Raw genomic sequence first — 114,029 nt, forward strand, 5'->3', positions numbered from 1 at the left:
CTCGATCGAGCTGGCGATCGAGGGTCACCAGCTGGACGGCGTCATCTGCATCGTCGGCTGCGACAAGACCATCCCGGCGGCGGCCATGGCCCTGGCCCGGATGGATATCCCCGGTCTGGTCTACTACGGCGGCACCATCCTGCCGGGCCGGATCGGCGAGCGCGAGTTCTCGATCCAGGAGGTGTTCGAGGCCATCGGGGCGCACGCCGCCGGGGCCCTGGACGACGCCGGTCTGAAGGCGGTCGAGACCGCTGCCTGTCCCGGAGCCGGGGCCTGCGGCGGCCAGTTCACCGCCAACACCATGGCCATGGCCCTGTCGGCCATGGGCCTGTCGCCGATGGGCGCGAACGACGTCCCTGCCGTCGATCCCGGCAAGGCGGCCGAGGGCGAGCGTTGTGGCCGGCTGGTGGTCGAGCGCGTCTTCGCCGGCGACCATGCGCGCAAATACATCACGCGTCGTTCGCTGCAGAACGCCGCCGCCGCCGTTTCCGCCAGCGGGGGTTCGACCAATGCCGTGCTGCACCTGACCGCAATTGCCGCCGAGGCCGGTGTCTCCTTCGGGGTCGAGGACTGCAACACGGCGTGTGAGATCACGCCGGTCATCTGTGATCTGAAGCCGGGGGGGCGGTTTCTGGCCAGCCATCTGTATGCGGCCGGGGGGACCCGTCTGGTGACGCAGCGTCTGGCGGCGGCCGGCAAGATCCACAACACCCCGACCGTCAGCGGCCGCAGCCTGTTCGCCGAGGCCGCCGAGGCCGAGGAGACGCCGCAGCAGCAGGTGGTCGCCACGGTCGCCGCGCCGATCAGTCCGCGCGGTTCCTATGCCGTCATCTATGGCGACATCGCCCCCGACGGCGCGGTCATCAAGCTAACCGGCCATGCCGTCGATCGCTTCGAGGGCCCCGCCTGCGTGTTCGACTCCGAAGAGGACGCCTTCCACGCGGTCCAGGACGGGTCGGTCGGCGAGGGCGATGTCATCGTCATCCGCTACGAAGGCCCGCGCGGCGGTCCCGGCATGCGCGAAATGCTGCAGGTCACCGCTGCCTTGAAAGGCCGCGGCATCAACAACGTCGCCCTGATCACCGACGGTCGCTTCTCCGGAGCCAGCTACGGCTTCGTCGTCGGCCATGTGTCGCCCGAGGCCGCCGTCGGCGGTCCCATCGCGCTGGTGCGCGATGGCGACCGGATCACGGTTGACGTCACCAACCGCCGGATCGACGTCAGCGCCGATCTGGAGGTCCGCCGGGCGGGCTTCGCCCCCAACCGTGCCCGCCCGGCACACGGCGTCTTCGCCAAATACGCCGCCTCGGTCGCCTCGGCCGCCCAGGGGGCCGTCACCATTCCCAATCCGCCGCCGGCCCAGACCCGGGACACCCCGGTGCCGGTCGACAGCAAAGCCCATGAGGACGCCTGACATGCAGATCTATACGAACGCCGACATCCGCCCCGGAGCCATCGCCGGCCAGCGCATCGCCGTCATCGGCTACGGCTCCCAGGGCCGCGCCCATGCCCAGAACCTGAAGGACAGCGGTCACGACGTGGTCGCCGGGGTTCGGCACGGCGGCGAGGGCTGGAAGAACGCCACCGCCGACGGCATCGCCACGGCCGAGCCGGCTGAGGCGGTCAAGGGCACCGACATCATCGCCATCCTGACGCCGGACATGGCCCAGGCCGACATCTATCGCGACGTCATCGCCCCGAACGCCAAGCCGGGTTCGGCCATCCTGTTCGCCCACGGATTCTCGATCCTGTACGACCGCGTCACCCCGCGCGAGGACATGGACGTCATCCTGGTCGCCCCCAAGGGCCCGGGGGATCTGGTGCGGCGTGAGTTCGCCCGCGGTCGTGGTGTTCCGGCCCTGTTCGCCATCGGCCAGGACGCCACCGGCAAGGCGCGCGACCGGGCCATGGGCTATGCGAAAGGCATCGGCGGCGCGACCGGGGGCCTGCTGGAAACCAGCTTCAGGGAAGAGACCGAGACCGACCTGTTCGGCGAACAGGCGGTGCTGTGCGGCGGGGCCAAGGAGCTGGTCATGGGCGGGTTCACCACTCTGGTCGAGGCCGGCTACCAGCCCGAGATCGCCTATTTCGAATGCCTGCACGAGCTGAAGCTGATCGTCGACCTGTTCTACGAAGGCGGCATCACCAAGATGAATGAGTTCATCTCCGAGACCGCCAAATGGGGTTCGGTCGCTTCGGGTCCGCGCGTGATCAACGACGAGACCCGCGCCCGGATGAGGGAGGTTTTGGGTGAGATCCAGTCGGGTCAGTTCGCCCGCGAATGGATCGCCGAGAACGAGGCCGGCAAGACCACCTATGACGCCCTGGTCAAGGCCGACAGTGACCATCCCATCGAGATCGTCGGAGCCGGCCTGCGCGAGCGCATGGCCTGGCTGCACGTCCCCAAGGCCGCGGAAGCGGCCTGACCAGAAAGCTGACCGGACCAAGATGATGAGCGCCGCCGCGCCCGCCCTGCACACTGCACCGACCCCCGCTCCCCGCAGCGGGGCGCAGTTGCTCGTCTCCACCCTGGAGCGGCTGGGGGTCGATGTGGTGTTCGGCTATCCGGGCGGAGCCATCATGCCGGTCTATGACGCCCTGACCGGCTCGTCGCTGAAGCATATCCTGGTCCGTCACGAACAGGGGGCGGCCTTCGCCGCCGACGCCTGGGCCCGGGTCACCGGCCGGCCCGGCGTCTGCCTGGCGACATCGGGACCGGGGGCCACCAATCTGGTCACCGGCATCGCCAACGCCATGATGGATTCGGTGCCGCTGGTCTGTATCACCGGCAATGTCTCGACCGCGGTCATGGGCACCGACGCCTTTCAGGAAATCGACATCCTGGGCGTCACCCTGCCGATCGTGAAACACAGTTGGGTCGTCCGCGATCCAGCCGACATTCCGGCCGTAATCGAGGAAGCCTTCCACATCGCCCGTTCGGGTCGTCCGGGGCCGGTGCTGGTCGACCTGCCCAAGGATATCCAGGTCGGTCTGACCTCGGATGACTTCGGCTTCAACATGCCCAACGCGGTCACCCCGCTGGATCACGGGGCCATCGCCGACGCCGAGGCCATGATCCGCGCCGCCGAGCGGCCGCTGATCTACATCGGCGGCGGCGTGAAGATCGCCGGAGCGGTCGAGGCCCTGCGCGATTTCGCCGACCATAGCGGCATCCCGTCGGTCTCGACCCTGAACGCCCTGGGATCGGTGCGTACCGACGCGCCCGGGTTTCTGGGCATGCTGGGCATGCACGGCACCCGCGCCGCCAATGAGGCGGTTCAGGACAGCGACCTGCTGATCGTGCTGGGCGCGCGCTTCGACGACCGGGCCACCGGCAAGCTGACCGAATTCGCGCCCCATGCCCGGGTCGTTCATTTCGACATCGACCCGGCCGAGGTCGGTAAGCTGCGCCCGGCCCAGGTCGTCGTCATCGGCCCGATGCGCGAGGGCATTGAGGTCCTGGCCGCGCGCATGGCCACGGCCCCGCTGACTATCGATCCCTGGGTGATCCGCTGTGCCTCCAGCGCGCGCCGTCACGCCTTCCGCTACGATGCGCCGGGCGAGGGGGTTTATGCGCCCGCCCTGCTGAACGAACTGTCGCTGGCCGCCGGTGACGATTTCATCGCCGCCTGCGACGTCGGCCAGCACCAGATGTGGGTGGCCCAGCACTGCGCCTTTTCGCGGCCGCAGGCGCATCTGAGCTCGGGCGGTCTGGGGGCGATGGGCTACGGCCTGCCCGCCGGACTGGGAGCCAAGATGGCCAACCCCGGGGCGCATGTCGTCACCGTCTCCGGCGACGGCAGCTTCATGATGAACATCCAGGAGCTGGCGACCCTGCGGCGCTACGGCATCGCCCTGAAGATCGTGCTGCTGGACAACAGCTCGCTGGGTCTGGTGCGCCAATGGCAGGAGCTGTTCTTTAACGAGAACTATTCCGAGGTCGACCTGTCCGACAATCCGGACTTCGTCGCCGTGGCCCAGGCCTTCGGTATCGAGGCCTTCCGGATTGACCGACGCGAGGACGTCTCCGCCGGCATTCAACGCCTGCTGGCCGCGCCCGGTCCCTGCCTCGCCCACGTCCTGATCGACCCCAAGGCCAACGTCTGGCCGCTCGTGCCGCCCGGCCGGAACAACGCCGAGATGATGCACGGCACGATGAATTTTGAAGGTGAAATCTGATGACCGACACCCTGCATATCCAGATCGACCACGCCGAGGGTTCGCTGCAGCGTCTGATCGGACTCATCGAGCGTCGCGGCTTCCATATCGACGGCATGACCCTGGCCGGCGAGGGGGCCATGCGCCACCTGCAGCTGCAGGTCCGGGGCCGGGATTCCGGCCGCTGTATCGAGATCCTGGGCCGACAGATCGACCGCATGATCGGGGCCACCCGGATGGCCTCGTCCTGTGCCGTGCAGGCCTTCCAGACCGAGGTGGCGGCATGACCGACGTCTCTGAACCCGCCGTAGCGGGCCGCGCTGCCGATCGCGTCATCGTCTTCGACACCACGATGCGCGACGGCGAACAGGCCCCGGGCTTTTCCATGACGGCCGATGACAAGGTGCGGCTGGGCCATGTGCTGGCGGCCCTGAAGGTCGATGTGGTCGAGGCTGGCTTCGCCGCCGCCTCGCCGGGCGACGAGGAGGCGGTGCGTCGCGTCGTCGGCGAGGTCGAGGGACCAACCTTCTGCTCGCTGGCCCGCTCGTCCGAGTCCGACATCGACGCCGCATGGCGGGCGCTGCGTGGTGCGCCCAGGCGCCGCTGTCATGTGTTTCTGGGCACCAGCCCGATCCACCGCTCGGCCAAGCTGCGCATGAGCACGGACGAGGTTCTGGCCGCCGCGGTTGGTGCCGTCGCCTATGCCCGCAGCCGTTTCGACGACGTCGAATTCTCGGCTGAGGACGCCTTCCGCACCGAACCGGCCTTTCTGGCCGAGGTGCTGGCGGCGGCGGCCGAGGCCGGGGCCGGGACCCTGAACGTGCCCGACACCGTCGGCTATGCCACGCCGGGCGAGGTGACCACGCGCTTCGCCGATCTGATTGCTGCCCTGCACCCGCGCTTTCCGGACGTGGTCTTTTCGGCCCACTGCCATGACGACCTGGGACTGGCCGTGGCCAACACCCTGTCAGCGATCGAGGCCGGGGCGCGCCAGTTTGAAGGGGCGATCAACGGCATCGGCGAACGCGCCGGCAATGCCTCGGTCGAGGAGGTGGTCATGGCCCTGCGCACCCGCGCCGACCATTTCCGCGTCACCACAGGGGTCGACGCGACGCAGCTGGTTCGCACCAGCCGCCTGCTGAGCGAGGTCACCCACACGCCGGTGGTCCGCAACAAGGCGATCGTCGGCATCAATGCCTTCGCCCACGAGGCCGGCATCCACCAGCACGGCATGATGGCCGACGCCCGCACCTACGAAATCATGCGGCCCGAGGACGTCGGCTTCGAGGGCAGTTTCTTCGTGCTGGGCAAGCATTCCGGCCGCCACGCCCTGGCCAAGCGCGCCGAGGTTTTGGGCCATCCGCTGATCGGCCTCCACCTGGCCGGGGCCTTCGCCGCCTTCAAGAGCCGCGCCGATCAGATCGGCGAGATCAACGACCAGGAATTACTGGCCATCGTCGAGGCTTCGCGCCCCGCCACCCCACATGAGGACCGTGCCTATGCCGCCGCTGGCTGAGAGTATCTGGATCAACGGCGAACTGACGCCCTGGGCCGACGCGAAGATCCACGTGATGAGCCATGCCCTGCACTACGGCACTTCGGTGTTTGAGGGAATCCGCGTCTATGACACGCCGGACGGCCCGCGCGCCTTCCGCCTGACCGACCACATCCGCCGCCTGTTCGACAGCGCCCGGATGTATCATTTCCCGCTGCCGTTCACCGAGGCCGAGCTGATCGCGGCCTGCAAGACGGTGGTGCGCGAGAACGGCCTGCAGAGTGCCTATCTGCGGCCCATCGCCTTTCTCGGGGCCTGCGGCATGGGGGTGACCCCGGGGCCGGAGGCGATGAATGTCGACGTCGCCATCGCCGCCTTTCCCTGGGGGGCCTATCTGGGCGAGGACGCGCTGCAGAACGGCGTCGACGCCTGTGTGTCCAGCTGGGCCCGTATCGCCCCCAATACCGTGCCGTCCGGGGCGAAGGCGGGCGGCAACTATCTGTCCAGCTATCTGATCGGCCGCGAGGCCCGCACCAACGGCTTCGGCGAAGGCATCGCCCTGGGCACTGACGGTCGCCTGTCCGAAGGGGCCGGCGAGAACCTGTTCATCGTCAAGGACGGACGCATCCTGACCCCGTCGGCGGCCTCGTCCATCCTGATGGGCATCACCCGCGACACCGTGCTGAAACTGGCCCGGGCCGAGGGCATCGAGGTGGTCGAGCAGACCCTGCCGCGCGAGGCCCTGTATGTCGCCGACGAGGTCTTCATGACCGGCACGGCGGCCGAGATCACCCCGGTGCGTTCGATCGACGGCATCGCCACCCGGTCCAACGGCCCCGGCCCCGTCACGCGCAGTCTGAACGCCGCCTTCCGGGGTCTGTTCACCGGGGCGACGCCCGACCGCTTCGGCTGGCTGGAAAGCATCGCTGCTCCCGCACCGGCAGCTAGGGAGTGCCAGCATGAGCCGGCCTGAAACCCTGTTCGACAAGGTCTGGAACCGCCACGTCGTCGTGGCCGAGACCGCCGACACCCCCGGCGTCATGTATGTCGACCTGCATCTGGTCCATGAGGTCACCAGCCCCCAGGCCTTCAGCGACATCGAGGCCCGGGGTCTGAGCGTGCGCCGTCCGGACCGGACGTTCGCCACCCTCGACCATTCGACGCCGACCCTGCCGGCCGGGGCCGACGGGGCCCGCCCCTATGTGACGGCCGAGGCCGAGGCCCAGGTCCACCGGCTGGAACAGAACTGCGCCCGCCACGGCATCGTCCTGGCCGGTTGGGGCAGTGAGGACCGCGGCGTCGTCCATGTGATGGGCCCGGAACTGGGCCTGACCCAGCCGGGCATGACCGTGGTCTGTGGCGACAGCCACACCGCCACCCACGGGGCCTTCGGGGCGCTGGCCTTCGGCATCGGCACCTCCGAAGTCGGCCATGTGCTGGCGACCCAGTGCCTGATGCAACGCAAGCCGAAGGCCCTGCGGGTCACCGTCGATGGCAGGCTGCAGCCCGGGGTCTCGGGCAAGGACGTGGCCCTGGCCGTGATCGCCGCCCTCGGTTTCGGCGGGGGAACCGGCTTTGTCATCGAATACGCCGGCGAGGCGGTGCGCGCCCTCGACATGGAAGGGCGGATGACCCTGTGCAACATGTCGATCGAGGCCGGTGCCCGGGCCGGAATGATCGCCCCCGACGCCACCACGATCGCCTGGCTGCGCGGGCGTCGTCATGTGCCGCAGGGTGCAGCCTATGAGGCGGCCGCCGCCGATTGGCTGACGTTGGTCAGCGACCCCGGCGCGGTGTTCGACAAGGAGGTCCGGCTGGACGGTGCGACCATCACCCCGATGGCCACCTGGGGCACCACCCCCGACGCCGGGTCGCCGATCGGATCGCCCGTGCCGCAGCCCGGCTCGGACAGCGACCGCAAGGCCCTGGCCTATATGGGCTTCACCGCCGGCGAGACGACCACGACCCAGCCGGTCGATGTGGTCTTTATCGGCAGTTGCACCAACGGCCGCCTGCCCGACCTGCGCGCCGCCGCCGAGGTCCTGCGCGGCCGCAAGCTCAGCCCGGGCGTCCGCATGCTGGTGGTGCCCGGCTCCGAGGCGGTGCGTCGCGACGCCGAGGCCGAGGGGCTGGACCGGGTCTTCATTGAGGCCGGGGCCGAATGGCGCATCCCGGGCTGTTCGATGTGCATCGCCATGAACGGCGACGTTGTCGGTCCGGGCCAGCTGGCGGTCTCGACCTCGAATCGCAATTTCGAGGGCCGTCAGGGCAAGGGGGCGCGCACCATTCTCGCCAGTCCGGCCACGGCCGCAGCCAGCGCCGTCGCCGGGGTTCTGACCGACCCGCGTGTTTATCTGCAGGAGACCGTCTTCAAGCAGGAGGGCAGCGCGCGCGCGCCGTCAGGAGCCGAACATGTCTGATCCGTTCAAGGTCCTGACCTCGCGCACCCTGGTGCTCAGCCAGACCAATATCGACACCGACCAGATCATCCCCGCGCGCTTCCTGACCACCACGTCGCGCGAAGGTTTGGGCGTTCATGCCTTCCACGACTGGCGCTATGAGTCCGACGGCACGCCGCGGCCCGAAGCAGTGCTCAACCGTATCGATCCGGCCGAGCAGCGCATCCTCGTCGCCGGGGCCAATTTCGGTTGCGGCTCGTCGCGCGAACATGCGCCCTGGGCCCTGCTGGACTATGGCTTTCGCGCGGTGATCTCGACCGGAATCGCCGACATCTTCACGTCAAACGCCCTGAAGAACGGCCTGCTGCCGGTCGAGGTCGATGCCGCCACCTGGGACGATCTGGCCGCCAATCCGGACCAGCCCGTGACCCTCGATCTCGAAGCCGGCGAACTGCGGCGCGGCAACCACGCGGCCGTGCCCTTCACCGTCGAACCCTTCGCCCGCCAGTGCCTGTTGGACGGCGTCGACCCCCTCGGCTGGCTGCAGAAACACCTGCCCGCCATCGAAGCCTTTGAATCCCACGCCGTATCGGAACCCGTCGCATGACCCCCTCCAGCCATTTCAACATCGTCGTCCTGCCCGGTGACGGTGTCGGTCCCGAAGTCACCGCCGCGGCGGTCGAGGTCCTGACCGTGATCGGTGACTTCTACGGCCACACCTTCAGCTTCGCCGAGCACCTGATCGGCGGGGCGGCCATCGACGCCACCGGCGATCCCCTGCCCGAAGCAACCCGCGCCGCCTGCATCGCCTCAGACGCCGTACTGCTAGGGGCCGTCGGCGGTCCGCAGTGGGACGGCGGTAAACGACGGCCGGAGGAGGGGCTGCTGGGCCTGCGCAAGGCCATGGGCCTGTACGCCAACCTGCGCCCGCTGCAGGTCTCGCCGGTCATGGCCCACCGCTCGCCGCTGAAGCGCGAGATCGTCGAGGGCGTCGATCTGATTGTGTTCCGCGAACTGACCGGCGGCATCTATTTCGGCGAAAAGACCCGCACCGACACCATGGCCTCGGACCTGTGTATCTACAGCGTCGGCGAGATCGAGCGCGTCGCCCGGGCCGCCTTCCGCACGGCGCTGCAGCGGCGCGGCAAGGTCACCTCGGTCGACAAGGCCAATGTGATGGAGACCGGCCGCCTCTGGCGCGAGGTCGTCACCCGCATCCATGCCGAGGAATTCCCCCAGGTCGAGCTGGAGCACGCGCTGGTCGATTCCATGGCCATGCATCTGATCCGCAAGCCGCGCGACTACGATGTCATCCTGACCGAGAACATGTTCGGCGACATCCTGTCGGACGAGATCTCTGTGCTGGGCGGCTCGATCGGCCTGCTGCCGTCGGCCTCGCTGGGCGCGGGTGGCCCCGGCCTGTTCGAGCCGATCCACGGCTCGGCCCCCGACATCGCCGGTCAGGATCTGGCCAATCCGGTCGGCATGGTGCTGTCGGCCGCCCTGCTGCTGCGTCACAGCCTGAAGCTGGAGGACGAGGCCGACTCGATCGAGGCAGCGGTGGCGGCGGTGTTGGCGGCGGGGGCGACCACGGCCGACCTGGGCGGTGAACTGGGTACCCGGGCGGCGGCCCGGGCCATCATCGATGCGATCAAGGCCATCCACTGGGCCGCGGCGCATCGTGTGCAGATGCACTGGGCCTAGAGAAAATCGACCGGCGAAGGGTATCAGGTGACAAAAATGACCACATACGGCCGTGTCATGGCTCGGGTCCGGCGTTATTCGTGCGTACGGCCCTTGACGCGCTGCACGCGTCAGGGCCACCGTAGCGGTCTCATTCCGCTACCGGATTCCTGCCCCGTGCCCTTCGCCCCGCTCACCACCAGCGCCGCCATCGCCCGTCCGGGCGCGTGCGGCCGTGTGACCGCCAGCGGCCTCGGTATGACCATCACCACCATGATCACCATGACCACGCCACGGGCGGGGACAGGCTAGCGCGCATTCACTTCAAGCCGCTGAGACCCAACCCCGCCCGGATCCCCGGGCGGGGTTTTTTCTTGTCCCGGCCTCCCTTCCTTCCCCGATCGACCGGACCCCTGCCATGCCCCACCTTTCCGTCCTTGCCCGCCCCGAACCCGTCGCCCTCGCGCCCGAGCCCCGTCCCGTCATGGACGATGTGGTGGTGCTCAAATTCGGCAGCTCGGTGCTGCGCGACCCGACCCGGGCCCCGGCTGTGGCGTCGGAAATCTATCGCCATGTCCGCGCCGGTCGCCGGGTCGTGGCCGTGGTCTCGGCCTTCGCCGGCCAGACCGACCGGCTGCTGGCCGAGGCGCGGGCCCTGGGCCTCGATCACGACAATGGCCTGCTGCCCGCCTATGTCGCCCAGGGCGAGGAGGCCGCCGCCGCCTTCACGGCTATCGCCTGTGACCGGATCGGCGTCGATGCCGTGTCCCTGTCAGTGCGTGAACTGGGCATCCGGGCCTCGGGGCCCAGCCAGCATGCCCATCCGGAAAGTCTCGATACCGCCGCCCTGTTGCGCGCCCTCGATGCCCATCAGGCGGTGATCGTGCCCGGTTTCGGGGCCCTGCTCGACAATGGGCGCACGGCCCTGCTCGGGCGCGGCGGCTCTGACCTGACGGCCCTGTTCGTCGCCGCGGAGCTGGGGCTGGACCATGTTCGCCTGATCAAGGATGTCGACGGTCTCTACGACCGCGACCCGTCCGGTGCGGCGGGGGAGCCGCTGCGCTACAGCCAGGCGTCCTGGGCGGTGGCTCGCGCGGTCGGCGGGGTGCTGGTCCAGCCCGACGCCATCGACATGGGCGAGGAGCGCGGCGTCGAGATCGAGATCGCCGGCCTCGGCGGCGTGCGCCCGACGCGGATCGGTGCCCGTTGCGAAGCGCCGGTCCCGGCCACGGCCCTGCCGCCGTTCCGCATCGCCGTTGCCGGCTGCGGTGTGGTCGGGGCGGGGGTGCTCAGCCGCCTGCTGCCGGACCCGCGCTTCCAGATCACCGGGGTGCTGGTCCGTGATCCGGCGCGGGTTCGCGATGTGCCCGGCGTCGATTTCGCCGCCATCGCCGATCGCTTCACCGCTGACCCGGCGGTCCTGCTCGCGGCTGGTCCGGACATCGTGCTGGAAATCCTGTCCGAGGCTGACGCCGGTCATGCCCTGATCCGGGCGGCACTGGCGCGCGGCATCGATGTGGTCAGCGCCAACAAACAGGCGATCAGTCGGGACCCCGCCGGGCTCAAGACCCTGGCCACCGCCCACGGGGCGCAGCTCTGCTATTCGGCTGCGGTCGGGGGCGGCGCACCGATGATCGAGACCCTGCAGCAGGCGCTGGCGGCTGGACCCGTCGCCGGGTTTGAGGCGGTGCTCAACGGCACCGTCAACTTCATGCTGGAGCGACTCGACGCCGGAGCCTCGTTCGACGAGGCCCTGACCGAAGCCCGCGAGGCCGGATTCGCCGAGGAAGATCCGTCGTCGGATGTCGAGGGTCACGACGCCGCCGCCAAGCTCCGGCTGCTGGCGTTTGAGGCCTTCGGGTCCGCGCCGGATGATGCCGCCATCCCGCGCGACGCCTTGTCGGCGGACGCTCGGCCGGCCGTCGGGACGCGCCAGATCGGGGCCTGCCGCAGGGTCGTCGGGGGGCTGGGGGCCGAGGTTCGGCTTGACGCCGACGGGTCCGATCCGCTCTTCCTGTCCCTGCGCGGGGAGGGCAATGCCTTGAAGGTCTATGGTGAGGACGGAACGGTCTGGACGTGTCGCGGACGCGGCGCGGGCCGTTGGGCCACAAGCGAGAGCGTGCTGGCCGATGTCGCCGACCTCGTGCGCGCCCGCGCCCGCCTGATTGGTATTTGACGCATGGCGGTGTTCACGCCGGTCTCCCAGGTCGAGGCCGGGGACTTTCTCGGGTCCTATGATCTGGGTCGACTGCAGGCGCTGACCCCGATCATCGAGGGGGTCGAGAACACCAACTATAGACTGGAGACCACGGCGGGTCGCTTCGTCCTGACCCTGTTCGAACATCGCACCCGGGCGGACGCTCTGCCGTTCTGTCTTGGCCTGACCGAACACCTGGCCGATCGTGGCTATCCGGCACCCCGGCCGATGGCGGACCGGGCGGGTCACTGGATCAGTCGATTGAACGGGCGGCCCGCATCAATCATTGAGTGGCGTGAAGGCGACTGGCTCAGAACGCCCGATCTCGACGATCAGCGCACCGCCGGACGGACCCTGGCGCAGCTGCATCTGGCGGCTTTGGATTTCGACGGACAGCGCACCAATCCGGTCGGGCCGGCGGCCTGGCGCGAGCTCGCTGATCGCTGTGCCACGGTGGCCGATGGCGAGGATCGGCGCATGCTGCAGCGGCTCGAGCAGGAACTGGCCGACATGGTCAAGCGATCACTGAAAACCCTGCCGCAAGGGCCTGTGCATATGGATTATTTTCCTGACAACGTCCTGTTCCTGAACGGCGCAATCAGTGGCGTCATCGACTTCTATTTCGCCTGTGTCGATACCCTGGCCTATGACCTGGCCATCGCCCTCAATGCCTGGGGGTTTGACGCGACGGGCGGGGCCAACCCGCCTGCGATCGCCGCCTTCCTGGCCGGCTATGAATCAGTCCGTCCGCTCAACCCGTCCGAACGCGCTGCCCTGCCGGACCTCGGGGCGCAGGCGGTGGTGCGCTTCACCCTGACCCGGCTGCACGACCGGCTGATGGCCGCGCCCGACGCCCTGGTCACGGCCAAGGATCCGGCTCCCTTCCTGCGTCGTCTCGACTACTGGCGCGCAGCCGCCGCCTGACGGATCCGTCAGCGGGGCCGGGTGTAGTGGGCAACGACTGTGCACCGCCATGAACGGGTCTGCGCGCCCGACGAATCCCGTTCCCGCCGGCAGCTACAGGAGTCAAAACTCCGCACGGTACGATCGGCGTTTCGCAGCTGCCGTCTGGCCTCAAATTTCGCTCTTGAGCAGGCCTCGTTGGCGGAGTCGCCCCGGGCGCTGAAGTCGAGGGACTGGGCGCTCGTATTCCCGGCCGACAGCGCCAGCAAGGCGGCACTGGCGACGGCGACGGCAAGGGTTCTGCGGCTCATGATCGGGCTCCTTCAGGGGCGATGTTGAAAAAGCATTGATCAGTAGTTGGCCGCGCCAGCCTGGACGCAGACACGGGCGCGCTGCCGGTCACTGACCTCGGCGACGTTGAAGAACAGGCGGCGCGACTGCAGCCGGTTCAGCTGGTCGACGCGATTGCCGACCACGTTCAGGATCTGCGTCATGTCGCGCACGATCCGGGTGTTGCGACATTGGGTGTTGTCCGGAACATTGAGATTGAACTCGCACACCACCCACTGGGCCAGCTCGCCACATTCGGCGCTGTCGCCGGCGGCGCAGACCTCGTCCATCTCCAGCGCCAGTTCGGCGGTGTCGGCCATCCGATCGGTCAGCTCGCTGCACGAGACCTGGGTCACGGCCGGGGCCGGCGCGGCGGCCGGGGCTGGCGCGCTCGTCCAGCCGGACAGCCCGAGCAGGGCGGCAGCCACCGTTGTGAGGGCAAGCGTTCGGGACAAGGTCATCATGAGTGTGGGCTCCCATGGGGCCTGCCGGTGGCCCGATCGTGAGTCAGGTTAGCGATGCCGGGGCAGCGGAATAGCTGTTAAAATTCACAGGATGACCCGGGTCCCTGCACCTTGCAGGATCGACGGCAGTCGACTGCCGTCCTGAGCGATCGCCGTCCTTGATCGCGTATCCCGCAAGGCAAAGGAGCGACCTATGAAGCATCCCATCCTTCTCATCGCCACCGTAGCCCTCGCCGCCGGGTTGGTCCCCGCTGTAGCTTCGGCGCAGTCCGGCTGGACCTATCTGCGCTGCAACAAGACCTTCTACAACGCCCACCCTTCGGCCACGGTGCGCCCTCGTCAGCCTGCGCGTCATGATGAATCGATCAGCCGAATCAGCACCAACCCGGCGCGGTGGCAGGGCCTGAGTGGGGGGGCAACGCCGACCTGGGGAGCGGATCTTTGTTCTCTTGTTGAGGTCAACCGCTGCGTCGTGGTCGGCGACGAGGTGCAAATCCTCGGCGAGGGCCGCATGACCGGTGTGAATCTTCGGACGCTGCAGTTCACCTATTCACGACTGGACCGCAGCGCGCGAACCTGGGGCGAGGGCAGCTGTCAACGGATCGCGGATCCCCTCGGCGGGCGGTGAGAGGTGCGACCGGGTCTAATTGCGCTGTTTGCCGTTCTGATCGGGGTGTCGGGCGGCTCCGCTCTCGCCCAGTCCGAAGACCCCGTCCTGACCGGTTTTCAGGCCTGGCAGCGGGGCGACTACACGACGGCTTATGACGTCTGGGGGCCGCTGGCCCGGGGCGGGAATGTCGATGCTGCCTATTTCGTGGGGACGCTGTATGCGACGGGCCGGGGTGTCCCGCAGCAGGATGCCGAAGCCGCGCGCTGGATCCGGATCGCTGCCGAACAGGGTCACGTCGAGGCCCAGGTCAAGCTGGGCAAATTCTATTACATGGGGCGGGGTGTCCCTCAGGACGCTACCGAGGCCGCCCGCTGGTTCCGGCGGGCGGCCTCGGCCGGTGACGCCGATGCCGGCAACAGTCTCGGGGTCCAGTATAATTTCGGTCGTGGTCTCGAGCAGGACTATGTCCAGGCCGCACACTGGTTTCAGTTCGCCGCCGCTCAGGGCTACACCCTTTCGCAATACAATCTTGGCGTTCTCTACAGCAACGGTCAGGGGGTGGAGCAGGACCTCGCCACTGCGGCGCACTGGTTTCATGAGGCGGCAGAGAGGGGTAATTCTTCCGCCCAGTATTCGCTCGGCGCATCCTATTATAACGGTGATGGTGTTCCTCAGAATCCCGCTGAATCGGTGCGCTGGATGTTGAAAGCCGCGAAGCAGGGGCACGCCGGGGCCCAATTTTCCATCGGAACCCTTTATGAATACGGACAGGGTGTGGCCATGAATCTGCCGCTCGCCCACATGTGGTACAGTTTCGCGGCCCTTGCGGATCCGGAGGGGGCGGAACCGTATCTTGGTCGGGTGACGGCTCTCATGACCTCGGACCAGATCGCCCGCGCCGGAGCCTTATTCACGCGCTGCCAGACCTCTGATTTTCAGGATTGCGACTGACCGTCAGTGGGGACACCGAGGACAAGTCTTCCGGGCATTTTCGGGGACAAAAACGGGACTCCGGTACCTGCCGGCCCGTCGGCTTCGCCCAATCGACCTATCGGGGGTTTTCTCTGGGTTATAATGGCCGATGACGCGGTCTCTGCACCAGCGAACGCGTCGCCCGGTCTTTGACAGTCCCGAATTCAGCGCCGCTGCCGCTTCAGGCCGTGGCGGATCACAACAATAACCCAGCGCGGTTTCCGGCCTGTTTCCGCCTATGTCCGTCCCTCTGGACTCAAATGTCCGGATCAGGCGGACAGGCGGGACATCGACGGTTCAGTCCAGCGCCGCCCGCACCGCCGCCAGCGTCGGCTCGACCGTGCGGCAGTATTCCGGCCGCCCCTCCAGCCCTTCCAGCACCGATGGCCGCTGCGGCTCGAAGCCCAGGGCCCCGGTTACGACGTCGGGGAATTTGGCGGGATGCGCCGTCGACAGGGCCACGACCGGGCCTGCGGACGTATCCAGCCGTCGCGCCGCCGCCACGGCCACCGCCGTGTGCGGGCAAATGACCTGGCCATAGGCCGACCAGGCGTGGGTGATCTCGGCCCGGGTTTCGGCCTCGCTGACGGTCTCGGCCGAAACCTCTGCTCGCAGCTTGGTCAGCAGATCGTCGTCCAGGGTCACCGTACCCTCGCGGGCGAAGGTCTCGAACACCGCGCGGGTGCGGTCGGCGTCGCGGCCGGTGGCCTCGAACACCAGCCGTTCGAAATTGGACGGGGCCTGAACGTCCATGCTGACGCTATGGGTCTCGACCGTGGTGCGGCGGCTGTAGACGCCGTCCGCCAGCACGCGCGCCAGGGCGTCATTGCTGTTCACCGCCGCGACCAGCCCGCCGACGTTCGCCCCCATGCGGCGCGCGGCCCAGCCGGCGAAGGCGTCGCCGAAATTGCCGGTCGGCACGACAAAGCGTGGAGCCGGTCCGGCCAACGCCGCCCCGGCCGTCACATAGTAGGGGATCTGCCCGGCCAGTCGGGCCCAGTTGATCGAATTGACCGAGCTCAGCGGCCCCTGCGCCCGCAGGGCCGCATCGGCCAGCAGCCCCTTCACCAGTCGCTGGCAGTCGTCGAAATCGCCGCGCACCGCCAGATTGGTGATGTTGTCGGCCTCGACCGTGGTCATCTGCAGCCGCTGCACCGGCGAGACCCGGCCTTCCGGATGCAGGACGATCAGGCGGATGCGGTTGGCCCCGGCGAAGGCCCGCACGGCCGCGGCTCCGGTGTCGCCGCTGGTGGCGGTGACCAGCGTCAGCCGGTCGCCGGCCCCGGCCAGGGCCGCGTCCATCAGCGACGCGGCCAGCTGCATGGCCAGATCCTTGAAGGCCGCGGTCGGACCGTGGAACAGCTCCAGCAGCCAAAGATTGGCGTCCAGCTGAACCAGCGGCGTCACCGCTTCGTGGTGGAAACGTTCGACCAACCGCGCCACCGCCGCATCGACGGCCCCGGCAGGTAGAGACGCTCCAGCAAAGGTGGTCAGAACCGAACGCGCAACGGTCGCATATGGGATGCCCGGACGGGCCATGCCGGCGTCGGCGACGGGCCAGGTTTCGGGCACATACAGGCCGCCATCCGGCGCGAGGCCGGACAGCATCGCCTGGGCGAAATCGACGGTGGGCGCCTGGCCCCGGGTGCTGATGTATTTCATGGCGGGAGGGCTTCAGCCTAGGGCACCCGACCGGCAGCCGTCCAATGCGAATCGCACCGCCCTGCGTTTGATCTTTGTCGCAGACGGAAACGCAGGTTATGCCTGTGGCCCGGCCGCGAAACCGATCGCAGGAAACCCATGATCAGCGCCCTGTCCCCGTTCGACGCCGCCGCCATACTGATCGTGCTTTCGGCCATCCTGGGCTGGCTCAATCACCGCTATCTGAAGCTGCCGTCGACGGTGGCTCTGACCGTGATGGGGGCCCTGGCCTCGATCGCCGTCATCGCCATCGACGCGGTCCTGCCCCAGAGCCAGTTGTCGGAGACGGTCACCGAATTCCTCGGCGACATCGACTTCCACGAGACCCTGATGAACGGCATGCTGTCGTTCCTGCTGTTCGCCGGGGCCATGCACGTCGACCTCGCTCAGCTGAAGCGCGGTAGCTGGCAGATCGGCATCCTCAGTACCTTCGGGGTTGTGCTCTCGACCCTGCTGGTCGGGGCCGGTTTTGCGGCCCTGACGCGACTGGCCGGTATCGACGTGCCGCTGGCCTGGTGTTTCGTGTTCGGGGCCCTGATCAGCCCGACCGACCCGGTCGCCGTCATGTCGGTGCTGAAGACCACCTCGGTGCCGCCCAGGCTGCAGGCCACCGTGGCCGGTGAGAGCCTGTTCAACGACGGGGTCGGGGTGGTGGTGTTCTCGATCCTGTTGGCTGCGGCCGTCAGCGGTGATGGGCTGTCGCTGGTCCACGCCGGTGAGCTGTTCCTGGTCGAGGCGCTCGGCGGGGCCGCCCTCGGCCTGGCCGTGGGCTGGATCGCCTACCGGGCGATGAAGGCCATCGACGAGTATTCGGTCGAGGTACTGATCACCCTGGCAGTGGTCATGGGCGGCTATTCCCTGGCCCACGCCCTGCACATCAGCGGCCCGGTCGCCATGGCCGTCGCCGGTCTGGTTATCGGCAATCACGGGGTCAGCTATGCGATGAGCGACAACACCCGCGACTATCTGCTTAAATTCTGGGTGCTGGTCGACGAGGTCCTGAACGCGGTCCTGTTCCTGCTGATCGGGCTCGAGGCCGTGGTGCTGGCCGAGCGTCTGGGTCTGCTGGGGCTGGGTCTGTTGACCATCCCGCTGGTGCTGCTGGCACGCTCCCTGTCCGTCGGCGTACCGCTGTTGTTCTGGCGCAGCCTGCTGCCGTTCAAACTGGCCTTCCCGGTCATGGTCTGGGGCGGGCTTCGCGGCGGCATCTCGATCGCCCTGGCCCTGTCCCTGCCACCTGGTCCGATGAAGGATGTGCTGGTGGCCGCGACCTATATGGTGGTGCTGTTCTCGGTGGTGGTGCAGGGCGGCAGCATCGGGCCCGCGCTGAAGCGCTGGGGCGGCGCGACCTGAGCCGCTGCTCGCGTCACCGGGGAAGCCGGTCGACAATACGTTGTTCTCCGGGCCAGATGTCAACCTGTCAGGGGTAAGTGTTTGTTAACCATGAGTTCGCGGGAACGATGCGGGATACCCTGTTGGGGAATCGTTCTTGCGCTGTCGGCCTGTTTGGTGTCGGGGGGCACCGGACAGGCCGCAGACAGCCGCAGCTTCGTCACCTCGGATGGAGCCCGACTGCACTATTTGGAGGCGGGGCCCGCCGGGGCCCGGACCGTCCTGTTCGTGCCGGGCTGGACGATGCCCGCCTGGATCTTCGAGCAACAGATCGCCGCCCTCGAGACCCGTTTTCATGTGCTGGCCCTGGACCCGCGCGGCCAAGGGCAGAGCGAGGTCGCGCCCTATGGCTACGCTTACCAGCGCCGGGGTCGTGACATCGCCGAACTGATCGATCGGGCCGGACCCGGCCGGGTGGTCGTGGTGGGCTGGTCGCTGGGCGTGCTCGACACCCTGGCGATGCTGGCGACCGAGGGGGATGACCGTATCGCCGGTCTGGTGCTGGTCGACAACTCGATCGGCGAGGAGCCGGCCCCGACAGCGCGACCCGGTCGCCGGTCCGATCCCGCACAGGCTGACCCCGCCGGGCGGGCGGGACGGCGCGCGGCCTTCGTCGCCGGCCTGTTCGCCCGCGACCCCGGGGCGGACTATCGCGCGCGGTTGACGGCGGATGCCCTGCGCATGAGCCCGACCCAGGAACAGGCCCTGCTGCGCTATGACGCGCCGCGCCGCTTCTGGCGCGACGCCCTGCACGGTACCGACCGGCCGGTGCTCTATGTGGTGCGGCCCCGCTGGCGGGCCCAGGGTCAGACCCTTGTGGCCACTCATGCCGACGCCCGGATGGCGGTGTTCGAACAGGCCGGCCACGCCCTGTTCGTTGATGAGCCCGACCGATTCAATGACCTGCTGGTCACCTTTCTGGATCATCGCGCCGCCTGGGAGCCGCAGGCATGAGCGGCGTCGCCAAGGGAACACGGGCGGCCCTGATTCCGCTGTTCCTGATCGCGCTGGGGGTGGTCGGGTTCGAGAACGCCCTGACCCGGTATTTCGCCGTCGCGAAATGGTCCGAGTACGGCTACTGGATCATCTCCATTGTCATGGCCGGCTTCGCCCTCAGCGGTGTGGTTGTGGCCCTGTTCCGGGACGCCGTTCAAAAGCACGGCGTGCTGCTGCGGACCCTGCTGCCGGCGGCGATGGTGATCGCTGCGGCGGTCGGCTACCAGCTGATTACGGCCAATCCGTTCAATCCACTGCAGTTGCAGAATCCGACGACCTGGCCTGACCAACTTCGCAATATCGGCCTGTATTACGCCGCCCTGCTGCCCTTCTTCTTTCTAGCGGGGCTTTATATCGCGTTGATGTTCGTGATGAACCCGCGCGAGATCGGGCGGGTCTATGGCTATGACCTGATCGGGGCGGGGCTGGGGTCGGCTCTGGCGCTGGGCCTGATGTTCGTGGTCCATCCCTTCCTGCTGGCTCCGATCCTGCTGGTGCCGCTGGCGCTGGCGACCCTGTTCCAGCCCGGGCGGCTCAACTGGCTGGGGGCCGGTCTGGCCGGGGCTGCGCTGGTGGCGGGCGAGGCGATCCTGTTCCTCGGGCCCGCTCCGGTCATCTCGGAGTTCAAGGCGGTCTATGCGCCGTTGAACACCCCCGGGGCTCGCGTGGTCCACGAAAGCCGTCAGCCGCGCGGTCACTATCTGCTGCTCGAGAATTTCACCGAGCGGGTCGATGCCGACGTCTCGAACAATGCCGCCATGATGGGGGTGTCGGGGCCGCCGGAGACCTGGGGTCTGTATCGTGACGGCAACCGTATCGCCGCCCTGCCCAAGCCGGGGCCGCTGGACGCCGACTATGCGCCCAGTGCTCTGAGTGCTGCTCCCTATCTGATGCGGCCCGATGCCGATGTGTTGGCCATCGGGCTGTCCGGTGGATACCGGGTCGCCGAGGCCCTGGCCCTGGGCACCCGCCATGTCGACGGCGTCGAGAGCGAGCCGGTCCTGCATCAGGCGCTGGTGCATGGCCTGGCCGGGTCGCCGGCCCTGGCGCAGGACAGCCGCGTCCGCCTGCTGGATGGCGGACCGATCGCCGCGGCCTGGCAAGCGGGACCCGCCGCCTATGACATCATCGATGTTTCGGCCGATTTCGTCGACGCCGCCCCGGCCAATGTCACAGGCCTGACGGTCGAGGCGATGCGGGCCTATCTGGCGGCACTGAAGCCGGGTGGCATGGTTTCGATCTCCGTGTCGATCCGCGACTTTCCGGTCTATTCGCTTCGAGTGCTGAGCACGGCGCGCGAGGCCTTGCTGGCGGCGGGCATCGCCGATCCGGCCAGTCATGTGATGGTCTACCGGTCGGCGTGGAACGCGCGCATTCTGGTGTCGCCCACGCCGTGGTCGTCTTCGGACATCATCGCCCTGAAGACCTTCAGCGACATCCGCTCGTTCGACGTCTCCTACGTGCCGGGCATCGATGTGGAGGCGGCCCGGGCCGGTCTGTTCAATGACCTGCCCTCCGTCTCGTTTGCCAGTGGCCGGATCACGTCGAACGGTCCCAATGATGCCATCGCCAACGAGGCGGACGCGGTTCTGGCAGGACGGACACCGCCCTCGGCCGAGGCCTTCCATATCCGGCCCGCGACCCTTGACCGGCCGGCCTTTTATGCCTCCCTGAAGTTGGAGCAGCTCGACACGGTTGTGCGCCGTCTGGAAGTCCTGCCCCAGGCCGAGATCGGGGGACTGGTGAATATCGCCGTCCTTGGTCAGGCGATCATCATCGCCCTTCTGGTGCTGCTGGCCCCGGCGCTGTTCCGGCGTCGGGCCGGGGGCGTGCAGGAGTCCCGCCGCCTGTGGCCCATCCTGTATTTTCCGGCTCTCGGGCTCGGCTTCCTGTTGATCGAGATCATGCTGATCGACCGGGCCGCCTTTTACCTGAACGACTATTCGTCGGCCTTCGGACTGGTCCTGACGTCGATGCTGATTTTTTCGGGGCTGGGCAGCATGATCGCCGGACGGCTGGGGGGCATGCCCAAGATCGCCTCGCTGGTCGGTCTGATCGTGGTGATCGCCTGGATCGCGGCGATGCTGGCCGGATCCGAAGATTTCGTGATGCGCACGCTGGATCAGCCATGGTGGCTGCGCGCCGGGCTGGTGGTTCTGGCGGCGGCCCCGGTCTCGCTGGCGCTGGGTCTGCCGTTCCCGCTGGGCCTGATCCAGGTCGGCGACGGGCGGATGTTGCCCTGGGCCTGGGGTCTGAACGGGGCCTTCTCGGTCGTGGCCACGCCGATGGCCAATCTGATGAGCCGCGACATCGGCTTCTCGTCGCTGCTGTGGGCGGCGGCGGCTCTCTACGCTCTGGCCTTTCTGGTCCTGCCGTTTGGCCACCGCAAAGCCGCTGTGGCTCCCGCTGCGGTGTCGCAGTCCAATCAATCTTCCCTTCTGGAACAGTCCGCATGACCCTTGATCGACGCACACTTCTTGCGGCCGCTACAGGCCTGACCCTGGCTCCCTTGAGCGGATGTGACCGGGCAACGCGAGAGCGGATTCAGGCGCGAATGAACCCCACCGCGACCGGGGGTGCGGCCGCGCCGGTGGCAACTCCCGGTCCGGCTCCGAGCGCCGTGGCTCCGGTTGTCGAGGGCGCGGTGGCCAACGGAGTGCGCGGACCGCTGGGACCCTGGACCTATGAGGCTTTCCGCGAGGCCATGGCCGCTTCGAGCCGTCCGCAGAGTCTGAGTGAGAGCCAGTTCGCCGAAATCCAGGCGCGCAAGCCTGCCGCTATGGCGCGGATCAAAACCTATCTGGACGGCAAGTTCGGTACGGCCGATCCCGCGGTCATGGCGGCGTTCGAGAGCGTGCCGCGCGACTATTTCCACTACGCCTACGCCCAATCGGCCTCGACGGCCTACAATGCCTATGAGAGCAATCCCAAGCCCTGGGCGATCGGGCACGGCAGTGTGCTCAGTGACTATCTGGGGCAGGCCTACATGACCCAGTTGGCGGCCCCGAAGCCGACGGATGTCACGCTGGAAATCGGGACGGGTTCAGGCTTCCAATCGTCGTTGCTGTCACGCATCGTACGCGATGCCTACACGATCGAAATCATCGAGCCGATCGGCCAGGCCGTGAGCAAGATCTTCGCGCCGCTGGGCTATGACAATGTCCATTCGCGCGTCGGCGATGGATATTTCGGCTGGCCCGAGGTCGAGGGCGGCTTCGACACCATCATGCTGACCTGTGTCGCCCAGTATGCGCCGCCCGAACTGTTCCGCCAGCTCAAGCCGGGCGGCAAGCTGATCATCCCGATCGGCCAACCCTTCCGGCGCGGGCAGGTGCTGTACGTCTATACCAAGGACGAACAGGGCCGGGTCCATTCGCGCCGCGACGTCGGGGTGTTCTTCATCCCGATGACCGGGGCCATGCAGAACCGGCCGCAGCCCCAGGGCGGTTGACCGGGCCTGCTCAGGTCAGGAACCGCACCACGTTTTATCTGGTCGACTAAATGGGCCGGTGACGGATCACGAGATTACGGATTTCGGTCATGTCTTCCATCGCGAACTTGACGCCTTCGCGACCCAGACCCGAGTCCTTGACCCCGCCGTAGGGCATGTTGTCGACGCGATAGCTGGGTACGTCGCCGATCAGCACGCCGCCGACTTCCAGTCGGTCCCACGCAGCCATGGCCTTGTGGATGTCCCGGGTGAAGATGCCGGCCTGCAGGCCGAAGCGGGAATCGTTGACCTCGTCCAGGGCGGCCTCGAAATCGGAAAAGGACGACAGGATGGCGACGGGACCGAAGGCTTCCTCGTCGCGGATCTTCTGGCCGCGCGGCACGCCCTCCATCAGCGTCGCCTGCAACATGGCACCCTCGCGGTCGCCGCCGCACAGGACCCGAGCCCCGGCGTCGCGGGCATCCCCGATCCAGTTTTCCAGCCGTTCGGCTTCCTTCTCGTCGATCATCGGACCGATGAAGGTGTCCTCGTCCAGCGGATTGCCGGACACCAGTGCCTTGGTCCGCTTGACCAGCCGCTCTCGCAGCGCGTCATAGATGTCTTCATGGATCAGGATGCGCTGGACGCCGATGCAGGACTGGCCCGACTGGTAGAAGGCTCCGAAGATGATGCGTTCGGCGGCGTCTTCCAGGTCACTGTCACGATCGACGATGACGGCAGCGTTGCCGCCCAGTTCCAGCACCACCTTTTTCTTGCCGGACCGGGCCTTGAGGGCCCAACCCACCTCGGGCGAGCCTGTGAAGGACAGCAGTTTCAGTCGGTCGTCGGTGGTGAACAGATCGGCCCCGTCACGGGTGGCCGGCAGGATGGAGAAGGCCCCCTCGGGCAGGTCGGTCTCGGCCAGGACCTCGCCGATGATGATCGCTCCCAGCGGGGTGCGCGAGGCCGGCTTCATCACGAAGGGACAGCCGACGGCGATGGCCGGGGCGATCTTGTGGGCGGCCAGGTTGAGTGGGAAGTTGAATGGCGAGATAAAGGAGCAGGGGCCGATCGGCACCCGTTTCCACATGCCCTGATACCCCTTGGCCCGGGCCGAGATGTCGAGGGGCTGGACCTCGCCGGTCATGCGCACGGCTTCCTCGGCAGCGATGCGGAAGGTGTCGATCAGCCGGGTGACCTCGCCTCGTGAATCCTTGATCGGCTTGCCCGCCTCGATGCACAGGGCATAGGCCAGTTCGTCGGCGCGCTCTTGGAACCGGGTCACACAATGGGCCAGAACCGCCTGCCGCTCATAGGCAGCCATCCGCGCCATTGGCTCAGTCGCCTTGACCGCCGCGGCGATGGCCCGGTCGATCAGGGCGGGGTCGGCCATGGCCACCCGCGTCGCTACCTTGCCTGAATATTTGTCGGTTACCTCGAGGTCCTGGTTGGGCGTCATCGCCCGGTTGGCCAGATAGAGCGGGTAGGACGACTTCAACGAGGGCATGGATTGGGCTCCGGTCGGAAACGGGTCGAAAGGCGACACGCCCATCTACAACGCAGTCGCCGGGGTTCGGATCTCCAGATATCGCTTCTGTGGCTGGCAGCGACCGGGGCCTGACCCGGTTACTGGGCTATCGTTGCGGCGGATCGTTCAGAACGGTGCCGTTGGAGGCGATGATGTCGGCATACAGCAGGCCGGAATCCTTGATGGTCCGCTCCTGCGTAGCGAAATTCACGTGGGTAATGCCGAAGCGCTTCGAATAGCCCAGCGACCATTCCAGATTGTCGAGCAGGGACCAGGCCATATAGCCACGCACGTCGACACCCTTGCCGATAGCGTCGTGCACCGCCTTCAGGTGGTTCTTCAGATAGTCGACCCGGAGAGGGTCCTGTACCCGGCCGTCGATGGCGTGGGGCGGGTCGTACCAGGCCGAGCCGTTCTCGGTGATGTAGATCGGGGTGTCGCCATAGGTGTCCTTCATCCACACCAGAGTGTCGGTCAGGGCAGGCGGATAGACTTCCCAGCCCGTTTCAGTATGCGCGTGCTGGGTCTGTTTTACCGGGGTGGCGCGGACCGGCCAGGCATCGGGATCGTTTTTCGGAACGGAGCGCGTGTACCAGTTGAGTCCGACGAAATCGATCGGCTGGGCGATCAGGTCGAAGTCCTCTGCCGGCCATTCTTTCCAGGCTTCACCGAACACCTCGGCTAGTTCGACCGGGTAGCGCTTCTTGAAGACCGGATCGAGGTACTGGCGGTTCATCTGGGCGTCGGCCCGCATCCGCGCGGCCTCGTCCTCGGGACGGTCGCTGGACGGATATTTCGGCTCGATGTTCACCACCAGGCCGATCTCATGCTTGCCGACCTCGCGGTAGCGTTTGACCGCCGCCCCGTGGCTGCGCAGCAAATTGTGCGAGGCGATCACCGCCTCAAAGGCGCTCTTGTGGCCCGGTGCGAGGGCCCCGTGCAGATAGCCGCCGTCGACCACGACCCAGGGCTCGTTCAACGTCGCCCATTTCTTCACCCGGCCATCGAACTTTTCGAACAGAACCTGGCCGTAGTCGGCGAACCAGTTGGCGATGTCGGGATTGAGCCAGCCGCCACGATCGTCCAGGGCTGCGGGCAGATCCCAGTGGTAGAGGGTGCACAGCGGCTCGATTCCGGCCTCCAGAAGCCCGTCGATCAGGCGGTCATAAAAGTCGAGACCTTTGGCATTCACGGCCCCACGTCCGTCGGGCATGAGCCGGCTCCACGAGACGCTGAAGCGGTAGGCCTGGAGGTTCAGGCGCTTCATCACCTCGATGTCCTCGCGCCAGCGATTGTAGTGGTCGCAGGCGACGTCTCCGGTGTCGCCATCCTTCATCATGCCCGGGGTGTGGCTGAATCGATCCCAGATGGAGGCCCCAGCACCATCGGCCATCGATGAGCCCTCAATCTGATAGGCCGCCGTCGCTGCGCCCCAAAGAAAATTATCTGGAAACTGATACTTAGCAGTCATTGGCAGGGCCTCGAACATAATCTGGGGCGGGGGTGGAGGGGTGGCGAAGCGGGTCGATCTGGAGGTGAGGACCCGTAAGACCCGCCTCCGTGTGGCGAAACTACGGCACTTGCAGGGCGCGTGGCTAGTGTGTCATGTAATCGGTTACACGGTTTTGGTGGACGGACCCCCGACAAGGGGGCCGGGACCACCTTCACTGTCTGGGAGGATGACTGTGATGCCAGAGTGCGACGCTTTGCATTGCGCGGGATGGTGCCCGTGAAGGCCGCCACGATTCGAGATGTGGCCGAGCGAGCGGGTGTGTCCGTGGCATCGGTTTCGCGCGTGCTGAACGGGGCTGATCCGGTCTCGGACGGGACCCGAGCCCGGGTGCTCGAGGCCACGGCAGCCTTGGAATATATCCCGCACAGCGGCGCGCGCAGTCTGTCGACCAGTCGCACCCAGACGGTCGGGGTGATCTTGCCCGACCTCTACGGCGACTTCTTTTCCGAACTGATCCGCGGCATGGACGTGGCCGCCCGGGTGCACGGCTATCACCTGATCGTTTCCAGCTCGCACGACGACGCCGACGAGGCTCAGGCCGCCATTCGATCCATGCGTGGTCGGGTGGATGGCCTTATTGTCCTCTCGCCCCATCTCGATGCGGCCAAGCTGACCGCAAGTCTGGCGGGACGACTGCCCGTTCTCCTGATGAATGGTGGAGCGCGCGATGCCGGCCGACCCTCGGTGGTGGTCGACAATCACGGCGGTGCTGTCGCAGCGGTCGAGCATCTGCTGGCCACAGGTCGCCGACGTATCGCCCATATCGCCGGCCCGGCCGGGAATATCGAGGCAGAGGCGCGGCTGGCCGGTTATCTGGAGGCGGTGACGCGGGGCGGATTGACGCCGGTCGTCGTTGAAGGTGAGTTCACCCAGGCGTCGGGACACCGGGCCGGAGCGGTCCTGGCCGGTCATGCGCCCCGGCCGGATGCTGTCTTTGCCGCCAACGACACTATGGCCATCGGTGCCATGTTGGCGTTGCAGGAGGCGGGCATCCGCTGTCCCGAGGACCTTGCCATGGTGGGGTTCGACGATGTGCCGCTGGCCGAGCTCGTGCGCCCGGCGCTGACCACACTCAGAATTCGCATTGTCGACATGGGCCGGAACGCTCTCGAGCGGCTCGTTCGCCTTGTCGAATCCGCAGGCTCGGACGTCGCCGACACCGCCTGCGAGGTCGTCCGACCGGAATTGGTCGTCCGTCCATCCAGCAATCCGGCGATTTCAACCAACGCGACGCGGCAGGAGCTACCGCTCCAGCCGCGTCGGGCATGACGTCCTTCAAGGGGGAAGACCACAATGTCTAGGCTCAATTCTCGATATCTCGGTGCGGTGTCGGCGCTCGCCATCGCCGTCTCACTGGCCTGTGCCGGCGGGGCTTCTGCCCAGGTGGCCTCGTCGACGCTGAGGGGGACCATCTACGACGGCCCGCAGGCCGAAGCCGGCGGCACCGTCACAGCGACAGAAATCTCGACGGGCTATGTTACCCGCGGCCGGATCGGGGCGGATGGCAACTACGTCCTGTCCGGGCTGCGTCCCGGCAGCTACAGAATCGACGTCACTACCGGCGATGGCCAGACCACTTCGGACACGGTGACCCTGGCACTGGGCCAGGTCGGTACGCTCGATCTGGATGTCGGCATAGTGACAACGGCCAGCGCGTCCGGGGCCACGGACGTCGGCGATGTGGTCATTACCGGCCGTCGCATCTTCGAGGTGCGCACGTCGGAGGTCGCCACCAACGTCAGCCAAGCCCAGATCAATAACCTGCCGCAGATCAGTCGCAACTTTCTGAATTTTGCCGCCCTGGCGCCCGGCGTTCGGGTGACAGAAGGCGAGACCGAGCGGACCATTTCCGCAGGTGGTCAGGGCGCGGCGGCGATCAACGTCTTCATCGACGGGCAGAACCAGAAATCGACTATCGTCGACGGGGGTGTCGCCGGTCAGGACGACAGTCGCGGCAATCCGTTCCCTCAGGCGGGGATCCAGGAATTTCGGGTCATCAGCCAGAATTTCAAGGCGGAGTACGAACAGGCCTCGTCCTCGATCATCACTTCGGTGACGCGATCAGGCACGAACGAGTTCACCGGCGACGCCTTCATCACCTATCAAAACCAGGACTGGATCTCGCAGGATCGCTTCGCGCGGGACCGCGGCGACCCGCAGGCGGATCTGAAGCGGGTCCAGTACGGGATTTCCGCCGGCGGCCCGATCATTGAAGATCGGCTGCATTTCTTTGGAGCCTACGAACGCAAGGATGAGACGCGGTCCAATACCGTCGTCCTCAACCGTTCGGCTTATGCGGGCCTCTTTGGCGGCGACACAGGGTCCTTTTCGGCACCGTTCGAGGAGGACCTGCTGTTCGGGAAGCTGTCCTGGTCGATCGACGACCGCCAGCGCCTCGACATCAGCGCCACCTATCGCAGCGAGGCCGACATCAGGGATTTCGGCGGCAGCAACGCCTACTCCCGGGCCAACCAGATCAACACCGACACGCGTTCTCTCAACATCCGGCACCAGTACAACGGCGACCGGTTCCTGAACGAGATTTCAGTCGACTATTTTGAATACACCTACAATCCGACGGCGCTGAATTTCTCGGACTATGGCCGGTCCTATGTCATTTTCCGGGACAACGACGGCGGAACGCCGGGCTTCCAGTACAATGTGTTCAATCGCGAGGACACGGTGTTCAACGCAGGCGGTCAGAGCAACAACCAGGATATCCGGCAGCGCAGCTGGACCTTCAGGGATGACCTGACCTTCAACGATATCGACTGGCACGGCCTTCACACCCTCAAGATCGGGGTGAAGTACTCAATGCAGAACATGTATGTGAACAAGCAGTTCGGTCGTAATCCGCAGTTCATCTTCGACGTGGATGCTCGCCCCGAGATCAACGGCAGCATAGATATTCCGGTTCGGGTCGAGCTGGGTGTCTCGGTTCCGCCGGCGGACGTCGATAACAACGTGATCGGCCTGTACGTGCAGGACGACTGGCAAATTACCGACAAGCTGGAACTCAATCTCGGCCTGCGTTGGGATTACGAGGACAACGCCGTCAACAATGACTACCGGACCCCCGACAGCATCCGCAACATGCTGACCGCGATCCAGAATCTCCCGGGCTATGACTTCCCGTCGTACTTCAATCCGACGGACTACATCACCGACGGCCGCGATGCCTTCACCGGAGCCTTCCAGCCACGGATTGGTTTCTCGTACGACGTCTTTGACGACGAGCGGACGGTGATCTTCGGCGGGGCCGGTCGCTATTATGACAGGGTCGGGTTCAACTTCGCCTTTGACGAGCGGTTCAAGCCCTTCCAGTTCAACAAGGAGATTTTCTTCTCCGTGGCCGGTGGGCCTCACGGCGGGGTCAACACCGTCGCCTGGGATCCGATATATCTGACCCCTGCCGGACTCGACCCGTTGTTGGCGGCAACGCCGGGCTCAGGTGAGGTCTTCCTGTTGAATAACGACATGGAGCCGCCACGGACGGACCAGTTCAATTTCGGCGTGCGGCAGAAGTTCGGTCAGTTCCAGACCGCCCTGACCTTCGCATACGGCAAGACGTCCAACCTGTTCGCCTGGTACATTGCCAACGCCGGGTCGGAGACGGGTGACCGGTTTTCGGGGCCGACGCCCACCTCGGTCGGTTACCCCCAGTTCCGCAACCTGATCTTCTTCGGCAATAACGACGCCGAGCTGACCTACAAGGCCATGTATCTGACGGTCGACAAGCCGTTCGACACCCTCAGCAACTGGGGCATGCAGTTCACCTACACCTTGTCCGATGCGAAGCGGAACGGCAGTCGGGACAGGGGCATCGCCGGGTTCGATTTCGACTACAACCGCCCCGGCCTGTCTCCCGAGTTCCCGACCAATCAGGACGAGCGCCACCGGATCGTGGCCTCCGCCATCGTCGGCTTGCCGATGGACTTCCGACTGTCGGGGTTGCTGACTTTGGGGTCCGGCCTGCCGTTCACCCAGTTTGTCTGTCCGACCGCAAGCAATCCGGACATCTGCTGGAACGGTGGTCGACCGGAAAAACACAGCTTCATCATTCCGGATGCCTGGGCGTTCCGTCAGTTGGACCTTCGTCTGACCAAGGAATTCCAGGTCTGGGGCGGGGATTCGGTCGAACTAATCCTCGACGCAATCAATGTGATGAATTTCAAGAACTATGAAAACTTCGAACAGTGCCTGTGTTCGAGCGAATATGGCGATCCGCGTAGTCAGTATCTGCCGACCCGCAGCTTCCAGGTGGGCCTGCGTTACCGCTGGTAGTTTCCTGAGCCTGACGGCCGCCTTTCGTTTCCGGACGGAGGGCGGCCGATTTTCTGTTTTTGTCCGGAACTGCGTATGAGATTATGCCTATGGATCGTCGCCGGTTTCTGATGGGTTCCACGGTCGCCGGCGGGGCGGCGCTGGGACTGTCTGCGTGCGGCAGCGTGGGCCTGGACTATTTCCGGCCCGGTCCCCCGCGGGTCTATCCCGCGATGGACGAGCTGCAGCAGCGTACGTTCAACTGGTTCACCCATGTCACCAACCGGGCCAACGGCCTGACACCGGATCGCTGGCCGACAGAATCCTTTTCGTCGGTGGCGGCCGTCGGCTTCGCCCTGACCTGCTGGCCGATCGGGGTTGAGCGGGGCTGGATCAGCCGCGAGGAGGCGCGCGAGCGCACCCTGACCACCATCCGCTTCTTCCACGACCTGCCGCAGGGGCCGGAGGCGACAGGCGTGGGGGGCTACAAGGGCTTCTTCTATCACTTCCTCGACATGCAGACCGGGCACCGGTTCGGCCGCACGGAGCTGTCGACCGTCGACACCAGCCTGTTGGTCGCCGGCATGCTGTTTTGTGCGCGCTGGTTCGATGGCGACCATGCCGGGGAGGCGGAGATCCGGCGGCTGGCCCAGGCCGTCTATGACCGGATCGAGTGGGACTGGGTCATGGTCCGGCCCAACCGCATCTCCATGGGCTGGCATCCGGAAACCGGCTTCATCGAGGCCGACTGGCACGTTTACAACGAAGGCATGCTGGTGTTGCTGCTGGCCATCGGCAGCCAGACCCATCCGGTTCCGGCGTCTGTGTGGGACGAGTGGTGCTCGGTCTATGATCGCAGCTGGACGGATCGTTGGGGCCAGCCCTATCTGCATTTCGGGCCGATGTTCGGGCACCAGTACAGCCACATGTTCGTCGATTTCCGCACCATTCAGGACGCCTGGATGCGGGCGAAGAGCGAGGAAGTCGGCAAGGGCCGCTATCGGTGGACCTACTCCTTCAACAGCATCCTGGCGGTGTCCGCGCAGCGGAAATATGCGGCCGACAATCCGGGCGGCTGGGCCGGGTATTCGGAAAATGTCTGGGGGCTGACGGCCTGCGACGGACCCGGTGATTTCAAACAGGTCATCGGCGGGCGCGAGCGCGAGTTCTTCAGCTATTCCGCGCGCGGGCCCGGCGAGCGCGACGACGGCACCATCGCGCCGACCGCCATGGCCGCCTCCATGCCGTTCGCGCCAAATGCAGTCGAACGCGGCGTGGTCGAGATGAAGGCGCGCTACGGCGCGGGCATCTACACCGAATTCGGCTTTCTCGACTCGTTCAACCCGACCCTGACCGAGCGTCAGGGCCGGTTGCAGCACGGGCGGATCGTCCCCGGCGTGGGCTGGGTCGATGGCGACTATCTGGGCATCGATCAGGGACCGATCGTGATCATGGTCGAAAACCATCGCTCGGCCATCGTCTGGGACCGGATGCACGGCGACCCCAATCTGGTGCGCGGCCTCAAGCGGGCCGGGTTCAGCGGCGGCTGGTTGGCTCGCGCATGATCGATCCCCGGCCGGATCGGCGGGCAACGCTCGGCCTTCTGGCCGGGGCCACGGCGGCCGGTCTCGCGGGCTGTGGTCGGCGCGATGACGGGACCACCCGCCTGACCTTCTGGGCCATGGGCAATGAGGCGACCAATGTGCCGCAGATCCTGGCCGAGTTCGAACGGCTGAACCCGGGCATCACGGTCAATGTTCAAGCCCTGCCGTGGACGGCGGCCCACCAGAAGCTGCTGACGGCCTATGCCGGGAACTCGCTGCCGGACCTCAGCCAGGTGGGCAACACCTGGGTGTCGGAAATGGCCGCCATCGGCGCCATCAGCCCGATTCCCGCCTTCGCCGCCGACCTGCTGACCGATCAGTTCCCGGCGGTACTGGAGACCAACCGCATCAACGGGCAGGTGGTCGGCACACCCTGGTATGTCGACACCCGGCTGATCTATTATCGCTCCGATCTGCTGGAGCGGGCCGGGTTCGACGCCGTGCCCCAGACCTGGGATGGCTGGAAAGTCGCCATGCACGCGGTCAAACGCGTCGCCGGGCCGGGCGCTTTCGCTGTCCTGTTGCCCGTCAATGAGTTCGAGCAACTGCTGACTTTCGGTCTGCAGGGCGAGGAACCGTTGCTGCGCGAGCGGGATACCCTGGGTAATTTCTCCAGTGCCTCGTTCGTCGCTGCCCTCGAATTCTACAAGAGCCTGTTCGACGAGGGGCTGGCACCCGTCGCCTCCTCGACGCAGATCTCCAACGTCTGGACCGAGTTCGAACGCGGCTGGTTCAGCTTCTATTTCTCTGGGCCGTGGACGATCGGCGAGTTCAAGGACCGGCTGAAGCCGGAAACGCGCTGGATGACCTCGGGCGTGCCGGGCCCGACCGGGCCGGGGGCCTCGGCACCGGGCGGGTCTTCACTCGTGGTCTATCGTCACTCGCCGCATCAGGAGGCGGCGTGGACGCTGGTGCGCTATCTGTCCGATCCGGCCGTACAGGCGCGCTTCAACATCATTACCGGCGACCTGCCGGCGCGACCGAGTGCCTGGGAGGCACCTGCGGTAGCCAATGACCCCTATATCGCCGCTTTCAAGGGCCAGCTGGCGCGGGCTAAGGCGGTGCCCAAGGTTCCGGAGTGGGAACGGATCGTCACCGAAATGCAGATTGTCGCCGAGCGGATGGTGCGGGGTGAGTTCACGCCGCGTGCGGCCGCTGCAGAGATAGATCGCCGTGCTGACCGGCTGCTGGAGAAACGCCGCTGGATGATCGAGCAGGGGAGGGTGGAATGACTGCGGCCGTCACCGCCAAGCCGAAACGCAGGGCCGGCACACCCCGGTCGCGCGACCGGGCGGCATGGGGTTTCGTCGCCCCCGCCCTGATCGCCATCGGCATTTTCTTCGCCGTTCCCGTGTTCTCGGCCCTGCTGCTCAGCCTGACCGATTTCGATATCTATGCTTTGGCCGACATCGGCAATGTCCGCTTCGTCGGCCTGCAGAACTATGAGCGGCTGCTGGGCAATCCGCTGTTCTGGACGGCGATGAAGAATACCGGCCTGTTCGCAGTGATCGGCGTGCCGCTGTCGATCATCACCTCACTCGGCGCGGCGGTGATCCTCAACGCGCGGGTGGTGAAGTGGCGGCCGCTGTGGCGGGTGATCTTCTTCGCCCCCTTCGTCACCACCCTCGTGGCCACGGCCGTGCTTTGGAACTATCTGCTGCACACCCGTTACGGCATCATCAACTGGGCGCTGTCCAGTCTGGGACTGCCCGCGGTTGACTGGCTGGGAGACCCGTCGACCTCGATCCCGGCCATCCTGATGTTCGTGGTCTGGAAGATCTTCGGCTACAATATGCTGATCTTTCTGGCCGTGCTGCAGACCGTGCCGGACGACCTGTACGAGGCCGCACGCATCGACGGGGCGGGGTCGTGGAAACGGTTCAAACACGTCACCCTGCCGGCCATCGCGCCGACCCTGCTGCTGGTCTCGATCATCTCGGTGGCGGGTTTCTTCCAGCTGTTCGCCGAACCCTATGTGATGACGCAGGGGGGACCGGCCCAGTCGACCGTGACGGTGCTCTACTTCATGTACGAAGAGGGCTTCAAATGGTGGAACCTCGGCTCTGCCAGCGCGGTCGCCTTCGTTCTGTTCCTGTGCATCCTGGCCGTGACCCTGGTGCAGCTGGCGGTGGCCAAACGGATGGGGGCCTACGAATGAAGGCCCGGACCGTCAAAGCCGTCGTGCTCAATATGGCCGTGGCCTTCATCGCCCTGATCGTGCTGTTCCCGCTGGCCTGGATGGTGTCGGTCAGCTTCATGTCGACCGGCGAGGCGGCGGTGTTTCCGCCGCCGCTGCTGCCGAAGACGTGGACGCTGGAGCACTATCGCGACCTGTTCGTGACCCAGGGCATGGGCCGCTACATGTGGAACAGTTTCGCCCTGGCGACGCTGGCGACGGCGTTGGCGCTGGGCTTCACGGTGCCGGCCGGCTACGCTTTCGCCAAGCTCAGGTTCAAGGGCCGGGACAAGGTGTTCCAGCTGCTGGTCGCGGCGCTGGTGGTGCCGGCCCAGATCGGCACCCTGCCGCTGTTCCTGATGCTGAAATCGGTCGGGCTGGTGAATACCTATGCCGGAGCGCTGGTGCCGTGGCTGGCCTCGATCTTCGGCCTGTTCCTGGTCCGTCAGTATGCGCTGAGCATTCCGGACGAGATGCTGGAAGCCGCGCGCATCGACGGGGCCTCGGAGAGCCAGATCTTCCGCCGTGTGGTCCTGCCGACGCTGCAGCCGATCATCGTGACGCTGGCGCTGTTCGTCTTCCTCGGTAGCTGGAATGATTTCCTGTGGCCGCTGATCATCCTGACGGATCAGTCCAACTATACCCTGCCCGTGGCGCTGGCGGCGCTGTCACGCGAGCATGTGCAGGATATCGAGATGATGATGGCGGGGGCGGTGATCACGGTGGCCCCGGTGCTGATCCTGTTTCTCGCCCTGCAACGCTATTACATCCGCGGCATGCTGGCCGGGAGCGTGAAGGGGTGAGGGCGCTCGCTGTTTTCGCGGGTGCGCTCGCCCTGCTCGCGGCGCTTCCCGCTCAAGCCCAATCTTCGCGCGTGCTCGATCCGTTCGAGTCCCTGACGCCGTGGGCGGCCGACGCCTCGACCGATGTGTCTTCGGCCATCTCCGCTGTGGAGGGCCATGACGGCCGGGCCATGCGGCTGACCTATGATTTCAACGGCCGGTCCGGCTACGCTTTCGCGGCGCGGGCGCTCGATCTGGATATGCCCGAAAACTATGAGATCAGCTTCTGGCTGCGCGGCGAAATGCGGCCGAACACGCTGGAGATCAAATTCGTCGACGGCTCGGGCGACAATGTCCACTGGCGGCAGATCCAGGATTTTCAGGCGACGTCGGAATGGACGCGCTACACCATCAAGCAGCGCCAGATCGTCCGCGCCTGGGGCCCGAACCCGGACCCGGCCTTCCGTGGTGCCAAACGGATGGAGTTTGTGGTCACGGCGGGCGAGGGCGGGGCGGGCTGGATCGAGGTCGATCAGCTGGAACTGCGGGAGTTGCCGCCCGAGCCGTCCGTGCCGCCGCGGCCGGTGGCGGGCGCGTCGAGCACGGATGGACTGAACGCTGCCGTGCGGGCGGTGGACGACGATCCGGCGACGGCCTGGCGTTCGGCCGGGACCGGGATCCAAAGTCTGACGCTTGATCTCGGCTATGCGCGCGAGTTCGGTGGCGTGACCCTGCGTTGGGCCGACCGGGCGGCTGCCTCGGATTATCGGCTGCGGGCGTCTCCGGACGGTGAGAGCTGGCGCGATCTGGCCACCGTTGAAAACGGTGACGGCGGGGTCGACTGGTTGCGTACGCCCGAGGCCTCGGCGCGCTGGCTCAGGCTGGAGCTGCAAACCCCACAGGCCGCGGTCGGATCGGAGCCCCCGACGGGTGCCTATGCGCTGAACAGTCTCGAGATCGAATCGCTGTCATTCGGCGAGACGCCGACGACCTTCATGCGCGCCGTGGCGGAGGAGAGCCGGCGCGGCCTCTATCCGCGCGGGTTTGTCGGCGAACAGCCGTACTGGACCTTGGTCGGCGTCGACGGCGGCGGTGAGAGCGGCCTGATCGGCGAGGACGGAGCCATCGAACTGCGCCGCGGCGGGCCGTCGATCGAGCCGTTCGTACTGGACAACGGGCGGCTGGTGAGCTGGGCGGATGTGCAGATCGGCCAGTCGCAGCAGGACGGCGACCTGCCGATCCCGACCGTGACCTGGGCCAGTGACGACTGGACGCTGGCGATCACCGCCTTCGCCGAGGGGGTGCCGGAACGGGCGCAACTGTACGGCCAGTATGTGCTGACCAATACCTCAAAGCGGCCGCGCACCCTGACGCTGGCGCTGATGGCCCGGCCGTTCCAGGTCAACGGGCCGTCGCAGTTTCTGGCCATTCCGGGCGGCGTCGGGCCGATCGAACAGATCGACTGGAATGGTTCAACGCTGGTGCTGAACGACGCCATCCGCATCAGCAGTCTGGCGACCCCCGACGGGATTGCGCTGAGCCCGTTCGCGAGCGGTGCGGACCCGCAGAGCCTGCTTGCGAACGCCGACCGCCGCCGCGACCCGGGCGAGCGCCAGGTGGAGTCGGACAGCACGACCCTGACGGCGGGTGCGATGCTGTATGACGTCACACTGCAGCCCGGCGAAAGCCGGACCTTCGGCCTCGTCACCCGGCTGGCCGGGCCGACGCCCGATCTGGCGCCGGTCGCGGACGTGGCCGGGACACTGAGTGCCGCCCGGGCCCGTGTGGCCGCCGGCTGGCGCGAGAAGCTGGACCGGTTCGATCTGACCCTGCCGCCCGCCCAGCAGCGGATTGAGGACGTGATGCGCTCGTCGCTGGCGCATATGCTGATGTCGCGCCAGGGACCGATCCTGCAGCCGGGCACGCGCTCCTATAACCGCAGCTGGATCCGCGACGGGGCCATGATGGCCGAGGGCTTGAACCGGCTGGGGCATGCCGAGCTGTCGGCCGGCTATCTGCGCTGGTTCGCGCCGCTGGTGTTCGACAACGGCAAGGTGCCGTGCTGCGCCGATGCGCGCGGGGCCGATCCGGTGCCCGAGAACGACAGCCATGGCGAGTTCATCTTCCTCGCCGCCGAGACCTACCGCTACACCCACGATGAGGTACTGCTGCGCGAGGTCTGGCCGCAGGTACAGGGCGCGATCCGCTATATGGACGGGCTGCGCGCCTCGACCCGCACGGCGGCGTTTCAGGCGGCGGACCAGCGGCATCTGTTCGGCCTTTTGCCGCCGACCATCAGCCACGAAGGCTATTCCGACCGGGTGGCCTATAGCTACTGGGACGATTTCTGGGGGTTGCTGGGCTATCGCGACGCCGCCTTTATCGCCGAGACGCTGGGCGAGGTTGAAGCCGCCGCCCGCATCCGCGCCGCCGAGGCCGGGTTCAAGGCCGACGTCATGGCCTCGATCACGGCGACGGCGCGGGTCCATGACATCGACTGGATCGCCGGGGCCGCCGACCGGGGCGATTTCGACGCCACCTCGACCACTATCAGCCTGTCACCCGCCGGTCTGATCGACGACCTGCCGCGGGTGTTGCTGACGCGGACCTTCGACAAATGGTGGGAAAATTTCACGGAGCGGCAGGAGAACCGGCAGGCGTGGAGGGACTACACGCCGTACGAACTTCGCAATGTCGGGGCACTGGTGCGACTGGGGCGGCGCGAGGAGGCTTTGCGGGCGCTGGACTTCTATTTCGCCGACATGCGGCCGCGGGCCTGGAACGGCTGGGCGGAGGTGGTCGGTCGCGACGCGCGCGAGCCGCGCTTCATCGGCGACATCCCGCACGCGTGGATCAGTTCGGACTACATCCGCTCGGCGCTGGATCTGCTGGTCTATGAGCGCGACCGCGACCATGCCCTGGTGCTGGCGGCTGGGGTGCCGACGCGCTGGCTGGAGACGGAACCTGGCGTCGGTATTCGCGGCGTTCGCACCGCCTGGGGTCCTGTCGGCTATCGCTTCCGGCGCGAGGGCCGGACCTATGTACTGACGATTGAACCGGGAGCGACCCCGCCGGGCGGCTATGCCGTGCAGTGGCCGTTGGGAGAGACGCCGCCGGGGCGGGTGCGGATCGACGGCCGTCCGGCCGACTGGTCGGGGGGCTGGCTGGCCATCCCGGCCGATGCCCGTCGCATCGAGATGCGTTGAGACGTCAGCGGCGGGGAAAGGCGTTTCCGTCGGCACTGAACAGATGGGCCTGATCGGCGGCGATATGCAGGGTCAGGCGGTCGCCGGACCTGGGCCGAACCTCACCCGACAGCTGCACCGTCAGGGTCTCGGCGAGACCAGCATAGGTCAGATAGGCGAAGGTTGCGTTGCCGAGGGTCTCGACGAAGGTCGCATCGGCCGTGATGGATGCGCCCGAACCGTCCAGACGCAGATGTTCGGGTCGCACGCCGAGGGTGACCTGATCGCCGGCCCTGCCCCGCGATGCGTCGACCGCGACCGTGATGACATCCCCGCCGACGGTGCGCACCGTGGCCTGTCGGGCCGAGCCTTCGACCAGCTCGGCCGGGATCAGGTTCATCTTCGGACTGCCGATGAATTCGGCCACGAACAGGTTCCGCGGATGCTCGTACAGGTCCATCGGGGCCCCGACCTGTTCAATGCGCCCGGCATGCAGGACGACGATCCTGTCAGCCAGGGTCATGGCCTCGATCTGGTCGTGGGTGACGTAGATCATCGTCGTCTTCAACTCCTCATGGAGCCGGGCGAATTCGTAGCGCATTCGGACACGCAGGGCGGCGTCGAGGTTGGACAGAGGCTCATCGAACAGGAAGACCTGCGGCTCGCGCACGATGGCACGGCCGATGGCCACCCTTTGACGCTGACCGCCGGACAGGGCCTTGGGCTTGCGTTCGAGATAGTCAGTGATGTTGAGGACCGTCGCTGCGGCGCGGACCCGTCGGTCGATCTCGGCCTTGTCGGCTTTGGCGATCTTCAGCCCGAAGGCCATGTTCTCGTAGACGCTCATGTTTGGATACAGAGCGTAGGACTGGAACACCATGGCGATGCCGCGGTCGGCCGGGGAGAGGTCGTTGACCACCCGACCACCGATCTCGAGAGTCCCGGCGCTGAGGTCTTCCAGTCCGGCGATGGCGCGCAACAGGGTGGATTTTCCGCAACCCGACGGACCGACGAAGACGACGAATTCGCCATCGTCGATGTGGAGGTCGATTCCGTGCAGCACCTCGGTGTTGCCGAAACTCTTCTTCACCCCGGTCAGCTGGACGTCCGCCATGCTTCAAACCCTGATCGTTTCCCGCGAGGCACCGTAACCGGTTACAGGGTCAGATCAATGGGTGGCGCGCGCCGGCGGCATCTGGGCGTTGTGTAGTCGTCGCCGGGGGCCGGTTCGGAACCCGTAACGATCTGGGCCGGGAAGGGTGGAGCCCAAGACTTGACCTGGACCGGGGCCGGAGTGCCTGTACCGGTTCGATGGGGCACCAGAACAGCGCGATGACTGACGACGTGGGAGATGGGGCCACTACGACCAGGGATGGCGGCCAATGGCTGCGTTGGCTGGGTCCTGCCGCCGGAGTCGGCATTTTCGTTGTCGCCGCCGGCGTGATCGCCGGCGAGCTGCGCGATGTCAGCTGGCATGAGGTCGAGGCTGCAGCGACAGCGACGCCCCTCCTGTCCCTGATGCTGGCTCTGGCGTTGCTGATCGTCAGCCTTGGCACAGCCTCGACCTTTGACGGTCTGGCGCTGGCCTCGATGGGAAAGACCGCCAACTGGCGCAGAACCTGGCAGCCGTCGGTGCTGGCCTTCGCGCTCGCCAATGTCGGTGCGCCGGGGCTGGCGATGGCCGGCGGCATTCGATTCCGCGCCTACCAGGCCGACGGCTTGTCGGGCGGTGATGTCGCCGTGGTCAGTGCGTTGGCGGCGGCGATCGGATTGGTCGGCGGGCTGGTTCTGGTCAGTCTGGCCGCCGCAGGGGCCCTGACCGATATCGCCGACCGGGCCCATCTGCCCCATTGGGTCGGTCTGGTGCTGGCCATCGTCGGTCTCAAGGTTCTGGCCGGCTATCTGCTAGCTCCGCGCGCGGGCTGGCTGAAGCGATTCCTGCCCGACCGGAAAACGCGGCTGGCGATCATCTTTTCCAGCGCGTGCGAATGGATGGCCGCGGCGACGATCCTCTACGTCCTGCTTCCGGAGGCCAGCCGGGGCGACCTGCTCCACTACCTGCCGGTGTTCGGCATGGCCGGGCTGCTCGGGGCGGTCAGCGGACTGCCCGGCGGACTGGGCGCGTTCGACGCCATTATCATCGCCGCCCTTGGGCCGCGCATCGGAACAGCCGACGTGGTCGGAGCCCTGCTGCTGTATCGCCTGATCTATGTGATTGGTCCCCTGCTGCTGGCGGGTGGTCTGACCGTCCTCATCGGTCTGAGGGCACACGGCCGCTCTGCGGCAGGTGGACGGGCCATGCAGGCGGGCGAGGCTGTCTGGCGCGAGGTCGCACCGCCCCTGTTCGGGCTGCTGACCTTTGTCGCCGGGGTCGTGACGCTGCTGTCGGTAGCGACGCCGGACGGAGCCGCGCGACTGACGCTGCTGGCGCGACTGGCCCCGGAGGGGTTGATCAACTCGTCGCATTTCGCCGCCAGTTTGGCCGGGGTGGTTTTGCTGTTCCTGGCCTTCGGTCTGCTGGGACGGCTGCGGAAGGCCTGGTGGGCGACGCTGTTCGCCCTGATCACCGCCGCCTTCGCCTGTCTGCTCAAGGGACTGGGTTTTCAAGAGTTTCTGTTTCTGGCAACGGTTGTCGGTCTGTTGGCGATGAGCCGGGGGGCCTTTCACCGGGACGCCGGTCTGCGCGCGACGCCGATGAGCCCCGGATCCATCGCCGCTGTTCTGGTTGTGTTGGTGGCGGCGGGCGGGCTGGGGCTGTTTGCCTATCAGAACGTGGTCTATCGCGATGATCTGTGGTGGACCTTCCTGACGGAGCAGAATGCGCCGCGGTTCCTGCGCGCGGCCGTGGGGGCGGCGGCTCTGGCGGTGCTGATCTTCGCGTGGCGATTGACGCGACCGGCTGCAGCCGAGACCCGACGTCCGACGGCGGCGGACATGGAGCGTGTCTACGCGATCATGGAGACTGCGGATCAGGCGTCGCCCGAAGCCAATCTGGCCTTCCTCGGCGACAAGTCCCTGATGTTTAGCGAGAGCGGGCGCAGCTTTGTGCAGTATGGGGTCCGGGGGCGCGCCTTCGTGGCCATGGGCGAGCCGGTCGGCCCGTCCGTCGAGCGCAAGGCGGCGATCTGGGCGTTCCGTGAACTGTGTGACCGGCATGGTGCGCGGACGGTCTTCTATTCGGTCAGTCGCGACAGCCTGCCGGACTTCATCGATTGCGGTCTGGTCGCCTCGAAAATCGGGGAGACCGCAATCGTCGACCTGGAGAATTTCAGCCTGGAAGGGCCCGTGCGGGCACCGCTGCGGCATGCGGTCAATCGTGGTCAGCGCGACGGTGCCGAGTTCGCCATCGTGCCGCCGGAAGGCTTCGACGCCATTGCCGATGAACTGCAGTCGGTGTCCGACGCCTGGTTGGGGATCCATCACGGAGTCGAAAAGGGTTTCAGCCTCGGGCGGTTTGACCGGGACTATCTGCGACGGTTCCCGACCGCAGTGCTGCGCAAGGACGGGGCGATCGTCGCCTTCGCCAATCTGTGGTGCACGCCGGACGGTCACACGGTTTCAATCGATCTGATGCGCTATGGAGCCGGCGCGCCCAAAAACAGCATGGAACTGCTGTTCATCCACCTGATGTTGTGGGGCAGGGACCGGGGATTCAAGGCGTTCGACATGGGCATGGCCCCGCTGTCGGGGTTGGATTCCCACCGGCTGGCCCCGTCCGTCGCCCGTCTGGGCAGCTTTGTCTATGCCGAGGGTGGCAGCCTGTACGGGTTCGAGGGCCTGCGGGCGTTCAAGCAGAAATTCAATCCGCGCTGGGACCCGGTCTACATCGCCGCCCCGACCGGATGGATGCTGGGACCCGCCCTGGCCGATGCGGCCTTGCTGTCCAGCGGCGGGCTGCTGGGGGCCCTGCGTTAGGCCCCTTCGGCGGGTGGCGGCGGGAGCCGCTGCACCAGTCGCGTCAGCAGGGCTATCTGTTCCTCCTGCCGGCGCAGCATGACCTCGATATCGCGGGTGCGGAGCTGGTCGAGCTTGTCGTGCAGGGCCATGATTTCGATTTCGGCCTTCAGGTTGACCTCATAGTCGTTGGCCGCGTCGTAGCGGTCCTTAACGCCCTGGCGGTTCTGACTCATCATGATCACCGGAGCCTGGATGGCGGCCAGCATCGACAGGATCAGGTTGAGGAAGATGAAGGGGTAGGGGTCGAAGGCGCTGCGCAGGAGCAGCAGGTTCAGCCCTACCCATAGCGCCAGGAAAGCACCGAACCCCATGATGAAGGTCCAGGAGCCGCCGAACGAGGCGACCTGATCGGCCAGCTTCTGACCGAAGGTGAGTTTGTCGTCGAAACTCAGATTGGTGTTGCTGGATACCGTCTCCCGCGATGCCGCCCGGCGCAGGACCCGGCGCTCGCGCTCGCTCAGGGCTTCGGGAGTTTTGGCAAACCATCGGCGGGCGGCCTGGGTGAGGTCAATGTGTTGCGGGTCAGACATCTCTGGGGTCTCCATCGCGCCGGATGTTGCGGTCGGGCGAGGCAGACTAGTCCTCAAATTTTGCCGGAGGCAGCGATTTCCGAGGGCTGGTTCCGGGCCGCTCCCCCCGGCGCGTCCGCGGCGTGCAGGGCACCGGGGGCAGTGCTGTTAGGACTCTGACCAGCCTTTAGGGTTAAGCCATTCTGCGAATGGATCGGAGTGACTGGCCGATGATGGCGACAGGCGAGTGGAGACGGGCGTTGATGCCGGCTGCGCTGGCAGTCGTCGTGTTCGGGCTTGTTGTGGCGGTCACGCTTCTGACCCGGCAGACCGGCAGCTATGTCGTGGTCTGGCCTGTAAACGCCTTGGTGCTCGCCGTCGCCCTTAGCTGCGCGCGGGCTGAAAGGCCGTTGCTTCTCGGCGGTGCCTTTATCGGCAACACCGTGGCCGTCGCGGCCATGGGCAATACGCTGCCGATGGCACTGCTGATGGCCTTCACCAACCTGGTGGAGGTGGGGGTCATGTTGGCGATACTCGGGCGAAGTGGTTCGCTTCGTCTGATGCGGCGCTCGGGCATACCGCGCTTTGGCCTTGCGGCGTTGGCGGCGTGCGTTGTGTCTGTAGCGACAGCCGAAGCCGGGCTTATGGCCGCCGGATTTCGTCCAACCCTTCCCGGGGCCAGCCTCTGGTTCGCGGCCAATCTGCTGGGGCTGCTTGTCTTCACCCCTCTCCTGCTGGCGGGTCTCAATCGCCGCTTTTCAGAACTGTTCGGTGCGGACCGGCTACAGACCGCGCTTGGGCTCGGCCTGCTGGTGCTCGTGTCCACGGCGGTCTTCCTGCAGTCGTCCCTGCCCCTGCTGTTCATCCCCCCTGCCGCATTGACGCTGGTCGCGATCCGCTCCGGAATTGCCGGTGCTGCGTTGGGTGGCCTTCTGGTCAGCATTATTGCCGTGATGGCGACGGTTCATGGTGTGGGTCCGCTCAACCTGGTGGCAGGCGATGCCGCCGGGCGGTTCATCGTTCTTCAGCTGTTCCTGGCCACATTGACGGTGATTGCCCTGACGGTCGGCATGACCTTCGCCGAGCGCCGCAAATTGATCGAACGCCTGACCCGGGCGCGGGTTGTGCGGCGCGCCAAGACCGCCCGCGAGCGGCAACTGATCGACCATGCCCAGCTGGCAGAACGCATGTCGCAGGTGGGCTATTGGACCCTGAACATCGATACGGGCGCGATCTTCTGGTCGCCGGAAGTTTACCGGATTCACGGCGTCGACCCCGCGTCGTTCCGTCCTGCGCTGGACAACGCCCTGGCCTTCTATGTCGACGGAGACCGGCAACGGGTGGAAGACCTGGTCAAGAGCGGTGTGGACCGCGATGAGGGCTGGGAATTCGACGCCGTCCTGATCCGGAGGTCCGACGGAGCACGCCGTGACGTCCGCTCGATGGCGGCCGGCGAGAAGGATGCGAATGGTCGGATCGTCGGCTATTTCGGTGTGTTCAAGGACCTGACAGAAGAGCGGCAGGTCGTCGCGAAAGCCATTGAGCAGGAGCGGCGTTTTCGTCTTCTGGCGGACAATGCCAGCGACGTCATCGCCGTCTACGATCGAAAGGGCGTGTTCAGCTATGTATCGCCGTCAATCACGGAAATACTGGGCTACACGCCAGAAGAATTGATCGGGAAGACGCCCTATTTCATTGTTCCCGAGGACCGCGAAAGCGTGGCGGCCGAGTTTGAGGCCGCGCTGGATTCCGACGTGCCGATCACCATCGAATACTGTGCCCTGGCCAAGGACGGCTCCCGTCGCTGGCTGGAGGCGCGACCCCGGTTTCAGCGCGACGATACAGGCAAGATTATCCAGATTACGGACTCGGTCCGCGACGTGACCGAGCGACGGGAACGGGAGGCCGCGCTCGCGGAAGCCCGGGCCGAAGCCGAGGCGGCGACCCGGGCCAAGACCGAGTTTCTCGCCAATATGAGCCATGAGATCCGGACTCCCCTGAACGGCGTTCTGGGCTTCGCGGATGTGTTGGCCGATACGCCGCTGTCCAAGGATCAGACGCGCTATGTCGACCGGATCCGCACGGCCGGAAGGGGGCTAACGGTTCTGATCGACGACATTCTGGACTTCTCCAGGATCGAGGCGGGCAAGATGCCGGTGGAGCGCCGACCGTTCGATCTGCGCGCCCTGGCCCTGGACGTCGTTGACCTGACCCGGAGCGGGGTCGGTGACCGGCTGACCTTCGACGTGAATTTCTCCGGGGATGTCACACCCTGGATCATCGGCGATGAACAGCGCACCCGTCAGATCCTGCTGAACCTGCTCGGCAATGCGGCCAAATTCACCCAGACCGGCTCGGTGCGTCTTGAGGTCTGTCTGGCCGACGAGATGGTGGAGCTGCGCGTCATCGACACCGGAATCGGGATTGCGCCGGAGGCGCTGGCCCACCTTTTCCAGGCCTTCACCCAGGCGGACGCCTCGGTTGGTCGCCGGTTCGGTGGTACGGGCCTGGGTCTCTCGATCAGCCACTCCCTGGCCCGGTTGATGGGTGGAGAGGTGCGACTGGACAGTGTGCCCGGTGCCGGAACGACGGCGGTGCTCAGTCTACCCTATGCGGTGGCAACAGCCCCCGAGACGGCTCCGGTGGCGGCGGGCACGCCTGAAGCGGTGACCGGCCGGAGCCTGAAGGTGCTGGTCGTTGACGATGTCGAGGCCAACCTCGAGCTGATCGATATCCTGTTGTCGCGGGCCGGACACAGGATCAAGGGCGTCACGTCCGGAGATGCGGCGCTCGCCCTGCTCGAGGCCGACACGAGCTTTGATGTGGTCCTGATGGATGTGCAGATGCCGGGCATGGACGGTCTGGAAGCCACCCGGCTGATCCGGCGATTGGGCAATGGCGTGGAAACCATCCCGATCGTGGCCCTGACGGCCAATGTCATGGCGGAACAGGTCGCGGAGTGTCGGGCCGCCGGCATGGATGAGCATCTGACCAAACCGATCCGGACCGAGGAACTGTTCGAGGTCATTGTTCGCGTCGGAGCCCTGTCTGACCCGCCGGTGTCCCCAACATCCGCTCCGGGCACCGCCGACCCGCTGGCCGCGCTGAAGGGGCGGTATCGTTTCCGGTTGTCGACCCTGGCGACCGAATTCGCGGAGATGGATAGTCTGGATGAGCCGGATCGTACTCAGGCGATCACCGCGCTGGCCCATTCCATCGCCGGCACCTCCGGGAGTATGGGATTCGACGAAGTCTCGAAAGCGGCCTTCACCCTGGAAGCCGCCGCCAACGAGTCTCTGGCCGCGAAGTCAGGAAGCCGGGATCTTGCAGCGGACATCGAAGCGCTGATCGCGGCGGTGGCATCATCATGACGCCTGGGCCACTACCGTCTCCGGGGGGGCCTTGAACCCGGCCTGTCGGGCAGACGCGACCGCATTTCGTTGGGTGGACGTCGTCGCAAGGGCCTGTTCATGGTTGAGGGTTAAAAGGTTTCAGTGGTCAGGCTGTGTCGGTCGTGATCGCTTCCGGAGTTTCGCCGTTGTCGTCCCTCAAAGTTCTTGTCGCCGACGATGATCGCTATCTGGCTGCCATGGCACGTCAGACGCTTGAGGTGGACGGCATCACCGTCGAAGTGGCGGTGAATGGAGACGAAGCCCTCAGGACCGCCGACTGGTTTCGACCTGACGTGATCGTGCTGGATACGATGATGCCGGTTGTCGACGGGATCGAAGCCCTGGAGCGGTTTAGGCGTCACGAGCAGCATCAGGACACGCCGGTACTGATGCTGACCTCGCTGCGGACCATGAGTGACATCAAGCGCGCCATGGCCTCGGGGGCCTCCGGTTATCTGACCAAACCGTTTCGGCCTGACGAGTTTCTCAAGCGCGTGAAATGGTTGATGGAGCCGGAGGTGAGCGCCGATCCGGGATCGCCTGAAAACAATCTGATTCTCAACGCCTGAGGCCGGTATTGCCTGTCGGCTAGCCTGCCGCGGTTCCGGACGCAGTTGCCCGCCTGTTCCTGGCCGGGGCCGCCAGTAGCCGGGCGACCGTCTCGTTGAAGGTATCGGCCTGCAGGGGCTTGGGCAGAGCCTCGTCAGCGCCGAATGCCAGCGCCGTGCGCAGCAACACATCCTTGTCCATCTGCCCGCCTGACGAGATGGCCAGAATTCGCACTTCGGGGTGGGACGCCTTCAGCTCGGTAATCGTTTCCAGGCCGTCCTTGTTGGGCATCAGCATGTCGAGGACGATCAGGTCGACCGGCAGGATGGCGACAACGCCGAGGGCTTCGTTGCCGTCCGAGGCTTCGACAACCGCATAGTCCTCGTGCCGGAGCATTTCTCCGGCGATCAGCCTGATGGTGGGGTCGTCGTCGACGATTACGATGATAGCCATGGTGTTCTCCACCCTTATCATGCCCCGGAACCCCCACCATTCCGTCAAGACAGATGCTTAATCCTCAGGCTGCTCTTTCCACCGCTGTAGGGAGGGCGGTGACGGCGCAGGGCCGGTGATAGAAATATCCCTGCAGATAGTGGACGCCGGCGGTCTTGAGGAAGATCGCCTGCGCTTCGGTCTCGACGCCCTCGCAGACCACCTTCATGCCCAGGGCCCGGCCGACACCAATCACCGCATGGATGATGGCCGCCGACGCCGTGTCCTCGCAGCAGCGATCCACGAAGCTGCTGTCGATCTTGAGGGTGGTGAAGCTGAGTTCCCGCAGGGCATGCAGGCTGGTGTAGCCGGAACCGAAATCGTCGAGGGCGACGCCGACCCCGATGGCCGACAGCAACTGGATGGTCTGACGGGCGGGTTCGATGTCCAGGACGGCGGTTTCCGTGACTTCGATTTCGAGGCGTTCCAGCGGGAAGTTTTCACGCCGGGCGATCGCGGCGACACGGACAGCGAAGCCGGGATCCTGAAAGTCCCAGGCGCAGGCGTTGACCGAAACCCGCAGGTCAGGCCGCGTCGCCAGTTCGCGCATCGCTGTGGTCAGCACGAAATCGGTCAGGGCGATGATCGCATCGCTCTTTTCCAGTTCGGGAATGAACTGGTCCGGGCCGATGCGGCCCTGGTCGGGGTCGGTCCAGCGCACAAGAGCTTCGACCTTGTCGGAGACCGCCCCGGACCGGTCGGTCATGGGCTGGTATTCCAGATGCATATGGCCGGCCGCCATGGCGTTGCGGGCCCGGGAGGCCCAGTCAGAGTCCAAGATCTCGGCCACCGCAGGAGTCGGTGTGGCTGTATGACCCATTGCCGACAACGTCCGGGCGATCAGGGCGTCGAGGGCATCCGGATCGACGGACGATGTCTCTCCATTCCGGGCGTCGTTTTCGATCTGCGAGGCGACGGCGGTGACCATGGACGCCCCGAGGCTCAGGCTCATGGATTTCAATGCATGGGCTGCCCGGGCCAGGGCGTCGTGATCGCCGGCCTTCATGGCGTCGCGAATCCCGGCGACCCGGAGCGGCGCATTGACGGCGTACAGACCTTCGACCTTCTCGACGAAATCAGGCCGCCCGTTAGCGGCCATCGTAGCCAGCTCTTGCCGGACGCCGGGATCGAGCAGGCCCGCTGAGTCTTCGAGAACAGGCTCGGCGACGCGATCGGGGGCGGGCGCTTCGGTGGGAGCCGCCCCGCCGGCCAGGGCCCGGTCGGCACAGAACCGCAAGAGAATCCGGGTCAGGTCAGCGAGGGTGAAGGGCTTGTGGATCACGTCATCCATGCCCGCGGTCCGCCAGGCATCGGCACCCGAGCCGACAACGTGGGCGGTCAGGGCGACGATGGGTGTTCGGGCGCGGCCGGTTTCAACCTCTGCAGCACGAATGCGGCGGCTGGCCTCGAAACCGTCCAGAACCGGCATGGACCCGTCCATGAGAACCAGATCAAAGGTCGAGACCTTCAGGGCCTCAATCGCCTGCAGGCCGTCCTCGGCCAGGGAAACAATCACACCCAACCGGCCGAGCGCTTCGGCGGCAACCTCGCGGTTGACCTCGGAATCATCGACGACGAGGACGCGGGCCCCGGGGAAGGCCGTATGGTCTCCGCGATGCGCCTGCAGCCGATCGAGCGACGGGCGCTGACCGGCGTGCATCTGCTGCAGGACCTGCAGAAGATCGTCGCGGCGCAAGGGTTTTACCATGGCGGAGACGCCTCGCTCGGCGAAGGCGGCCGCCTCATCCTCGGTGGCGCAGATCACCAGCGAGAGCCCGGTCGAGCCGGTCTCGGCCTGTGGGTTCAGCTGGATCGAGGCTCCGGATGGCACAGGGGCGCTGGCCGCCGTCACTCCCCAGGCGTTCAGGTAACGGTTGAGGGCCACCGCCGTCTGGCCCTGCGCTTCGGGCACATGAACGCTCCAGCCGGCAAACGCCGACAGGGCCGTCGCCGTGTCTTCGACCGCCGTCAGCGGGGCCCGGAAGGCAAAGACGGAGCCTTGGCCCAGCACGCTCTCCAGGGCCCATTCGCCGCCCATGGCGCGCACGAGACGGTCGCAGATGGTCAGGCCCAGCCCGGTCCCGCCGTATTTGCGTGTGGTGCTCTGATCGGCCTGGGTGAAGGCTTCGAACAGATGGGGCAGGCGGTCGGCCGGGATACCCGGGCCGCTGTCGACGATGGCGAACCGGATCTGCCCCGGGCTTCCGGCATCGGGCTCGATGGTGATCAGGACGCCGCCGGTTTCGGTGAATTTGATGGCGTTGTTGGCGAGGTTGCCCAGCACCTGACGTAGCCGGACCGGGTCCCCGCTGACGACGGGCGTGCGCGGGTCGACGAACACCGCCAGGTCCAGCCCCTTGCTGACGGCGCGTTCCATGAACAGGCTGGCGACGTCTTCGGCGACCTCGGTCAGGTCGACCGGGACGGCTTCCATGTCGAGCTTTCCGGCCTCGACCTTCGAGAAGTCGAGAATGTCGTTGATGATGCTAAGCAGGGACTGGCCCGATTTGGCGATCACGTCAGCGTAGCGTTTCTGTCGGGCAGGCAGGTCGGACCGCGACAGCATTTCGCTGAGCGCGAGGATACCGTTCATCGGCGTGCGGATCTCGTGGCTCATGACCGCCAGAAAATCGGACTTGGCGGCGTTGGCGCTTTCGGCGGCTTCCTTGGCGACCGAGAGCTCCGCAGTGCGGGAGGCGACCTCGCCCTCCAGTCCGGCGACATGTGCGGCGATCCTTTCATCGCGCTCCCGGATGCCGTCCAGCATGTCGTTGAAGCCCGTGACCAGGTCGCGAAGTTCTCCCTCGGCCTCGATTTCGGCCGGTTGGGAATAGTCCTGGGACTGCCGGACGCGGTTGGTGAACCGGGCGAGACGGGTGATCGGCTCGCTGATACGCCGGGCCATGCGCAGGGCGACCAGAAGTCCGGCCAGCAGCGCCACCCCGGCACCGGCCAGGCTGATCAGGACAGCGGACAGGATGCGCGATCGCAGCCCGGGCACATCGCTGAGCAGGGTGATCTCGCCCACCACACTGCCGTCATTGAGGATCGGCGTCTTGACCTGGATGGAGCCGGTCTTCAGCGCCGACCACAGCGACAGCTTGCTGGTCTGCTGAATTTCCGCGTCCGAGTTGAGGCGAACCCCGCCACCGGTCTCGGCCAGAAGGTAGCCGTCCGCCGTCTGGACACGCGCATAGACGATGTCGGGCATCTGGCCGATCGACCGCACGGCCAGAAAGGCACCGGAAGCGTCGTTGTGCGCGACCGAGGGCGCGGCCATCGAGCCGATGACCTGGGCCGTTTGGGTCAGTCTGGCGGTTTCCAGTGCAGCCTGACGTTTGGCATCGGTCCAGCCGGACAGAGCGGCCGTGACCAGCCCGGCCGCCATTAGAGAGGTCAGCACCAGGACAATCAGTTTCCGGCGAATGGATCCGGTATTGATGGGCAGTGACCAAGTCAGGGGTCTGGTTCCGTATGGTGCCTTCGCCAGCGATACCAGACATTAATGACTACGCTCTTAAGGGTTGAGTCGACGGATGATTAGCGGGCAGCATTTCAGAAGACCGGGAGGGCTTCGCCATGGCTGGTTTCTTCTATGTTCTCGATACGGACGCACGAATTCTGTTCGTCGACGACGATCCGATCCTGCGCGAATTCGCCGAGGTAAATCTGGCATCCCCCCACGCCGCGATCGACACGGTTGCCGATGGCATTGAGGCGCTGGAGCGCCTGGCGATGACCCGGTACGACCTGTTGCTTGTCGATCTGGAGATGCCGCGACTGGACGGGTTTGGCCTGCTGGAGCGTCTGCGTGCCGATCCGGCTACCGCCCATCTGCCGGTCATCGTCCAGACCGGCCGAGAGGATGTCGAAGCGATCGACCGCGCCTTTCATCTGGGCGCGACATCTTTCGTGACCAAGCCGCTGAACTGGCGGCTGCTGACCTACCAGATGCGGTTCGTGCTGCGCAGCAGCCAGGCCGAACATCGCCTGCGTCAGGCCCCGGCAACAGAGGCGGCATGACGGGTTTCGCCGCCATTCTTCGCAACATACATCGCTCTCTCGGGGCGCTGAAACGCGACGATCGCGGCATTATTGCGCTCAAATTCGCCCTGGTCGTACCGGCGGTGGCCCTGCTGGCCATCGGTGCAATCGATCTGATGGCCGTCAATGCCACCCGTGACCGGCTGCAGAGTGTCGCGGATAGTGCGGCGTTGGCCGGAGCCCCGTCGCTGAGCCTGGCTTTGGACGGGTCCGCCGCCCGCGCACGCGCCTCAAACTTCTTTCAGGCGCAGATGTCCCAATGGCAGAACGCGCCGTCGGTCGAACCGACCTATACGGTCATCGACCAGGGTGGTCAGCGCGCGATCCGGGTTGTGGTCAAAGGTCATCGCGCCTCGTTCTTCGGCAGTATGCTGCCGCCGGGGGGCTGGAATTTCATCGCCCAGGCGACGGCGTCGACGGCGGGTCTGGTGCCGTTGTGCGTGCTTGTCACCGGTGGTAGCGCCGACAAGGGTCTCAAGCTGTCAGATGCCCCTCGCATGACTGCGCAGGGCTGTATGGTGCATTCGAACCAGAACATCGAAGTCCTCGGAGGTTCGATTGCTGCCGCCAAGGTTCAGGCCGTCGGCTCGGCGGTCGGTGTGATCAGCCCCAAGCCCGGCACTGGAGCTGCCGGGGTCCCGGATCCCTTTGCAACGCTGAACCTGAGTACCAATCGACCTTGCGACGTCAATGTCGCTGTCGGTGGTCTCCTCGGCCTTCAGTTGGGCGGCAGCAACGGGCTGGGCCTTAGTCTGCTGTCCGGGGTGACCCGACTGCCCCCCGGCGTCCACTGCGGGGCCATGTTGTTCAGTGGCACGTCCGAACTGATCCTCGAGCCGGGAGAACACTGGTTCAGGGGCAGTGTGCTGACCGTCGGCGGCAATGCAAAAATGACCGGCCGGGATGTCGTGATGTTTTTCGATACAACGTCGCGTTTTGACTTCACCGGCCAGGCAAGGATCAATCTATCAGGTCGGGAAACCGGCCCCTACGCCGGTATCGTCATGGGTGCGACGCGCGACAATGTCCTGAATTTCAATATCAATGCCGACAATGTCGAGGCCCTTCTCGGGGTCATGTACATCCCTGAGGCACGCCTCATCATCGGCGGTTCTGCGGATGTGGCCCGCGACAGCGCCTGGACGGTGATCGTCGCCAAATACCTGCAGCTGCAGGGGTCTCCGGTCCTGTACATCAACGCCAACTACAACAATTCCAGTATTCCGGTGCCTACCGGCGTAGGGCCGAATACCGGCGTACATCTTGTCGACTGAGATCCACGGGAACCATGACGATGGCGAAGCAGGCGAAACAGTTGAAGTCCGGACCCGGAGCGACGGCCGAGGCGATGGTAGCAGACACGATCATGCCGCCCGAGCGGCGCGGCAAGGAGCGTCGCAAGCCGGGTAATCGCATAAATCGACATGCTCCACGGCGATCCCTGATGAAGCTGATCGGGGCCTATGCCCTGGTGGTATCCGGCGGGGTATTCGCGCTCATTCTGCTGGCGGATCAGATGCTGGATCTGGGTTCGACGCTGGTCGGCCTCAGCTTTGTCGGGGCCCTGATCGGCGTGTCGATCCTGGTCCTGGCGCTGGGCGCGCTGGAAGAGCGTCTGATCGAGATTCGCCTCGAACTGATGATGCTGAACGGGGGCATGCGACAGGGCGAGCGCCGCGCGGGCGAGCGTCGTTCTGGAGATCGCAGCGGCGGACCCGAAAACCGCCGAGGCTGAACCGGTCGCCGCGACCTTTTAGCGGGAACCGAGAGGTGTAGGGTCGACCAAGACAGGACGGCTTTCGGCGTCCATGCTGGAAGCCAGCCCGCAGTCGACCCGGATATCGTGCCCCATGGCCTCGTTCTATGATCGTCACATCCTGCCGCATGTGATTGGCTGTGCCTGCGGGGCCGGGCCGATCCGGCACCAGCGGGCCAAGGTCGTGCCCCATGCCCGGGGACGGGTGCTGGAACTGGGCATCGGCGGGGGCCTGAACCTCGCCTTCTACGACCCGTCGCGCGTCGACAGCGTGACCGGCGTTGATCCTTCGGAGGGCCTGCGGCGCAAGGCCCTGAACGCGCCGCGCCCGGATGGCCTGAGGGTCGAGGTGCTGGGCGGTGAGGCCGAGGCCCTGCCGTTCGAGAATTCTGACTTCGATACGGTGGTCTGCACCTTCACCTTGTGTTCGGTGCGCTCGACCGAAGCCACCCTGGCCGAGGCCCGGCGCGTGCTGCGGCCGGAGGGCCGGTTGCTGTATGCCGAACACGGGCTGTCGCCGGACCCGCAGGTGGCGCGCTGGCAGCGGCGGATCGAACCCGTCTGGAAGCCTCTGGCCGGCGGTTGCCACCTGACCCGCCCGGTTTCGGCGACGATCGCGGCCTCGGGCTTTGAACTGATCGACCCGGCGTGCATGTATCTGCCCAACACGCCCCGGGTTCTGGGGTGGAGCGAATGGGGCGAGGCCCGCCGTGGCTGAGGCGTGGCCGGCCCCGTGATCAAGGAGACGGCCGTGACGACCAACCCTGACGACCAGCCGAATATCGCCCAGGTCGAATACTGGAATGCGACCGTCGGTGAGACCTGGGCCCGGTTCCAGGACCAGCTGGACCGTCAGCTTGCGCCGCTGGGTCTGGAAGCGATGAAAGCCCTCGCGGTGAGCCCGGGTGAAAACCTGATCGATATCGGTTGCGGCTGCGGACACACATCGCTCGAGCTGGCCCGCCGTGTGGGGCCGCAGGGGGCGGTCGTCGGAGTCGATATTTCGCAGCCCATGCTGGAGGTCGCGCGTCGCCGGGCCGGGGCGATGCCGGAGTTGACGGTCAGCTTCCGGGAGGCGGACGTGCAGACGGCCGAGCTGGGGGCCTCGGTGTTTGATGCGGCCTTCTCGCGCTTCGGCGTGATGTTCTTCAGTGATCCGGCGGCGGCGTTCGCCAATATGGGTCGCAGTTTGCGGTCCGGTGGGCGGCTGGCCTTTGTGTGCTGGCGGCCCTTTGCCGACAACCCGTGGATGGGAGCCCCGCTGGCGGCGGCCCTGCCGTTCATTCCGGCACCGGCCCCGGTCGACCCGCTGGCCCCGGGGCCGTTCGCCTTTGCCGACGCCGACCGGGTTCGGACGATCCTGACCGAGGCGGGGTTCACGGACATCGACATCCGGCCGCATGAGACGCGGATTGGTGGCGGGGACGTCGATCAGGCCCTGCGGCTGGCCCTGCGCGTTGGTCCGCTCGGCTCTGTGCTGCGCGAGGACCCGTCCCTGGCCGGGCAGGTCACTGACGCAGTACGCCGGGTGCTGGAGGATCACCTGACCCCGGACGGCGTGCTGATGCCGGCCGCTGTATGGATCGTCACCGCCCGGCGGCCCTGACGGACATCGTCACCACGGTGGTGTCGGCAGGCCCTTCGAGCTCAGGAACTCCGCATTGAACAGCTTGGACGCATAGCGCGAGCCGGGATCGCACAGGCAGGTGACGATGGTCTTGCCCGGCCCGAGGTCGCGGGCCAGCCGCATGGCACCGACCAGGTTGACCCCTGAGGATCCGCCCAGCGACAGGCCCTCCTCGCGCACCAGATCGAACAGGACCGGCAGGAACTCGGCATCCTCGATGCGATAGGCATCGTCGGGGGTGAAGCCTTCGAGGTTGCCGGTGATACGGGCCACGCCGATGCCTTCGGTGATCGACGAGCCTTCGCCGCTCATCTCGCCCTTGGTGAACCAGTTGAACATCGCCGCGCCCGCCGGATCGGCCAGGGCGATGCGGATCGACGGGTCACGCTCCTTCAGGAAGGCCCCGACCCCGGCGATGGTGCCGCCCGAGCCGACGGCGCTGACGAAGGCGTCTATGCGACCGCCGGTCTGTTCCCAGATCTCGGGGCCGGTGCCGGTGTAGTGGGCGTCGCGGTTGGCGGTGTTGTCGAACTGGTTGGCCCAGATGGCCCCGTTCGGGTTGTCGCCGTTCAGCTGTTCGGCCAGACGGCCCGAGGTATGGACGAAATGATTGGGGCTGGAGAAGGGGGCGGCGTCGACCTCGACCAGCCGGGCCCCGAGCGCCCGGATCGCCTGTTTCTTCTCGTCCGACTGGGTGCGGGGCATGACGATGACCACCGGATGGCCCAGCGCCGCCCCGACCAGGGCGAGACCGATGCCGGTGTTGCCGGCCGTGCCCTCGACGATGGTGCCGCCGGGTCGCAGCGCGCCCGAGGCCCGGGCCGTCCGCACGATCGACAGGGCCGCCCGATCCTTGATCGACTGGCCCGGATTGAGGAACTCGGCCTTGCCGAGGATTTCGCAGCCGGTTTCTTCCGACAGGCGGTTGAGGCGGATCAGCGGCGTATTGCCGATCAGATCGATGATGGAGCGGGTTACGGACACGGCAAGGCCTTTCGGAGCGCCGGTCGGGGGAGCGAGCCGGCATTTCCCAAGGTGGGGAGTGCGGGCGGTTCTGTCGACTCTGGCGAGCCGGGGCCGGTTTCCGCTATAGGGTGATCCCGTCTGATGTCGGCCCGCCGCCCCGGCGACTGTTTCAACGCGGAGGCTGAAATGACGACAGAATCCCCCGTATCGCCGGCCGTGCGCGTCGTCGCCCTGTATCGTTTCGCGGCGATCGACGACTGTGCGGCGGTGCAGACCCGCCTCACGCAGCTGTGCCCGGCCGGGGTGCGCGGCACCCTGTTGATCGCGCCGGAGGGTCTGAACGGCACGATCGCGGGACCGGACAGGGCGATCGCCACCGTGCTCGACGGGATTCGCGACCTGCCCGGATTTGCCGATCTGGACGTCAAGGAATCGACGGCGGCGACCATGCCGTTCCACCGGCTCAAGATCCGCATCAAGACCGAGATCGTGACCATGGGCCGGACCGATCTGGACCCGGTGTGCAATGCGGGTCTCTATGTCGCGCCTGCCGACTGGAACCGCCTGATCGCCGATCCGGATACGGTCGTGATCGATACCCGCAATGACTATGAGGGCGCGATCGGGGCTTTTGCCGGGGCGATCCAGCCCAATACCCGGACCTTCCGCGATTTCCCGGACTGGTTCGAGCGGGAAGGGCGGGCCCTGCTAGACCGGCCGACCCCGCCCAAGGTGGCGATGTACTGCACCGGCGGCATCCGCTGCGAGAAGGCGACAGCGTTTCTCAGGGCCGAGGGCGTCGACAATGTGCACCACCTTGAGGGCGGCATCCTGAGATACCTCGAGACCGTGCCGGAGGCCGACAGCCTGTGGCAGGGCGAGTGTTTCGTGTTCGACGAGCGGGTCGCGATCGGCCATGGACTGGAGCCGGGCAGCCACACCCTGTGCCGGGGCTGCCGAATGCCGCTGAGCCCGGCGGATCGAGCCGCTCCCGGCTACGTCGAAGGGGTCTGCTGTGAACGCTGTCATGCAACCCGAACCGCGGAACAGCGAGCCGGCTATGCCGAGCGGCAGCGTCAGATGGAGATTGCGGCGCACCTGGGTATCGACCATGTCGGGGCGGTGCTCGACGGGTCGGACGGTCTATCCCGGAGCCCTTGAATCAGGCTCTACTGCCGTGGCGCTAGCGTGGTGGGGGCTTCCTGTAACCCGATCTTAACCACGAATGTGGCGCTATCGGCGGTGTAATTTCCAGGGGGTGTCCGCGTGGCGGTCAATCAGGCGCTGTTGCGCGAGGCGCAGGCGACGGGACCGACCAGGGTGCCTGTCGCGCGGCCGCGACTGCCGTCGGCCGAGGCGGTGTTTCCCTATCTTCAGAAAATTGATGACGCGGGCTGGTACTCCAATTTCGGCCCGCTTCTGACCGAGTTCGAGGCCCGTCTGGCCGGGCGGTTCCCCGCCGGGACCGAGGTGGTCACCGTCACCAATGCGACCCAGGCCCTCACCCTGACCCTGATGGCGATGGACCTGCCCGTAGGCGGCTATGTGGTGATGCCGGCCTGGACCTTTGTGGCGACGGCGCATGCGGTGGTGCAGGCCGGGCTGCGGCCGTGGTTCGCCGACGTCGACCCCGACAGCTGGATGCTGCGGCCCGAAGCCGTCACCGGCCTGACCGCCGATGTTCGCGAACAGGTGGTCGCGGTGCTCCCGGTTTCAGCCTTTGGCGCGCCCGCCGACCTCGCGGCGTGGCGGGCATTCCGTGACGAGACCGGCGTGCCGGTGCTGGTCGACGCGGCCGCCGCCTTTGATACCCTCGATGACGCGGCGTTGCCGGCCGTGGTCAGCCTGCACGCGACCAAGGTTCTCGGCATCGGCGAGGGTGGATTTCTGGCGACCCGGGACGCCGCGCTTGCGCTCAAGGTTCGTCAACTCACCACCTTCGGCTTCCAGGATAGCCGCGAAAGCCAGGTGGCGGCGACCAATGCAAAGCTGTCGGAATATGCGGCGGCGGTGGGGCTCGCCGGCCTTGATGCCTGGCCAGCGGACCGGTTTCGCTTTCTGCGCGCGGCCCAGCATCTACGCATCAGCCTTATTGGCCAGCCGGAGGTTCGCTTTCAGGACGGCTGGGGTTCGGACTGGGCGACGAGCGTTTGTACGGTCGGCCTTCCCGAAGGGGCGGCGGGGCCTGTCGCTGAGGCCCTGCATCGGCAAGGTGTCGATACCCGTCAGTGGTGGGGCCTCGGTTGCCACATGAGTCCGGCTTTCACCGGCTGCGCGCGCGGCGATCTGCGGTACACGGACCGTCTGGCGGGATCCGTCATAGGCCTGCCTTTCTCGATCGATCTAGACGCCGCCGAGACGGCCCGGATTGCGAACGCGCTGCAGCAGGCGCTGGCCAGCCTCTAGATGCAGGACCTGGCGGGCAAGACAGTTCTGATTACCGGGGCTTCGGGAACAGTCGGCACAGCATGCGCGGACCTGCTGCTCGCCAAGGGGGCCCGGCTGGTGCTGACCGATCGGGTCGGACCGTCGTCGCATCTGACCGCCCATGCCGATGTTCAATTCCAGCAAATCGATGTGACAGATCGCGCTGCCGTGGATGCCGCCTATGAAGCCGCGCTCGGGCGCTTCGGGCGTATCGACGCCGCCGTGCTGGCCGCGGGTGTTGAAGGTCCGGTGGCGCTGGTCGAGGAAATTTCCGAAGATGACATCGACCACGTCCTCGCCGTCAATGTGAAGGGCTGCCTGTTCTGGATGCAGGCCTGTCTGCGCGACATGAAGCCGAGGGGGGCGGGCAGTATCGTGGCCCTGTCCTCGATTTCCGGCGTCGTCGGCAGTGCGTCGCTGGGGGCCTATACGCTGAGCAAACATGCGGTGGTCGGTCTGGTCCGGGCGGCCGCCCTCGAGGCCGGGGGAGACGGCGTGCGGGTCAATGCCCTGTGCCCCGGGCCGATCGACTCCGACATGATGCGGCGACTGGACAAGGCCCTGTCCGACCGGGATCCGCAACGGGCTCGCGGGCAGGCGGACGCGGCCAAGGCCATGCCGCTGCAGCGCTATGTATCCGCTCTGGAGGTGGCGCGGATGGCGGCCTTTCTGTGCAGCGATGACTCCGGGTCGTGCCATGGGGCGACCTATATGGTCGACGGCGGCTTTACTGCCCGGTGATGCGTGAGTGTGATCGTCCCGCCAGATGCAGAGCCGATCGCGCCCGTCGGCGGTTTCTTCGAAGACCACGAGCCTGACGTCGCGCCGGGCAGCACCAGCGTGCTTGAGGCCTGGACCGGGGAGCGTGCCTGGGCGGCCTTTGTGAATGCCCGCTCGGCCTTCGCCGCCCTGGTGGCGACTTTGCCCGGGGCAACGGTGTGGCTGCCAGCTTTTGTCTGTTGTGATCTGGTCGACCGGTCCTTTCGCGAGCGGGTGCGCTTCTATTCGGTGGCGGAGGGTTTCGAGCCGGACATTGCCGGCGTCGAGGCCGGGATGGCGGCTGGTGACCTGGTGCTGGTTGTGGCGTATTTCGGCCAACCGGTGGGGCCTGCGGTGCAGGATTTCGCCCGTCGGCGGCCCGATCTGCACATCGTCGAGGATCGCGCCCAGGCCTTGGCCGCTGGTCCAGCGTTCGACCGCAGCTGGACCCTGTACAGCCCGCGAAAGCTGCTGGGTGTCGCGGATGGCGGCTTGCTGGTCGCGCCTGCCGGGACATCGGTGGTACCGCAGCCGACCACGTCCCCCGACAGCGAGGCACTGTGGCGGGCACCCCTTCTGCGGCGCGCCGATCCGCCGGGCCGGGACAATGCTGTCTGGTACGCCGCCAACCAGAGCAAGGAGGCGGCGATGGCGGTCACTTCCCAAGCGATGACGGCGCGCAGCCTTGCGATCCTGTCGCGCACTTCGCTCGTCAGCCTCACGGAACCGAGGCTCGTCAACTGGCGTGTCCTCGACCGGACGCTGCGCCAATGGTCGGCCCTGCCGGCCGATTTGCCAGTTCCTCCGCTCGGCTATGTGCTGCGCCTGGAGCCCGACGCGCGCGACACGCTCCTACGCGGCCTGCATGCGGACCGGATATTCGCCGCTGTTCACTGGCCCGAAATCGCGGCCCCGGAGGGGGAGTTCCCGCGCGAAACGCAGTGGACGCGCGAGCTGGTCACCCTGCCGTGCGATCATCGATACGGAGCGGCCGATATGGAGCGGATCGCACGCCGGGCCGTGGAGCTGCTGGGATGAGCCACCCCTATGCCGGTGAAGCCTATGCCCGCAGTCTCGCCCATATCGGTGCGCCGTTCGCGGTTCCGGAATGGGGCGGACATGTGCTGGCTCGGGCCACGCCCTGCGGGACCCGTGAGGATGCGGTCGGTCCCTATCCCCTGACCGTGCTGGGCTGCGACGCGGATATCGCGGCCGGTCTGACGCGGCTGAAGGCGGCCGATCTGGTCTCTGTCGTTCTGGTGCTGGATGACCGGTTGCGACCGGCGATGACGGTCCTTGAGAGTGCCCCGGTCACCGTTCGGCAGTTCAAGCCGCACTATGTCCACGATCGCAGCCTCGGCCCGGTCAGCTATGGCAAGCACCATCGCTATGAGTTGCGACGTGCCCTGGCCCGGACTGAGGTGTCCGAGATTTCGCTGGCCGATCACCTGCCGGACTGGGAACGGCTGTATGGCGCGCTTATGGCGCGTCACGGGCTGGGTGGGTTGCACGGCTTTCCGCCGGTCCATCACGAGACCCTGGCCGGACTGGCGAGCCTGCGCACGTTCGGGGCCTTCATCGACGGGCGGTTGGTCTCGGCCCATCTGTTCGTTACCCACGACGGCCATGCGATGAGCCATCTGGCTGCGTCGGCCGCCGAGGGTTATCAGTCCGGTGCGGCCTATGCGGTGAATGATCTGGCGCTGACCGAGCTGACCGACTGCGCAGTGATCAATTTCGGCGGTGGCGCGGGGATGGGCGACGACCCGGCCGACGGCCTGGTGCGCTTCAAGAAGGGGTTTTCCAACAGCGTCGAACCCTCCTACCTTTTCACGGCCATCCTGGACGGTGATGCCTATACGGCGCTGAGCGCCGGTAGCGCCGACTCAGGTTTCTTTCCGGCCTATCGCGGACCACGACCACAGGAGCGCTCCGATGAACATCAAGGGTAAGATCGTCACGTTGCGCGCTATCGAGGCGGCGGACCTGCCGGCGCTGCACCAGTGGGGTAACGACCCCGACCTCTGGAACATGTTGGGCGGCTGGCATTTTCCGACGTCGCTGCATCAGACGCAGCGGTGGTTCGAGGGGCTGGCGAGTGATCTGCTGAATCAGCGTTTCGCTATCGACGTTCCGGGCACCGGTCTGGTCGGGACCGCCAACCTCGTCGACATCGACTGGAAAAACAACAACGCCTTCCACGGGATGATGATCGGCGACCCGTCGATGCGCGGGAAGGGCGTCGGGGTCGACGTGATCATGGCCACCATGCGCTACGCCTTTGACGAGCTGCATCTGAAGCGGCTGGACGGGTCAATGATCGCCTACAATGAGGCGTCGGTGGGCGTGTACACCGGCAAATGCGGCTGGCAGGTCGAGGGCCGCCAGCGCGACTGGTATTTCCGCGGTGGCCGCTACTGGGACCGGATCGTCGTCGGCGTCACCAGCGACGACTATCGCGCCCTGGTGGCGGCGAACGGCTACTGGGAGTCGTGAGTGTGACGACGGGTTGGACGCAGCTGGGCGTCATCTTCGCGCCCGACGGTTCAATGGACTGGTCGCGAACCCATGCCCAGGCTCCCGCTGCCGTGCTGATGGATGACCGGATCCGCGTCTATTTCGGCACCCGCAACGCCGAGAACCGCAGCCGCACCGGCTTCATCGAGGTCGATCGAGCCGACCCCACCCGCCTGCTCCATGTCCACGACCGGCCGGTGATGGATCTGGGCAAGCCGGGGACCCATGACGAGGACGGGGTGATCGCCAGCCAGGTGATCACCGTCGGCGACGCGCTGTGGATGTACTACGGCGGGGTCAGCCGTGGCGACAGTGTGCCTTACCGGATGTCGATCGGCCTGGCGCGAAGCCGGGACGGCGGGCTGACCTTCGAGCGCGCCTTCGACGGCCCCGTCGTCGATCGCACCCCGGACGAGCCCTATATGACCATGGCCCCGAACATCCTCATCGAAGATGGGGTCTGGACCATGTGGTACGGCTCCGGCACCGGCTGGGTCGAGATCGACGGCAAGTTCGAACCGACCTATCAGATCAAGCTGGCGCATTCGGATGACGGCCTGCGCTGGCGGCAGACGAACCACGCCTGCATTCCCAAGCTGGATACCCTGGAGGCCAATACCCGCCCGTCGGTGCTGCGCACGCCCGACGGAGGCTATGAGATGTGGTTCTCCTACCGGAACAGCCGCGCCTATCGCGACGGCGCGGGCTCCTACCGGATCGGTTACGCAACCTCGACCGACGGTCGGGACTGGACGCGCCAGCCGGACCCCGAAGGCCTGCAACCCAGCGGTGAGGGCTGGAACGCGGCGACCATGTCCTATCCCAGCGTCATCGCCGCCGACGGCCGCAAGATCATGTTCCACAACGGCGACGGCTTCGGGAAATCCGGTATCGGCTGCGCGATCATGGAGACCGCATGACCATTCTCGTCTTCCCGTCTGCTCTCGAGGCCGCCGCGAAATTCGCCGGGGAAGCCGGACAATGGGGTCGCCGTGTGGTCGGAGCCTCGTCGCTGGATGTCGATCCAAACGCCGCCGCGTTCGACGCCTGGGCCAGGCTGCCGTTCATTGGCGCACCGGACTTCTTCGACGCGCTGGAAGCGCTGGTTGAGCGGGAGCAGATCACCGACCTGTTCACGCCGCATGCGCCGACTTTCCACCTGCTGGAGCAGGCGCTGCCGACGCGGTTGCCCGGTCTGAAGCTGATGGGGCCGGGGCCGTTCCGGCGCCAGATGGACCGGGTGACCGATGCCCTTGCGGAGGGCCGGGCCGGGCTGGCGAAGGCTTCGGACTATGCCGGGGCACCGTCGTCCCTGCCGGCCGAGTTCATCGCCGGGCTGCTGGCCCAGGTGGAGACCATCCATGGTGAGTGTTCACGCGACAAGATCCTGGCGATCTGCGGCGTGGTGCCGTCGGCCCCGAAGGGCGACATCGTCGAGATCGGGGCCCTGTTCGGCAAGAGCAGCTATGTGCTGAACCGGGTCGGCAGTTATGGCGGTGTCGGGGCGACCCTGTGCGTGGACCCCTGGAACCTGGGCCTGTCGGTGCAGACGGATGCGCCGACCCATATTCAGGAGGCCTCCAGCGGCTGGGACTGGGATGTCGTCTATGCCGGCTTTCTGGTCAGCATGCTGGGCTGCGCGACCGGCGACTTCAACTATCTGCGGATGACCTCCGAGGACGCTCACGGTGAGTATGTGCGGGACCGGACCGTCACCTCACCGGAGTTCGGTACGACGCCAACAGCGGGAGCCATTGCCGTCCTGCATCTGGACGGCAACCACGACGAGGCGGCGGTGGCGCAGGACTTCGCCCTGTGGGGGCCGCTGGTTGTGCCCGGCGGATGGGTCATCTTCGACGACTACAACTGGCCGCACGGGGACGGGCCCCGCAAGGTCGCCGACCGCGCCATTGCCGCCTATGGCTCCCGGGTGCAGCGGAGCTTCGTCGCCGGGGGGGCGATGTTCGTCAACCTGACGCCCTGAGCTCAGCCCGCCTTACGGGCCGTGCAGATGTAGTAGAATTGGTAGACCTGCGAGACACGGACATCGGTCAGGGTCGGCGGGAAGGTTTCCACCGGGCAGTGGTGGATGACGTTGTGGCTGGACAGCACCTTCATGAAATAGGCGCGCTGTACCGGTGTGGCTGCATCGTACATCTGTTCGTCGAGGAACAGCAGGGTGCCGCCGGGGCGGGCGACACGGGCCATTTCGGCGATGGCTTTCGCAGGGTCGGTCAGGCCGTTTACCGCGCCATAGCTGAGCACCACGTCGAAGCTGTCGTTCTGGAACGGCAGTTCCATGGCGTCGCCCAGAACCAGGTCGACCGGCACGCCAGCCGCGCTCATCAGGTCGCTGCCCTGTTTGAGCATGGTTTCGGACAGGTCGATGGCGGTGTAGTCGGCGTCGAGCGACATCCAGCCGTGCCTGTAGAGCGAGTTGCACGAGCCCGTGGACACATCGAGGATCTGCAGCCTGCGTTCGGCGTCGCGCAGCGGGGCGAGCACCCGTTCATGCACCTGGGCGAAGGACTCGGGCGGGACCCAGGGTTTGCGCGACAGCGACAGCCAGGCGGGGAACGCCACCCACATCAGGTGCAGCAGCCAGGACTGTCGGCTGAGCAGCCAGAGGATCAGTGCCAACGCCGCAAACAGTAGCGCGGCGGTCACGACGGCACCGGCGGCCAGGGTGCTGATGATGCCAGCGGCCAGACCCAGGATCAGGGCCAGCATCACGCCGTAGGCGATCCAGTAGGGCCATGACATGGCCAGCGGGCGCACCGGCATGACGATGGCCGGCATGGTGACCTGATAGAGCCGCCCGAACAGGCCGTCGTAGAAGGTGTCGCGCAGTTTGCGGTCCTGGGAGCCCAGCCGGTCCTCGACGAACAGGCGCGGGATTCCCGAGGCGCAGGCGTAGGTCTGGCCGCAGCCGGTACAACGCCACTGGGTCGTGGTGACGGCGAAATCACCGGCCGCGCATTGCGGGCAGCGGTATTTGCTGGATTTCAGTTCGGTCGCCATCTGTACCGCCTTAACCGCGAGGATCGAAATAGGCGAAGGTCGCGACCCAGCGACCGGCGTCGCTGTCCCAGTCGAACTTGTCGCGCAGGTCGGACTGGGTGACCCAGTGCGGGTGGTCGTAGCGCCAGATGCAGATGTCGCCGATGTCCTGACGGGCCTCCATGTCGACCACTTCACCGTCGATCTCGAAACAGGTGCCGCCGTTGCGGAAGTCGCGGCCGCGCTGCGACATGGAGACGATGAAGCCGAGCTTCTGGGGCGACAGATTGTGCCAGTGCCGGGCGAAGAATCCGCCGCCGGCGGGATAGTGGATCAGCTGCGGGTGGACGTAGGGGCCAGTTGCGGGAATCGCGAACCCGACAGCGTTGCCGGTCAGGTCGTTGTAGAGGTCGCGTAAAGGCTCGAACAGGTCGTGGAGGGTGGCCGCCAGTGCCGACGGGGCGTCGTCCATGACGTTGAAATTGTAGTCGTGGAATACGTGCGGGGCCTGCTGCTGCCGCGCCACCATGGCGCGGCGGCGGTGGTAGTTGCCGTTGAAGTCGTCGACCTCGGCGGGCGGGACCTGTCGTCCCCAGTCGGCGACGGCGGACCTTGCCGTGGTCAGCACGGCTTCGGGAAAGGCGTTCTTCAGCAGGACGAGCTGGCCGCGCTCCATGACCCGGTCGGTGATCTCGGCACGGTCCATTGTGGTGACGATGACGCCGTCTCTGAGCCCGGCCTCGACATCGATCACCCGCTCTGGCTCAGGGCTCATGCGGATTCCGCCAGCCAGCGGGCGTGCATCTGGCGGAAAATGCCTTCCAGATTGCGGGTGAAGCCGACCTCGTCCCGATAGGGGGAGGCGTCGAAGCCCGGGCGTACTTTTGCGCGCAGGGCGTCGAGGGCCTCATGGTCTGCCGTCAGGGCGACGGCCTTGTCGACATAGTCGTCCCACCCGTCGGCGATCAGCTCGGGCAGGCCACAGGGCAGGACCACGGGCACGCCGATACGGCTGTAGAAGTCGTCGCCCCACTGGGTCAGCACCGGCACGCCATTGGCCAGGGCGTCGCAGGAGGTCGTGCCGCCCGGGCAGGGCGAGGGGTCGAGCGCCAGGTCGATGTCCTGGAATTCGCGCCAGTAGTCGGGGCCGGTGGTATGGCCGCGGAATTCGAGCTGCTCCGGTGCCGCGCCATAGGCGGCGAACCGGGCCTGGGTCACGCGCTGCAGGACCGGGTCGACGAACGGGCCGTATTTCAGGACCAGCCGGTCCTCGGGCCGCTGGCGCAGGATCAGCGACCAGGCGGCAATGGTGATCTCGCTGAGCTTGGCCGGATTGTTGAACGAGCCGTAGGTGACATAGCCGTTCTTCAGCGCCGGCGTCGGGGCGTCGGGGAGCCGCTTGGCCGAGGGCCGGCTGGGGGCCACGATCGGGCCGATGTGCCAGATTTCCTCGCTGAAGAATTCATCGGTGCCGTCCACCTTCATGCTGTCGGCATGGAGGATGTAGTCCATGCAGGCGAGGCCGGTGGTCTGGACGAAATTGATCCAGGCGACCTGCACGGGAGCGGGACGATAAGCGAACACGGGCAGGCGGCTGCCGGCGGTGTGGCCCCAGACATCGATGAGGATGTCGATCCGGTCGCCACGGATTTTGGTGGCCACCTCCTGATCGGTGAGAGGGGCGATACCCCGGACGGTGCAGCCGGACGGCAGGGCGTCCTCGGCGGCGGGGTCGGCGCAGTAGAGGAAGACCTCGACCGTCTCGGGATCGTGGGCCTCCAGCACCGGCATCAGGAATTGGGCCACTTGGCTGCGGGTGAAACTGGGGCCGACATAGCCGATCCGCAGCGGCCGGTCGGTCGTGCGTTGATTGGCGAAGGCCGGCTTCGCCGGGGTCAGGGGGGCGGCGTACAGGTCGCTCCAGCGGCGCGCCTCGTCCGATACGCGGCGCATGCGGTCGGGGGCGTGGAACAGGGCGTAGAGCAGGAATTCGTGAACCGCCGGGTGGGGGAAGGCCTCGGCCGCCGCGCTGAAGACGTTGATGGCCTCGTCGGTGCGTCCCTGATGCTGGAGCGACAGACCGTAGCTGATCATGGTCTGGACGTCGGGATTGTCGAGGTCCAGGCCACGCCCCAGGGTCAGGCTGGCCGGGGCCATGTGTTTGATCGCGTAGAGTTGCAGACCGATCTGGGCGCAATAGGCCTTGTCAGACTTGAAACGCGCCAGATCGACGCCGTGCGCGCGCAGCATGGCCACCGAATGCAGGTTGCGGGCGTCATCCAGCATCTGTCGCGCGGCCGCCGGCTCGGCGGCGGCGACCAGGGCGCTGTACAGCCAGTAGCGGCTCTCGTGATCGGCGGGCTGTTTCTCGGTGAAGGGATAGAGATGGTTCGCGGCCGCCACCGGATCACCCGCCTCGAGCAGGGCGCGCCCTTCGGCGATAGGGTCGGGGCCTGCCTTCACCATCATGTTCACAATCGTCTCCGGGAATATGGTTAAGGCGCGAGTAGACCGGCATTGCGTTAACCCTCGCTTACGATTGCGGATACGTGGCGGTGCAGTGCGGACCGTAGGTCCGGCTTGACGGGTTGTTAACCGCAGCGGACGCCAATCAGGCGCATGAACGTCCTCGTTACCGGTGGTGCCGGGTTTATCGGCTCGGCCGTCGTGCGGCGACTGGTCAACGCCGGCGGCTTGGCCGTGACCAATCTCGACAAGCTGACCTATGCCGGGGATCGGGCCTGCGTCGGTGAGGTCGCGGGTTCGTCCGATTACAGTTTCGAACAGGTCGATATCTGCGACGCGGCGGCGGTGGCCGATGTGTTCGCCAGGCACCGGCCCGATTCGGTCATCCATCTGGCAGCCGAGACCCATGTGGACCGGTCGATCGACGGGCCGGCCGTGTTCGTCCAGACCAATGTGGCGGGGACAGGGGTGCTGCTTGAGGCGGCGGTGCGCCATCGGGATGCCCTGGAGTCCGAAGCGCGTGACGGGTTTCGTTTCCTGCATGTGTCGACGGACGAGGTGTTTGGTGACCTGACCCCCGATGCGCCGCCGTTCCGGGAGACCGATCCCTATGCGCCCAGCTCGCCCTATGCGGCCAGCAAGGCGGGCGCTGACCATCTGGTCCGGGCCTGGTCGCGGACCTACGGCCTGCCGACCATCATCACCAACTGTTCGAACAACTACGGGCCCTTCCAGTTTCCGGAGAAGCTGATCCCGCTGACGATCCTGAACGCTATCGAGGGGCGAGCCCTGCCGATTTACGGGGCCGGGGACCAGGTGCGGGACTGGCTGTATGTCGAGGACCACGCGGCGGCGCTGGAACTGGTGCTGCGGCAGGGCGTGGTCGGCGAGAGCTACAATGTCGGCGGCGATGCCGAGCGGCGCAATATCGAGGTCGCGCAGGCCATCTGCGCCCTGCTGGAGGTCGCGCGGCCGGACAGGCCGGTGGGGGTGGCCCGCTATGCGGACCTGATCACCCATGTCACCGACCGGCCCGGACATGACCGGCGCTATGCGATGGATTCGGGCAAGCTTGAACGCGAACTGGGCTGGGTGCGGGCCGAGACCTTTGAGTCCGGCCTGGCCAAAACCGTCGACTGGTGTCTGGGTCATCTGGACCTCCTGCAGCGACTGCGGGCGCGGTATGACGGCCAGCGGCTGGGCCTGAGGGAAGGGACGACACGATGAAGGGTATCGTTCTGGCGGGCGGCACGGGGACCCGGCTGGCGCCGATCACCTATGGCGTCTCCAAACAGCTGCTGCCGATCTACGACAAGCCGATGATCTACTATCCGCTGTCGGTGCTGATGCTGGCCGACATCCGGGACATCCTGGTAATCACCACGCCAGAGGACCGCTGGATGTTCGAGCGGCTGCTGGGCGACGGGTCGCGCTTCGGCATCCGTCTGACCTATGCCGAACAGGCCCGGCCCGAGGGGATCGCCCAGGCCTTCCTGATTGGTGAGGAGTTCATCGATGGTGACCGGGTCTGTCTGGTGCTGGGCGACAACATCTTTTACGGCCAGGGCTTCTCGCCCAAGCTGAAGGCAGCGGCGGCGCGGACCACGGGGGCGACGGTGTTCGCCTATCCGGTCAAGAATCCGGAGCAGTTCGGGGTGCTGGAGATCGGGCCGGACGGCCGGGCGCTGGGCATTGAGGAAAAGCCGAAGCGGCCACGCTCGAACCTGGCCACGACCGGCCTGTATTTCTATGACGCCGATGTGGTCGATATCGCCCGGGCGGTGGTGCCGTCGCCGCGCGGGGAGCTGGAGATCACCAGTGTCAGCGAGGCCTATCTGAAGCGCGGCGACCTGCATGTCGAAATGCTGGGCCGGGGCTTTGCCTGGCTGGACACGGGGACGCCCGAAAGCCTGATGGAGGCGGGGCATTTCGTTCAGACGATCGAGCAGCGGCAGGGGTTCAAGATCTCGTGCCTGGAGGAGATCGGCTGGGCCAACGGCTGGCTGGACGAGGCGGCGATGCGCGCCAGTGCCAGGGCCCACGGTAACAGCCCCTACGGGGCCTATCTGCTGAAACTGCTGGGCGAGGGCGATAGCCCGGACTGGGTGCCGGGTGCCTAGGCCCGCCGACAGGCGACTGAATGGAGTGAAGCGATGACGGCGCAATCCAGTTCGCGGGTCGATGATGCCGGGGCCGTGACCCGGGATCTGATGGAGCGGGGCCTGCATGTATTTTCGCCCGGGGTCGATCCGGTAGCGGCGACGGCCCTTTTGAACGCGGTTCACGCGACGCGGGCCTTTGGGCCGGACCTGTTCATCGACGAGGCGGACTTTCTGGCCGATCCGCAGTTTCGGGGGGTCAATCCGCGACCCGGGCGCAATCTGGTCGACCGGATCGAGGCCAGTCTGGACTTCGTCGAGCGTGATCCGGCGATTGTCGCGGGGCTGAGCGAGCTGCTGGGAGCGGGCTATCAGACGCTGGATCGCAAGCTGGTGTGCGGCGTGCCGCGCGACTGGATGCCGGACTGGGTGCGGGCGCGGACCGAGGGCAAGGCGGTCAATAATCTGGGGCCCTATATCCGGCCGGACTATCGCGACATCACCTATTTCGCCGGGATCGACTTCCATCAGGACCTGATCGACCATCCGGCGCGGACGGCGGATTTTGTCACCCTGTACATCTATCTGCATCCGGTCACGGCGGTGGACGCGCCCCTGTTCGTGCTGGAGGGCAGCCAGACGCTGGCCTCGACCCTGTTTCCGCATGATCTGACGCCCGCCGGCGGCGACGCCTGGACCTATGGCGATGGCCGGGGCGGGTCGACGACGGTGACCCAGCGCATGCTGACCGGGGACACCGGCTATGCCGCGGTCTGGCATGCCTGCACCCTGCACGGGACGCAGCAGGACACGGCCGAGCATCCGCGGCTGTCGCTGCGCTATCTGCTGGCCAAGGCCTCCGAGGCCGGGGAGGCCGGCATCGATGCCGTCAATCGTGCGCTGGGCGGGCCGCTGAGCCTGGCGGCGACGCGCCGCGATCTGGCCGAGGACGGCTCGGCGCGGGATACCGGCAATATCGTCAGCACGATCCGGCCCGTGGAATAGCGGGCACGGTAACGCGCCGCGCCGGTCCGGCGGCGGTGAGGGGCGTTGGCGGAGCGCCGGGCCTTCGCCCGGAACAAGACTAGAAATACCGTTTCGGCGAACGTCAGACGCTCCGCGCGGACGGGCTTCCACATGCGCGGACCGTGGGCCTCGCTGTTGACGAGGGGTCCTTCTGCACACGGCGGGCAGGGATGGCAGCGACCATCTCCTGGACCGGTGCGGGTATCCTCCCCGCCCCCTCGGCCGTCCGGCCTTCCACCCGGCTCGACCTCGCATCCCCTCGGCAAGCGACCCCGCAGGGTCTGGCTCCGGGTTGCGCCCGCTCCATCCGCTCCCGCCGCCGCTGCGGATCGCCGGCCGAGCGAGCCCCCCGGGCGACGGGACAGGGGGATGATGGCACGGGGCGGGACCAGGGCGGGTTTTTTGCGGGGGGATTTGGTCAGGGGGTTGATGGGGAAGGGGTTTGGGTAGCGCCCATAGGGGGATTTTTGGCGAACACCTCGCATTCTTTCCCTCTCCCGGCGGGAGAGGGCTTGAGCGCCCGTGAGCGCAAGCGAGCGGTTGCGCGAAAGGGTGAGGGGCTTTCGTGCGACCGGGTGAGACCGTACGCCCACACCCCAACCCCTCTCCCCCGGGAGAGGGGCTTTTCTCCCGCGGTCGACAGCGGGGGGGCGGGGACGGAACCCGTGCGACGCGGGTGACACCATACGCCCTCTCCCCAACCGATGGCTCCCCCGGGAGAGGGGCTTTCTGTCAGCCCTCGCCCGTCAGGAATGCAACCAGGGTGGCGTTGAAGGTGTCGGCGGCGAGTTCGGGGAAGGCGTGGCCGCCCCAGGGGGCGACATCGAGGGTGGCGTTGGGCAGGGCGGTGGCCAGCCAGCGCGAACAGCGCGGCGGGACCAGGGTGTCGTCGGCGGCGGCGCAGACCAGCACCGGCAGGTCGATCTCGTCGAGCCGGTCGTCGATGTCGAAGCGCAGCAGGGCGTCGAGCCGGGCCATGATCACATCGGTGGGCGGCAGGGCGATGATCTGGCGCGCGGCCTCGGCCCGCAGGCGGGCGTCGTTGCGGGAAATCCAGTCTGGCGGATAGTGGAACAGGGGCGCGGCCTCGACCCAGGCGGCCGGGCCGAAAGCTTCCAGCAGTCGGATCTGGGCAGCGAGGGCGCGGGTCAGGTGAGGATCGGGGTGTGACCAGCCGCTGACCACCACCAGCCGCTCGAGCCGCTCGGGACGGTCGAGGGCGAGGGCCAGTCCGGCGAGGCCGCCGGCAGACTGGCCGACCAGATGGGCCTGGAGGGTGTCGGTGGCGTCCAGTACCGCGAGGATGTCCCGGGCCATGGCCTCGACCGAATGGTCGGCGGTCAGGACGGGGTCGCTGCGGCCGGTTCCGCGCTGGTCGTAGCGCAACACGCGAAAACGCGCGGTCAGGGCGGCCATCTGCGGCTCCCACACCGAGCCCATGCCAGCGAAGCCGGCGGACAGGATTACGGTCTCCGCGTCAGCCGGGCCGTCGTGGATTTCGTAGTGGAGACCCTGGGTCGTGCCGGTGTGCAAGGGAGTCGGAGTCCGCGGTTGATCAAGGCGTCCCCTGCCATATGCGGCGGCGGGGCCAAACGGTAGCCCCGCCGTGTCAAAAGGCCGACCGGATTCAGAACTGCAGGATGAATCCGGCCACATCGTCGACGACGCCGGGGGCCAGCGGCAGGTCCGGATCGGCATAGGTGGCGATGTTGGCGGCACGGTCGGCCGGGGCGACCTTCAGCACGTGATTGACTCCCTCCCACAGCACCAGCCGGGCGTCCGGTTGGGCCGCGGCCATGGCCTCGGCATCGGCGACGGCGATCTGGATGTCGGTGGTGCCCTGGCCGATCAGCACCGGTCCGTCCCAGGCCGCGATCAGGGCCGTGGGATCCAGCGCCAGCCATGAGATCAGATAGGGCTGGACCGACGGGCGGAACAGGGCCGCCAGCGCCGGTGGCGTGTCGGCGACGGTGCGCCCGGCCTCCAGCTCCGACAGGACGTGGAAGGCTTCGGTCTTCATTGGCTCGGGCAGTTGCGGCCCCAACTGTTCACGCAGGATGACCCCGCCCGGACGCCCGGCCCCCGACAGCAGGACGAGGCCGCAGATGCTGTCGCCATGGCCGTCGGCGGCGGCCAGGGCGATCAGGGCTCCCTCGCTGTGGCCGATCAGCCAGGCGCACGGTTGGCCGGTGCGGGTGGCGGCCTCGGCCGCCCAGGCGCGGGCATCGTCGACATAGGCGGTGATGCGCAGGTCAGCCTCCGAGGGTGCGGCGGCGGCGCTTTCACCGATGCCGCGCTTGTCGATGCGCACGGTGGCGATGCCCTGATCGGCCAGTCCCCGGGCCAGCAGCCGATAGGTCTGGGCGGTGATGCCGAACTGCGGACTGTTGCCGTTGCGGTCGGTCGGCCCCGAGCCGGGCAGGATGACGGCGACGGCGCGGGCGGTCCCCTCAGGGGCCAGCAGGGTGCCGTGCAGCGGCGCGGGTTGGGCGGGCAGGGTGACGGCGGTCTCGACCGGACCGGTCGTCAGCAGGGTGGCGGCAAGGGCGAGGCTCAACATGGCGATATCTCCGGTTTGCGAGGGACGGTGATCAGAAAGGCTGGCGGTCGGGGTCGGTGCGCCACACGCGCCAGCTCTCGACCACCGACCAGACGGCGGCGATCAGGCTGGCGACGATCAGGGCGATCAGGGCAAAGGGCTGGACGGCCCACGGAGCCGTGGTCAGCCCGACCAGGCCGATCAGAAAGAGCAGCCGGCCGGCGAGGCGGTTGGAGCGGTCCCAGGCGAGGCGGCTCTTGTAGGTCCACGGCGTGCGGACACCGACGACCGGATTGGGACCGACGCGACCGAGGAATGCCCCCACCAGCACGAGGATCAGGCTGGCTCCGGCCATGGGAATGGCGGTGCGGATGGTGGTCGCACCGCTGAGGCTGGAGCCCCCGGCGAACAGGGTGATGCCGGTCATGGTGAGCAGGATGACCAGTTGGCCGAAGCGCAGGGCACGACGGCGGGCCGGATCCCCGGCGCGGGCGGCATACAGGCCGAGACCGCCGGCGAGCAACAGGTTGAAAAGGCCGAAGCCGGCGATCATCAGACCGATCAGTTCGCGTCCGGCCCAGCCGTCGGCGTCGCCGTGGATGTTCCAGTGCACAGGCATCAGCTCGGTCGGACCGGCGACGAGCACGCCGAGGCCGGTGCCGATGATCAGGATACTGATGCCCCAGGTGGCCAGATCGATGGCGGGGGTGCGGTTGGCGGTGGTCATTGGGTGGGCTCCGTATCGTCGGGGGCAGGGCCGGCCCCGCGCATGGCCATCAGGAAGGCGACGGCCTCTTCGACCGCCGAAATTTCGAGCCGGTAGCGGATCGTGGACCCGTCGCGCTCGGGAGACACCAGACCGGCGTCCTTCAGGGCGTTGAGGTGGCCGGTGATCGACGGCCAGCTCATGTCGAAGGCGGCGGCGATGTCGCCGGACGCCAGCGGGCCCTTGCGCAGCATCTCGATGATGCGGCGCCGGACCGGATGCGACAGGGCCTTGAACAGGGTGTTCATAGGACAAAGCCTAATTAGGAAAAAGCCTAATCGCAAGTGTTTTCGGTCGGACTTGATCCCGCCACACAGGAGGACCAGCGTTACGGCTATCCAGACTCACCGGAGACCTGACCATGACCGAGACCCAGCGCGAGGTGTTGAGCAAGGTTCCGGCGATCACCCTGGGGTTCTGGATCATCAAGATCCTGGCCACGACCCTGGGCGAGACCGGGGGTGACACGGTCTCGATGTCGATGCACCTGGGCTATCTGGTCGGGACGGCCATCTTTGGCACGTTGCTGGTCGGGCTGGTGTGGTGGCAGATCGCCGCCGACCGGTTCCGGCCTTTCCTGTACTGGGCGACCATCATCGCCTCGACCACGGCGGGCACGACCCTGGCCGACTATGCCACCCGGTCGATGGGCATCGGCTACGCGGGCGGGTCGGCGCTGCTGCTGGCCTGTGTCGCGGGCTCGCTGATCCTGTGGAAGCGCACCCTCGGCTCGATTTCGGCCGATACGGTCGCCACGCCGCGAGCCGAGATCTTCTACTGGGTGACGATCACCTTTTCCCAGACGCTGGGCACGGCGCTGGGCGACTGGATGGCCGACACCGGGGGGCTGGGCTACGTCAAGGCGGCGCTGGTGTTCGGCACAGCCCTGGCCGTGGTGGCCGGGCTGTATTACCGGACCCGGATCAACCGGGTGGTGCTGTTCTGGGCGGCCTTCATCCTGACCCGGCCGCTGGGGGCGACGGTCGGCGACTTCCTCGACAAGCCGCTGGACCACGGTGGATTAGCGTTCAGCCGACCGATCGCCTCACTGGTGCTGGCGATCGCGATCGTGGCCCTGATCCTGATCCTGCCGCAGCGGGCCGGGGCGCATCCGAAGTCCGAAAAGGCCGAGGCCTGACGGCGACCTAGATCGAGAAGCTGACGCCGCAGCCGCAGCTGGAGGCGGCATTGGGGTTGCGGACCACGAACTGGGCCCCGGCCAGTTCATCGACGAAGGCGATCTCGGAGCCCTTGAGGAAGGGGATGGAGACCGGGTCGACCAGGGCGGTCTGGCCGTCCAGCTCGATATGCAGGTCGTCGGCCTCGGCACTGTCGACCAGTTCGAACCGGTACTGGAAGCCGGAACAGCCGCCGCCGTCGACGGCAACGCGTAGCATCTGCGGGCGTCCGGCGGTCGCGGCCAGCTCAGCCAGGCGGCGGGCGGCGCTGGCGGACAGCAGGATGCCCTGACGCACGCGGGGGGCGATTTCGAGCTTCGGGGCCGGGACGGCGGGGGATTGGACGGTACTCACAGGGCTCTATATGAGGTCGAAGCGGCCATTCGCAAAGGCCCGCGACCAACATGAAGCCGCCGCCTTGAGCCAGTCGACCGATCGCGCCCCCTTCGCCGAGACCCCGACAGCGTCGCGCGGGCGGCTGTTTCCGGAGACTGTGAGCCGGACCCGCAACGCCTTTGCCCGCGACCGCGACCGGATCATCCACGCCACGGCCTTCCGGCGGCTGAAGGAAAAGACCCAGGTGTTCGTGGCCCATGAGGGCGACCACTATCGCACCCGCCTGACCCATTCGCTGGAGGTGGCGCAGATCGCGCGGTCGATCGCCCATGCGTTGCGGCTGGACAGCGACCTCGCCGAGACCGTGGCCCTGGCCCATGACCTGGGCCATCCGCCGTTCGGTCATGCCGGCGAGGACGAACTGCAGGCGCAGATGCAGGCGTGGGGCGGGTTCGACCACAACGTCCAGACCTTCCGCGTCGTGACCAGGTTGGAGGAACGCTATCCGGCCTTCGACGGCCTGAACCTGAGCTGGGAGACGGTCGAGGGGGTGATCAAGCACAACGGACCGGTCAGCCACCGGCTGGACGAACCGGCGTGGCGGGCCATTGCCGACTATGCCCCGGACTGGGACCTGCGGCTGGAGACCTTTGCCTCGCTGGAGGCGCAGGCGGCGGCGATCGCCGATGACATCGCCTACAACAACCACGACGTCGACGACGGGGTGCAGGCGGGGCTGTTCACGCTGGACGATCTGGCCGGGGTGCCGCTGATCGGGCCGATCCTGAAGGCAACGCGGCGCGACTGGCCCGATCAGGACGAGCGGATGATCCGCATCGAGGCGGTGCGGCGCATGATCGGGGCGATGATCGAGGACGTTCTGGCCGAGACCGAGCGACGACTGGCTGCCGACGGCATCGCCTCGACCGAGGATGTACGCATGGCGCGGCGGACACTGGTGGCCTTTTCCGAAGGCATGCTGGCCGATCTGGGGGTGCTGCGGAAATTCCTGTTTGAGCGGATGTATCGCCACTATCGGGTCAACCGCACCCGCAGTCAGGCGCGGCGATTGCTGGGCGAGATGTTCCAGCTGTTCATGGCCGAGCCGGGGGTGCTGCCGCCGGAATGGTCGGAACGGGCGGCCGTCGAGGACCCGCACCGCCGGGCCCGGGCGGTGTGTGACTATATCGCCGGGATGACCGACCGGTTCGCCATCGAGGAACACCGAAAACTGTTCAGTCTCGACCTGGCGCTCGATCTGTGATTCGAAAGAGCGCCGGGGCAGGGTAGACTGAGCCCCCGACGCGTCGATTCGCGCCGGGCCGATTCACAAGGCGCGACCATGTCACACGAAGATCCCTATCGTCCGACCGGCGGCGGTGACCGCGACCGCGGGGCCTATACGCCGCCGACCGACGACGACCTGCCGTTCCAGCGCAACAGCTATGACGCGCGCCGTGCCGGTGGCGGACAGGGCGGCGGCGGCGGCAAGGCGCCGCCGGTGACGCTGCTGATCAGCGGCGCGGTACTGCTGCTGCTGATCATCGCCGTGGTTGTGTTCTATCGTTCGGGCCTGCGTTCCTCGACCGACGCCCCGCCCGCGGTGGGCACGCCGATCGGCGACCTGAAGGTTCAGGCCCCGGACGAGGCCCAGCCGGTCGATCCCGAAGCCGGGGTCAGCGTCTATGGCCCGCCGAGCGAAATTCCGGCTGACCCGACCTTCATCGCCCCGCCCGAGGACGTTCAACCGCGTCCCGCAGCCCCGACCCCGCCGGTCGCCGCGACTCCGGCCCCGGCGGCCAAGGCCGAGACGCCGGCGGCACCGGCCGGGGGCAGTTCGATCGTGCAGATCGGGGCCTTCTCGACCCCGGGCATCGCTGATCGTGAGTATTCCGCCGTCGCCGCCCGCTTCCCGCAGTTCGCCGCCGGGGCGACCAAGCGGGTGCAGGAGGTCACCGCCTCGAACGGGTCGACCCTGTACCGCACCACCTTCGCCGGGCTGAGTCGCGACGACGCCCGGGCCTTCTGCGCGGCGATCAAGGCCGGCGGCGGCGATTGCCTGGTACGCTAGGCCGTGACCTCGGCCGCCATCTACGGCTGTTCGGGACCTGAGCTGACCACGGCGGAGCGCGCCTTCTTCGCCGAGACTCGACCGTGGGGCTTCATCCTGTTCCGGCGCAATGTCGAGAATCCGGATCAGGTGCGGGCGCTGGTGGTGGCGCTGCGCGACAGTATCGACGCGCCGGACGCGCCGGTGCTGATCGATCAGGAGGGCGGCCGGGTGCAGCGACTGGGGCCGCCGCACTGGCCCAAATATCCGCCCGGCGACGCCTATCTGCAGGCCGCCGGGGACGTCGAGGAGGCGCGGGATCTGGTCCGGCAGGGCGCGCGACTGATGGCGCACGACCTGCAAATGCTGGGAATCAACGTTGATTGTGTGCCGGTCCTCGATGTGCCGGTGCCGGGGGCGCACGACATTATCGGCGACCGCGCCTATGCCCGCGATCCTGAGACGGTGGCGCGGCTGGGGCGGGCCGCGGCCGAGGGTATGCTGGCCGGGGGGGTGCTGCCGGTGATCAAACACATGCCGGGCCACGGTCGGGCCTTTGCCGACAGTCATCACGCCCTGCCGGTGGTGCACGCCGATCTGGCGACGCTGGAGGCCTGGGACTTCGTGCCGTTCAAGGCGCTGTCCGACATGCCGATGGCCATGACCGCCCATGTGGTGTTCGACGCCATCGATCCGAAAAAGCCGGCCACGACCTCGAAGAAGGCGATCCGGCTGATGCGCAAGGATCTCGGCTTTTCCGGTCTGATCATGACCGACGACCTGTCGATGAAGGCGCTGTCGGGCACCCTCACCGAACGGGCCGAGGCGGCGCTGAAGGCGGGCTGCGACGTGGTGCTTCACTGCAACGGTGATCTCGATGAGATGCAGCAGGTGGCCGCGGGCACCGGCAAGCTGAAGGGCAAGGCGGCGAAGCGGGCCGCGGCGGCGCTGGCGCGGATCGTCCTGACGCCGGAACCGCTGGATGCGGTCGCGGCGCGGGCGCGGTTCATGGCGGCGATCGCGGGGCGACTGGAGGCAGCGGACGGGCCTGACGTGGGCGAGGCGGGGGTGCCGGCGGCATGACCGACGCCTTCCAGCCCAATCTGGATTTCACCGCCGTCGAGGCGGTTGCGGCGGACGAGGCGTTCGTCGTCGATCTGGACGGCTATGAGGGACCGCTGCATGTGCTGCTGGCGTTGGCGCGGACGCAGAAGGTCGACCTGCTGAAGCTGTCGATCACCAGGCTGGCGGAACAGTATCTGGCCTTTGTCCATGAGGCGCGGCGGCGCAATTTCTCGCTGGCGGCCGACTATCTGGTGATGGCCTCGTGGCTGGCCTATCTGAAATCGCGTCTGCTGCTGCCGCGCACCGAAAAGGATCGGGGCGAGGAGATGCCCGCCGAACAGATGGCGGCGGCCCTGGCGTTCCGGCTGCAGAAGCTGGAGGCGATGCGCCGCTCGGTCGAGGCCCTGACCAGCCGACCGCTGCTGAAACGCGATGTGTTCACGCGCGGCGATCCCGAGGCGACGGTGATCATCCCGTCCGACCGGATCGACGCCAGCCTGTACGAATTGATGAGTGCCTATGTGACGCAACGGCGACGTGAGGAACGGCGCAGCTATGCCCCCGGTCAGAGGGTCGAGGCCTTTCCGCTGGAGGCCGCGCGCGACTGGCTGCGGGACATCCTGCCGCGGCTGTCGGACTGGACGCCGCTGGAGCGGGTGGCCCCGGTCGCGGATGCGGACGACGGAGAGCCCGGTCCGAGCCGCAACAGCTATCTGGCCTCGACCCTGTCGGCCAGTCTGGAGCTGGTGAAGGAGGGGGCGATGGACGTGCGCCAGTCCGAGGCCTTTGCCGACCTGTATCTGAAGCGGCGCGGGCAGGGCCTGCCGCTGGAGCTGACGCCGTGACCGACCTGCGCTTCGAACCTGACAGCCAGGAGATCGAACGCCGGGTCGAGGCGCTGTTGTTTGCCGCGGCGGGGCCGCTGTCGGCGGCCGAGATCGCGCGGCGTCTGCCCGAGGGGGCCGATGTCGGCGGAGCCATCGCCGGACTGCGGGCCCGCTATCAGGGACGCGGGGTCGAGCTGGAGTGTGTGGCCGATCGCTGGCGCTTTCGTACCGCGCCCGATCTGAGCTTCATGATGACCGAGGAGCGCGAGGAGCCGCGCCGGTTGTCGAAGGCGGCGCTGGAGACCCTGGCCATCATCGCCTACCACCAGCCCTGCACCCGGGCCGAGGTCGAGAGTGTGCGCGGGGTGTCGCTGTCACGCGGCACGCTGGACCTGCTGCTGGAGATGGGGTTCGTGCGGCTGCGCGGGCGGCGGCGGACGCCGGGACGGCCAGTCACCTATGGCACCACCGACCGTTTCCTCGAGCATTTCGGCCTGGCCAGTCTGTACGACCTGCCCGGGGTGCAGGAGATGAAGGCCGCGGGCCTGCTGGACCTGTCGATCCCGGTCGGGTTCGAGGTGCCGGACCCGTCGCGGGGCGGCGAGGATGACGGCGACCTGCTGGGTCCCGGCGAGGACGACGGACCCGAGTTCGCCCAGGATTTCGTCGGCGAGGACGGCAGCTGAAAACCGGGCGCCATCTTCCGGCACAATTGGGCGCGTAGACCATCGTCTTTCCAGACGAGGACTTGGTCATGAAGCTCCCACGATCTGCCCGAATCCCTTCAATCGCTGCTATTTTCGGCATTGTTCCACTGGTGTTCCTGCCCCTGGCGGCATGCCAGGGACAACCGGTCGCCGCGCCAGCCGAAACGGAGCAACCTGGGGCCGCCGTCGCGGAGCCGTCCGGTGTCACGGGCTCCTTGCCGGCCTCGGAGTATTTCGAGACCCTCACCGAAACCGCGTTCAGTGCCACTCCGGCGCAACTGGATGCGACCATCGCCCAGGCGCGTGCCGCCGTCGCGAGGGACCGCCGGACATTGTCACCGCCTGTCGCGGCTCTGCTGGACGAACGCCTGCGTCAGATTGCCGACGCGCGTGAGGGGCTGAACCGAGCCGACCTTGCCATCGCGTCGATCGAAGCCTTCCGACTGGTGGTGTCGGCGACCTCGACGGCGGGCGGCGTACCGCTTGAGGTCAGCCTGCTGGACTATGCCGGTTTCCGGTATGGAGCCGACCTCAAGGCTCCGGTCGTGCGCTGGGACGACGCCGCGCAAGCCGCTGACTTTGCAGCCGAGCAGTGGGCCCTGATTTCGGCGCGGGTTTCCGACCAGGCACTCAGATCCCGCTTTGGCGCGGCCGTCGCAGCGATGGCAGCCTCCGCGAGGAACCGTGACGCTGCCGGGGCCGCCCTGGCCGGAGCCACGGAGCTGGATCTTGTGGACGAACTCGAGACCTTCTTCGCCCACGGCTGACCCGTCACGGGCGACGCCCGGCGTTCAGTCGGTCAGTCTGTCAGTCGGTCAGGGCGCGCGGCAGTTTGAAGGTGACGGTTTCGCGCTCGCCGGCGTCCTCGACCACCGTGGCGTCGAAGCGGTCGGCGATGGCGTCGACCAGGGCGGCGATCAGGGGTTCGGGGGCCGAGGCCCCGGCGGTGACGCCGACGGTGGAGACACCGTCGAACCAGTTCCAGTCGACATGGCCGGCATCGTCGACCAGACGGGCGTCGCGGGCCCCGGCGCGGATGGCAACCTCGACCAGCCGGGCCGAGTTGGACGAGTTCTTTGAGCCGACCACCAGCACCAGATCGCAGCCCTCGCCGAGCCGTTTGACGGCCTCCTGGCGGTTGGTGGTGGCGTAGCAGATGTCTTCCTTGTGCGGGTCGGGCAGTTCCGGGAAGCGGCGCTTGAGCACGGCGAGGATCTCAGCCGTGTCGTCGACCGACAGGGTGGTCTGGGTGGCATAGGCGAGGGCGGCGTCACCGGGGCGCTGGAAGGCCTCGGCGTCGGCAACGGTCTCGACCAGACTGATGGCCCCGGGCGGGAGCTGGCCCATGGTACCGACGACCTCGGGGTGGCCGGTGTGGCCGATCAGGATGATATGGCGACCGGCGGCATGATGACGCTCCGCCTCGACATGGACCTTGGAGACCAGCGGGCAGGTGGCGTCCAGGAAGAACAGGTCGCGGGCCCGGGCCCCGGCGGGTACCGACTTGGGCACGCCATGGGCCGAGAAGACGACGGGGCGGTCGTCCGGGCATTCGTCGAGTTCGCGCACGAACACGGCCCCCATGGCCTTGAGCCGTTCGACGACGTGGCGATTGTGGACGATCTCGTGCCGGACATAGACGGGCGCACCGTATTTTTCGAGCGCGCGTTCGACGATCTGGATGGCCCGGTCGACACCGGCACAGAACCCGCGCGGCGTCGCCAGGCGGATGGTCAGGGGACGGCGGTCGGGCCGGGGAATGGGAGCGTGGATCGTCATGGCGGCAATCTAGGGCTTCGACGGCCCCGCCGCCACTGTCGCGATGCCGCGCGGGGGCCCGGACCGGCCAGCCGCGGCGTTTGCCGCGCCTCGCTTTAGCCGCTATCAGACACCAGCGTGCCGGACCGCGTCGGTCCTCGTCGCATTACTCCTCGGTTGCCGGATTTGAACCTGATGCGTCGCGTCCTCCCCGTCCTTGCTGTTTCCGTCGTGCTGGCGAGCCTGTTTCCCGCCTTGGCCATGGCCCAGAACTCCAGCCGCCCCCTGCCCACCGGCGGCCGACCGGGCCAGGTCCCGGGGCAGGGGCAGGGACAAGGACAAGGTCAGACCGGTCAGGCCAGCGACACGCCGATCACGGCAACGACCCCGCGCATCGCGCCGTTGAGCCGCCGCGCCAACGCCGGCCCGTGCCCCTATGTGAAGATTCTCTATGACGCCGCCCGCTACGTCGAACTGACCGACAATCGCGCCGCCACGGCCAATGTCGGCTATACCGGCGAGATCGAGGGACTGGCGGCGGACTGCTCCTATCGGGGTGACGATCCGATCACCGTGCAGGTGAACATGCTGTTCAACCTGGGGCGCGGCCCGATGGCCACGGCCGGCAGCCACACCTATCGCTACTGGATCGCCGTGACCGAGCGGAACCGGGCGATTCTGGCCAAACAGTATTTCGACCTGCCGGTGGATTTCCGCGGCGGTGAGACGGCGTCGGCCACCGAGGAACAGACGATCGTCATTCCGCGCGCCGAGGTGACGACCAGCGGCGATAATTTCGAAATCCTGATCGGCTTCGATGTGACGCAGGAGATGGCCGAGTTCAACCGCACCGGCAGTCGGTTCCGCATCAACGCCGGACAGTCGCTGGCCGAGGCCGCCGACCCGCAATGACCGATCTGAAATCGTCCCTGGGCGAAGCGGTCGCGGCCGCCTTCGCCGCCGAAGGCGTGGACGCGGCGCTGGCGCGGGTGACCGTCTCCGACCGGCCTGACCTGGCCGATTTCCAGTCCAACGGGGCCCTGACCGCCGCCAAGGCGCTGAAGGCCAATCCGCGCGAGCTGGCCGGACGGGTGGCCGAACGGCTGCAGGCCGATCCGCGCCTGTCACTGGTCGAGGTGGCGGGGCCGGGCTTCATCAATTTCAAACTGACCGACGCCGCCCTGGCCGAGCGCGCCGCCACGGTGGCCACTGACGCCGAGCGGGCCGGAGCCGCCGCGGTGGCGACGCCGCGCCGGGTGATCATCGACTATGCCGGGCCCAATGTGGCCAAGCCGATGCACGTCGGCCATCTGCGCAGTTCGATCATCGGTGAGAGCCTGAAGCGGTTGTTCCGTTTCCGCGGCGACACCGTCTGGGGCGACGCCCATTTCGGCGACTGGGGCTTCCAGATGGGGCTGCTGATCGTCGCCGTCGGTGATGAGGGCGGCGCGGACGCCTTTATCGCCGGGGGTGACGGGCCGTTCCCGGGCGAGGCACCGGTGACGCTGGAGGATCTGGAACGGCTGTATCCGGCCGCGGCGACCCGGGCCAAGGACGATATTGAATTCCGCGACCGCGCCCGCAAGGCGACGGCCGAGCTGCAGGCCGGCCGTCCCGGCTATCGCGCGCTGTGGGCCCATTTCGTCGCCGTCAGCCGCACCGCGCTGGAGCGAGAGTTCGGAGCCCTGGGCGTGACCTTCGACCTGTGGAACGGCGAGAGCGACGCCGATCCGGTGATGGCCGGGATGATCGCCGATCTTGAGGCCCGGGGGCTGCTGGTCGAGGACGACGGGGCCCGGGTGGTTCACGTGGCCCGGCCCGGAGAGACCCGCAAACGCAAGCTGGCCGACGGCAGTGTGATGGAGGCCCCGAGCCCGCCGCCGCTGCTGGTGATCTCGCGCGACGGCTCGGCCATGTACGGGACGACCGATCTGGCCACCATCGTCGACCGGCGCAAAGCCATTGATCCCGAGCTGATCCTGTATGTCGTCGACGAACGGCAGGCCGAGCATTTCGAACAGGTGTTCCGCGCCGCCGTTCTGGCCGGCTACGCCACCCCCGGGTCGCTGGAGCATCTGGGCTTCGGCACGATGAATGGGCCCGACGGCAAGCCGTTCAAGACCCGCGCCGGCGGGGTGCTGAAGCTGCACGACCTGATCACCATGGCCACCGACAAGGCCCGCGCCCGGTTGCAGGAGTCCGGTCTGGGGGCCGATCTGCCGGCGGAAGAGTTCGAGGCCATCGCCCACAAGGTGGCGATCGCGGCGCTGAAATTCGCCGACCTGTCGAACAGCCGCACCACCAGCTACGTCTTCGACCTCGACCGCTTCATGAGCTTCGAGGGCAAGACCGGGCCGTATCTGCTGTATCAGGCGGTGCGAATCAAATCCCTGCTGCGCAAGGCGGCCGACCAAGGGGCGACCCCGGCGGCCATCGTCGTGGCCGAGCCGGCCGAGCGTGACCTGGCCCTGACTCTGGACGCCTTCGACCAGGCGGTCAGCGACGCCTATGACAAGCGGGCACCGCATCTGCTGGCCGAGCACGCCTATCGACTGGCGCAGGCGTTCTCGAAATTCTATGCGGTCTGCCCGGTGCTGGTGGCCCCGGACGCCGCCAGCCGGGGCTCGCGTATCGCCCAGTCGCAGGCGGCGCTGGACCAGCTGGAACTGACGCTGGGCCTGCTGGGAATCGACACGCCCGAGCGGATGTAAGGCTTACCCGGCCTCGTATTTACGCAGGGCGAAAGCGGCTGTCACCGTCCACGCCCCGATGGGCAGTACGACGAACAACGCCCCGTGAACGTCCGGCCGCCACAGGCCGGTCGCCAGCCAGGCCAGGAAGCCCGCACTGATCATCACTCCGGCGGCTCCCAGTCCACGCCGCCCGGATTGCTGTGTCCAGGCCAGGCCGAACAGGCCGGTCGCGATCGCCGCAAAGGCGTAGTGGATCGCCGCGAACGCCTGATTCAGCCACCAGAAGCCGTGTTTCAGCGTCTCGAAGGATTCGGCACCGGGCCGGGCCGCAGCTTCGAAAACCTCGACCGCGGCCAGGCCGTTGATCACCCCGGCGACCAGCCCCGCGAACAGGCTGAACAGCATGAACATCAGACCCAGCATCGGCAACGGCCGCGCCAGTCCCAGGGTTTGGGCCATGCTGACATAGCCGTACGCCAGGAAGGGCATCAGGCCGAGCGCCGTCCAGTGCACGGCGTCGTTGAGACTGATGTGGCCCAGAGCCGGACCGCCGAACCGCGTCGGATGCACGGCCATCAGCGCGATGTATCCGATCCAGCCGATGATCAGGGCCGCCGATCCGGCCCGGGTTTGGTCATGCATGTCTTCTCTCCGCTATGGATCCGCCCTTGTGGTCGCCCGGCATCGGCGCGAAAACCAGAGCCGCGTCACGGCGATCAGCCGTTGCGGGACTTGGAACGGGGCGATGTCCGGAAACAGCTTACGGCGCAGCGGAACTGACCAGCGGGTGGCGCGCACGCGCGGCCGGCTGGCGCACGCCTTGATCCGGCTGGGCCAGACCTGCGACCTGGACGACATTCGCGTCGGTGACCTGGTGCGGACGGCAGGCGTGGGTCGCTCCACCTTCTACGCCCACTATGTGGATCGTGACGACTTCCTCGGCCGGTCGTTCGAGAACATGATTGCCCTGTGCGACGAGGCGGCCAGGCGCGAGGGTCTGACGGGCGAGGTCTTGCCGGTGACCCATGTGGTTCAGCACGTTGCCGGCAACAATTCCTTTGCCCGCCAGGCGGGCCGATCGCGCGCCATGGAGGTCATGCTGATCGCGGGCGAGCGCCGCCTGCGTCGTATCGCTGACACCAATCTGGAAGGCCTGACGCCCCACCTGCCGTCCGAGGAGCGAAGACAGGCTGCCGCCTATCTGGCCGGAGCCTTTGTCGGCCAGTTGCGCCTGTGGCTGCAGAACGACCTGCGCACCTCTCCCCAGACTCTGATAGCCACGCACCGCCGTCTGACGGCGGGTGTCCTGACCGCCCTGCGCACTGCGCCCGCCGACCTGCCTGACAGTGGAAACTGTGCGGGAACTGTGTCCCCTAACGGGCGTAGTTCCGATCAGGGGTAGCGCTGAGCGTTGCAAGCGGCAAAGCTCCGGACCATGAGCACGAGGCCAACCTCCACGCCGCCGGAATTTCGACGCCTGTTCGCATCGTGGTTGCGGATGGATGTCCGGACAGGTCTGATTCTGCTCGTTCTGTTCAGCGCTGTCCGGTTTGGCCTGGTGATGCAGGCCAATGTCACCAGGAGCTATGCCCTCGTCTCGATCGTCTTCGTCGTGATGGCGCTGACCCCGTTGCTGCTGCTGACCCGGGATGGGCGTCGACGCATCGGCATGACGCGTCCCGCCCGACCGTCCGGGCTGATCGCTGCCCTGATGGCGGGGGCCCTGTGCTGTGGCCTGTTGATCGCCAGTGCCGGTGTGCTGTTCGGGGCCGGGGACAACAATGCCTTTGTCTATATCGCCGGGACCTATTCCGGCCTGCCGCCGGCGATGGATGAGCAGACGCGGTTAATCCTGTTCCTGGTGTTTGCGGCGATTGGCATGAGCTTCAGTCCGATCGGCGAGGAGCTGTTCTATCGGGGACTGGTTCATGAGAGCTTTGCGCGTCGGCTGGGCGAGGGACGGGCGGCGGTCGTGGATGCCGGTGCCTTCGCCCTCGTGCATCTGGCCCATTTCGGTCTGGTCTGGCGCGCGACGGGTTGGACCCTGCTCCCCGGGCCGGCGGTGTGGTGGGTCACCGGACTGTTTGTGACAGGTCTGGCCTTTTCGTGGGCCCGGCGGGTCACGGGGTCGATACTCGGGGCCATCGTCGCCCACGCCACCTTCAATCTGGCGATGACCGCCTGGATCTTTTACCGCATTCTCTGAGGAGATTTCCCATGTCGCTCGACGCCTATATCGCCGGTCTGCCCAAGGCCGAACTGCATCTGCATATCGAGGGCAGTCTCGAGCCTGAGCTGATGTTCGAGCTGGCGCGGCGCAACGGGGTGGCGATTCCGTATGACAGCGTCGAGGCTGTGCGGGCTGCCTATGACTTCTCCAACCTGCAGGACTTCCTCGACATCTATTATGCGGGGGCGGCGGTGCTGCTGCACCGCAAGGACTTCGAAGACCTGGCCTTCGCCTATTTCCAGCGCGCGGCGGCCGACAACGTCCGCCATGCCGAGATCTTCTTCGATCCGCAGACCCACACCGACCGCGGCGTGGCCATGGAGACGGTGATCGAGGGGCTGCTGGACGGAATGCGCCGGGCCGAGAGCGAGCTGGGCGTCACCTCGAAGCTGATCCTGTGTTTCCTGCGCCATCTGGACGAGGACGCGGCCTTCGCCACGCTGAAGGCGGCCGAGCCGTGGCTGGACCGGATCGCCGGGGTCGGGCTGGATTCGTCCGAGGTCGGGCATCCGCCGTCGAAATTCCAGCGCGTGTTCGACGTGGCGGGGACGCTGGGTCTGAAGCGGGTGGCCCATGCAGGCGAGGAGGGGCCGCCGGCCTATGTCGCCGAGGCGTTGGACCTGCTGCACATCGATCGGCTGGATCACGGCAATCGCTCGCTGGAGGACGCGGGTCTGGTGGCGCGGCTGAAGGCCAGCCAGATGACGCTGACGGTCTGTCCGCTGTCGAACCTGAAACTGTGCGTGGTTGACGACCTGAAGGACCACCCGGTGCCCGAGATGCTGCGTCAGGGCCTGCATGTGACGCTGAACTCGGATGATCCGGCCTATTTCGGCGGCTATGTGAACGACAACTATCGCCGTCTGGCCGAGGCGGTGGGCCTGACCCGGGACCAGATCACGGCCATGGCCCGCAACAGTTTCGAGGGGGCCTTCCTGACCGAGGCCGAGAAGGCGGGGCACATCGCCGAGATCGACGCCTACGCCGCCCGCTGACACGAAAACCGCCGCGGAGCCTGGGCCCCGCGGCGGTCTGATCGTTGGATTTCAGTCCGTATCAGTCGTCATGATCGCGGCGATTGTCGCGGCGATTGTCGCGTCGATCGTGGTCGCGGTGACTGCGATCGTCGCGGTCCCAGCGGTCGTTGTTGCGGTTGTCCCGTTGACGGTCGAAGCGCGAGATCTGTCCGGTGCGGGCATCGACCCTGAGGCTCACGCGCTGCCCGTAGTTGTCGCGCCCGACCAGATCATATCTGTTGCCGCGCTGGTTCACCGACTGAACGCGAACGCCCTGACGCTGGGCGATCTGGATGGCCTGGCGCTGCGAAACGCGGCCACGATAGTCGCCGTAGCGGTCGTTGCCGTACTGGTTGCCGTACTGGTTGTAGCTGCTGCTGGTTTGCGCCTGAACGACGGCACCGAGAATTTCCGGCCAGCTTTGAGCGGCGGCGGTGGTCGCCGGAATCGTCAGGGCGACGGCGGCGGCAACGGCGAGAAAGTGGCGGTTCTTCATGGTCGGTACTCCTTTTGACCTGCCGCCAACCTGGGCTCCTGCGCGTGAACCTGTTCTGAACGCGCCTGTTATCTGCCGGGCGGTTCGCCATCGGCCAGGATCTGCACCGTCAGAACATGGCGATCGAGGATGTGATCGGGCTCCCACGGCCGGGCCTCGACCAGGGTCAGGGTTTCCTCACCCGGCTTCATCGCGCGATAGACGAAGACCTGCCAGCTGGTGTTGCCGCTGGTTGCCAGGTCCCGCCCCGCCCGGTCGGCGGGGCCCCACAGGATGTCGTCGCGGTGCAGCAGGGTCGGGGCGGCGGCCTCGCGCCATTCGAAATGAGACTGCATCTCCAGCGCCAGGGTCTGGCCGACCACCACCTCAACCCGCTCGGCATCGCCGTACGGCCGGACGTGGACAACGTCACCGGACGGCGTCGGCGGCTCCACCGGGGTGAAGTCGGGTCCCGAGTGCCGGTCGCAGGCCGTCAGGCTGAGGATCAGGACGAAGAGGGCGAGACGAATCACGGTCCCGGGTCCCGCAGGGCGTCGATGACGGTGTCGTGCAGGTTCCACTTTTCGGTGCCGTCAGGCGCGCGCGAGCGGATGTTGGCGATGCATCCGCCGTCGCCGAGCATGAACTCCAGATCGATCGGTTCGCCGAAATTGGTGAAGCGCACCCTCACGGCGGGATGACCGTCGGTTCCGGCGTTCTGAAAGGCATAGGTGATCGCGGACAGCTCAGAGTCCTGACCGTCGACCAGATAGCCGAAACCGATGCCGTAGCTGCCCGGGCGGCTGTACAGACGGATCATGTCCGCGGCCAGACCGGGGCTGAACCAGGCGTTGGCACTGGCGGGATCGGCCTCGTCGATCACCATGTCGGTTTCGTACAGGCTGCGGATCCGGGCAACGGCAGCGGTCGCGTCGGGGCCTGGCTGGTGATGGCCGATGATCGGGAGGGGCGCAGCGGGGGCGGGGCCCTCCCGGGCCACGGCGATTCCGGTACCGGCGAGCGCAATGGCGAGAGCGAACAGGCCCAGACGGCTGGAATGGCAGCCCCAAGCGGAGATCGTGGCCATGGTGACGGCTCCTTCTGTGGTCCCGGGATCGTAGGACGGGCGCGCCGCACGGGTAAAGACCGGTGATATTTCGGGTCCGTCAGTCATAGCCCCAGCTGAGGTAGCCGACCGGGCGGGGCACGCAGAGGCGTCCGTTGACGGGCCAGTCCATGGTCGCATAGCCGCTGCCGGGCGTGGTGGGGCCGTAGCTGTTGAGGCCGCCGACGCTCCAGCCCCGCCCCTGGTTCGCGGTGGCGGGACAATAGTAGGGACCGTAGTCGCTGTAGGGGTCGTTGAGATCGCGTCGAGCCAGCTGCCGCAGATGGCGGAGTTCGGCGCGGCGCGACTCCAGACAGACCTGATCGTAGCCGCGAAACCGGCCGTTACGGTCGTCGACCGAACAGATTTCATAGTCACCCGGGCCGAGCGACTGAGCCCGCGCAGGCGACACAATGGCCAAGCCGATCAGCAGGGCGGACAGGGCGATCATCGGTAGAACGATGTGATGTAAAAGCCTGCCCGAGGGTTGCCAATTGTTGTTGCCGGTCATTAGGTTCAATCCGGGGCTGCATCGAAGGTCGCAGGGTTGCGGCGGGAGATTGCGAAATGACGCCTGAACTGGAGCGTCTGCTGGGGGCCATGGCCGGCGCTCAAGGCAGAAACGATGTGATTCTGGCCGCCTATGCGGAATTTGTCCGCTCGTGCGGTCTGGATCATTTCGTGCTGGGGATGGCGATCGGCGATCCTGACGTCGACCAGACCGTCGAAATCCAGACTTCGTTGCCCGACGCGTGGATGGAGGAATATTACGCCCTCGATCACCTCAGTCACGACTATGTCGTGCATCAAATGGGTGGCCTGTGCCCCGATCGCCCGTTGCTGACCACGGCCTGGGGCCAGGCGACGGCGGACCAACCGGAGGTCAGCGCCCGGACCGGTCAGGTGTTGCGCGGGGTGGCCGACGCCGGTCTGGGTGATGCCCTGTCGTTCTTGGGGCAGGGCGTGACCGGCGGTGAGCAGAGCTGGTTTGGTGCGACGTTCGGCTGCCAGCGAAGAGGGCGAGAGGCCGTGCTGGAGCGGATCAACGGCCGTCGCAACGAGTTGCTGATCGCCTCCTTCGCCATGTTTCCCTATCTGCGGCCGGCCCTGGAGCGTCGTCACGCCGGGATCGAGGAAGACTTGACCAGCCGCGAGGCCGATGTGCTGGCGCGTTTCGCCCAGGGGCTGAGACCGGACCGCATCGCCCACCGGATGGGGATATCGAAACGCACGGTCGACATGCATTCGGTCAATGCGCGCCGCAAGCTGAAGGCCCGGACCCTGGCCGAGGCGACCGCGAAGGCCGTCCGGTTTGATCTGATCTGAGCGCAACATCGGCTCAGGGTCGGCCTGAACCCTGCAGCGGTCTAGATGTGAGTTTTCACAGGTCGTGTCGGCGCGGGAATGCTGGGACAGTTCGGCTGGCGTGGGCCCAAAGGAGGTCGGGATGGGACGAAAGTTGACGGTCGGGCTGGTCGCCATGGCCCTGGTCCTGCCGGGCCTGTCCCGGCCCGCGCGGGCGCAGGATCCCCTGCCGGCGGCAACGTTCCGGCTCCATTGTTTCGACGACAGTGCAGAAAAAACCGCGGTCGAGGCCGAGAGAATCGTTGCCCTGCTGGAATTCGCCGAGGCCCATGACGGTGAGCCGGTCTATCTGGACGCGGTGATCCAGGCCGATGCGGGGGCCGGAGCCTGTAGCCGCGACCTGTCTGAATTTCCGGATCAACCCGGACCGGATGAGGGGCGTGCCCGGATCACCGTCGATCCGTGCCGCGTCGCACCACGCCGTCACGAGGAGGGCCGCCATTGCTGGCGGCCTGGCATGGTCCACGTCAAGGCAATCGGTCCTCCGATGGTGTGGTCCAACTCGATTGTCCTGCCGGCGCAGGCTGACATTCCGGAGACCCTGCCGTACCGCATTCGGGGCTATGGTGACTGGTTGAACTATCAGGGACCGTTCATCGTCCATTTCTACGACGGCACGGGCTACGCCTATGCCACCTTCCATGTGCCGGATGCGGCCGTGCCGGGGGTGTGGGAGCGGGCCCGGGTCAATGCGGACATCCGGAAACAGGCCCGGGCCGACGCCACCCGGCAGGAGCACTGATGGCCGTCGTCGAATTTCGCATGATCGGGTTGCGATCCCGCTGGAGGACAGGATGAGACAGCAATGGGCGGCGCTGGCTGCGCTGAGTATCGGACTGTCGGGGCTGTCCCAGCCCGCGCAGTCGCAGGAGCCTTTGCCGGCGGTATCTGTGCGGTTGGGGTGCCATGACGAGGGGGCCGAGGCGACCGGGACCGAGTTGGACCGGATGGGCGATCTGCTTGAGTTCGCCCGCGCCCATGACGGGCAGGCCGTCTATCTCGACGCGGTGATCGCGGCCAATGACGGGGCGGGGACCTGTAGTCGCGATCTGTCGGAATTCCCGGATCAGCCAGTGCCGGAACCGTTCCGGGCGATGATCACGTTTGATCCCTGCCGGATCGAGACCGCTGAAGGTGAAGCTGCGCAGCGCTGTGTGCGGCCGGGTATGGTCGATGTCCGGGCCTACGGGCCGCCGCTGGCAATCTCCAATTCGATCATCCTGCCGGCACAGGAAGATTTGCCGCTGTCCCTGCCCTACCGGATCTACGGTTACGGCGACTGGCTGAACTATCAGGGTCCGTTCATCGTGCGGTATATGTCCGGCACGGGCTATGAGTACGCGACCTTTGACGTGCCGGACGCGGCCCTGCCGGGGGTATGGGACCGGGCCGGGGTCAATGCGGCGACGCGGCCGCAGGATTGACCGTGATCTGCTGAATTCCGGTGGTCGTCCGGGCCGCTGAAGGCCCGGATTGGCGTGTTTTCGGACCCCGTCTCGCTTGACTCGCAGGCGGAGTCGGGGAAAGGGTCGCTCGCTCTCGCGGGAGAGATCGGCGGCCCTTCGGGATCGTCGGGGCCGAAGGCGCAACCGCCCCGGAAACGCTCAGGCAAACGGACCGCGAGGACATTCGGACGCTGGAAAGCCGCTCAGGAATTCATTCCCGGGGCGCGCCGACGGAGCAAGGTGACGAATGGGGCGGATGCCCCTGACGGTGCCGGAATCTCTCAGGCTTCAGGACAGCGGGGGCGCGAGGACGGCGGAGCTTTCCGCTTTTAACACGCGACTCTGAAAGACCGAAGATGACCGACCAGACCCTCAAGACCACGGCCCTGAACGCCGCCCATCGGGCCCTGGGCGCGCGCATGGTCGGCTTCAGCGGCTATGACATGCCGGTGCAATATGAAGGCGTGCTGGCTGAGCACCGCTGGACCCGCGAACACGCCGGCCTGTTCGACGTGTCGCACATGGGCCAGTGCAAGCTGACCGGGGCGGACGCCGTGGCCCAGTTCGAGCGCTTCGTGCCCGGCGACTATGCGATCCTGAAGGCGGGGCGGCAGAAATATTCGCTGCTGCTGAACGCCGAGGGCGGCATCCTTGATGATCTGATGGCCGGACGGCCCGATCACGATGGCCTGTTTATCGTCTTCAACGCGGGCAACAAGGACGCCGACGTCGCCTTTGTGAAGCCGCAGCTGACCGGGGACGCGACCCTGAAGGTGCTGGACGACCGGGCCCTGATCGCCATCCAGGGACCGGAGGCGGCCGAGGTCATGATCAAGCACGAGCCGGTGCTGGCCGAGTTCGGCTTCATGGACTGCGCCCGGTTGATGCTGTTCGGGGTCGACTGTTTCATCTCGCGTTCGGGCTACACCGGCGAGGACGGTTTCGAGATTTCAGTACCCAACGCCGACGCCGAGCGGATCTGGAACACACTGCTGGAGGACGCCCGGGTCAAGCCGATCGGCCTGGGGGCGCGCGACAGCCTGCGGCTGGAAGCCGGTCTGCCGCTGCATGGTCATGACATCGACGCCTCCACCAGCCCGGTCGAGGCGGCGCTGACCTTCGCCCTGTCCAAGAGCCGCAAGGAGCGGGCCGACTTCAACGGGGCCGACCGCATCCTCAAGGAACTGGCCGAGGGTCCGAGCCGCGTTCGCGTGGGCCTGAGTGTCAAGGAGGGGGCTCCGGCCCGCGAGGGGGCCGAGATCGCCGACATGGACGGCACCGTCATCGGCGCGGTCACTTCGGGTGGACCGTCGCCGACCCTGGGGCGCAATATCGCCATGGGCTATGTGCCGCCCGCCTTCGCCGAACTGGGTACGGAGCTGAAGGTTCTGGTGCGCGGCAAGCCCGCCGCCGCCGAGGTCGTCGCCACGCCTTTCGTCGCCGCCCGCTATTATCGCAAACCCAAAGTCTAGGACCATCACCATGCGCTTTACCAAGGATCACGAGTGGGTTCGCCTCGAGGGCGACGTCGCCACGGTCGGCATTTCGAAGCACGCCGCTGACGCCCTGGGCGATGTGGTGTTCGTTGAAACGCCGGACGCCGGCAAGGCCCTGACGAAGGGCGACAGCTTCGCCGTCGTCGAGAGCGTCAAGGCGGCATCCGATGTCTATGCCCCGGTGTCGGGCGAAGTGGTCGAGGGCAACGCCGCCCTGGCCTCTGCCCCCGAGACCGTCAATGCCGATCCCGAAGGCGAGGGCTGGTTTGCGAAGATCAAGGTGTCGGATGCGAGCCAGATCGACGCCCTGATGGACCGCGCCGCCTATGACGCGTTTCTGGCCACGCTCTGAATTTTCAAGAACCCTCTCCCGTCGGGAGAGGGCAGGGTGAGGGGTTACGGTTCGTCCGCGAGCCGCCACCCTTCGCCACCGTAACCCCTCATCCCAACCCTTCTCCCAATGGGAGAAGGGCTCGGAGACACCGATGCGCTACCTGCCCCTGACCTCTGACGACCGGACCGCCATGCTGGCGGCGATCGGCGTGAAATCGATCGATGACCTGTTCGTGGATGTGCCGAAATCGGCGCAGCGCGACGGCTTCGTCGACCTGCCGCGCGTGGCCGGGGAGATGGAGGTCGAGCGGGCGCTGTCGGCGCTGGCGAGCAAGAATGTTGCGGCGGGGTCGGTGCCGTTCTTCTGCGGGGCCGGGGCCTATCGCCACCATGTGCCGGCCACGGTCGACCATGTGATCCAGCGCTCGGAATTCCTGACCAGCTACACGCCTTACCAGCCGGAAATCGCCCAGGGGACGCTGCAGTATCTGTATGAGTTCCAGACCCAGGTCGCCAATCTGACCGGGATGGAGGTGGCCAACGCCAGTCTCTATGACGGCTCGACGGCGATGGCCGAGGGCGTGCTGATGGCCACCCGGGTGACACGCCGCAACAAGGCGGTGATCTCGGGCGGCGTGCACCCCCACTATGTCGAGGCGACCGAGACCGTGGTTCACGCGGTCGGCGTCGAGACCCAGGTGCTGACCGCGGCGGTCGACGCCGAGGCCGCGGTGATCGACCAGATCGGACCGGACACCGCCTGTGTCGTGGTCCAGACGCCCAACGTGTTCGGCACGGCCACCGATGTGACGAAGATCGCGGAGGCCGCCCACGCAGCCGGCGCCCTGCTGATCGTGGTGGTGACCGAGGCCGTGTCGATGGGCCTGCTGAAGTCGCCGGGCGAGATGGGGGCCGACATCGTCGCCGCCGAGGGCCAGTCGATCGGCAATGCCCTGAACTATGGCGGACCCTATATCGGCCTGTTCGCCTGCCGCGAAAAACTGATCCGCCAGATGCCGGGGCGCCTGACCGGCGAGACCGTCGACGCCGACGGCGAGCGGGGCTTCGTCCTGACCCTGTCGACGCGGGAACAGCATATCCGCCGCGACAAGGCGACGTCGAATATCTGTACCAATTCCGGGCTGTGCTGCCTGGCCTTCAGCATTCACATGACCCTGTTGGGTGAGACTGGCCTGCGCCGTCTGGCCCTGTTGAACCATGAGACGGCCGTGGCCACGCGCGACGCCCTGGCCGCGATCCCGGGCGTCGAGGTGCTGACCGGGCGTTTCTTCAACGAGTTCGCGGTCAAGCTGCCGAAGCCCGCCGCCGCCGTGGTCGAGACCCTGGCCGGGCAGGGGGTGCTGGCCGGTGTGCCCTACAGCCGCCTGGCCCCCGAGGCGGGGCTGGACGATGTGCTGCTGGTCGCCGCGACCGAGACGACAACCGCCGCCGATATCAAGAACCTTGCCGCCGCGCTGACGCGCGTTCTGGCCGCCTGAGGGATCCGATCATGAGCACCATGAACACCGTCGGCCGCCCGACCACGCCGAACACCGTCGAGACTAAGCCCGCCACCCTGACCGGCGGCCGCGGCCTGCTGCAGAATGAAATGCTGATCTTTGAGCGCGACGGCTGGGGCAAGACCGGGGTCGACCTGGCCGAGCCGAAGACCAATGGCAGTGATCTGGGCGATCTGGTGCGCAAGGACCCGATCGGCCTGCCGGGGCTGAGCGAGCCCGAGACGATGCGCCACTATGTGCGGCTGTCGCAGAAGAACCACGCCATCGACCTGGCCATCTATCCGCTGGGCTCGTGCACGATGAAGCATAATCCGCGCCTGAATGAGAAGATGGCCCGCCTGCCGGGCTTTGCCGATATCCACCCGCTGCAGCCGGTGTCGACCGTTCAGGGGGCGCTGGATCTGATGGACCAGCTGGCCCACTGGCTGACGACCCTGACCGGCATGCCGGCTGTGGCCATGTCGCCCAAGGCCGGGGCCCATGGCGAGCTGTGCGGCCTGATGGCCATCCGCGCCGCCCACCGGGCCGCGGGGCAGGGGCTGCGCTCCGAGCATCCGCGCAACAAGGTGCTGGTGCCGACCTCGGCTCACGGCACCAACCCCGCCACCGCCGCCTTCGTCGGCTATACGGTGGTCGAGGTCGCCCAGACCGATGACGGCCGGGTTGATGTGGCCGATCTGGCCGCCAAGTTGGGCCCGGACGTGGCCGCCATCATGGTGACCAACCCCAATACCTGCGGCCTGTTCGAGCGCGACATCATCGAGATCGCGCGGCTGACGCACGAGGCCGGGGCCTATTTCTATTGTGACGGGGCCAATTTCAACGCCATCGTCGGTCGGGTGCGCCCGGGTGATCTTGGCGTCGACGCCATGCATATCAACCTGCACAAGACCTTCTCGACGCCGCACGGCGGCGGCGGGCCGGGTGCCGGTCCGGTGGTGCTGTCGGCGGCGCTGGCCCCGTTCGCTCCGGCCCCCTGGGTCGTCAACGACGGCGACGGCTTCAAACTGGTCGAGCGGGCCGAGGACGAGGCGGAGCAGGCCTTCGGCCGGCTGTGCGCCTTCCACGGCCAGATGGGCATGTTCGTGCGGGCCCTGTCCTACATGATGAGCCACGGCTCGGACGGCCTGCGCCAAGTGGCCGAGGACGCGGTGCTGAACGCCAACTACATCAAGGCGCGACTGTCAGACGTGATGAGCGTGGCGTTCCCGGAAGGGCCGTGCATGCACGAGGCGCTGTTCGACGATCGCTGGCTGAAGGGCACCGATGTCACCACGCTCGATTTCGCCAAGGCGATGATCGACGAGGGCTTCCACCCGATGACCATGTATTTCCCGCTAGTCGTCCATGGGGCCATGCTGATCGAGCCGACCGAGACCGAGTCCAAGCAGGAGCTGGATCGCTTCATCCATGCCATGCGGGCGCTGGCCGAGGCGGCCAGGGCCGGGGATGTCGATCGCTTCAAGGGGGCCCCGTTCCACGCGCCGCTGAAGCGACTGGACGAGACCCGGGCGGCCCGGTCGCCCCAGTTGCGCTGGAGTGCGCCCCCGGGATCGAACAGCGCGGCGGTCTGACAGCCCGGGTAACGGCCCGTTCTGTGGCGGATCGGCCACGGGCCGGTCGGTGTCGACGGTGTCTTACAGAAGGTTCATCCGGTCGCCACGGTTCGGCCTTGGAACAGATTGTAAACGTCGTTGTGGCAAGGTCATCACGGTCGGCGAGTCGTCGTCGGTCAGGGTGAACCCGGAGCAATCCGGGGCGTTGCCAGTATCCCCGCTTGAGACCGATCCATCGTGACCTTCGCCATGTCCCTTTCCGAGCCTTATGTCCGCTTCCGGCGGTCGGCACCCGTGTTTGACCGGGCGGTGCGCTGGGGTCAGATGGCGGCCGGTGCGGGCCTGTTCCTGGCCGGGATCGCGATCGCGCCGCTGCCGGGCCCGCTGGGCGTGCCGGTGTCGATGCTGGGCCTGGCCCTGGTCCTGAAGAATTCCTACTGGGCCAAGCGCCAGTTCATCCGGGCCCAGCGCAAGCGGCCCAAATTCGTCTATCCGTTCCGCCGCCTGCTGCGCAAGAATCCGGAGTACGCTCCGGTGTTCTGGCAACAGGCGCTGCGAGCGGAGCGGCTGGTGTTGAGCCGCCGCCGCCGGATCCTGGCCCGGTTGCGCAAATTCACGCGCCGCCAGGTCCGTCGCGTTACCCGCTAGCCTCCTCCCGACCCCGCGCACGTGAATGTGAACGGCGTTACGCCCTGCAGGCGTATGCTTGTCCGTGCGGAAATCAGCGAAACACAGCGTTGGGAGGCGCTAGAAGTCATGATGTCACGCGTACAAAAAGGCATGATCGCCGGCCTGTTGGCCACGCTGGCGGTCTCGGTTCTCGAACTGGTCAATGTACTGTTTCTCAAATGGTTTGATCCGTTTCCGGCGGTGCTGGCGCACCTGATCGGCATGGACGGCAACCTGTCCGTGGGCTGGGCGGTGCATCTGCTGACAGGCACGGTGATTCTGGGACCCCTGTTCGGGATTCTGTACAGCCGGCTGCCCACCTCGACGCCCGAAACCAAGGGGATCGCCTTCGCGGTGGGCTCCTGGGTCCTGTTGATGCTGGTCATCATCATGATCGGGGATCCGCGCACCTTCACCGGCCCGACCGGCTTTGGTGTCGTCGGCTGGATGCTGCTGACCCATGCGGTGTTCGGGGTGGTCCTGGGCAATGTCTATGCCCGGATGCTCGCTCGAGAGCGGCACGCCCACACGGCGATCGACGGTGCCACGGCGCACTGAAACGACGAAGGCCCCGCCGGTTGCCCGGCGGGGCCTGGATGTTGGCTCGAAGCTTGACGCGGTCTAGTTCAGGCGGTTGCCGATCTGGGCGATGGCGGCATCGACCAGCGGGTCCTTGGTCTGACCGGCCAGACGGGCGGCGAGGATCTGTTCGGCGGCGCGGGCCGCCAGGTCGGCGGCAGCGGCCTTGACCTCGGCCGTGGCCTGGGCCTCGGCTTGGGCGATGCGTTGCTCGGCGAGGGCCTGACGACGCGTCAGACTTTCTTCCAGCTTGGCCTTGGCCTCGGTCTCCATGATGCGGGCATCGGCCTCGGCGGCGGCCAGCATCTGGCCGGCCTGAACCTCGGCCTCGGCCTTTTCGGCCCGGATCTGCTTCAGCAGGGCCTCGGCCTCGGTGCGCAGGCGGGTCGCCTCGTCCAGCTCGTTCTGGATCTTGGTGGCCGTGGCGTCCAGATGGCCGGCGATCAACTTGGGCACACCGGCGGCGACCAGGATGGCGAAGAACAGAATCAGGCCGACGCCGACCCACAGTTCGGGGTTCTGGAAGTTCCAGAATTCGGCCCAGGCAAAGAACATGTTCATGTCAGGCGGCTCCCTTGACGGCCGCGGCGACCTCGCCGGCACCGGCCTTGGTGCCGGTCAGGCGTTCGACGATGGCGGCGGCCGTGTCGGCCGCGATGGTGGTGACATTGGTCATGGCCGCATCGCGGGTCTTGCCGATAGCGGTCTCGGCCTCGGCGATCCGGGCGTTGACGACGGCTTCCTCGGCGGCACCGCGTCGGGCGGCTTCATCAGCGACGCGGGTCTTGGCAGCGGAGGCCATGGAACGGGAGGTGGCGCGGGCCTCGGCCACTTCGGCCTTGGCGACCTCAGCCTGGGCGGCCGCTTCGGTCTGAACCTGACGGGCGGTTTCCACCGCCGTGGCGATGGTCGCGGCGCGCTGGTCGATGACGCCGCGCAGACGCGGGGCGAAGACCCGGGAAATCAGCAGGTAGAGGGCGAGGAACAGGATGACCAGCCAGACAATCTGGCCGAACCAGTGCTGGAACTCGAACTGGGGCAGGCCGCCGCCTTCAACCGTGTGCAGGGCTTCGGTCGAGGCATGGGTATCCGCCACGTCAAGCGGGGTCGGGACCTCGGAATGAAGAACAGTATTGGGTGCAGGGGCCATGGATCGTCTGTCTTGAAATCAGGCGCGACGGCGCGGCCCGCAGGGGCCACGCCGTCGCCGGAACGGAATCAGCCGTAGAAGATCAGGATGCCGAGCACGAAGGCGAGAATGCCCAGGGCTTCGGCGAGGGCGGCGCCCACGAACAGGTTGCCGATCTGGCTGCCGGCAGCCGACGGATTGCGCAGGGCACCCGAGAGGAAGTTGCCGAAGATGTTTCCGACGCCGATGCCGGCACCGATCATGCCGAGGGTCGCGAGGCCTGCGCCGATGGCCTTGGCTGCTTCTACTTCCATAATCTCTAATCCTGGTTGGTCTTGGTTGGTGGGGGGAAAGACAGGCTTTGGCCTAGTGGCCGTGACCCAGATTGACCACGTCATTGAGATAGACGCAGGTCAGAACAGCGAAAACGAAGGCCTGAAGGAAGGCCACGAGGAACTCCAGCGCGGTCAGGCCGACGACCATGCCGAGCGACAGGGCTGCACCCGGAATGCCGAGATAGCCGAGGCCGCCCGAGGCCGCCAGTCCGCCCAGGGCGATGATGAAGCCGGCGAAGACCTTCAGCGCCACGTGACCGCCCAGCATGTTGCCGAACAGACGAAGGGCGAGGGTGATCGGGCGCAGCAGGAAGGAGACGAACTCAATCGGCACGACCAGGAACAGCACCGGCCACGGCACGCCCGACGGCACGAACAGCTTGAAGAAGCCGAGGCCGTGTTTGGCGAAGCCGATGATCAGCACCAGGCCGATGGTCAGCAGGGCGAAGGTGGCGGTCACGGCCAGCTGCGATGTGGCGGTGAAGCTGAGGAACAGGCCCAGTACGTTCATCGCCAGAATGAAGGTGAAGATGGTGAAGATGAAGGGGAAGAGCGACTTGCCCTCAGGGCCGATAATCGATTCGGCCAGATCATCGATCATGCCGAACAGGGCCTCGCCCGCGGCCTGCATCCGGCCGGGTACAACCTGCGCCTTGGCGGTCACCAGCGACAGGAACAGGATCACAAGGCCGAAGGCCACGGTCATGGCCAGGTGGGAATTGGTCACGGCCAGATGCACCGTGCCGACGAGCGGCAGGGTGACTTCACCGAAATCCAGGCCGGGCAGGGGCTGGATCTGGAACTGATGAATCGGATCGGCCATCGGGTCCTTAGTCTTCTTCGTCTTCGTCGAAGGGAACCGAGGGTGGCTCGCCTTCCAGTTTTGCTTGCGCCATCAGGCGATTCGCCGTCAGGCGCGCCATCCAGATCGAAACGGCGAAGCCCAGAAGGACGCCGCCGATAATGCCCACGGGGGCGGTTCCGAAGAACCGGTCCACGAGGAAACCCGCCGCCACACCCACGAACACGCCGCCGAACAGGTCGGCGAGGATACGCCACGCCTGACTGGCCGCGGCATGTCCCGCCGCCGAATGCTCCGGTCGCGCGGTTCGCGCTTCAAGAGCCGAGGCGCTGTCGTTAAGGCGTTTGATCGCCTCTTCGCGCGATTCCTTGGGCAGGGACATGGGTTGTTTTACTCAGCGTTCCGACGGGGTCGGTACGGGTCTGAATTCGGCGCGGAACCTATAGGCGAGGGGGGCGAAGGTCAAGGCGGGAAGGTCGTGCATCAAGACCCTGAAAACCCGCAGGATTGTTGCGTGTCCTGTGGGGTGCGGCGAAGGGTCCTGCGCTGTGGCGTGTTCTGAGGATTGTTCCCGCCCCCCTCCCTCCGGGGGGAGGGATTTAGCCGGCCCGCGCGGCGTCCCACCAGCGCACGGCATCGGCGTCCCGGGCGCTGAGCTCGGGGAAGGCGGGATCGGAACCGACGTCGGGCACCCGGCGCCAGGAGCGGGCGCATTTCGGGTGCTCGGCCAGCTTGACCTCGACCGTCACGGCGTCGCCACCGGGAACCAGTTCCGCCCCCGAGGTGCGGAACACCTCGGCCGGATCCAGCCCCTCGAAGGCGGCGAAGGCGGCGGCCGGGCCGGTAACCACGGGCCAGGCGTCCAGCGCCCCGCCGATGGTCTTGGCGCGGCGCGACTCTTCCAGCGCCTCGTTGACGACCTCCAGCACGGTCTCGACCGCCTCCCAGCGTCGGGCCTCTGCGGCGTTCTTCCACGCGGACGGGGTCTCGGGGATGACGCGCAGGCAGTTGGTGCCCGCCTCCGGGTAGCGGGTGGTCCAGGCCTCTTCCATGGTGAAGGGGGTCAGGGGGGCCAGCCAGGCAGTCAGGCGCATGAACACCTCATGCATGACGGTGCGGGCCGCGCGGCGACGGATCGAGTCGGGGCGGTCGCAGTAGAGGGCGTCCTTGCGGATGTCGAAATACAGGGCCGACAGGTCGTTGGAGCAGAACTCCAGCACCGGGCGGACCACGTCCTGGAAGCGGTAGTCGGCATAGGCATCGCGTACCTGGCCATCCAGTTCCCACAGGCGGTGCAGGATGAATTTCTCCAGCGGCGGCATCTGGTCCAGCGGCAGGCGTTCGGCCTCGTCGAAATCGGCCAGCGCCCCCAGCAGGTAGCGGACGGTGTTGCGCAGCTTGCGATAGGCGTCGACCGTCGTCTGCAGGATCTGTTTGCCGATCCGCTGGTCCTCGGCATAGTCGACCAGGGCGACCCACAGACGCAGGATGTCGGCCCCTGACTCCTTGATGATCACGGCCGGGTCGGTGGTGTTGCCCTTGGACTTGGACATCTTCTCCCCGTTCTCGTCCTGGGTGAAGCCGTGGGTCAGCACGGCCTCATAGGGGGCGCGACCGCGGGTGCCGCAGCCTTCGAGCAGGTTGGACTGGAACCAGCCGCGGTGTTGGTCCGAGCCTTCGAGATAGAGATCGGCGGGCCAGTGCGACGGACGGTCGCCGACATAGCCCAGGGCCGGGACCCGTGGCTCGAGCGTGAAGGCGTGGGTGCAGCCGGAGTCGAACCAGACATCGAGGATGTCGCCGATTTTCTCATAGCGTTTCGGATCGTGCTGGCCGAGGAAGTCGGCGTCGGGGCGATCGAACCAGGCGTCGGCCCCGCCCTCGGTGATGGCGGTCAGGATGCGGGCATCAACCTCGGCGTCATGCAGGGGCTGGCCGGTTTCCTTGTCGACGAACATGGCCAGCGGCGTGCCCCAGGCGCGCTGGCGGCTGATCAGCCAGTCGGGGCGGCCCTCGACCATCGAGCGGATACGGTTCTTGCCCGAGACCGGATGGAAGGCGGTGGCGTCGATGGCGGTCAGGGCCTTGTCGCGCAGGGTGTCGCCGTCCTTCAGGGCTTCATCCATGGAGATGAACCACTGCGGCGTGTTGCGGAAGATGATCGGAGCCTTGGAGCGCCAGCTGTGCGGGTAGGAATGCTCCATCCGGCCGCGCGCCAGCAGATTGCCCGCCTCGATCAGCTTCTCCATCACCGCCGGATTGGCCGGACCGAACTTGCCGGTCTTCTTGCCTTCGGTCTCCAGCACCTTGAGTCCGGCGAACAGGGGGACGGAGGGGTAGTAGGCCCCCTCGGCGTCGACCGTGTCCGGTACCTCGTGATGGCCGTGGGCCTTCCACACCTCGAAGTCGTCGGCCCCGTGGCCGGGCGCGGTATGAACGAAGCCGGTGCCGGCGTCGTCGGTGACGTGGTCGCCGGCGAGCAGGGGCACGGAGAAGCCATAGCCGGACGACAGGGCCGCCAGCGGGTGGGCGCATTCCAGACCCGAGGGGTCGATCGTGTCCAGCCGCGTCCAGGTCGCGATCTTCGCGGCCTTGAAGACCTCTTCGGCCAGCTTGTCGCCGAGGATCAGCCGGTCACCGGGCTTGGCCCAGGGTTCGAACTCCAGCCCGGTCTCCATGGCCGTGACCTCATACAGGCCGTAGCTGATGTCGGGACCGTAGCTGAGGGCGCGGTTGGCCGGGATGGTCCACGGGGTGGTGGTCCAGATGACGATCGACGGATTGGCATGACGGAAGCTGAGCAGGTCGTCGGGATGGTGGTCCGTCACACCGGTGACGGGGAATTTGACCCAGATCGTGGGGCTGGTGTGGTCGTGGTATTCGATCTCGGCGTCGGCCAGGGCGGTGCGCTCGACCGGCGACCACATGACCGGCTTGGAGCCGCGGTACAGCTGGCCCGAATTCTTGAACTTGTGGAACTCGCGGACGATGGCGGCCTCGGTGGCAAAATCCATCGTGGCGTAGCGGTTGTCCCAGTCGGCGGTAATGCCGAGGCGTTTGAACTGGTCGCGCTGCACGTCGATCCAGCCGGTGGCGTATTCGCGGCACGCAGCGCGGAAGTCGGCCTTGGAGACCTCGTCCTTGCGCTTGCCCTGGCTGCGGAAGCGTTCCTCGATCTTCCATTCGATCGGCAGGCCGTGGCAGTCCCAGCCGGGCACGTAGTCGACGTCATAGCCCAGCAGGAAGCGGCTGCGGACGACGAAGTCCTTCAGCGTCTTGTTCAGGGCATGGCCGATGTGGATGTCGCCGTTGGCATAGGGCGGGCCGTCGTGCAGCACGTACAGCGGAGCCTTCTGGGCCTGACGGGCGGTACGCAGGGTGGCGTACAGGTCACCCCATTGTTCGAGGATCAGCGGTTCCTTCTGCGGCAGGCCACCGCGCATGGGGAAGGGCGTCTCGGGCAGGAAGACCGTTTCGCGATAGTCGCGGCCGGTGGGGGACTCGGGAGTTTTGGCGTCGGCCATGGGGTGTCTCGGCGTGTTCAGGGTGATCGTTCGCAGGTCATTCGGGCGCGCCGCCGGCCGGCTGGCCGTCTGACGCGTGAGGTTCGATCCCGGCGTATGCGAGGCCGAAGCCTCGACCCCCGTCTTCGGAGGTCTTACGCCGGGTGGCTAATCGAAATCGGGCGAAGGACGCGGACGGTCATGGTCAGGCCGGTCTAGCAGAGGGGCGGGGGGCTGCGCCATAGCCGGTGTAAGCCTTGCCATGGGAGGATGGCGACGGGATACTGGGGTAACAGGGAGATTTCGCATGCGTGTTCCGTATCCGGCCGTACCGCTTGCCCTCGCAGCCTTTGCCGCCATTGCGGGCCTGGCGGCCTGTTCCGACCATGAGCCGACCCATATCCAGCCGGCGGCTGAGGTCGTCGCGGCCCTGCCGCCGGGGCGACCGGCCATCTATGCCGCGGCGCTGGACGGCCCCGAATCGTTCGTGCGGTCCCTGTATGCCGTCTATGCCGCGGACGGCGGTGGGCTGGAGCCGCTGCCGCCGGGGCGGGACCCGATCTACGGGCGGACACTGAACGCGATGATCGGGGCCGACTTCCGCAAGGCGGACGGCGAGGTGCCCTATCTGAACCACGACCCGATCTGCGGCTGTCAGGACAGCGACGGACTGACGCTCGACTCGGTGGTGGTGACGGAGACCGGCGCGGCGACGGCCGAGGCGGTCGTGGTGTTCACCAATCTGGGCGAGACGCGAACCCAGACCCTGAAGCTGCTGAAAGAGGGCCAGTCATGGCGGGTCGTCGACGTGCTGGTTCCGGGTGAACCGCCGCTGACGGAGCAGTTGCTGAAGGTGATCGATTAGGGACAGCCCTCGGTTCAGGGTTATCGGCTCCTTAAGGCGGCCGTCTCCACAGTGATCGTTATCGCTGACAACAAGCCGCGAAACCTGGACATGCCCCCGACTTCGCCCAACGGCCCGTACATGCGACCCGACGTGACCGCTTCCGGAGGCCAACCGTGGCCTCTGATCAGGGCGCACTGACCCGGTATGTGGATTTCCAGGCTGGGCCAGAGCCTTGCGGCCAAGACGGCCATACTCGCGATACTCTATATTCTGACCGGAATGCTGGGCCTGCTGCTGGCGGTGCCGCCGGGCTATGCGACCGTGATCTGGCCGGCCTCGGGGCTCGCGGTCGGCATGCTGCTGGTCTACGGGCCGCGGCTGTGGGGCGGGGTCCTGATCGGTGCCTTCGTTCTGAACCTGATCAATTCGAATGGTGTCAGCCTCGAAGGCGGTGTGGACGGGGTCAAGGTTCTGACCGCCTTCGGCATAGCCGTCGGGTCCACGGTCCAGGCGCTTGTCGGTCGCTGGCTGGTGGTGCGGTTGGTCGGCCTGCCGCTGGCGCTGGACCGAACGCGAAGCCTGCTGATTTTGATGGGTCTGACCGGACCATTGGCCTGTCTGATCGCGGCGAGCGTCGGCGTCGGCACGCTGCTGGCGGCCGGACTCGTCGCCCCGGCGGACGTCGTCAGCAACTGGACGACCTGGTGGCTGGGCGACGTGCTGGGTGTGTTCGTCTTCATGCCTCTGGTGCTGGCGGCTCCGGGCAATCCGCAACCGCCAACCTGGAAGGGGCGGCCGCTGGTCAAATTGTCCGTCCTGACGGCTCTGGTCCTGATCGTGCCCCTGGCACTGACCCTCTATGCGTGGAAGATCACGTCCGAGAATGTTCAGGAGCAGGGGCGGGCCGAATTCGCCGCCCTGACCTCCGAGAGCGAGGACGCGCTGCGTTTTCGCATGACATCCTATGACTATGCGCTGCTGGGTGCCGCGGCCTATTATCAGGGCAAGGAGCACCTGACCCGGGCCGATTGGCGGGCCTATGTCGAGACCCTGAATATCCGGCAACAGTTCCCCGGCATCAACGGCATCGGCGTGATCCTGCCGGTCGAACCCACCCAGCGGGAGGCCCTTGTCGCCCGGATGCAGGCGGACGGGGCCCCGCGCTTCCAGATCCATCCCGAGGCCCCTGGTCGGCCGCTCAATGTCATTACCTATATCGAGCCGATCGAGTTGAATGGTCCCGCCGTCGGACTCAACACCGGCTTTGAGGACAACCGGCTCAAGGCAGCCGACGTGTCCCGCACCACCGGTACGTCGACGATCACGCGCAAGATCACCCTGGTCCAGGATGACCGGCAGACACCCGGTTTTCTGATGTTGCGACCGGTCTACGAGGACGGCGCGCCGACGCGGACGGCCGAGCAGCGTACAGCGAACCTGCGGGCCTGGATCTACGCGCCCTTCATCGCGCGCAACCTGCTGGCGGATCTGACCGCAAGCCAGGGTCAAATCCTGGAGTTGAAACTCTATGACGGTCCAACAGAGTCCGCCGACTCCCTGATCTACGACAGCGCCGGCGCGCGGGAGGGGGCGCGAGCCCCGGCCTATGAGGTTCGTCGGTCGGTGACGATGATGCACCAGACCTGGCAGGTCGTGTGGTGCAGCACGCCCGCGTTTGAAAAGGCGCACCGGTCAGATCAGCCATTGATGGTTCTGATCGGGGGACTGCTGTTCACCGGCCTGTTCGGCCTGTTCGTGATCCAGGGTTCGGTCCGCACCACCGAGACGATGGAATGGCTGCTGCGGGACCAGAAATACACGGCCCCGATCCTGGTCTTTCTGATCGTCGCCGGCGGCGCGGTCTATCTGTACGACACGGCCCGGCAGCGGGAGGACGTGTTTGTGCAGGACGTGGTCCGCGAGCAGGCCGACAAGGTCGCCCTGCTGGTCTCGGTCACCATGAGCGACCGGCTGCGGGCGCTGAGGCGGATGGGGCGGCGCTGGGAGGTGGCGGGCGGGACGCCCGAAACCGAATGGCGGGCCGATTCCGACGGCTATATCGAGCAGTTCGCGGGCCTGAAGGCGGTGGAGTGGATCGACGACAGCCATCATGTGCGCTGGGTTCATCCACTGGCTGGAAACGAGTCGGTCCTCGGCCTCGATATCCTGTTCGACCAGACGCGGGCGGAGGCGCTGAACGGCGCGGCGGTGCGGTCCTCATTCACCGTCACGCCGCCGCTTGATCTGGTTCAGGGCTACCAAGCCATCATCGCCTATTCGCCCCTGCGTCGGGACGGGCAGTTCGCCGGCTTCCTCGCGGCGATATTCGCGACCGAGGATCTGTTCAACACGGCACTCGGCCATGAGGCCAGCGACAACTATGCGCTGACGATCACCAACCATGACGGAACGCTGTACGACAGCGCGCCTGACGGCCGGGCCCTGGTGTCGGGCCTGACGGTCAGTCGCGACATCCATGTCGCCGACGCCGTCTGGCGGCTGACGGTCACGCCGACGGTCGCGGTCGTGCGCAGCCAGTCGTCATTCCTGCCGCTCATGCTGCTGATCGGCGGCCTACTGATCGCGGGGCTTCTGGCCCTGACGATGCGGGCGATCCTGCTGACCCGGATGAAGTCCGCCTATCTGGTTCGCTCCAACCATCTGAACGACGCCATCCTGTCGAGTTCGGCCTATCTGATCATCGCAACCGACCGGGTCGGGAAGGTGGTCCTGATCAACAGGGCCGCGGAGGAGGCGCTGGGCTACGCGGCCGAGGATGTGGTCGACACCCTGTCCGCAGCGATCTGGCATGTCCCTGAGGAAATCGCGGCCCGGGCCGAGAGTCTGGGCGAGGAATTGGGGCGTCCGGTCGAGCCGGGCTTCGCGGTCTTCACCCTGAAGGCCGAGCGGGACGGGGTGGAGTCGCGCCAGTGGACCTTTGTGCGCAAGGGGGGCGACCGTTTTCCGGTCAACCTGACGGTGACGCCGTTGCGGGACCTGGCGGGTAACATCACCGGCTATCTGGGCGTGGCCGAAAACGTCACCGAACGACTGGAACAGCAAAGGGCGCTGCAGGACAGCGAGGAAACCTTCCGGGCGGCGATGGAATATGCGCCGATCGGGATGGGGCTGGGCTCACTGGACGGCGGCTGGCTCAAGGTCAGTCCGTCGCTGTGCGACCTGTTCGGTTGCAGCCGGGATGATCTTCTGGGCAGTGACATTCACAGGCTGACGCACGAGGACGATCTGGCCGCCTCGATCGAATTGCGCCGGCAGGTTCTGGCGGGCGAGATCAACAGCTACCAGACCGAAAAACGCTACTATCACAGCAGCGGCAGGATCATCTGGGCCATGGTCAACGCAGCGCTGGTGCGGGACGCCGACGGGGAACCGAAATATTTCATCGTTCAGGTGCAGGACATCACCGATCGCAAGGCGATGGACCGGATCAAGAGCGAGTTCATCTCGGTGGTCAGCCATGAGCTACGCACCCCGCTGACGTCCATTCGCGGTTCCCTGGGTCTGATCGTCGGGACGATGTCCAGGGACCTGCCGGCCAAGGTGTCGCGTCTGCTGGAGATCGCGTCGAACAATTGTGAACGGCTGATCCTGCTGATCAACGACATCCTCGACATCGACAAGCTGGCCTCGGGGCAGATGCGCTTCAACATCCAGACCCATCAGGTAGCCTGGCTGGTTACCCAGGCGGTCGAGGCCAACGCCGCCTATGCCGTGCAGTTCAACGTGGCGTTGGCCGTGGAGCCGATCGATCACGAGCTTGAGGTCGCGGTCGATGCCGACCGTCTGATCCAGGTCCTGTCCAACCTGCTGTCGAATGCCGCCAAATTCTCGCCGACAGGGCAGACCGTCATCCTGTCTGCGACAACGTCGGCAACGGGGCGGGTCCGCATCGCCGTGACGGATCGCGGACCCGGCATTACGCCGGAATTCAGCCTGCAGATCTTCGACAAGTTTTCGCAGAGTGACTCCTCGATCACGCGAGCACGCGGCGGGACCGGTCTGGGGCTGCATATCAGCCGTCAGATCGTCGATCATATGGGCGGGGAGATCGGGTTTGAGACCGAGGTCGGGGCGGGCTCCACCTTCTGGATCGAGTTCCCGGCGGTCGCCTCCGACCGGCCGGTGGTGCCGGATGAAGCCATGGATGAGGTGATAACTGGCGACGAAGCCACCGATCACGCCCGCCTGCCGCGCATCCTGCATGTCGAGGACGACGCGGATTTCAGCCGATTCCTGGCTGCGGCGCTTCATGGTCGGGCCGAACTGGTGACGGCGACGAGCGTGCGGCAGGCCGTGCGTCTGGTCGCCGAGCAGACGTTCGCGTTGGTGGTTCTGGATATCGGACTGCCTGACGGTGACGGCCTGTCGTTGTTACCGGTTCTGAAGGATCGTGACGGCGGTGCCATTCCGGTTGCCATCCTGACGGCGGCGGAAATTCCGGACAGCATCGTGCCGGATGTGGCCGTGGCGATGGTCAAGTCGCGCTTGTCGGAGACCCATATGGTGGAGGCGATCCTGAGACTGATCGGGACCGAAGAGGCTGCGGCCGGAGTGACTGATCATGACTAGCGTGCTGAACCATGTCCTGTGTGTCGATGATGATGCCGACATCCTCGAGGTGGTCCAGATCAGCCTCGAACTGGTCGGGGGACTGACCGTCACCGGGCTGGACAGTGGCACGCGCTGTCTGGCCGAGGTGGTGACGATCCAGCCCGACCTGATCCTGCTGGATGTGATGATGCCGGGGATGGATGGCCCGGCGACCCTGATGGCCCTGAAGGCCGAGCCGGAGCTGAAGGCGATCCCGGTCATCTTCATGACCGCCCGGGTCCAGGAGGCCGAGGTCGAACAGTATCTGGCCCTGGGGGCGGTCGCCGTCATTCCCAAGCCGTTCGACCCGATGACCCTGGCCGCCCAGATCAAGACCATCTGGGCGGGGCTGGACCGATAAGCTGCGTCGCGCGACCGGTCGGTGCCGCCAACTGCGAAGGTAAGGATTGAGGCGCGGGCCCGGTTGTCCCATGATCCGGTTTGAAATCGGCTGACCTTTCGAGGGCGAGCAGCGGTTTCAGGGGAGATGACCGATGCGACTCCTGTTGGCGACGGCGGCGGTTCTGGTTCTGGCGGCCTGCAAACCGGCGAGCGAGACCGCGCCGGTCGAGGCACCGGCCGAGGCGGCGGCGCACTGGACCTATGCCGATCAGGCCCACTGGGGCGGGGAGTGTCCGATCGGGACGGCCCAGTCGCCGGTGGCCCTGACGGCGGCCGATGTGGTCGACCTGCCGGACCTTGTCACCCACTATGCGGCAGGGGCGGGGACCTTGCTCAACAATGGGCACACCCTGCAATTCACGCCCGACACCGCGGGCGGGACCATGATCGGCACGGATGCCTATGATCTGGTCCAGTTCCATTTCCACGCGCCCAGCGAGCACACGCTGAACGGCAAGAGCTATCCGCTCGAGATCCATTTCGTGAACCGCAACGCCAACGGGGCCCTGGCCGTGGTCGGGGTGTTCGTGAAAGACGGCGCGGCCAATCCGGCGCTGGAGTCCCTGCTGGCGGTCGTGCCGACACAGGAAGGCGAGGCGGGGGTGACGCGGCCGGGCGTCTATCCGGTGCTGCTGCTGCCGGAGGACCGGCACTATTTCGCCTATGCCGGCTCGTTGACGACACCGCCCTGCACCGAGGGCGTGCGCTGGAATGTGCTGGCGACGCCGATCGCGGCCTCGGCGGACCAGATCGCGGCCCTGTCGGCGGCGCTGGGTCCGTCGAACCGCGCGGTGCAGCCGCTGGGTGACCGATCAGCGGCCTTCGGCGACTAGCGACCCCGGCGTCAGTCCTCGGGCGTGACGAGGGAGGCCAGCGGGGCCAGTCCGGCAAACTCGCCCGGTTGTTTCAGCGCCCGGGACTGGATGGCGGCGAGGATGTCGGCGGTGTTCCAGATCGAGCCCTGCATGACGGCGGCCCATTCCAGCCCCTCGGCCACGGTGTGGTCGCGGGCGTGGACGATGGCGGCCTTGGACCCGGACACGGCGAGGGGAGCCCTGGCGGCGATGGCGTGGGCCATGTCGAGGGCGGCGGCCAGCAGGGCCTCGGGATCGGGCAGCACGGCATTGACGAAGCCCAGACGCTCGGCCCGCTCGGCGGTCAGGGTCGTGCCCAGATAGGCCAGCTCACGGACCACGGCGTCGGGCAGGGTCTTCGGCAGGCGTTGCAGGCTGCCGATGTCGGCCATCATGCCGATGTTGATCTCCTCGATGCGGAAATAGGCCTCCTTCGACACCAGGCGCAGGTCGCAGGCGGAGACCATGTCGAGCCCGGCCCCGACGCAGGCGCCCTGGATGGCGGCGATGACCGGGAAGCGGACGCGCTCGAGCAGGGTCAGGGTGTCCTGCAGCTCACGCGCGGACTGGTGGAAGGCCTGGCGGGCGGCGGCGGTGTCGGTGTTGAGGATCGCCCCACCCGAGAAGACCGAGATGTCCATGCCGGCGCAGAAGTTGCGGCCTTCGCCGGACAGGACCAGGGCGCGCACGTCACCGGCCGCGTCCAGCGCCTTCAGGGCCGGGCCGAACGCCCGCCAGAACTCCATGCCGAGGGCGTTGGACGCCTCGGGCCGGGTCAGGCGCAGGTGGGCGACGGCACCGTCACGGGTGATCTGGAATGCGGTCATGGCGGCCTCTCGCTCGGTCCGGGGTTCTGTGTCTTTATGCACTGTATCCGTTTTCCAATGAAACCCACCCGGAGCAAAAGCCGATGTCACTGCAGGGAAGGACGCTGTTCATCACCGGGGCCAGCCGCGGAATCGGTCTGGCCATCGGCCTGCGCGCGGCGCGGGACGGGGCCAATGTGGTCATCGCCGCCAAGACGGCCGAGGCGCACAAGCATCTGCCGGGCACCATCTATTCGGCGGCGGAAGAGATCGAGGCGGCGGGGGGCCAGGCCCTGCCGCTGATCGTCGATGTGCGCGACGAGGATTCGGTCAATGCGGCGGTCGAGGCCGCGGTGGCCCGGTTCGGCGGCATCGACATCTGCGTCAACAATGCCTCGGCCATCCAGCTGACGGGGACGCTGGCGACCGAGATGAAACGCTATGACCTGATGCATCAGGTCAATGCGCGGGGCACGTTCATGGTCTCGCGAGCCTGCCTGCCGCACCTGCAGAAGGCGGCCAATCCGCATGTGCTGGCCCTGTCACCGCCGCTGGACATGGCCCCGCGCTGGTTCGGGCCGCACGTCGCCTATTCGATGGCCAAATACGGGATGAGCCTGGCGATGCTGGGCATGGCCGAGGAGTTCCGCGGCGAGGGGATCGCCTTCAACGCCCTGTGGCCGCGCACCGCCATCGCCACGGCGGCGATCGAATTCGCCCTGACCGGCAAGGACGGCCTGGCCCATTGCCGGACCCCGGAAATCATGGCCGATGCGGCCCACGCCATCTTCTGCCAGCCGGCGCGGGAGCTGACCGGGCGGTTCCTGATCGACGACAGCTTCCTGTACGAACAGGGGGCGCGCGATTTCGCGATCTACAGCGTCGATCCGACCAAGGCGCTGCTGCCCGACTTCTTCGTCCCGGCCAACAGTGCGCCGCCGCCGGGGGTGACGATCGGCCAGCAGCCCTGAGCCGCCCGGCCGATTGACAACGATTAGCCTGATGGCTAAATGACTGTGCATGAACACGGTCTTCAAAGCCCTGGCCGATCCGACGCGCCGGCGCGTGCTGGAGCTGTTGCGCCAGCGGCCGATGACGGCCGGGGAGCTTGCCGATCAGTTCAGCTTCGCCAAACCGACCATGTCGGCCCATTTCGCCGTGCTGAAGGAGGCCGGCCTGGTGGAAGCGACCAAGGATGGCAAACAGGTCATCTATCGGCTGAAGCTGTCCGTGCTTGAGGACGCCCTGTTCGGGTTTGCCCGGACGTTCGGCATCGGGGATGCGGCCGGGACGCCGGTCGTGATCGACAAGGACAACGCTGCCACCTAGATGCGGCCGTCGCCCTGACCCTGGCCCGTCTTGCCCGGTGTGATGCGGGTTGCGAGACAGGAAGGGGCTGATTTCACGGTCGGTTGGGCCTATCTGTCCCGCAGCGGCCTGTGCGCCCACGCCGTTCGCCTGCCCAATGCAAAAGGATCATCGCCATGTCGGATACGCTGGAACTGTCGCACTGGATCGGTGGCGAGAAGGTGGACTGCGACCGCCCCGGCGAGAGCCTGAACCCGTCGGACACGCGCGATGTTGTGGCCCGCACGCCGAAGGGCGGGGCCGCCGAGGTCGGGCAGGCGGTGGCCGCGGCCAGTTCGGCCTTCACCGACTGGTCGGAAGCCTCGCCCGAGGTGCGGTCCGATATTCTGGACCGGGCCGGGACCCTGATCCTGGAGCGGCGCGAGACCCTCGGGCGGCTGCTGTCGCGCGAGGAGGGCAAGACCCTGGCCGAGGGCATCGGCGAGACGGCCCGCGCGGGGCGGGTGCTGAAATTCTTCGCCGGTGAGGCGCTGCGCCTGCATGGCCAGAACCTGGCGTCGACCCGTCCGGGCGTCGAGATCCAGACCTATCGCCAGCCGATCGGGGTGTTCGGCCTGATCACGCCGTGGAATTTCCCGATCGCCATCCCGGCCTGGAAGATCGCCCCGGCCATAGCCTTCGGTAATACGGTGGTGCTCAAGGCCGCCGGCCCGACTCCGGCCACGGCCGAGGCGCTGATCGCCATCCTGCATGAGGTGGGCCTGCCGGCCGGCGTGGTCAATATGATCATCGGTGACGGCGACGTCGGTCGGGCCATCGTCGCCCACAAGGATGTCGTCGGCATCAGCTTCACCGGCTCCCAGACCGTGGGCGCGGGCGTGGCCGAGACGGCGGTCAAGCGTCAGGCGCGGGTGCAGCTGGAGATGGGCGGCAAGAACCCGCTGATCGTGCTGGACGACGCCGATCTGGACCGGGCCGTGGCCATTGCGCTGGACGGATCGTTCTTCGCCACCGGCCAGCGCTGCACCGCCTCCAGCCGCCTGATCGTTCAGGACGGTATCCACGACCGCTTCGTCGCCGCCCTGGCCGAGAAGGTGAAGGCCCTGCGTGTCGGCGATGCCCTCGACCCGAACACCCAGATGGGACCGGCGGTCAGCGAGGCCCAGCGCGAGAGCTCGTATCGCTATATCGACATCGCCCGCGAGGACGGGGGGCGGGTGGTCACCGGCGGCGAGCGTCTGAACATGGACAAGCCGGGCTGGTATGTTCAGCCGACCCTGATCGCCGACACCTCGGCCGGGTCGCGGATCAATAATGAAGAGGTGTTCGGTCCGGTCGCCTCGACCATCCGGGTCAAGGACTATGAGGAGGCCCTCGCGGTCGCCAATGGCGTCGAGTTCGGCCTGTCGGCGGGCATCGTGACCCAGTCGCTGAAATACGCCCGAGACTTCCAGCGCCGGGCCAAGGCGGGAATGACCATGGTCAACCTGCCGACCGCCGGGGTCGATTATCACGTGCCGTTCGGCGGCACCAAGGCGTCCAGCTATGGCCCGCGCGAGCAGGGCTTTGCCGCCGCGGACTTCTATACCCAGACCAAGACCAGCTATTCGACGAGCTAGGCGGTCAGTTTGTCAGATGGCCGCGCTGTGCCGTTTCGGCGCGATGACCGAGCGGTTGTCGAAACAGGCGGCGACCACCCGGACCAGGCGGGCCATATCGGGCGGGACGCAGACGCGACGTCCATCCACCTGACACAGGCCGTCCGGCTCCAGGGAGCAGGCGGCGGCGATCGCCGGGTCGAGCGTCGATACCTCCCGGCCATGGTCCAGACAGACGGCCCCGACATCGACCTGGAGATCGCACATCAGCCGTTCGATCACGGTCCGGCGCAGGCGGTCGTCGGAGGTGGTTTCCAGCTGGCGGCCGACCGGCAGGCGGCCCGCCGCGATGTCCGCAGCCCAGTCGTCGACCCGCAGCCGGTTCTGGGCGTAGGCGTAGGGCAAACTGCTGATCGCCGAGGGCCCCACGCCGATCAGCACCGCTGACGGATCGTCTGTATAGCCCTGGAAGTTGCGATGCAGGGTGCCCTCGGCCAGGCGGGCGGTCATCGGGTCACCGGGGCGCGCATAGTGATCCATGCCGATGCGGATATAGCCGTGCGCGGAAAGCACCGCTTCGGCCGCTTCGGCCTGCGCCCAGCGACCGGACACGTCCGCGAGGTCCGAGTCGCGGATCACCGCCTGGTGCTTCTTCATCCACGGCACATGGGCATAGCCGAACAGGGCGACCCGGTCGGGCTGCAGTGAGAGCGCGGTCTCCATGCTGGCGGTGACGTTGTCGCAGGTCTGGCCGGGCAG

The 114,029-nt window shown here is 66.8% G+C and carries 103 protein-coding genes and 2 riboswitches (2 of these 105 running past the window's edge); of the genes, 72 read left to right on the forward strand and 31 right to left on the reverse strand.

Features of this window, described 5'->3' with window-relative positions; all coding sequences use genetic code 11:
- The 12 genes from AAC067_RS04500 to AAC067_RS04555 all read left to right on the forward strand — a co-directional run.
- Positions 1-1,414, forward strand: the 3' portion of a protein-coding gene (locus AAC067_RS04500) for a dihydroxy-acid dehydratase (protein WP_339929998.1). The gene continues 335 nt to the left of window position 1, outside the view; the window shows 1,414 of its 1,749 coding nt (coding positions 336-1,749); the start codon falls outside the window, past its left edge; its stop codon occupies positions 1,412-1,414.
- Position 1,415: 1 nt separating this feature from the next.
- Positions 1,416-2,426, forward strand: coding sequence for a ketol-acid reductoisomerase (gene ilvC / locus AAC067_RS04505; protein WP_339930000.1), 1,011 nt, complete (start codon positions 1,416-1,418; stop codon positions 2,424-2,426).
- Positions 2,427-2,451: 25 nt separating this feature from the next.
- Positions 2,452-4,179, forward strand: coding sequence for an acetolactate synthase 2 catalytic subunit (gene ilvG / locus AAC067_RS04510; RefSeq protein ID WP_339930002.1), 1,728 nt, complete (start codon positions 2,452-2,454; stop codon positions 4,177-4,179).
- Complete coding sequence (locus AAC067_RS04515; RefSeq protein ID WP_339930004.1) at positions 4,179-4,445, forward strand: ACT domain-containing protein; 267 nt, start codon at positions 4,179-4,181, stop codon at positions 4,443-4,445. The genes ilvG and AAC067_RS04515 overlap by 1 nt, the downstream gene beginning before the upstream one ends.
- Positions 4,442-5,674, forward strand: coding sequence for a 2-isopropylmalate synthase (locus AAC067_RS04520; RefSeq protein ID WP_339930006.1), 1,233 nt, complete (start codon positions 4,442-4,444; stop codon positions 5,672-5,674). The genes AAC067_RS04515 and AAC067_RS04520 overlap by 4 nt, the downstream gene beginning before the upstream one ends.
- Entirely contained in the window at positions 5,658-6,626 is a 969-nt protein-coding gene (locus AAC067_RS04525; RefSeq protein ID WP_339930008.1) for a branched-chain amino acid transaminase, read from the forward strand. The genes AAC067_RS04520 and AAC067_RS04525 overlap by 17 nt, the downstream gene beginning before the upstream one ends.
- Complete coding sequence (gene leuC / locus AAC067_RS04530; RefSeq protein WP_339930010.1) at positions 6,613-8,073, forward strand: 3-isopropylmalate dehydratase large subunit; 1,461 nt, start codon at positions 6,613-6,615, stop codon at positions 8,071-8,073. Before AAC067_RS04525 ends, leuC begins: the two co-directional genes overlap by 14 nt.
- A complete protein-coding gene (gene leuD, locus AAC067_RS04535) occupies positions 8,066-8,659 on the forward strand; it encodes a 3-isopropylmalate dehydratase small subunit (protein ID WP_339930012.1) in 594 nt (197 codons plus the stop codon). Before leuC ends, leuD begins: the two co-directional genes overlap by 8 nt.
- A complete protein-coding gene (gene leuB, locus AAC067_RS04540) occupies positions 8,656-9,756 on the forward strand; it encodes a 3-isopropylmalate dehydrogenase (protein ID WP_339930014.1) in 1,101 nt (366 codons plus the stop codon). The genes leuD and leuB overlap by 4 nt, the downstream gene beginning before the upstream one ends.
- A gap of 156 nt (positions 9,757-9,912) precedes the next feature.
- The gene (locus AAC067_RS04545) at positions 9,913-10,047 is read left to right on the forward strand and encodes a hypothetical protein (protein WP_339930016.1); all 135 of its coding nucleotides are present in this window, start codon (positions 9,913-9,915) and stop codon (positions 10,045-10,047) included.
- 106 nt (positions 10,048-10,153) lie between these two features.
- The gene (locus AAC067_RS04550) at positions 10,154-11,911 is read left to right on the forward strand and encodes a homoserine dehydrogenase (RefSeq protein WP_339930018.1); all 1,758 of its coding nucleotides are present in this window, start codon (positions 10,154-10,156) and stop codon (positions 11,909-11,911) included.
- A 3-nt stretch (positions 11,912-11,914) separates the two neighbouring features.
- Complete coding sequence (locus tag AAC067_RS04555) at positions 11,915-12,856, forward strand: homoserine kinase (protein ID WP_339930020.1); 942 nt, start codon at positions 11,915-11,917, stop codon at positions 12,854-12,856.
- Positions 12,857-13,185: 329 nt separating this feature from the next.
- Here the strand turns inward: AAC067_RS04555 and AAC067_RS04560 are convergent, their stop codons facing one another.
- Entirely contained in the window at positions 13,186-13,629 is a 444-nt protein-coding gene (locus tag AAC067_RS04560) for a hypothetical protein (RefSeq protein WP_339930022.1), read from the reverse strand.
- A 193-nt stretch (positions 13,630-13,822) separates the two neighbouring features.
- On the opposite strand from AAC067_RS04560, the gene AAC067_RS04565 reads away from it, so the two are divergent.
- Both AAC067_RS04565 and AAC067_RS04570 read left to right on the forward strand, forming a co-directional pair.
- Positions 13,823-14,257, forward strand: a complete 435-nt coding sequence (locus AAC067_RS04565; protein WP_339930024.1) for a hypothetical protein — start codon at positions 13,823-13,825, stop codon at positions 14,255-14,257.
- Positions 14,258-14,260: 3 nt separating this feature from the next.
- Positions 14,261-15,190: an SEL1-like repeat protein gene (locus AAC067_RS04570; RefSeq protein WP_339930026.1), complete on the forward strand. Its 930-nt coding sequence runs from the start codon at positions 14,261-14,263 to the stop codon at positions 15,188-15,190.
- A gap of 318 nt (positions 15,191-15,508) precedes the next feature.
- Here the strand turns inward: AAC067_RS04570 and thrC are convergent, their stop codons facing one another.
- Complete coding sequence (gene thrC, locus AAC067_RS04575; RefSeq protein WP_339930028.1) at positions 15,509-16,873, reverse strand: threonine synthase; 1,365 nt, start codon at positions 16,871-16,873, stop codon at positions 15,509-15,511.
- Positions 16,874-17,011: 138 nt separating this feature from the next.
- On the opposite strand from thrC, the gene AAC067_RS04580 reads away from it, so the two are divergent.
- The 4 genes from AAC067_RS04580 to AAC067_RS04595 all read left to right on the forward strand — a co-directional run bounded on the left by AAC067_RS04580 (position 17,012) and on the right by AAC067_RS04595 (position 22,751).
- Positions 17,012-18,265 (forward strand): sodium:proton antiporter, encoded by a 1,254-nt coding sequence (locus AAC067_RS04580; protein ID WP_339930030.1) that lies wholly within the window; start codon positions 17,012-17,014, stop codon positions 18,263-18,265.
- Between the two features lie 156 nt (positions 18,266-18,421).
- Entirely contained in the window at positions 18,422-19,258 is an 837-nt protein-coding gene (locus AAC067_RS04585; protein ID WP_339930032.1) for an alpha/beta hydrolase, read from the forward strand.
- Positions 19,255-21,756, forward strand: coding sequence for a hypothetical protein (locus tag AAC067_RS04590; RefSeq protein WP_339930034.1), 2,502 nt, complete (start codon positions 19,255-19,257; stop codon positions 21,754-21,756). Before AAC067_RS04585 ends, AAC067_RS04590 begins: the two co-directional genes overlap by 4 nt.
- Before the next feature lie 98 nt (positions 21,757-21,854).
- A complete protein-coding gene (locus tag AAC067_RS04595; RefSeq protein ID WP_339930036.1) occupies positions 21,855-22,751 on the forward strand; it encodes a protein-L-isoaspartate O-methyltransferase in 897 nt (298 codons plus the stop codon).
- Positions 22,752-22,797: 46 nt separating this feature from the next.
- Here the strand turns inward: AAC067_RS04595 and AAC067_RS04600 are convergent, their stop codons facing one another.
- Both AAC067_RS04600 and AAC067_RS04605 read right to left on the reverse strand, forming a co-directional pair.
- Positions 22,798-24,237 (reverse strand): aldehyde dehydrogenase family protein, encoded by a 1,440-nt coding sequence (locus tag AAC067_RS04600; protein ID WP_339930038.1) that lies wholly within the window; start codon positions 24,235-24,237, stop codon positions 22,798-22,800.
- Positions 24,238-24,364: 127 nt separating this feature from the next.
- A complete protein-coding gene (locus tag AAC067_RS04605) occupies positions 24,365-25,729 on the reverse strand; it encodes a GH1 family beta-glucosidase (protein ID WP_339930040.1) in 1,365 nt (454 codons plus the stop codon).
- Between the two features lie 258 nt (positions 25,730-25,987).
- On the opposite strand from AAC067_RS04605, the gene AAC067_RS04610 reads away from it, so the two are divergent.
- From AAC067_RS04610 to AAC067_RS04640, 7 genes are all read left to right on the forward strand, one after another.
- Positions 25,988-27,040, forward strand: coding sequence for a LacI family DNA-binding transcriptional regulator (locus tag AAC067_RS04610; RefSeq protein ID WP_339930042.1), 1,053 nt, complete (start codon positions 25,988-25,990; stop codon positions 27,038-27,040).
- A 24-nt stretch (positions 27,041-27,064) separates the two neighbouring features.
- A complete protein-coding gene (locus AAC067_RS04615; protein ID WP_339930044.1) occupies positions 27,065-30,055 on the forward strand; it encodes a TonB-dependent receptor in 2,991 nt (996 codons plus the stop codon).
- A gap of 110 nt (positions 30,056-30,165) precedes the next feature.
- Positions 30,166-31,599 (forward strand): glucoamylase family protein, encoded by a 1,434-nt coding sequence (locus tag AAC067_RS04620; RefSeq protein WP_339930046.1) that lies wholly within the window; start codon positions 30,166-30,168, stop codon positions 31,597-31,599.
- Complete coding sequence (locus AAC067_RS04625) at positions 31,596-32,870, forward strand: sugar ABC transporter substrate-binding protein (RefSeq protein WP_339930048.1); 1,275 nt, start codon at positions 31,596-31,598, stop codon at positions 32,868-32,870. The genes AAC067_RS04620 and AAC067_RS04625 overlap by 4 nt, the downstream gene beginning before the upstream one ends.
- Entirely contained in the window at positions 32,867-33,796 is a 930-nt protein-coding gene (locus AAC067_RS04630) for a sugar ABC transporter permease (protein ID WP_339930050.1), read from the forward strand. The genes AAC067_RS04625 and AAC067_RS04630 overlap by 4 nt, the downstream gene beginning before the upstream one ends.
- Positions 33,793-34,617, forward strand: a complete 825-nt coding sequence (locus AAC067_RS04635; protein ID WP_339930052.1) for a carbohydrate ABC transporter permease — start codon at positions 33,793-33,795, stop codon at positions 34,615-34,617. Before AAC067_RS04630 ends, AAC067_RS04635 begins: the two co-directional genes overlap by 4 nt.
- Entirely contained in the window at positions 34,614-37,802 is a 3,189-nt protein-coding gene (locus AAC067_RS04640; RefSeq protein ID WP_339930054.1) for a discoidin domain-containing protein, read from the forward strand. The genes AAC067_RS04635 and AAC067_RS04640 overlap by 4 nt, the downstream gene beginning before the upstream one ends.
- Before the next feature lie 4 nt (positions 37,803-37,806).
- Here AAC067_RS04640 and ugpC read toward each other — a convergent pair whose 3' ends face one another.
- Positions 37,807-38,895, reverse strand: a complete 1,089-nt coding sequence (ugpC, locus tag AAC067_RS04645; protein WP_339930056.1) for a sn-glycerol-3-phosphate ABC transporter ATP-binding protein UgpC — start codon at positions 38,893-38,895, stop codon at positions 37,807-37,809.
- A 218-nt stretch (positions 38,896-39,113) separates the two neighbouring features.
- Here ugpC and mprF point away from each other — a divergent pair, with 218 nt between their 5' ends.
- The gene (gene mprF / locus AAC067_RS04650) at positions 39,114-41,696 is read left to right on the forward strand and encodes a bifunctional lysylphosphatidylglycerol flippase/synthetase MprF (protein ID WP_339930058.1); all 2,583 of its coding nucleotides are present in this window, start codon (positions 39,114-39,116) and stop codon (positions 41,694-41,696) included.
- Here the strand turns inward: mprF and AAC067_RS04655 are convergent.
- Positions 41,693-42,268, reverse strand: coding sequence for a DUF1003 domain-containing protein (locus AAC067_RS04655; RefSeq protein WP_339930060.1), 576 nt, complete (start codon positions 42,266-42,268; stop codon positions 41,693-41,695). The genes mprF and AAC067_RS04655 overlap by 4 nt on opposite strands.
- 242 nt (positions 42,269-42,510) lie before the next feature.
- On the opposite strand from AAC067_RS04655, the gene AAC067_RS04660 reads away from it, so the two are divergent.
- A complete protein-coding gene (locus tag AAC067_RS04660) occupies positions 42,511-45,618 on the forward strand; it encodes a PAS domain S-box protein (RefSeq protein ID WP_339930062.1) in 3,108 nt (1,035 codons plus the stop codon).
- A gap of 134 nt (positions 45,619-45,752) precedes the next feature.
- Positions 45,753-46,208, forward strand: coding sequence for a response regulator (locus tag AAC067_RS04665; protein ID WP_339930064.1), 456 nt, complete (start codon positions 45,753-45,755; stop codon positions 46,206-46,208).
- 19 nt (positions 46,209-46,227) lie between these two features.
- Here AAC067_RS04665 and AAC067_RS04670 read toward each other — a convergent pair whose 3' ends face one another.
- Positions 46,228-46,641 (reverse strand): response regulator, encoded by a 414-nt coding sequence (locus AAC067_RS04670; protein WP_339930066.1) that lies wholly within the window; start codon positions 46,639-46,641, stop codon positions 46,228-46,230.
- 64 nt (positions 46,642-46,705) lie between these two features.
- The gene (locus AAC067_RS04675) at positions 46,706-50,083 is read right to left on the reverse strand and encodes an EAL domain-containing protein (RefSeq protein ID WP_339930068.1); all 3,378 of its coding nucleotides are present in this window, start codon (positions 50,081-50,083) and stop codon (positions 46,706-46,708) included.
- A gap of 176 nt (positions 50,084-50,259) precedes the next feature.
- On the opposite strand from AAC067_RS04675, the gene AAC067_RS04680 reads away from it, so the two are divergent.
- The 5 genes from AAC067_RS04680 to AAC067_RS04700 all read left to right on the forward strand — a co-directional run bounded on the left by AAC067_RS04680 (position 50,260) and on the right by AAC067_RS04700 (position 54,086).
- On the forward strand, positions 50,260-50,703 hold the full coding sequence (locus tag AAC067_RS04680; protein WP_339930070.1) for a response regulator: 444 nt from the start codon (positions 50,260-50,262) through the stop codon (positions 50,701-50,703).
- The gene (locus AAC067_RS04685) at positions 50,700-51,998 is read left to right on the forward strand and encodes a TadE/TadG family type IV pilus assembly protein (RefSeq protein WP_339930072.1); all 1,299 of its coding nucleotides are present in this window, start codon (positions 50,700-50,702) and stop codon (positions 51,996-51,998) included. The genes AAC067_RS04680 and AAC067_RS04685 overlap by 4 nt, the downstream gene beginning before the upstream one ends.
- Before the next feature lie 20 nt (positions 51,999-52,018).
- Positions 52,019-52,459, forward strand: a complete 441-nt coding sequence (locus AAC067_RS04690; protein WP_339930074.1) for a hypothetical protein — start codon at positions 52,019-52,021, stop codon at positions 52,457-52,459.
- Positions 52,460-52,574: 115 nt separating this feature from the next.
- Positions 52,575-53,198, forward strand: a complete 624-nt coding sequence (locus AAC067_RS04695; RefSeq protein ID WP_339930076.1) for a class I SAM-dependent methyltransferase — start codon at positions 52,575-52,577, stop codon at positions 53,196-53,198.
- 33 nt (positions 53,199-53,231) lie between these two features.
- A complete protein-coding gene (locus AAC067_RS04700; protein ID WP_339930078.1) occupies positions 53,232-54,086 on the forward strand; it encodes a methyltransferase domain-containing protein in 855 nt (284 codons plus the stop codon).
- Positions 54,087-54,095: 9 nt separating this feature from the next.
- Here AAC067_RS04700 and AAC067_RS04705 read toward each other — a convergent pair whose 3' ends face one another.
- Positions 54,096-55,091 carry a cysteine synthase A gene (locus AAC067_RS04705; protein WP_339930080.1) on the reverse strand — a complete coding sequence of 332 codons (996 nt, stop codon included), beginning with the start codon at positions 55,089-55,091 and terminating at the stop codon, positions 54,096-54,098.
- A 168-nt stretch (positions 55,092-55,259) separates the two neighbouring features.
- Here AAC067_RS04705 and AAC067_RS04710 point away from each other — a divergent pair, with 168 nt between their 5' ends.
- The 8 genes from AAC067_RS04710 to AAC067_RS04745 all read left to right on the forward strand — a co-directional run bounded on the left by AAC067_RS04710 (position 55,260) and on the right by AAC067_RS04745 (position 62,760).
- A complete protein-coding gene (locus tag AAC067_RS04710; RefSeq protein ID WP_339930082.1) occupies positions 55,260-56,234 on the forward strand; it encodes a rhodanese-related sulfurtransferase in 975 nt (324 codons plus the stop codon).
- Positions 56,235-56,339: 105 nt separating this feature from the next.
- Complete coding sequence (locus AAC067_RS04715) at positions 56,340-57,479, forward strand: DegT/DnrJ/EryC1/StrS family aminotransferase (protein WP_339930084.1); 1,140 nt, start codon at positions 56,340-56,342, stop codon at positions 57,477-57,479.
- Positions 57,480-58,241, forward strand: coding sequence for an SDR family NAD(P)-dependent oxidoreductase (locus tag AAC067_RS04720; protein WP_339930086.1), 762 nt, complete (start codon positions 57,480-57,482; stop codon positions 58,239-58,241). It abuts the gene before it with no gap.
- A 3-nt stretch (positions 58,242-58,244) separates the two neighbouring features.
- Positions 58,245-59,297 carry a hypothetical protein gene (locus AAC067_RS04725; protein ID WP_339930088.1) on the forward strand — a complete coding sequence of 351 codons (1,053 nt, stop codon included), beginning with the start codon at positions 58,245-58,247 and terminating at the stop codon, positions 59,295-59,297.
- Positions 59,294-60,211, forward strand: coding sequence for a hypothetical protein (locus AAC067_RS04730; protein ID WP_339930090.1), 918 nt, complete (start codon positions 59,294-59,296; stop codon positions 60,209-60,211). Before AAC067_RS04725 ends, AAC067_RS04730 begins: the two co-directional genes overlap by 4 nt.
- Positions 60,195-60,755, forward strand: a complete 561-nt coding sequence (locus tag AAC067_RS04735; RefSeq protein WP_339930092.1) for a GNAT family protein — start codon at positions 60,195-60,197, stop codon at positions 60,753-60,755. The genes AAC067_RS04730 and AAC067_RS04735 overlap by 17 nt, the downstream gene beginning before the upstream one ends.
- A gap of 2 nt (positions 60,756-60,757) precedes the next feature.
- Entirely contained in the window at positions 60,758-61,696 is a 939-nt protein-coding gene (locus AAC067_RS04740; protein WP_339930094.1) for a hypothetical protein, read from the forward strand.
- Entirely contained in the window at positions 61,693-62,760 is a 1,068-nt protein-coding gene (locus AAC067_RS04745) for a class I SAM-dependent methyltransferase (RefSeq protein WP_339930096.1), read from the forward strand. Before AAC067_RS04740 ends, AAC067_RS04745 begins: the two co-directional genes overlap by 4 nt.
- A gap of 2 nt (positions 62,761-62,762) precedes the next feature.
- Here AAC067_RS04745 and AAC067_RS04750 read toward each other — a convergent pair whose 3' ends face one another.
- From AAC067_RS04750 to AAC067_RS04760, 3 genes are read right to left on the reverse strand one after another with little or no spacing between them, the layout of a single operon-like run.
- A complete protein-coding gene (locus AAC067_RS04750) occupies positions 62,763-63,797 on the reverse strand; it encodes a class I SAM-dependent methyltransferase (protein ID WP_339930098.1) in 1,035 nt (344 codons plus the stop codon).
- Positions 63,798-63,807: 10 nt separating this feature from the next.
- The gene (locus tag AAC067_RS04755; RefSeq protein WP_339930100.1) at positions 63,808-64,551 is read right to left on the reverse strand and encodes a hypothetical protein; all 744 of its coding nucleotides are present in this window, start codon (positions 64,549-64,551) and stop codon (positions 63,808-63,810) included.
- Positions 64,548-66,245: a hypothetical protein gene (locus tag AAC067_RS04760; protein ID WP_339930102.1), complete on the reverse strand. Its 1,698-nt coding sequence runs from the start codon at positions 66,243-66,245 to the stop codon at positions 64,548-64,550. Before AAC067_RS04760 ends, AAC067_RS04755 begins: the two co-directional genes overlap by 4 nt.
- Before the next feature lie 150 nt (positions 66,246-66,395).
- On the opposite strand from AAC067_RS04760, the gene rfbB reads away from it, so the two are divergent.
- Genes rfbB through AAC067_RS04775 form a run of 3 tightly spaced genes read left to right on the forward strand, consistent with a single transcriptional unit; the run spans position 66,396 to position 69,346 of the window.
- Positions 66,396-67,469, forward strand: a complete 1,074-nt coding sequence (rfbB, locus tag AAC067_RS04765) for a dTDP-glucose 4,6-dehydratase (protein ID WP_339930104.1) — start codon at positions 66,396-66,398, stop codon at positions 67,467-67,469.
- Positions 67,466-68,362: a glucose-1-phosphate thymidylyltransferase RfbA gene (gene rfbA, locus AAC067_RS04770; protein ID WP_339930106.1), complete on the forward strand. Its 897-nt coding sequence runs from the start codon at positions 67,466-67,468 to the stop codon at positions 68,360-68,362. The genes rfbB and rfbA overlap by 4 nt, the downstream gene beginning before the upstream one ends.
- Positions 68,363-68,395: 33 nt before the next feature.
- Positions 68,396-69,346: a phytanoyl-CoA dioxygenase family protein gene (locus tag AAC067_RS04775; RefSeq protein ID WP_339930108.1), complete on the forward strand. Its 951-nt coding sequence runs from the start codon at positions 68,396-68,398 to the stop codon at positions 69,344-69,346.
- A gap of 753 nt (positions 69,347-70,099) precedes the next feature.
- Here AAC067_RS04775 and rutD read toward each other — a convergent pair.
- The 4 genes from rutD to AAC067_RS04795 all read right to left on the reverse strand — a co-directional run bounded on the left by rutD (position 70,100) and on the right by AAC067_RS04795 (position 72,920).
- The gene (rutD, locus tag AAC067_RS04780) at positions 70,100-70,900 is read right to left on the reverse strand and encodes a pyrimidine utilization protein D (RefSeq protein WP_339930110.1); all 801 of its coding nucleotides are present in this window, start codon (positions 70,898-70,900) and stop codon (positions 70,100-70,102) included.
- A 94-nt stretch (positions 70,901-70,994) separates the two neighbouring features.
- Complete coding sequence (locus AAC067_RS04785; protein ID WP_339930112.1) at positions 70,995-71,927, reverse strand: alpha/beta fold hydrolase; 933 nt, start codon at positions 71,925-71,927, stop codon at positions 70,995-70,997.
- Between the two features lie 31 nt (positions 71,928-71,958).
- Positions 71,959-72,633: an SdpI family protein gene (locus AAC067_RS04790; protein WP_339930114.1), complete on the reverse strand. Its 675-nt coding sequence runs from the start codon at positions 72,631-72,633 to the stop codon at positions 71,959-71,961.
- A complete protein-coding gene (locus tag AAC067_RS04795; RefSeq protein ID WP_339930116.1) occupies positions 72,630-72,920 on the reverse strand; it encodes a metalloregulator ArsR/SmtB family transcription factor in 291 nt (96 codons plus the stop codon). Before AAC067_RS04795 ends, AAC067_RS04790 begins: the two co-directional genes overlap by 4 nt.
- A gap of 113 nt (positions 72,921-73,033) precedes the next feature.
- Between AAC067_RS04795 and AAC067_RS04800 the strand changes: the two genes are divergently transcribed.
- Entirely contained in the window at positions 73,034-73,810 is a 777-nt protein-coding gene (locus AAC067_RS04800) for a hypothetical protein (protein WP_339930118.1), read from the forward strand.
- A 7-nt stretch (positions 73,811-73,817) separates the two neighbouring features.
- On the opposite strand, the gene erpA is transcribed toward AAC067_RS04800, so the two are convergent.
- Entirely contained in the window at positions 73,818-74,147 is a 330-nt protein-coding gene (gene erpA / locus AAC067_RS04805) for an iron-sulfur cluster insertion protein ErpA (protein WP_339930887.1), read from the reverse strand.
- Positions 74,148-74,268: 121 nt separating this feature from the next.
- Between erpA and AAC067_RS04810 the strand changes: the two genes are divergently transcribed.
- The 6 genes from AAC067_RS04810 (at position 74,269) to AAC067_RS04835 (ending at position 79,602) form a co-directional block, all read left to right on the forward strand.
- The gene (locus AAC067_RS04810) at positions 74,269-75,450 is read left to right on the forward strand and encodes a deoxyguanosinetriphosphate triphosphohydrolase (protein ID WP_339930120.1); all 1,182 of its coding nucleotides are present in this window, start codon (positions 74,269-74,271) and stop codon (positions 75,448-75,450) included.
- 78 nt (positions 75,451-75,528) lie between these two features.
- Positions 75,529-76,257, forward strand: a complete 729-nt coding sequence (locus AAC067_RS04815) for an SPOR domain-containing protein (protein WP_339930122.1) — start codon at positions 75,529-75,531, stop codon at positions 76,255-76,257.
- A 3-nt stretch (positions 76,258-76,260) separates the two neighbouring features.
- Complete coding sequence (nagZ, locus tag AAC067_RS04820; protein ID WP_339930124.1) at positions 76,261-77,319, forward strand: beta-N-acetylhexosaminidase; 1,059 nt, start codon at positions 76,261-76,263, stop codon at positions 77,317-77,319.
- Positions 77,316-78,146: a ScpA family protein gene (locus tag AAC067_RS04825; RefSeq protein ID WP_339930126.1), complete on the forward strand. Its 831-nt coding sequence runs from the start codon at positions 77,316-77,318 to the stop codon at positions 78,144-78,146. The genes nagZ and AAC067_RS04825 overlap by 4 nt, the downstream gene beginning before the upstream one ends.
- A complete protein-coding gene (scpB, locus tag AAC067_RS04830; protein WP_339930128.1) occupies positions 78,143-78,814 on the forward strand; it encodes an SMC-Scp complex subunit ScpB in 672 nt (223 codons plus the stop codon). Before AAC067_RS04825 ends, scpB begins: the two co-directional genes overlap by 4 nt.
- A gap of 236 nt (positions 78,815-79,050) precedes the next feature.
- On the forward strand, positions 79,051-79,602 hold the full coding sequence (locus AAC067_RS04835) for a hypothetical protein (RefSeq protein WP_339930130.1): 552 nt from the start codon (positions 79,051-79,053) through the stop codon (positions 79,600-79,602).
- A gap of 40 nt (positions 79,603-79,642) precedes the next feature.
- On the opposite strand, the gene ispH is transcribed toward AAC067_RS04835, so the two are convergent.
- Positions 79,643-80,614 (reverse strand): 4-hydroxy-3-methylbut-2-enyl diphosphate reductase, encoded by a 972-nt coding sequence (ispH, locus tag AAC067_RS04840; protein ID WP_339930132.1) that lies wholly within the window; start codon positions 80,612-80,614, stop codon positions 79,643-79,645.
- Positions 80,615-80,788: 174 nt separating this feature from the next.
- Between ispH and AAC067_RS04845 the strand changes: the two genes are divergently transcribed.
- Both AAC067_RS04845 and argS read left to right on the forward strand, forming a co-directional pair.
- Entirely contained in the window at positions 80,789-81,505 is a 717-nt protein-coding gene (locus tag AAC067_RS04845) for a Tat pathway signal sequence domain protein (protein WP_339930134.1), read from the forward strand.
- Positions 81,502-83,304 carry an arginine--tRNA ligase gene (gene argS / locus AAC067_RS04850; protein ID WP_339930136.1) on the forward strand — a complete coding sequence of 601 codons (1,803 nt, stop codon included), beginning with the start codon at positions 81,502-81,504 and terminating at the stop codon, positions 83,302-83,304. The genes AAC067_RS04845 and argS overlap by 4 nt, the downstream gene beginning before the upstream one ends.
- Positions 83,305-83,307: 3 nt before the next feature.
- Here the strand turns inward: argS and AAC067_RS04855 are convergent, their stop codons facing one another.
- The gene (locus tag AAC067_RS04855) at positions 83,308-83,928 is read right to left on the reverse strand and encodes a hypothetical protein (protein ID WP_339930138.1); all 621 of its coding nucleotides are present in this window, start codon (positions 83,926-83,928) and stop codon (positions 83,308-83,310) included.
- Positions 83,929-84,073: 145 nt separating this feature from the next.
- Here AAC067_RS04855 and AAC067_RS04860 point away from each other — a divergent pair, with 145 nt between their 5' ends.
- Genes AAC067_RS04860 through AAC067_RS04870 form a run of 3 tightly spaced genes read left to right on the forward strand, consistent with a single transcriptional unit; the run spans position 84,074 to position 86,511 of the window.
- Positions 84,074-84,688, forward strand: a complete 615-nt coding sequence (locus tag AAC067_RS04860; RefSeq protein WP_339930140.1) for a TetR/AcrR family transcriptional regulator — start codon at positions 84,074-84,076, stop codon at positions 84,686-84,688.
- Positions 84,689-84,721: 33 nt separating this feature from the next.
- Entirely contained in the window at positions 84,722-85,492 is a 771-nt protein-coding gene (locus tag AAC067_RS04865) for a type II CAAX endopeptidase family protein (RefSeq protein WP_339930142.1), read from the forward strand.
- A gap of 11 nt (positions 85,493-85,503) precedes the next feature.
- Positions 85,504-86,511, forward strand: coding sequence for an adenosine deaminase (locus tag AAC067_RS04870; protein WP_339930144.1), 1,008 nt, complete (start codon positions 85,504-85,506; stop codon positions 86,509-86,511).
- 61 nt (positions 86,512-86,572) lie between these two features.
- Here the strand turns inward: AAC067_RS04870 and AAC067_RS04875 are convergent, their stop codons facing one another.
- From AAC067_RS04875 to AAC067_RS04890, 4 genes are all read right to left on the reverse strand, one after another.
- On the reverse strand, positions 86,573-87,028 hold the full coding sequence (locus AAC067_RS04875; RefSeq protein WP_339930146.1) for a hypothetical protein: 456 nt from the start codon (positions 87,026-87,028) through the stop codon (positions 86,573-86,575).
- A gap of 68 nt (positions 87,029-87,096) precedes the next feature.
- A complete protein-coding gene (locus AAC067_RS04880) occupies positions 87,097-87,540 on the reverse strand; it encodes a protease inhibitor I42 family protein (RefSeq protein WP_339930148.1) in 444 nt (147 codons plus the stop codon).
- Entirely contained in the window at positions 87,537-88,094 is a 558-nt protein-coding gene (locus AAC067_RS04885) for a hypothetical protein (protein ID WP_339930150.1), read from the reverse strand. The genes AAC067_RS04880 and AAC067_RS04885 overlap by 4 nt, the downstream gene beginning before the upstream one ends.
- 79 nt (positions 88,095-88,173) lie before the next feature.
- Positions 88,174-88,563: a hypothetical protein gene (locus AAC067_RS04890; RefSeq protein ID WP_339930152.1), complete on the reverse strand. Its 390-nt coding sequence runs from the start codon at positions 88,561-88,563 to the stop codon at positions 88,174-88,176.
- A 116-nt stretch (positions 88,564-88,679) separates the two neighbouring features.
- On the opposite strand from AAC067_RS04890, the gene AAC067_RS04895 reads away from it, so the two are divergent.
- From AAC067_RS04895 to AAC067_RS04935, 9 genes are all read left to right on the forward strand, one after another.
- Positions 88,680-89,438, forward strand: a complete 759-nt coding sequence (locus AAC067_RS04895) for a LuxR C-terminal-related transcriptional regulator (protein WP_339930154.1) — start codon at positions 88,680-88,682, stop codon at positions 89,436-89,438.
- 121 nt (positions 89,439-89,559) lie between these two features.
- Complete coding sequence (locus AAC067_RS04900) at positions 89,560-90,219, forward strand: hypothetical protein (protein ID WP_339930156.1); 660 nt, start codon at positions 89,560-89,562, stop codon at positions 90,217-90,219.
- Between the two features lie 52 nt (positions 90,220-90,271).
- Complete coding sequence (locus tag AAC067_RS04905) at positions 90,272-90,901, forward strand: hypothetical protein (protein ID WP_339930158.1); 630 nt, start codon at positions 90,272-90,274, stop codon at positions 90,899-90,901.
- A gap of 108 nt (positions 90,902-91,009) precedes the next feature.
- Positions 91,010-91,107: riboswitch (glycine riboswitch) on the forward strand.
- Between the two features lie 4 nt (positions 91,108-91,111).
- A riboswitch (glycine riboswitch) is annotated at positions 91,112-91,221 on the forward strand.
- Positions 91,222-91,278: 57 nt separating this feature from the next.
- Positions 91,279-92,394, forward strand: coding sequence for a glycine cleavage system aminomethyltransferase GcvT (gene gcvT, locus AAC067_RS04910; RefSeq protein WP_339930160.1), 1,116 nt, complete (start codon positions 91,279-91,281; stop codon positions 92,392-92,394).
- A gap of 10 nt (positions 92,395-92,404) precedes the next feature.
- The gene (gcvH, locus tag AAC067_RS04915) at positions 92,405-92,770 is read left to right on the forward strand and encodes a glycine cleavage system protein GcvH (protein WP_339930162.1); all 366 of its coding nucleotides are present in this window, start codon (positions 92,405-92,407) and stop codon (positions 92,768-92,770) included.
- Between the two features lie 133 nt (positions 92,771-92,903).
- A complete protein-coding gene (gene gcvPA / locus AAC067_RS04920; protein WP_339930164.1) occupies positions 92,904-94,250 on the forward strand; it encodes an aminomethyl-transferring glycine dehydrogenase subunit GcvPA in 1,347 nt (448 codons plus the stop codon).
- Positions 94,251-94,270: 20 nt separating this feature from the next.
- Positions 94,271-95,845, forward strand: a complete 1,575-nt coding sequence (gene gcvPB / locus AAC067_RS04925) for an aminomethyl-transferring glycine dehydrogenase subunit GcvPB (RefSeq protein ID WP_339930889.1) — start codon at positions 94,271-94,273, stop codon at positions 95,843-95,845.
- A 219-nt stretch (positions 95,846-96,064) separates the two neighbouring features.
- Complete coding sequence (locus AAC067_RS04930; protein WP_339930166.1) at positions 96,065-96,475, forward strand: hypothetical protein; 411 nt, start codon at positions 96,065-96,067, stop codon at positions 96,473-96,475.
- A gap of 108 nt (positions 96,476-96,583) precedes the next feature.
- On the forward strand, positions 96,584-97,054 hold the full coding sequence (locus AAC067_RS04935; RefSeq protein ID WP_339930168.1) for a DUF6789 family protein: 471 nt from the start codon (positions 96,584-96,586) through the stop codon (positions 97,052-97,054).
- A gap of 63 nt (positions 97,055-97,117) precedes the next feature.
- On the opposite strand, the gene AAC067_RS04940 is transcribed toward AAC067_RS04935, so the two are convergent.
- The 6 genes from AAC067_RS04940 to ileS all read right to left on the reverse strand — a co-directional run bounded on the left by AAC067_RS04940 (position 97,118) and on the right by ileS (position 102,865).
- On the reverse strand, positions 97,118-97,636 hold the full coding sequence (locus tag AAC067_RS04940; RefSeq protein WP_339930170.1) for a F0F1 ATP synthase subunit B: 519 nt from the start codon (positions 97,634-97,636) through the stop codon (positions 97,118-97,120).
- Between the two features lies 1 nt (position 97,637).
- Positions 97,638-98,225 carry a hypothetical protein gene (locus AAC067_RS04945; protein ID WP_339930172.1) on the reverse strand — a complete coding sequence of 196 codons (588 nt, stop codon included), beginning with the start codon at positions 98,223-98,225 and terminating at the stop codon, positions 97,638-97,640.
- Between the two features lie 68 nt (positions 98,226-98,293).
- Positions 98,294-98,518: a F0F1 ATP synthase subunit C gene (locus AAC067_RS04950; protein ID WP_339930174.1), complete on the reverse strand. Its 225-nt coding sequence runs from the start codon at positions 98,516-98,518 to the stop codon at positions 98,294-98,296.
- 52 nt (positions 98,519-98,570) lie between these two features.
- A complete protein-coding gene (locus AAC067_RS04955) occupies positions 98,571-99,362 on the reverse strand; it encodes a F0F1 ATP synthase subunit A (protein ID WP_339930176.1) in 792 nt (263 codons plus the stop codon).
- A gap of 7 nt (positions 99,363-99,369) precedes the next feature.
- Entirely contained in the window at positions 99,370-99,723 is a 354-nt protein-coding gene (locus AAC067_RS04960) for an AtpZ/AtpI family protein (RefSeq protein ID WP_339930178.1), read from the reverse strand.
- A 217-nt stretch (positions 99,724-99,940) separates the two neighbouring features.
- A complete protein-coding gene (gene ileS / locus AAC067_RS04965; RefSeq protein WP_339930180.1) occupies positions 99,941-102,865 on the reverse strand; it encodes an isoleucine--tRNA ligase in 2,925 nt (974 codons plus the stop codon).
- A gap of 286 nt (positions 102,866-103,151) precedes the next feature.
- On the opposite strand from ileS, the gene AAC067_RS04970 reads away from it, so the two are divergent.
- The 4 genes from AAC067_RS04970 (at position 103,152) to AAC067_RS04985 (ending at position 109,537) form a co-directional block, all read left to right on the forward strand.
- Positions 103,152-103,709 (forward strand): DUF3828 domain-containing protein, encoded by a 558-nt coding sequence (locus tag AAC067_RS04970; protein WP_339930182.1) that lies wholly within the window; start codon positions 103,152-103,154, stop codon positions 103,707-103,709.
- Between the two features lie 186 nt (positions 103,710-103,895).
- Entirely contained in the window at positions 103,896-108,281 is a 4,386-nt protein-coding gene (locus AAC067_RS04975; protein ID WP_339930184.1) for a CHASE domain-containing protein, read from the forward strand.
- Positions 108,274-108,663: a response regulator gene (locus AAC067_RS04980; RefSeq protein ID WP_339930186.1), complete on the forward strand. Its 390-nt coding sequence runs from the start codon at positions 108,274-108,276 to the stop codon at positions 108,661-108,663. The genes AAC067_RS04975 and AAC067_RS04980 overlap by 8 nt, the downstream gene beginning before the upstream one ends.
- Before the next feature lie 133 nt (positions 108,664-108,796).
- Positions 108,797-109,537: a carbonic anhydrase family protein gene (locus AAC067_RS04985; protein WP_339930188.1), complete on the forward strand. Its 741-nt coding sequence runs from the start codon at positions 108,797-108,799 to the stop codon at positions 109,535-109,537.
- A gap of 11 nt (positions 109,538-109,548) precedes the next feature.
- Here the strand turns inward: AAC067_RS04985 and AAC067_RS04990 are convergent, their stop codons facing one another.
- Positions 109,549-110,385 (reverse strand): enoyl-CoA hydratase-related protein, encoded by an 837-nt coding sequence (locus AAC067_RS04990; protein ID WP_339930190.1) that lies wholly within the window; start codon positions 110,383-110,385, stop codon positions 109,549-109,551.
- 83 nt (positions 110,386-110,468) lie between these two features.
- Here AAC067_RS04990 and AAC067_RS04995 point away from each other — a divergent pair, with 83 nt between their 5' ends.
- The 3 genes from AAC067_RS04995 to AAC067_RS05005 all read left to right on the forward strand — a co-directional run bounded on the left by AAC067_RS04995 (position 110,469) and on the right by AAC067_RS05005 (position 113,291).
- Positions 110,469-111,335: an NAD(P)-dependent oxidoreductase gene (locus tag AAC067_RS04995; protein WP_339930192.1), complete on the forward strand. Its 867-nt coding sequence runs from the start codon at positions 110,469-110,471 to the stop codon at positions 111,333-111,335.
- Positions 111,336-111,384: 49 nt separating this feature from the next.
- On the forward strand, positions 111,385-111,693 hold the full coding sequence (locus tag AAC067_RS05000) for an autorepressor SdpR family transcription factor (RefSeq protein WP_339930194.1): 309 nt from the start codon (positions 111,385-111,387) through the stop codon (positions 111,691-111,693).
- A 155-nt stretch (positions 111,694-111,848) separates the two neighbouring features.
- Positions 111,849-113,291: an aldehyde dehydrogenase family protein gene (locus tag AAC067_RS05005; protein ID WP_339930196.1), complete on the forward strand. Its 1,443-nt coding sequence runs from the start codon at positions 111,849-111,851 to the stop codon at positions 113,289-113,291.
- 12 nt (positions 113,292-113,303) lie between these two features.
- On the opposite strand, the gene hemN is transcribed toward AAC067_RS05005, so the two are convergent.
- Positions 113,304-114,029: the 3' portion of an oxygen-independent coproporphyrinogen III oxidase gene (hemN, locus tag AAC067_RS05010; RefSeq protein ID WP_339930198.1), read on the reverse strand. The gene runs 633 nt beyond the window's last position; only the last 726 of its 1,359 coding nucleotides appear in the window; its start codon lies beyond the right edge, outside the window; the stop codon is at positions 113,304-113,306.

It is taken from the genome of uncultured Brevundimonas sp., assembly GCF_963977465.1.
In the GTDB taxonomy this organism is placed as follows: Bacteria; Pseudomonadota; Alphaproteobacteria; order Caulobacterales; family Caulobacteraceae; genus Brevundimonas.

What these genes read in the sequence shown, in the direction of transcription:
- ilvC (WP_339930000.1), top strand. Translation starts at nt 1,416, where the DNA reads ATGCAGATCTATACGAACGCCGACATCCGCCCCGGAGCCATCGCCGGC.
- ilvG (WP_339930002.1), top strand. Translation starts at nt 2,452, where the DNA reads ATGAGCGCCGCCGCGCCCGCCCTGCACACTGCACCGACCCCCGCTCCC.
- AAC067_RS04515 (WP_339930004.1), top strand. Translation starts at nt 4,179, where the DNA reads ATGACCGACACCCTGCATATCCAGATCGACCACGCCGAGGGTTCGCTG.
- AAC067_RS04520 (WP_339930006.1), top strand. Translation starts at nt 4,442, where the DNA reads ATGACCGACGTCTCTGAACCCGCCGTAGCGGGCCGCGCTGCCGATCGC.
- AAC067_RS04525 (WP_339930008.1), top strand. Translation starts at nt 5,658, where the DNA reads ATGCCGCCGCTGGCTGAGAGTATCTGGATCAACGGCGAACTGACGCCC.
- leuC (WP_339930010.1), top strand. Translation starts at nt 6,613, where the DNA reads ATGAGCCGGCCTGAAACCCTGTTCGACAAGGTCTGGAACCGCCACGTC.
- leuD (WP_339930012.1), top strand. Translation starts at nt 8,066, where the DNA reads ATGTCTGATCCGTTCAAGGTCCTGACCTCGCGCACCCTGGTGCTCAGC.
- leuB (WP_339930014.1), top strand. Translation starts at nt 8,656, where the DNA reads ATGACCCCCTCCAGCCATTTCAACATCGTCGTCCTGCCCGGTGACGGT.
- AAC067_RS04550 (WP_339930018.1), top strand. Translation starts at nt 10,154, where the DNA reads ATGCCCCACCTTTCCGTCCTTGCCCGCCCCGAACCCGTCGCCCTCGCG.
- AAC067_RS04555 (WP_339930020.1), top strand. Translation starts at nt 11,915, where the DNA reads ATGGCGGTGTTCACGCCGGTCTCCCAGGTCGAGGCCGGGGACTTTCTC.
- AAC067_RS04560 (WP_339930022.1), bottom strand. Translation starts at nt 13,629, where the DNA reads ATGATGACCTTGTCCCGAACGCTTGCCCTCACAACGGTGGCTGCCGCC.
- AAC067_RS04565 (WP_339930024.1), top strand. Translation starts at nt 13,823, where the DNA reads ATGAAGCATCCCATCCTTCTCATCGCCACCGTAGCCCTCGCCGCCGGG.
- thrC (WP_339930028.1), bottom strand. Translation starts at nt 16,873, where the DNA reads ATGAAATACATCAGCACCCGGGGCCAGGCGCCCACCGTCGATTTCGCC.
- AAC067_RS04580 (WP_339930030.1), top strand. Translation starts at nt 17,012, where the DNA reads ATGATCAGCGCCCTGTCCCCGTTCGACGCCGCCGCCATACTGATCGTG.
- AAC067_RS04590 (WP_339930034.1), top strand. Translation starts at nt 19,255, where the DNA reads ATGAGCGGCGTCGCCAAGGGAACACGGGCGGCCCTGATTCCGCTGTTC.
- AAC067_RS04595 (WP_339930036.1), top strand. Translation starts at nt 21,855, where the DNA reads ATGAACCCCACCGCGACCGGGGGTGCGGCCGCGCCGGTGGCAACTCCC.
- AAC067_RS04600 (WP_339930038.1), bottom strand. Translation starts at nt 24,237, where the DNA reads ATGCCCTCGTTGAAGTCGTCCTACCCGCTCTATCTGGCCAACCGGGCG.
- AAC067_RS04605 (WP_339930040.1), bottom strand. Translation starts at nt 25,729, where the DNA reads ATGACTGCTAAGTATCAGTTTCCAGATAATTTTCTTTGGGGCGCAGCG.
- AAC067_RS04615 (WP_339930044.1), top strand. Translation starts at nt 27,065, where the DNA reads ATGTCTAGGCTCAATTCTCGATATCTCGGTGCGGTGTCGGCGCTCGCC.
- AAC067_RS04620 (WP_339930046.1), top strand. Translation starts at nt 30,166, where the DNA reads ATGGGTTCCACGGTCGCCGGCGGGGCGGCGCTGGGACTGTCTGCGTGC.
- AAC067_RS04625 (WP_339930048.1), top strand. Translation starts at nt 31,596, where the DNA reads ATGATCGATCCCCGGCCGGATCGGCGGGCAACGCTCGGCCTTCTGGCC.
- AAC067_RS04630 (WP_339930050.1), top strand. Translation starts at nt 32,867, where the DNA reads ATGACTGCGGCCGTCACCGCCAAGCCGAAACGCAGGGCCGGCACACCC.
- AAC067_RS04635 (WP_339930052.1), top strand. Translation starts at nt 33,793, where the DNA reads ATGAAGGCCCGGACCGTCAAAGCCGTCGTGCTCAATATGGCCGTGGCC.
- ugpC (WP_339930056.1), bottom strand. Translation starts at nt 38,895, where the DNA reads ATGGCGGACGTCCAGCTGACCGGGGTGAAGAAGAGTTTCGGCAACACC.
- mprF (WP_339930058.1), top strand. Translation starts at nt 39,114, where the DNA reads ATGACTGACGACGTGGGAGATGGGGCCACTACGACCAGGGATGGCGGC.
- AAC067_RS04655 (WP_339930060.1), bottom strand. Translation starts at nt 42,268, where the DNA reads ATGTCTGACCCGCAACACATTGACCTCACCCAGGCCGCCCGCCGATGG.
- AAC067_RS04660 (WP_339930062.1), top strand. Translation starts at nt 42,511, where the DNA reads ATGCCGGCTGCGCTGGCAGTCGTCGTGTTCGGGCTTGTTGTGGCGGTC.
- AAC067_RS04670 (WP_339930066.1), bottom strand. Translation starts at nt 46,641, where the DNA reads ATGGCTATCATCGTAATCGTCGACGACGACCCCACCATCAGGCTGATC.
- AAC067_RS04680 (WP_339930070.1), top strand. Translation starts at nt 50,260, where the DNA reads ATGGCTGGTTTCTTCTATGTTCTCGATACGGACGCACGAATTCTGTTC.
- AAC067_RS04685 (WP_339930072.1), top strand. Translation starts at nt 50,700, where the DNA reads ATGACGGGTTTCGCCGCCATTCTTCGCAACATACATCGCTCTCTCGGG.
- AAC067_RS04690 (WP_339930074.1), top strand. Translation starts at nt 52,019, where the DNA reads ATGGCGAAGCAGGCGAAACAGTTGAAGTCCGGACCCGGAGCGACGGCC.
- AAC067_RS04695 (WP_339930076.1), top strand. Translation starts at nt 52,575, where the DNA reads ATGGCCTCGTTCTATGATCGTCACATCCTGCCGCATGTGATTGGCTGT.
- AAC067_RS04710 (WP_339930082.1), top strand. Translation starts at nt 55,260, where the DNA reads ATGACGACAGAATCCCCCGTATCGCCGGCCGTGCGCGTCGTCGCCCTG.
- AAC067_RS04720 (WP_339930086.1), top strand. Translation starts at nt 57,480, where the DNA reads ATGCAGGACCTGGCGGGCAAGACAGTTCTGATTACCGGGGCTTCGGGA.
- AAC067_RS04730 (WP_339930090.1), top strand. Translation starts at nt 59,294, where the DNA reads ATGAGCCACCCCTATGCCGGTGAAGCCTATGCCCGCAGTCTCGCCCAT.
- AAC067_RS04735 (WP_339930092.1), top strand. Translation starts at nt 60,195, where the DNA reads ATGAACATCAAGGGTAAGATCGTCACGTTGCGCGCTATCGAGGCGGCG.
- AAC067_RS04745 (WP_339930096.1), top strand. Translation starts at nt 61,693, where the DNA reads ATGACCATTCTCGTCTTCCCGTCTGCTCTCGAGGCCGCCGCGAAATTC.
- AAC067_RS04750 (WP_339930098.1), bottom strand. Translation starts at nt 63,797, where the DNA reads ATGGCGACCGAACTGAAATCCAGCAAATACCGCTGCCCGCAATGCGCG.
- AAC067_RS04755 (WP_339930100.1), bottom strand. Translation starts at nt 64,551, where the DNA reads ATGAGCCCTGAGCCAGAGCGGGTGATCGATGTCGAGGCCGGGCTCAGA.
- AAC067_RS04760 (WP_339930102.1), bottom strand. Translation starts at nt 66,245, where the DNA reads ATGATGGTGAAGGCAGGCCCCGACCCTATCGCCGAAGGGCGCGCCCTG.
- rfbB (WP_339930104.1), top strand. Translation starts at nt 66,396, where the DNA reads ATGAACGTCCTCGTTACCGGTGGTGCCGGGTTTATCGGCTCGGCCGTC.
- rfbA (WP_339930106.1), top strand. Translation starts at nt 67,466, where the DNA reads ATGAAGGGTATCGTTCTGGCGGGCGGCACGGGGACCCGGCTGGCGCCG.
- AAC067_RS04775 (WP_339930108.1), top strand. Translation starts at nt 68,396, where the DNA reads ATGACGGCGCAATCCAGTTCGCGGGTCGATGATGCCGGGGCCGTGACC.
- AAC067_RS04785 (WP_339930112.1), bottom strand. Translation starts at nt 71,927, where the DNA reads ATGTTGAGCCTCGCCCTTGCCGCCACCCTGCTGACGACCGGTCCGGTC.
- AAC067_RS04790 (WP_339930114.1), bottom strand. Translation starts at nt 72,633, where the DNA reads ATGACCACCGCCAACCGCACCCCCGCCATCGATCTGGCCACCTGGGGC.
- AAC067_RS04795 (WP_339930116.1), bottom strand. Translation starts at nt 72,920, where the DNA reads ATGAACACCCTGTTCAAGGCCCTGTCGCATCCGGTCCGGCGCCGCATC.
- AAC067_RS04800 (WP_339930118.1), top strand. Translation starts at nt 73,034, where the DNA reads ATGACCGAGACCCAGCGCGAGGTGTTGAGCAAGGTTCCGGCGATCACC.
- AAC067_RS04815 (WP_339930122.1), top strand. Translation starts at nt 75,529, where the DNA reads ATGTCACACGAAGATCCCTATCGTCCGACCGGCGGCGGTGACCGCGAC.
- AAC067_RS04825 (WP_339930126.1), top strand. Translation starts at nt 77,316, where the DNA reads ATGACCGACGCCTTCCAGCCCAATCTGGATTTCACCGCCGTCGAGGCG.
- ispH (WP_339930132.1), bottom strand. Translation starts at nt 80,614, where the DNA reads ATGACGATCCACGCTCCCATTCCCCGGCCCGACCGCCGTCCCCTGACC.
- AAC067_RS04845 (WP_339930134.1), top strand. Translation starts at nt 80,789, where the DNA reads ATGCGTCGCGTCCTCCCCGTCCTTGCTGTTTCCGTCGTGCTGGCGAGC.
- argS (WP_339930136.1), top strand. Translation starts at nt 81,502, where the DNA reads ATGACCGATCTGAAATCGTCCCTGGGCGAAGCGGTCGCGGCCGCCTTC.
- AAC067_RS04855 (WP_339930138.1), bottom strand. Translation starts at nt 83,928, where the DNA reads ATGCATGACCAAACCCGGGCCGGATCGGCGGCCCTGATCATCGGCTGG.
- AAC067_RS04865 (WP_339930142.1), top strand. Translation starts at nt 84,722, where the DNA reads ATGAGCACGAGGCCAACCTCCACGCCGCCGGAATTTCGACGCCTGTTC.
- AAC067_RS04870 (WP_339930144.1), top strand. Translation starts at nt 85,504, where the DNA reads ATGTCGCTCGACGCCTATATCGCCGGTCTGCCCAAGGCCGAACTGCAT.
- AAC067_RS04875 (WP_339930146.1), bottom strand. Translation starts at nt 87,028, where the DNA reads ATGAAGAACCGCCACTTTCTCGCCGTTGCCGCCGCCGTCGCCCTGACG.
- AAC067_RS04885 (WP_339930150.1), bottom strand. Translation starts at nt 88,094, where the DNA reads ATGGCCACGATCTCCGCTTGGGGCTGCCATTCCAGCCGTCTGGGCCTG.
- AAC067_RS04890 (WP_339930152.1), bottom strand. Translation starts at nt 88,563, where the DNA reads ATGATCGCCCTGTCCGCCCTGCTGATCGGCTTGGCCATTGTGTCGCCT.
- AAC067_RS04895 (WP_339930154.1), top strand. Translation starts at nt 88,680, where the DNA reads ATGACGCCTGAACTGGAGCGTCTGCTGGGGGCCATGGCCGGCGCTCAA.
- AAC067_RS04900 (WP_339930156.1), top strand. Translation starts at nt 89,560, where the DNA reads ATGGGACGAAAGTTGACGGTCGGGCTGGTCGCCATGGCCCTGGTCCTG.
- AAC067_RS04905 (WP_339930158.1), top strand. Translation starts at nt 90,272, where the DNA reads ATGAGACAGCAATGGGCGGCGCTGGCTGCGCTGAGTATCGGACTGTCG.
- gcvT (WP_339930160.1), top strand. Translation starts at nt 91,279, where the DNA reads ATGACCGACCAGACCCTCAAGACCACGGCCCTGAACGCCGCCCATCGG.
- gcvH (WP_339930162.1), top strand. Translation starts at nt 92,405, where the DNA reads ATGCGCTTTACCAAGGATCACGAGTGGGTTCGCCTCGAGGGCGACGTC.
- gcvPA (WP_339930164.1), top strand. Translation starts at nt 92,904, where the DNA reads ATGCGCTACCTGCCCCTGACCTCTGACGACCGGACCGCCATGCTGGCG.
- gcvPB (WP_339930889.1), top strand. Translation starts at nt 94,271, where the DNA reads ATGAACACCGTCGGCCGCCCGACCACGCCGAACACCGTCGAGACTAAG.
- AAC067_RS04935 (WP_339930168.1), top strand. Translation starts at nt 96,584, where the DNA reads ATGATGTCACGCGTACAAAAAGGCATGATCGCCGGCCTGTTGGCCACG.
- AAC067_RS04940 (WP_339930170.1), bottom strand. Translation starts at nt 97,636, where the DNA reads ATGAACATGTTCTTTGCCTGGGCCGAATTCTGGAACTTCCAGAACCCC.
- AAC067_RS04945 (WP_339930172.1), bottom strand. Translation starts at nt 98,225, where the DNA reads ATGGCCCCTGCACCCAATACTGTTCTTCATTCCGAGGTCCCGACCCCG.
- AAC067_RS04950 (WP_339930174.1), bottom strand. Translation starts at nt 98,518, where the DNA reads ATGGAAGTAGAAGCAGCCAAGGCCATCGGCGCAGGCCTCGCGACCCTC.
- AAC067_RS04955 (WP_339930176.1), bottom strand. Translation starts at nt 99,362, where the DNA reads ATGGCCGATCCGATTCATCAGTTCCAGATCCAGCCCCTGCCCGGCCTG.
- AAC067_RS04960 (WP_339930178.1), bottom strand. Translation starts at nt 99,723, where the DNA reads ATGTCCCTGCCCAAGGAATCGCGCGAAGAGGCGATCAAACGCCTTAAC.
- ileS (WP_339930180.1), bottom strand. Translation starts at nt 102,865, where the DNA reads ATGGCCGACGCCAAAACTCCCGAGTCCCCCACCGGCCGCGACTATCGC.
- AAC067_RS04970 (WP_339930182.1), top strand. Translation starts at nt 103,152, where the DNA reads ATGCGTGTTCCGTATCCGGCCGTACCGCTTGCCCTCGCAGCCTTTGCC.
- AAC067_RS04975 (WP_339930184.1), top strand. Translation starts at nt 103,896, where the DNA reads ATGTGGATTTCCAGGCTGGGCCAGAGCCTTGCGGCCAAGACGGCCATA.
- AAC067_RS04980 (WP_339930186.1), top strand. Translation starts at nt 108,274, where the DNA reads ATGACTAGCGTGCTGAACCATGTCCTGTGTGTCGATGATGATGCCGAC.
- AAC067_RS04985 (WP_339930188.1), top strand. Translation starts at nt 108,797, where the DNA reads ATGCGACTCCTGTTGGCGACGGCGGCGGTTCTGGTTCTGGCGGCCTGC.
- AAC067_RS04990 (WP_339930190.1), bottom strand. Translation starts at nt 110,385, where the DNA reads ATGACCGCATTCCAGATCACCCGTGACGGTGCCGTCGCCCACCTGCGC.
- AAC067_RS04995 (WP_339930192.1), top strand. Translation starts at nt 110,469, where the DNA reads ATGTCACTGCAGGGAAGGACGCTGTTCATCACCGGGGCCAGCCGCGGA.
- AAC067_RS05000 (WP_339930194.1), top strand. Translation starts at nt 111,385, where the DNA reads ATGAACACGGTCTTCAAAGCCCTGGCCGATCCGACGCGCCGGCGCGTG.
- AAC067_RS05005 (WP_339930196.1), top strand. Translation starts at nt 111,849, where the DNA reads ATGTCGGATACGCTGGAACTGTCGCACTGGATCGGTGGCGAGAAGGTG.